Here is a 114,006-nt window from a genome sequence, read left to right on the forward strand (position 1 = left end):
TGGGCGAGAAGGTCACGTTGCACTTCGCCTCCCAGGATGCGGTGCTGCTCCCCACGGTCGAAGCGCCGGCCGAGGCGAAGACGGTGACAGGAGCGGTCCATGGCTAGCGCACTCGCCCCCGCCGCCCTGCGCCGGGGCCGGACCGGCTGGATATGGGCGCTGCCCCCCGTGGCGGTGCTCGCTCTCGTCCTCCTCTACCCGCTGGCCCTCGTCGTCCAGCAGTCCGTCACTCCCGACGAGGGCGGCACCTCACTCACCCCGTACGCCGACGTCCTCGCGTCGGAGTCCTTCCGCTCGGCACTCGGCACGACCGTCTGGCTCGCCGTCGGCTCCACGGTCGGCTGCCTCGTACTCGGTTTCGTGCTGGCGCTCGTCATCGCGTTCGTGCCGTTCCCCGGGGGCAAGGCGGTCGCCAAGTTCATCGACGTCTTCCTCTCCTTCCCGTCGTTCCTGATCACGCTGGCCCTGCTGTTCGTCTACGGCACGGTCGGCATGGCGAACGGCGTGTGGACCGACGCCACCGGGGCCTCCCAGGGGCCCTTCGACTTCCTCACCACTCCGTGGGGCGTGCTCCTCGCCGAGATCACGTACTTCACCCCGTTCGTGATGCGGCCCCTGCTCGCCGCCTTCTCCCAACTCGACACCGCACAGCTGGAAGTGGCCTCCTCGCTCGGCGCCCGGCCCGCCCGGATCGTGCGGAAGGTGATCCTTCCGGAGGCCCTGCCCGCACTCGCGGCAGGGGGCAGCCTCGTCCTCGTCATGTGCCTCAACGAATTCGGCATCGTGCTGTTCACCGGCGCCAAGGACGTCACCACCCTGCCGATGCTCGTCTACAGCCAGGCGATTCTGGAGTCCGACTACCCGGCGGCCTGCGTCATCGCCGTCGTCAACATCGCCCTCTCCGTCGGCCTCTACACCCTGTATCGGACGGTGAGCCGCCGTGTTGGTGCATAGCCGAGCGGGGAAGTGGGCCACCTGGGCCCTCTTCCTCCTCCTCTTCGTCCCGCTGTTCGCGGTGCCGCTCCTGGTCATCGTCGCCGCGTCCTTCTCCACCCACTGGTCCGGCGCCTTCCCGTCCGGGCCCACAGCCGAGCACTACGCCGCCGCCACCAGCGGCGACTCCCTCCAGGCCCTCACCACCAGCCTGATCACCGCCCTGGGCGCGAGCCTGCTGGCCCTCACCCTCGGCACCTGGGCGGCCATCGCCGCCGCCTCACTGCGCAAGCCCGGCAGGAGGGTGCTGGACGCCCTGTTCATGCTCCCGGTCGCCGTGCCGTCCGTCGTCGTCGGCCTCGCCGTACTCGTCGCGTTCAGCAAGCCGCCGCTGCTCCTCAACGGGACGCGCTGGATCGTCATCCTCGCCCACACCGTCCTGGTCACGGCCTTCGCCTACCAGTCGGTGTCCGCCGCGATCCGGCGCCTGGACCCGATGTACGAGCAGGCGGCGGCCAGCCTGGGCGCCCGGCCCGCCCTCGTCCTGTGGCGGATCAAGCTTCCCCTTCTGCTCCCGTCCCTCACGGCGGCGGCCGGGCTCTGCTTCGCCCTGTCCATGGGCGAGCTGAGCGCCACGATGATGCTCTACCCGCCGGACTGGACGCCCCTACCGGTGCAGATCTTCGCCGCCACCGACCGGGGGTCCCTGTTCACCGGCGCAGCCGTCTCCGTGGTCCTGATGGGCACCACGCTGCTGGTCCTGCTCGCCGTCTCCCGCATCCGGACGCGGGCCTCCTACCGCTGACCGACCCCACGACCCCCGTATCGAGTCCTGGGCCGAGTCCTCGCACTCGACCCGAGCTCTGCCCCGTACCCCTCATGGACTTCCAGGAGACACGACTCACATGCGCACCCACATCTCGAAGTCGGCGGCCGCGATCGTCGGAAGCCTCGCCCTCGCCGCCACCCTCACCGCCTGCGGCGGTTCCTCGACAGCCTCGGACGAGAAGGTTGTCACCGTGTACAGCGCCGACGGCCTCAAGGGCGAGAACGGCGAAGGCTGGTACGACAAGGTCTTCGAGGACTTCGAGAAGAAGACCGGGATCAAGGTCGAATACGTCGAGGGCGGCTCCGGCGAGATGGTCCAGCGTGCCCTCCGCGAGAAGTCCAACACCCAGGCCGACGTGCTCGTCACCCTGCCGCCGTTCATCCAGCAGGCCGGCGCCAAGGGCCTGCTCCAGACGTACGAACCGGCCGGCTCCGACCAGGTCGACGCCGCGGACAAGGCCACCGACGGCACCTGGACCTCGGTCGTCAACAACTACTTCGGGTTCATCTACAACAAGAAGGAGCTGAAGACCCCGCCCCGAACCTGGGAAGAACTGCTGGACAGCTCGTACAAGGAGAAGGTCCAGTACTCCACCCCGGGCGTCGCCGGCGACGGCACCGCCGTCCTCATCAAGGCCATGCACGATTTCGGCGGCCGGAAGCCGGCGATGGACTACCTGAAGAAACTGCAGACCAACAACGTCGGCCCGTCCGCCTCCACGGGCAAGCTCGCCCCCAAAGTGGACAAGGGCGAACTGCACGTCGCCAACGGTGACGTACAGATGAACTTCGCCCAGGCCAAGGACATGTCCAACCTCGGCATCTGGTTCCCGGCCAGGGACGGCGGGAAGCCCACCACCTTCGCCCTCCCGTACGCCGCCGGGCTCGTCGAGAACGCCCCGCACAGCGCCAACGGCAAGAAGCTGCTCGACTTCATGCTCTCCGAGCCGGCCCAGCAGGACGTCAGCGCGGTCGGCGGCGGGTTCAGCGCGCGCACGGACGTCGAGGCCAAGGACGCCAACGCCGTCGAGCTGGCCGGGCTGATGAAGGGCGTGGAGGTCTTCGAGCCGGACTGGTCCGGCATCAGCACCGGCCTCGACGAGTACATCGACGCCTGGAAGTCGGCCACCGGCAGCTGACCGGCACGGACCAGCTGCTCCTCTTCCGTGCCGGATCCGCAGGACGGGTACAGTGCTCCCGTCCCAGGACTCCGGCCGGGCCCGTAGCCTCTGTGCGTGCCCTGCTCGCGCAAGATCCGCTCGGTTGCCGAGTGACCGCGATCCATTTCGAGGCGTGCCGGTCGGTGACGTATTTTTCGCCACCGGCTCCCGAACGGCCGGATGCCACCCGCAGTATTCGCCATATGGGCGCCCTGAGGAGTTCCTTGGCGACACCGAGGTCGACGCCCTGTTACTGGAGCAGGGTCGCGGTTGCGTACGGGAGGTCGAGGGAGCGCACCCGGGCGGCCGGCTACCGCCGGACCCGCTGCGGTCCGCCGGAGCGGGCATCCTGCTGCCCGCGCTCCGCGCCGTGGAGAACCACGAGGACCGGGGCGGGCGGATTCCCGCCCTGCTCAAGCGGCTCGTCTCGACCGATCCCTCCGCCTCCCGTGCCGGCAGGGGCGGCAAGCGCTGACCGGGGCCGCCGATCGGCAGCACAGCCCCCAGGGGCCCCGCCCGTCCGCATAGCGTCGTCCGACGCCGGGCGCTTCGGTCTGACAGCCCTCGCTGCGGGGCCGAGCCGGTGATGGCGGTTTGACGACACGTCGTGATTCCGCCACCGGTCGCCCTTCCGTGTTGCTCCGTGCCGCACCGATGATCGTGCGAACGTCCCCGGCGCAGCCCAGAGCGGAGCAAGGCAGACATGACGCATGTCCCGGAACAAAGACACCTGTCCCTGGTAATGGCGGCCGCCGTCCTTGCTGCCGTGGCGGGCGTGGCGCCCGCGGCCGTCGCCGCACCGAACCCGGGCACAGTACCGAGCGCCCGTAGCGTGCTCGCCTCCCTGGATGCTGAGGAGCGACAGGCGCTGCACCGCATGGCGACGCTCGACATGGGCGGACTGCATGTCACCGACAAGGCGGCGCTGAAGTCCGCCGACCTCGTCGACGTCATCGTGCAACTGCGGACGCCGCCCGCCCGGACCGCACGTCTGCTAGCGGCCGCCGAGGGGCGCAGCCTCAGCGAGACTGACGCGCGCGCTGCGGTGACCGAGGCACAGGGCGCGTTCCGCGATGTGCTGAAGGACATGTTCCCCGAAAAGCACGCAGCCGCGGGGAAGTCCGGCCGGAAGTCCGAGGCGCCGCGCCTGCACCGCAGTTACACCCACAGTTTCGACGGCGTCAGCCTCAGCCTGCCCGGTGACCGGGTCGCCGAGCTGCTCGACCATGCCGAGGTCGCCTCGGTGTGGCCCGACAGCACGGTGAAGGCGCTCTCCGACCCGGAGGCCACCGGATCCGGCGGCCCGCAGACGGAGGGGGCCGATGACGGCGTGGCCCGCCTGCACGCCGAGGGCATCACCGGCAAGGGCGTCAAGGTCGGCATCATCGACACCGGCATCGACTACCGGCACCCCGACCTCAAGAACGTGTACGAGGGCGGCTACGACTTCGTCGACGACGACGCCGACCCGATGGAGACCACGTACGAGGACTGGAAGGCGTCCGGCCAGGCCGAGACCAACCAGGGCTCCACGTACTACACGGAGCACGGCACCCATGTCGCCGGCATCATCGCCGGCCAGGGTGCCGAGTCGAAGGCGCGCGCCGCGCACGGCGTCGCCCCCGGCGCCTCCGTCCACGCCTACCGCGTCCTCGGCCCCTACGGCAGCGGCCGCACCAGCAACATCATCGCCGCCATGGACCAGGCTGCCGACGACGGCATGGACGTCGTCAACATGTCGCTGGGCGCCGCCGTCAACGACCCGCTGAGCCCGCAGTCCATAGCCGCCGACCACCTCGTCCTCGCGGGCGTCACCACCGTCATCGCCGCCGGCAACAGCGGCCCGAAGGCGGGCACCGTCGCCACGCCGGCCGCCGCCTCCCTCCCGCTGACGGTCGGCGCCCACTCCGAACCGCTGACCCTGCCCGCGTACACGCTGACCGCCGGACCGGTGACCGCCCAGGGCCGGCTGCTCGCCCAGCCCTACGGCGACGCCCTCGACAAGCTCGCGGACAGCGCCCTCGCGGTCGTCGACGCGGGTACGGGCAACGCCGCCGGGTACACCGGCAAGGACGCCACCGGCAAGGCCGTCCTGGTCCGGCGCGGCGGCATCCCGCTCGACGAGAAGGTGCGGCGCGCACACGACAAGGGCGCCGCGGCGGTTCTCCTGGTCAACGACAACGCCGCCGAGGGGCACATCCCGCACTACATCGGTGAGAACCCGAAGTACGTCCCGGCGTTCTCGCTGACCGCGGCGGACGGCGCCGCGCTGATGGCAGCCGGCGCCGAGGTCTCCTTCACACCTGCCGGGACCTTCCGGCTCGGCGACGGGGCCCTGGCCGACTTCAGTTCGCGCGGCCCGGTCTACGGCAGCGCCGCCATCAAGCCCGAGGTCACCGCGCCCGGCGTCAGCGTCCTGTCGTCCGTCCCGGCCGACATCGTCGACCCGGCCGGCGACGACTACACCTACGCGTACGCCCGACTCAGCGGAACCTCGATGGCCGCGCCGTACGTCGCCGGCACCGCCGCGCTGATGCTCCAGCACGACCGTGGACTGAGCCCCGACGCCATCAAGACGGCGCTCATGAACACGGCGACCGCCCTGCCCGGTGACGTCAGCGTGTTCGAGGCCGGCGCCGGAGCCATCGATCCGTACACGGCCGTGCACGCCACCACCGCCGTGCAGGTACCGGAGACCGCCCCGCACGTCACGGTCGACGGCACACAGACCGAAATCGACGCCGTCACCGGCGCGCTGGACCTCGGCGTGCTGCCGGTGGGCCGCGCCACGGACATCGAGCGCACCCTGCGCGTGGTCAACGGCAGCGGCCGGCCCGTCACGTACGACGTGCGCACGGCCTTCAGCCGCGGTTCCGGCGCTTCCGCGGACGCCGACGCCGCGCACATCACCCTGACCACCCCTGACCGGATCAAGGTCGGCGCCCACGGCAAGAAGACCGTCGCCGCCGCCCTGCGGGTGCCGGCCGGAGCCCCGGCCGGCTACTACGAGGGCACGGTCACGCTGACACCGCCGAGCGGCAGTGGGCTGCCCGCGATGCACGTCCCGTTCGGCATGCGGGTCGCCGAGTCCGGGTTCGCGGAGGTCGACATGACCAAGTCCGTCATGTCGACCGGACGGGGTTCCGACCAGGGAGCCGTCGGCTCCGGGGCGGCCACCTTCAACCTGCGGATGGCCGGACAGCTGCGCAGCATCGACATCTTCCTCACCGACGCCGACGGCAAGGACCTCGGCTATGTCGGCGGCATCAACACCGTCGGTCTCACCGAGGGCGTCCTCTACGGCCCGGCGACGGTCGGGCCCTGGTACTTCCCGTCGACCGGTGACGAGGCCACCCCGTTCGACCCGCGCGGCCGCTTCATGGACGACGGCCACTACAAGCTGCGCATCGTCGGCACAGACGCCGCCGGCGGCACCGACAGCGAACTGCGCGACGTGTACGTGGACACGCAACTGCCCACGTACGACGACGCCTACGGAGCCTGGGACCCGGCCCACCCCACCGTCGTCGAACAGCCCGCCGACGCCACGACGTTCGCCGTGACCGGCACCCTGCTGGACGCCCAGGCCGACGACATCCGCGACGCGGGCCTCGACATCGGCCAGGCCGACAACCGCCTCCACTACTCGCTGTACAGCCCGAACGCGCCCGAGGGCAACCTCCCGGTGGCGGCCGACGGGTCCGTGGACGGGCAGATCAAGACCCCCCTCGGCCCGCCCGTCGCGCGCCTCAAGCTGTGGCCCACGGACGCCGCGGGCAACATCAGCGGCATCCGCCAGGTCAGCATCATGAGGAAGGGCACGCCCTATGTGGTCGGCGACGCGAGCGCCGCGTCGGCGCGCGCCGGTGACCGTGTCACGTACACGCTGACCGCGCACGAGCTGAAGAACTGGAAGACGTTCACCTCGCAGTTCCGCTACGACGACCGGAACATCAAGCTCGTCTCCATCGAGCCCACCGCCGAACTGAAGGCACACGACCCGTCCGAGATCCGCCGCACCGACGTGTCGGCCGGATCGTCCTCGCACAGCACGCTCTCCTTCGATGTCGCCGACAGCGCGGGCCTCAGCGGCGACTCGATGCCGTTGCTGAAGGTGACGTACGAGGTGACCGGCGGCACCGTGACGGCCAACGCCGGCCTGAGCACGGGCAGCACGTCCGCCGTCGACACGGCGGGCACCAAGACGAACCTGAACATCCAGTTCTACGGTGCGGTGCGCATGCTCAACCCGACCTCGACCTTCGTCGCCCGCCCGGCCGTCCAGGCCCTGCTCACCAGGGAAGGCGCGTACGACAGCGTCCGCGACCACACCGCCGACGGCATCGAGGCGACCCTCACGGCGCCCGACGGCACCAGCCGCGAGGTGGCCCTGGACAAGACCGGCCGGATCTCCGTCAGCGGGCTGATCCCGTCCGACAAGCCGTACCGGTTCCGGGTGACGGCGCCCGGCCACTTCGCCTGGACCGAGGACATCGACCTCGGCCTTGACGGCACCTGGGGCGTGGCCGGCAGTACCGGCAACTCGGGGGCCGCCCTCGTCGCCGGTGATGTCAACGGCGACGATGTCGTCGACGTCAGGGACGCCGCCGCCGTGTACGCGGCGCGCGGGACGGCCGGCCGCGCCGCCGACATCGACCACGACGGCACCGTCGGCGCGAAGGACCTCGCCTGGGTCAAGGACAACTACCTGGCGCAGAACAGCACGGGCGACCACTACACAGACCCGGTCAAGCGTCTGCGCGGCAAGTCGCTGGAGGACTACCTGGACCTGATGTAGCCGGAAGGCCGTCGTGACGGGGTCCTCACACCCAGTTGTTGCGCATCGCGTACCAGCCCAGCTGGACGCGTGACGTCACGGCGGCCAGATCCATCAGCGCCCGCACCCGGCGCTGCACCGTACGCGGCGACGTGCCCAGCTGATGGGCCGTCGCCGCGTCCGTGAGCCCGGACAGCATCAGCTGCAGGATGCGGCGGTCGGTGGGACTCAGGTCGCCGTCCTCGCGCAGATACGGGCGCGAACGGCGCCACACCGACTCGAACAGCTCGGTCGCCAGCACCACGAGCGGGGGCCGCAGTTCCAGCGACCGTCCAGGCTCCACCTGGACCATGGCCGTCTCGCCGTCCGCGATGAGCAGTTTGATCAACGGCTGGTCGACCACCCGGACGTGGTGACCCCGTTCCACCCGCAGGTCCAGCGCGCGCAGCGCGGCCGGCTCGGAGAGGAAGTCGCGGTCCACGACGATGCGGTAGGAGGCATCCGGATTGCCGTCCTTGCGCATGGGCGGCCCGGCTCCGTCCGCGCCCTGCTCCTCGGGCCCGTCGGGCAGGGTCGTCGGGACCGGGGCCACCGTGTTGGCCCCGGACTGGAAGCCGGACAGCGAGGTACGGGCGGAGTACTCCATGTCGTAGATCCGGCGCGCCTGCTCCTCGCGGCTCTCCCAGACCCGGACGAAGTGCTCCTCGTTCCCACCACCGCCCGGGTGCCACCGGCTCAGCAGCCGGCTCAGCGCGGCGTCGGTCCCGCGCAGTTGGTCCTGGAGCTCGACGAGTGAGGTGCGCATGTCCGGGGCGGACGCCGCGGTGCCCGTGGGCCGGGGGGACGGTTTCTCTGAAACGGACGACATGCCCCCAGTCTCGCCGCCGCCGGAAGCGGAGGGCCGGGGGCCCCCTCATCAGGGCTTCCCTGGTACGTGGATCCGGGGTGGCGCCGATGTCGGGATTACGTCATGGCGGCCACTCGCCAGCTCGAACGCACCCATGGGGGCGTCACATTGGCGACGCTGCTGGTTCATCATCCCTTTCGGCAGGAGCTGTTCTGTGAGACGTACCCGACCATGGCGGTCCTCGGCCGCCGGCCTCGCGACCGTCGCCCTGATGGCCGTCGGCATACCCGCGGCGCACGCTGGAGCCGAGGCCACCCCGCCGGTCGGCACGGCCGACGCGGTCGCCCGCACGGTGACCGTCACTCTGGTCACCGGTGACGTGGTCGACGCGCGACTGGCCCCCGACGGCCGGATCCTGTCGGCGGCACCCCGTCCCGTGGACGGCACCGACCATCCCGCCGCCGTCTGGCAGGACGGCACCCGCACCTACGTCTTCCCGCAGGGCGTCGAGAAACTGGTGGACGCCGGCCTCGTCGACGCACGGCTCTTCGACATCGGCAAGCTCGTCGCCGACGGCTACGACGACGCGCACTCCGCCACCGTTCCGGTGATCGTCGAGTACGCCGGCGGGCGCGCACCGCGCACCGCCCGTCCCGGTACGCGGACCACCGCCACGCTCGAATCCATCGGCGGCGCCGGCCTCGACGTCACCAAGAAGTCCGCCGCCGACGCGTGGCACGACCTGACCCCGGCGAAGGCGTCGGCACGCTCGGCGGGCGGCGTCACCAAGATCTGGCTGGACGCCAAGGTCAAGGGCTCCGCTGCCGACCCGCTCGGTACCCCGACCGTCCCGCTCACCGGGGCGGGCACCGCCCACAGGGCGGGGCTCGACGGCTCCGGCGTCAAGGTCGCCGTCCTGGACACCGGCGTGGACGCGGCCCACCCCGACCTCGCCGGCCGGATCACGCAGACCAAGGTGTTCGTCAACGGCCAGGACGCCGAGGACCGCACCGGCCACGGCACCCACACCGCCTCCACCGTCGCCGGCACCGGCGCCGCGTCCGACGGCCGGTACGCGGGCATGGCGCCGGGAGCCGGACTGCTCGTCGGGAAGGTGCTCGGCGACGACGGTTCCGGCACACTCAGCGGCATCGTCAACGGCATGGAATGGGCCGTCGCCCAAGGCGCGCAGGTCGTCTCCATGTCGCTCGGCGCCGACGGCTCCACCAGCTGCTCGGGCCCCGACGTCGAAGCCGTCCAGCGCCTCGGCGGCAAGGCCCTGTTCGTCATCGCGGCGGGCAACGCCTCCCTGCGCGGCACCGTCTCCACGCCCGGCTGCGCGCCGAACGCCCTGACCGTCGGCGCCGTCGACCGCAAGAACGAGACCGCGTCCTTCTCCAGCCGCGGCCCCTCCGCCGACGGGATCAACGCCAAACCCGACATCGCCTCCCAGGGCGTCGACGTCGTCGCCGCCCGCGCCGGCGGCCGGGACGCCCAGGCGTACCGGTCGATGTCCGGCACCTCGATGGCCACCCCGCACGTGGCCGGCGCCGCCGCGCTCCTCCTCCAGCAGCACCCCGGCCTCACACCGGCCCGCCTCAAGGCGCTGCTCACCTCGTCCGTCAAGGACACCGACACCCCCGTCCTGGACCAGGGCGCCGGCCCGATGGACGTGGCACGGGCGGTCTCCCAGCCGGTGACGGGTGAACCCAACCCGCTGCTCGGCGACTTCGCGTACCCGCAGGCCGGACTCGACCCGGTCGACCGTGCGGTCACGCTGACCAACGGCACGGACGAGGACGTGACCCTCACCCTCGCCGTGCGCGACGTCCGCGGCGACGACGGTTCCCGCGTCCAGGGCTTCGTCTCGGCCGCCCGTACCCGGATCACCGTCCCCGCGAGCGGCACCGCCGACGTGCCGGTCCGCATCGACCCGGCGGCGAAGCTCGACGCCGGCGACTACGGCACGCTCACCGGCCGCCTCGTCGGCACGGGCGCGCACGGCGTGCGCGTCACCGTGCCGTTCGGCGTGCACCTGGAGGTGCCGTCGGCCGACCTGACCGTCGAGGGGCTCGACCGGCACGGCGACCCGGCGGCGTCCCCGTCGACGTTCCAGCTGTTCGACGACCACCGCGACAACGCGAAGCGGTACACGCTGGGCTACCCGGCCGCGGGCAGCACCACCATCCGGGTGCCGCTCGGCACGTACTCCCTCGGCGGGATGATCATGACCAGGGACGAGCCGGGTGACATCGGCAGCGTGGCCTCGGTGTCCCAGCTCTACCGGCCGGAGCTCACCGTCGCCGGTGACACCACCGTCACCCTGGACGCCCGCGACGCCGAACAGATCGCGTGGGACACCGACCGGGCGAGCCGGCCCAACGGGTTCGCGATGGGCCTGACCTACGGGCTGGACGAGACCGGCCGGATGCTCGCCGGCTACGCGACCGCCGTTCCGTCGTACGTCAAGGCGATCTACGCCCAGCCGGTCCGGCGTGCCGACAAGGTCACCTTCCTCGCCTCCGTACGGCAGACCGCGCCGCAGGCCGGTTTCACCACGGGCGGCGGACGGGTCCTGGACCCGCTGCCGGTTCAGAAGACCACCGAGTTCGACGGCGACGGATCCGCCGAGGTCGTCGCGATCGGCAAGGGGACGGACGCCAACTTCGCGGCCCAGAACCTGAAGGGCAAGGTCGCCCTGGTGGACGCCGGGACCGGCGGCGGCAGCGCCTACCTGTGGGACACCGCCGCCAGGAAGGCCGGAGCCGCAGGTGTCCTGGCCGCGGTCCCCGACAGCAAGGGCCGCTTCCAGATCACCGGCCCCGAGGGGGGCCCGCCGCAGGCCACCATCACCTGGGACGACGCCCTCGCGCTGAAGGCGGAGGCCGGGCAGACGGGTTCGGCGAAGGTGAGCTGGTCCGGTACCGCGACCGCGAACAGCCCGTACGTGTACAACCTGGCGTACACCTCGAAGGACGCGATCCGTCCCGGTGTCCGGCGGGTCCGCGACCGCGAACTCGCCGTCACCGACGCCCGCTACCACGTCCAGCAGGCCACGGGCGACACGACGTACTGGTCCGACGTGAAGGTGGGCCTGCCCGGCATGGCCGCCGTGTGGGCCGGCGGCACGACGCTGCCGCTGCACGCCCCTCAGCAGCGCACCGAGTACTTCACGCCCTCCGGCAGCGAGGGCCTGACCTGGACGACGCTGATGCGCCGCGACCTTGGCCCGAACAGCGGTACCGCCTACGACGGGCCGCGCGAAGCGGCGCGGGGCAAGACCACGGCGTACTGGTACAAGTCGCCGTACGGCCCGGTGCGCAACACCTACAGCGCCGCGCTGATGACCCGCGACAGCAACCGGCTGGCCTTCACCGTCGCCCCGTTCGGCGACGCCGGTGGACACGACTCCACCGCCGCCCGGAACGACTACGGCACCCGGCAGCTGCTGGTGAACGGCGAACCGCAGCCCCTGGTGTCGGGCGCCTTCGAGCTGCCGCGGGACATGGCCGACGTGACGTTCCGCCAGACCTGGCGCCGGCCCGCGTCGGCCGCCGACCGCACCGGCCTCGCGTACAGCACGCAGTGGGACTTCCGCTCCGGCGCCGCCGACCAGGGTGCCCAGCGCCTGCTCGTCCCGGCCCTCGACCTCCCGTCGGACCTGCGCAACACGCGCCCGGCGGGCGAGAGCACCACGATGGGCATCGGCGCCGTCGTGGACGGGGCGGACGGCCCGGTCGCGCTGGAGGACGTCGAGGTGCAGTACGCCTACGGGGACCAGACCACTACGGACACGGTCACCGACTGGCATACCGCGGATGTGCGACGGTCCCACGGGACGTGGCGTGCCACGGTGCCGGGCGACGCGCCCGCGGCCACGTTCGTGCACCTGCGCGTCACGCTCGCCGACGGGCACGGGGCGCGGGTCGGCCAGACCATGGTCCGCGCGTACGAAATCCGCTGAGAGACACCGCGGGGCCGCCCCTTCCGGGACGGCCCCGCGGTGTGCGGACCGGTCGGACGCTGACGGCCCCTGCTCCGGCGCGATGGCCGCGACCTCGGCCGCGATGCGCTGCTGGTGGTAGGTGGGCAGCCGGAGTGTGTACCGGATCCCGATCGTGGAGGCCCCCGTCAGCGCGCCGGCCCTCTTCCGGTGGCGGATCTACGACGGGTCGTCAAGTCGCCACTCTGTCAGCCTTGTTGGGGGCCCCGGCGCTGCGAGGATCGACGCGTCCTCGCTCTGCGATCTTTGGGGGTTCTCTCCATGCACGTCAGATCCGTCGTGGCCGCTGCCGGCATGCTGGCGGCGCTCATACCCGCCACTGCCGCCCACGCGGCAGACCCGCCCGGACCGGCCGCCGACGCCCGTACGCCGGCGGTCACCACGTTCACCGTGCCGCTGCCCACCGGCGACACCGTGACGGTCGAACGCTCCGGTGCCGAGATCCGCTCGGCCACCGTCACTCCCGGGCCCGGCCGGGAGAACGTCACCTTCACCACCAGTTCCGTGGGGAACGGAGACATCGGTGTCGTGCCCGCGGATGCCGAGCCGCTGCTCGCCGTAGGCCGGCTGGATCCCCGCCTCTTCGACGTCAAGGCGCTGCTGGACGCCGGATACGGCACGAAAGGCACCACCGCCTCCGGCGCCGTGGGGATGATCGTTCAGCATGCCAAGGGTGCGGGCGCCGCGAGCAGAGCCCGCGACGCGGTCGGCCCGGCCGCCCACCCCGGACGCGCGATACCCCGCCTGGGCCTGACCGCACTCGACCCGCGCGACAGCACCGACGCCGTCAGCACGTGGAAGCGCCTGACCGCAGGCACCGGCCGCTCGCTCGCGGGGGGTGGGGACAAACTGTGGCTGGACGGCCGGACGCACGTCGCCCTGGACAGGAGCGTCCGCCAAATCAACACCCCGCAGGCCTGGGAGAACGGATACACGGGCAAGGGCGTCACGGTCGCCGTCCTCGACAGTGGCTACGACTCCGACCACCCGGACCTGGCGGGCCGGGTGACGGTCTCGTCCAACTTCCTCGGCGGCGACACCGCCGAGGACGACAACGGCCACGGCACACACGTGGCCTCCACCATCGCCGGCGTCGACAGCACCTACCGCGGTGTGGCCCCCGACGCGTCGCTCGCCGTGGGCAAGGTTTGCGACAACACCGGCTCCTGCCCCACCTCCGCGCTCCTCGCAGGCATCGACTGGGCCGTCAACACCATTCACGCCAGGGTCGTCAACCTGAGCCTCGGCGGCCCGGCGGACGAGGAGGACCCCGCAGTCGCCGTCATCAACGACCTGTCGGCGAGCACAGGCACGCTCTTCGTCGTCGCCGCGGGCAACGACGGCGAGTACGGGACCGCCACGGTCGGCGCGCCCGCCATCGCGAACGCCGCACTGGCCGTGGGCGCGGTCGACGCCGACGACCAACTGGCGGCGTTCTCCAGCCGCGGCCCGCGCCCCGGTGACAACGCGGTGAAGCCCGACATCACCGCGCCCGGCGTCACCATCGTCGCGGCGAAGGCGGGCGGCGGCCACACCGCCAAGAGCGGTACGTCGATGGCGACGCCGCACGTTGCCGGCTCCGCCGCACTCGTCGCGCAGGCGCACCCCGACTGGACCGGCGAGCAGATCAAGACCGCTCTCATGAACAGCGCCGAGCCGAACACGAAGCGCTCGGCCTACCAGCAGGGCACCGGCCGGGTCGACGCCGGCCGCGCTGTAGGCCAGACGGTCTTCGCCTCGCCCGCGAACCTGACGACGGCCGCCGGCTGGTCCGAGGGAGCCGGCAAGGACACCGAGCACACCGTCACCTTCAGCAACTCCGGTGACAGCGTCATGACGCTCGACCTGGCGGTCGAGAAGCCGCTCTCGCCCACCGCCCAGCCGGGCAACACCGAGCAGTTCTCCGTCGACCGTGACCAGGTCACCGTCCCCGCGCACGGCACCGCGACCGCGACCGTCACCGCCCGCGCCGCGCTGCTGCCGCACGGCCCGTGGTCCGCGGTCCTCATCGCCTCGCAGGACGGCAAGGCCGTCACCCGTACGATCCTCGGCGTCAACAGCCCCGTCCCCGAACATCGGTTGACGGTCCAGGCGGAGCATCGCGACGGCACCCCGGCCACCGGAACCGCCATGGTGGTCAACCGCTGGACGGGCGACCGCTATCCGGTTCGCATCAACGGGGGATCGGGTACGGCGTCCGTGCCCGAGGCCCAGTACTGGATCGGCATGACGATCAACAGCGGCACCGGCACGGAGCGCACCACCACCATGGCCGCCGCCTCCGTCACCCCGGTCGAGGACACCACGGTCGACCTCGACGCCCGCACCGCCGCTCCGGTCCGCGCGGACGTCCACGACCGAGCGGCCCACGCCACCGCCGTGCAGGCCGCACTCGCGCTGCCCGCCGGCACCGGCACGTACACCATGAGCGTGGTCACCACCGGTGAGCGCGCCGGACAGTCGCTGTACGCGACGCCGTTCGCCGAGGCGGACGCCACCTACCGTACGTTCGCCGTGTTCGCGGCCAAGGACGCCTCGTCGCAGGCACCCAGTCCCTTCTTCTACCACGTGGCCCGCACCTGGCACGGCGGTGTCCCGGCCCGGCCCGCCTTCTCGGTCCAACGCCGCGACCTGACCGAGGTGCGTGTCCGCCTCAACGCTCAGGGCACCCCCGCCGCAGGCACCACCGCGGCCACCCCGGACGACGACGTCCTGCTCCCTCTCTTCGTCGACCAGGCGGTCCGCTTTCCCTCGACCGTGCGTGACTACCGCACACCGGGCGAATGGCTCGACCGGGCCTCGATCGCCGGGCGGCAGTCCCTCGCGACCTCGACGCAGACGTTCGGCCCACGCGCCCTGCGCCGCCTGGACTTCGCAGCCGCGGTGGTCGGACCGGCGCTCCCGGCCGCGCCTGCCCACCGGATCAACAATTCCGTGATCTGGGCCGGCACACCGTGGTTCGTCGACGGCGACGGCAGCCGCGGCGGGTCCGACTGGAGTGCCTCGGGCACCCTCACCCTGGCCAAGGAGGGCCAGAAGGTGAGTGAGTGGAATGCCATTGGCAGCGCCAGGACGATCCCGGCCCCGGCGGGCCCCGGTCGCTACACGCTCGCCGCGGACATCACTCGGGACCAGCCCTACGCCACACTGTCCACCCGGGTGCAGTCGGAGTGGAGCTTCGACTCGGACACCGACGACGGCGCCGGAACCGTCCTGCCGCTCATGGCCGTCCGGTTCGTCCCGCACGGCCTCGATGCTTCCGGCGGCGCCCCTCGCCACGCCACGACCCGTGTGGACGTGGATGTCCAGCGTGCACCGGGTGCCGTCGAGGCCACGGTCGGTCCGGCCGAGCTGGAGGTTAGCTGGGACGACGGTGCCACCTGGCGAGCGGTCAAGATCACCCCGGGCCGCCACGGAACGCCTTCGCACGCCGATCTGACCGCACCCAAGGGCGCCTCGTACGCAACCCTGCGGGCCACCGTCGCGGCGAGCGACGGCAGTGCGGTCAAGCAGACCGTCACCCGGGCCTTCCAGGTCAACAAGTCCCGAGGGTAGAACAGGCCGTGAGCGGATCGGGTCCCTCGTCAGGGGCCCGGTCCGCTCGCCTCCGGGGCCGGAGGGAGCGTGGTCCTCCCGGAGTGGCGGGGACACGACATGACTAAGTCAGCATCCGGTCAGCACGCGTCCCCGCGCATTCCGGGGCGATCGTCCCAACAGGCACTTGAGCGAAGGGAAAGCCCAGGTAGGAAGCCGTCTCACCTGACCGGAGCGATGTTCCTCACAAACATCGTTCGGCGTGTCTCGGTGTACAGTCGAAGGCGCCCTTGACCTGCACAAAGCAGGCAGGGAGCCATCTCGGAGGAGTCTCATATGCTGCGCACTCTGTTCAAGTCCAAGATCCACCGAGCCACCGTGACCCAGGCCGACCTGCACTACGTCGGCTCCGTCACGGTCGACGCCGACCTGATGGACGCCGCGGACCTGCTGCCCGGTGAGCTCGTGCACATCGTGGACATAGACAACGGCGCGCGTCTGGAGACGTACGTCATCGAGGGCGAGCGCGGCTCCGGCGTCATCGGGATCAACGGCGCAGCCGCCCACCTGGTCCACCCCGGCGACCTGGTCATCCTCATCAGTTATGCCCAGGTCGACGACGCCGAGGCCCGGGCCTTCGTGCCGAGCGTCGTGCACGTCGACGCCGGGAACCGCATCGTCGCCCTGGGCGCCGACGCCTCGGCCCCCGTGCCGGGCACGCGCACCGAACGCAGTCCGCAGGCCGTCGTCCCCGCGGGGAGCTGAGCCGTCCCGTGCTCCCGGCCCGGGGAGTCTTCCGGGCCATGAGCCACGGTGCTTACGTGTGGACTCGGCAGGCGAGGGAAGCCGCACGGGGGGACGGTGGAGAGGAGATCCACTCGTCCCGTCCGTCGCACCTGGAGGACCGAGATGACGCACCCCAGTCCCGACCCCGTGCCGCCCGCGCCGACGCCCCCGCCCGTGCCGGGGCCGCCGACGCCGGTGCCGTCCCCGCCACCCGTACCGCCGGGCCCGGTGCCCCCGGGCCCCGCGCCCGACCCGATTCCCCAGCCGCCGAACCCGGACCCCGAACCGGTGCCGGAGCCTGAGCCCTCGCCCCAGCCGGCGGGGTGAGCGGGGGCTCCTAGGGCTCCCCGTGGAGTTCCGTCAGCGCGTCCGCGTGGCGCAGGCCGCTCTCCGCCGCCACCGAGTCGAGTGACTGCGCCTCGCGCACCGGGGCGAAGCGCAGGCGGCCGGATTCCCCGGCGAAGCCGTACACGGCCGGCCGGGGCAGGCTGTTGTAGGCCCAGGGAGTGGAGAAGTAGTACGCCCCGGTGTCGTAGAGGGCGACGAAGTCCCCTTCATGCAGCTCCGGAAGCTCGCGGCCGTGGGCCACGACGTCTCCGGCGAAGCAGCACGGTCCCGCGATGTCCTGGATCATCGTCGGGCCGCTGCGGGGGCGGCCCTCTCCGTCGAACGCGCCGACCCTGAGCGGCCAGGTATCGGGCATGAGGACGGTGCGGGTGGCGATCTGGGCCCCCGCGTGGGTGAGCGCGATGCGGCGGCCCCCCGCGTCCTTCGTGTACTCCACGCGCGCCCCGATGAAGCCGTTCTTGGCCAGCAGGGACCGCCCGAATTCGGTGACCAGGTCGTATCTTCCGTCGAAGATGCCCGGAGCAGCGGCCCGGAGCGCCGCCACGTACTCGGTGAAGGCGGGGCGGGTCTCGTCGTCGTCGAAGTTGACCGGCAGCCCGCCGCCGATGTCGATTCCGGTGACCTGGCGCGTGGCCGACGCGGCGTTGATCTCCTCGGCAAGACGGTACGTCTCGGCGATGCCGGCGGCGATGAGCTCCAGCGGGCAGCCCTGCGAGCCCACGTGTGCGTGCAGCCGGGTCAGCCAGGGATGTTCCGCGAAGGTGCGGACCACCCGCTCGCGGGCGCCGGGGTCACGCAGGGCCACCCCGAACTTCGACGTGGTCGTCGCCGTACTCATGGCCCCGATCGACCCACCGCCCACCTGCGGGTTCACCCGCAGCCCCAGGACGGACGCCGACCCGGGCGAGCGAAGCTCCTCGATGCGGCGGATCTCACCGAAACTGTCCGCGTTCACGGCGATGCCGAGGGCCAGCGCCAGCCGGAGCTCGTCCCGGGTCTTGGCGGGTGAGTCCAGGACGATCCGGGCCGGGGCGAAGCCGGCCTCGACCGCGAGTCTCAGTTCGCCCGGGCCCGCCACCTCGCAGCCCATGCCGCAGCCGGCGAACATCCGCAGCACCGGGATCAGCGACGCGGCCTTGGCTGCGAAGGTGTGCAGCACCCGTACGCCCGGCTCCGCGGCGAAGGCCTCCCGGAGCGCCTCGACGGAGGCGCGTATCCCGTCCGCGTCGAGGAACCCCGCGAGGGGCCGCTCCTCGCCGAGCAGCCCTTCCGCCACCGCGAGGCGCAGGGCCTCCGCGAATCTGGCGGAGCGCGGCGCGGGGGTGGGCCCGGTCGCGGATTCCGGCGGTGACGTACGGCGGGTGGTGTTGATAGGAGCCTCGCAGGTCGGTGCCTTCAGGCGATGAGCGGGACCACGGCCTCGGGCGTCAGCATCCGGAAGGTGAACGCCTGGGGGAAGCAGCGCCGGATGTCCGTCGCGGCGTGGTCCGGACAGCCGCCGTCCGCGCGTGGGCGAACACGTCGTCGGGGGCGGGCGGGTCGATGTCAAGCAGATGTCCGTCGCCGATCGCGGCGAGCTCCGGCCCCTGGGGATCGCTGACGTCGACGACCCGGCGGCCTGCCACATGACGGCTGAAGGCGCGTCCGGCCTCTTCCTCCATCTGGCCCCAGGCGGAGTCGGTGACGGGGGCGAGTTCTCCGTGCAGATTGTTCGTCACTGGGCGCTTTCTCGCAGGCTGCCGATGCGCAGCGAGCCGTCGTGGACGACCGGCGTCGCCGGGGAGCGCCCCTCCTCGGGCTGCGGCTCCGGGACGGCTGCGGTCCCGACGGGGGAGGGCGGCGGTGGAGGAGCGTCGAGGAAGCCCGCGCCGGGGGTGTGGCAGAGCGTGCCGGTGACCGCCGTGGAGAAGCCGAGGATGCGGTCGCGCGAACGCCGCGAGATCGGGCAGCACGTCGCGTACGGCGGACTCGCCGCCCGGCTCGATCGTGGCGACCAGCACCTCCGCGGCACTGGTGAGCGGCGCCACCACGGGCTGGACCACGACGGGTTCCGGTACGGCGTCGGTCATGCGCGCACTCCGTGGGTGGTGGGCAGGGCTCCTCGCCACTTATCCACACCACCCTCCGGACCGCACGCCGGACCGGACCGGCCGGGCGACGCGCGGTGCGTCCGGGACACGCTGCTCGCGCACGCACTGCGTGGGACCTGGGTGTTCGCAGGTTCCGCGGGCGCGTCGAGCGCGCACACGGCGTGTTCTCCGGCCACCCGTCGACTCGCACCCCGTACGGAACCGGTGTAGGAGTGGCTGCGAAGGAGTGATGATGCCCGAGTCCGCTGATCACATGGTGCCGGTCTCCGGCATGCCCTGCTGGGTCAACCTGATGGTCAGCGATCTGGGCGCCGCCCAGGCCTTCTACGGGGCGGTCCTCGGGTGGGAATTCGGCACGAGCGCACTGGGCGAGCAGTTCCTCGTAGCGTCAGCCGACGGCTCGCCCGTGGCGGGAATCGGACAGCGGCGGCCAGGCTTCGCTCCGGCGTCGGTGTGGACGCCGTACTTCGCCGTGCGGGACGCCGATCTCACGGCGGCACGGATCCAGGAACGGGGCGCCACCCTGGCAGTGGGCCCGGTGGCACTGGGGGAGGGGCGCGCCGGCCTGGCCGCTGATCCGGACGGGGCCACCTTCGGCTTCTGGGAAGGACCTGCGCCTGCCTGGTCACCGGGCGAGGGCCGGGCGCCCGTCCGTCTCGATCTGCAGACCCGCGACGTGTTCGACGCCGCGATGTTCTACGGGGCAGTCTTCGAGTGGGCCACCGGACCTGACACGGAAGTCGTCTACCGGCACGACCACGTCGAGGTCGACCGGGGCGGACAGACAGTTCTCTCCCTGCACGCCGGCGGCGTACAGACATCCGCGGAGGCCCATCTCCGTCCACGGTGGCTGGTGACCTTCGCGGTCGACGACGTCGAACGCGCTGCGGCCGCCGCGTTCGACGCGGGCGGCAGCAAACCCCGCCCGACACCCGCCTCCTGGGCGCCGCAGGGGTTCTTCCGGACGCTCCAGGACCCCGACGGGGGACTGTTCACACTCACCCACCCCGTCGGCGACTGAACGGCACGGCGCACGGCGCCCGCCCGGCGGACCGGCCTCACGGTGCTCCGGGCGGGCATCGACGGTTTGGCGCGGGAGTCGCGTGGTAACCGTCTGTCCGACTACGCCGAGAACAGCGCCGACACGGCCCAGGAGGACTCATGACCGAGGAATTTCCGGCTGTCACCCCCGTAGCCCTCGTCACAGGGGCGGATTCGGGTATCGGCAGAGCCGTGGCCGTACGGCTCGCGCACCAGGGCATGGACATCGGTATCACCTGGCACCGCGATCACGACGGGGCGGAGAGCACCGCAGCCGAGGTACGCGGAGCCGGCCGACGTGCCGCGGTGGCCCGCCTCGACCTGTCGGACGTGCCGGACGCCGCCGCGGTGGTGGACACGCTGGCGGACGAACTGGGCCGTGTCGACGTGCTCGTCAACTGCGCCGGCACCGGCACGTCCACCCCCTTCCTCGACCTCGACCACACCACGGTCCAGCACGTCATCGACGTGGACCTCATCGGACCCTTTCTGTGCTCGCAGCGGGCCGCCCGGCGCATGATCGCCCAGGGCGAAGGGGGCCGCATCGTGAACATCACCTCCGTGCACGAGCACCAGCCGAGGGTCGGCGCGGCTCCCTACTGCGCGGCGAAAGGCGGTCTTGGTCTGCTGACGCAGGTGATGGCCCTGGAACTGTCGGAGTACGGCATCACCGTGAACTCCGTGGCCCCCGGTGAGATCGCCACTCCCATGACGGGCCAGGAGGACACGGACGTGCAGGCCGAGGACCGGCCCGGCATCCCGCTCGGGCGGCCTGGCGACGCCCGGGAGGTCGCCTCCGTCGTCGCCTTCCTGGCCGGCCCGGAGTCGTCCTACACGACCGGGGCGTCGTGGGTGGTGGACGGCGGGATGCTCCGTATGGGGCCGCAGGCGGGGTCCCATCTGACCTCCGGCGACTGGCGTCGTCCCTAGACCGGCTTCGCACCGGAAAAAGCGGTGTAGCGGTGAGGGCCAGGGGTAGACGGCCGCGAAAGACCTGTGAGCGACGACCAGAGGGAGTCTCCGGTGCTGATGGCCCACCCGGCGGTGCTGCGGAACCTTGTCGAGCAGTACGACACCTTGCGCATATTGCGGGCGGAGAACGGTGACACGGAGGTGCAACAGCGGATGGACGACATCGCCTACACGCTGTGCGTCGCAACCGGCACCCGGGACGTGGACGCCGCACTGATCGCCGCACGCCACCGGCTCCCCGGTGCGCGCCCCCAGGACGACTCCCTCATCCGCGGCTGACTCCTGGAGGCGAGTGGGGCAGTTCGTCCGCCTGGACGCAGGGTTGCGCTGTGAAGTCGCGCAGCGGCTCCGCCCGGGATTGTCTGGTTCACATGTCGAGCGAGCAGAACAGCCAGGACAGCACAGGACCGCGCCGGGGCGTGCCGGGTGCGGGACCGGACCCGGAGGTGGAGCGCGCCGCACCGGACACGCCTACGAAGGTCGGCAAGGCGTCGTGGGGAGCAGTACTGCGGCGCACGCTCAAGGAGTTCAAGCGTGATGAGCTCGCCGACCGTGCGGCGGGACTGACGTATTACGGCATCCTGGCGCTGTTTCCGGCCTTGCTGGTCCTGGTCTCCCTGCTCGGCATCGCCGGGGAGTCGAACACCCAGACGGTGCTGGACAACATTCAGAAGCTTGCTCCCGGAGCGGCACGCGACGTTCTCAGGAACGCGGTGACCCAGTTGCAGGGCGGCGGCGGCACCGGGCTCGTCATGGCGATCGTGGGGTTTCTGGCCGCGCTGTGGTCCGCGTCCGGCTATGTGGCGGCCTTCATCCGGTCCGCCAACGCCGTGTACGACGTGCCCGAGGGGCGGCCGGTCTGGAAGGTGCTCCCGGTCCGGGTCGGTCTGACCCTGGCGCTGATGGTGCTGGCCTGCGTCAGTGCGCTGATCGTCGTCCTCTCGGGCGGCCTCGCGCGACGGCTCGGTACCGCACTCGGTGTCGGCGACACCGCCATGACCGTGTGGTCGATCGCGAAATGGCCCGTCCTGGTGGTGCTCGTGACCATGCTGCTGGCGATCCTCTACTGGGCCGCGCCGAACGCGAAGGGGCGAGGCTTCAAGTTCGTGTCACTGGGAAGCCTGCTGGCGCTGTTGATCTGGATGGCCGCGTCGGCCGGCTTCGCCGTCTACGTCGCCAATTTCAGTTCGTACAACAAGACGTACGGCGCCGTGGCCGGTGTGATCATCTTTCTTGTCTGGCTGTGGATCACGAACCTGGCAATTCTGCTCGGCCTCGAGTTCGACGCGGAGCTGGCCCGTGAGAGGGCTGTCATCGGCGGCCACCCACACCGGGAGGAGCCGTACGTCACCCCCCGGGACACCAGCAAGTGGACGGACCAGGACCGCAGGGGCATGGGGGACACCGGTCCCTCCGATCCCCGCTCCTGACCGGCCGTCCCGGCCCACGAGTCAGCTGGAGCCGACAGCTTCCAGGCGGCGCAGCGCGGCCCGCGCCGCACGGGGACGACGGAAGACGTCCTTCCACGGGTCGTCGCCGACGCGGTCCAGGACGGAGGCCGTCGTGAAGCTGCGGGCGTGGAGCCGCCGGTCCTCCACCTCCGGCCAGCTGAGCGGCGTGGCCACGGGCGCCCCGGGGCGGGCGCGGACCGCATAGGGGGTGACAGCGGTCTGGGCGTAGGCGTTGCGCTGGATGTCGAGATACAGACGGCCGCGCCGGGCTTCCTTGCGCGGCGCGGTGGTGAGCGCGTCGGGATGGCGAGCGGCGAGCACCTCGGCGATCCGGCGGGCGAGGTCGCGCACGGCGTCGAATGACGCACGGCGATCGAGCGGTACCAGGACGTGGAGGCCACGGGACCCCGTGGTCATCACGGCCGAGGGCAGCTCCAGCTCGTCCAGCAGCTCATGGAGCCGGAGCGCCGCCGTGCGGACGGCGGCGAAATCGTCACCGGAAGGGTCGAGGTCGAACACCATGCGGTCGGGGTGGTCCGGGCGGTCCGCGCGGGACAGGAACCGGTGCGGGGTGACGCAGGCCTGTCCGGCCAGGTGGACGAGGGCCGCCGGCTCGTCGCACATCGCATAGGTGACGTTCCCGCCGGCTTTCGGCAGTTCGACGCGGTGGAACCACTCGGGGAAGTGACCGGGCACTTCCTTCTGCATGAAGGTCCGGCCCCCGATGCCTTCGGGAAGGCGCTCCATCATGAGCGGCCGTCCCCGGAGGTGGGGGACCATGACCTCCGCGACGGACCGGTAGTAGTCCGCGAGACCGGCCTTGCTGATGCCGTCGTCCGGGAACAGCACCTTGTCCGGGCGCGTGATGACGACCGTGCGACGGCCCACGCGCACCTCCATGTCCGCATTCATACCTGCCCCTCGGGGTGCCTTCTCCGCCCGTTTCCTCAGGTTCGCCGAGTACCCCGCGGGCGAGCCCCGAATCCTCGGGTCCAGGGGCATGGGGCTGCCCGCTCCGGGGAGCGACACGCCGCGGCCGACCGCGGCGCACACATGCCGGGCGCGGGCCCTACGATGCAGAAAATCGGCCGTCGGGCGCACACCCAGGAGTGTCATGGTTCGCGTAGCTCTGTTCGATGTGGATGGGACGCTCGTGGACACCAACTACCTCCACGTCACCGCCTGGTGGGAGGCCTTTCGCCAGGCCGGCCACACGGTGCCGATGACCGCCGTGCACCAGGCCATCGGCCTGGGCTCCGCCGATCTGATCGAGCACCTACTCGGAGCCGGGCGGGACAGCGAACGGGACGAGCGGATCAGCAGCACGCACTCAGCGTTGTACGCGACGTACTTCGAGCGGCTGATCGCCGTGGACGGAGCGGCCGACCTGCTCAGGGCCCTGGCGGCCCGGGGATGGAAGGTGGTGCTGGTCACCTCCGCGTCCGGTCCGGAACTCGAAGCCCTGCGACGCGTGCTGGACGCCGACGACGTCATCACCGACACGGCGAGCGCGGACGATGTGGACGAGGGGAAACCGGCTCCCGCACCGGTCCGGCACGCCATGGAGCTCGCCGGCGGAACGAGCGGGGAGACGGTGTACGTGGGCGACTCGGTCTGGGACATGAAAGCCGCGACCCGTGCCTCTGTGACCTGCGTGGCACTCCTGTCGGGCGGCATCGCCCGACAGGAACTGGAGGAGGCCGGGGCCGCCGAGGTGTACCGGGACCCCGCTGAGCTGCTCGCGCGGCTGGACAGCAGTGTTTTCTCGAAGACCGGACGCGCCGACTGACGTACGTGGATCCGCTACGGGCCTGAGGCGCCCGCTACGCGGACGTACGGGGCCCGGGCGGATTGCCCGGGCCCCTCACCGCGGCAGGAGGTGCGGCGGGCCGGCTGCGCGATGCGCAGGCTCAGGGGTGGTCGGGCTGCTGAGCCGGGGGTGTGGCTCCGCCTTCGCCGCCGCCCTTGTGGCCCTTGTCCGTCCCGTGCGCCCGTTTGCCACCGGCTCCACGCCCGGCCTGCCGCGCTTTCATTTCGGCGCTGTCCTGCGGCGTGGAACCGCCCTTGTCGCTTCTGCGCTGTTCAGGTTGCTGCGGATTCGACATGTGCTCTCCCGGAGTGGTGCCGGCGGCGCCGGGCCTGTCCCCCGCACGCCACCTGCCATTCTCCCCCCGTCCGCGGTGGGCCGCCCGGTCTGAGGGATCAGGCCGCCCTGCCCACCTCCTGCAGCAGTGGCACCGGAGCGGCCGGCACGGCCAGGGAGCGCCGTACCCCGCGGCGGCTTCGAGCACGGTGACCGAGCGCGCCGACCGCGATCCCGCCGGCAATGAGGAGCCCGCCCGAGACCAGGGCTCCGCGTGCGCCCCCGTACTCCAGCATGAGACCCAGCAGGGGCGGCCCCGCCAGCCCCCACCCGGTACTGGCGCTGCGCCAGACACCCAGGACCCGGCCCCGCATCTCCGGGAGGGGGTCGGTCTGCAGCACCGTCGCCCCCGCGGTGTCCGACACGGACTCCACCACCGCCATCGGTATCACCAGGAGGGCGAGCACGATCAGGCCCGGGGAGAGTCCTGCCGCGACCTGGAGCAGCGCTCCGGCGGCAGCCAGCGCGCCGACCAGCCGCACCGAGGGGTTCCGCATCCGTCCGGCGATCATCGCGCCGACGATCCCACCGATCGCGAGCACCGTCGAGATGGTGCCGAAGTCGCTCTCGTCCGCGTGGAGCGGCCCTGTCACGAGCACGGCGAGCGTCAACTGGTAGTTGCGCCCGAAGACCGAGCTCAGACCGGTGATCGCGGCGAGCGCCATGAGCCGGGGCCGTCCCAGGAAATAGGTGAGTCCTTCCCTGCTCCGGGCCTTAGAAGCCCGGTCGGGCTTCTTGAGCCCGGCGGCCTTGGAGGTGGCGACCGCGGCCGCCTCCCGGGCGGCGTCCGCGGCAGGCCGCAGAAAGGGGATCACCGCGGCGACGAAGAGGAAGGACACCCCGTTGGCCGCATAGGCGACCGTGGAGCCGAACGCGCCGACGGCGACGGCCGCGAGCGCGGTCCCGATGAGCCGGCCGGCGCTGTGCACCATCGATCCCAGAGCGATCGCCGAGGGGAGGTCCTTGGCGGGCACCAGGTCGTTGCCGAGCAGCGCGGTCGCCGGGCCGTCGATGGTGCTCACGATGCCCGTCACCGCTGCCAGCGCCAGCAGGACCGGCATGTCGAGAAGGCCGAAGGCCAGCAGAGCCGCGGTGGAGAAGGCCACCGCGCCCAGCACTGTCTGGCTCACCGCCGCGGTGACCTTGCGGGGCCAGCGGTCGACCGCCGCTCCTCCCACCACGCCCAGGAGCAGCCCCGGGCCGGCCTGCACGGCCAGCGACAGGCCGGTCGCCGCCGCGGAGCCCGTGATCTGGAGGACCAGGAGGTTCTGCACGGTGAGCTGCATCCAGGTGCCCGCGTTGGACACCAGGTTGGCGAGCGACCACCACCGCATGCTCGGTGTGCGCAGGCAACGCCAGGTACTGCCGGCCCCACTTCCGGACCGGCGGCGCGTGAGTCCTGCGGAGAGGCGGCCGGCGGGGGGCGGCGAAGCCCCGTCCGCGGAGTCGGCCGCCTCCGCGGACGGGGTTGAAGAAGGCATGGAGAAGGGCACGGCAGAGACTCTTCGGACGAGGGGTACGGGGCGGGAGACTCTGCCCGGATGGCACGTGTACCGGCCGGTGTCCCTCGGGCGCCGGTGGATGGACACGGCGGGGAACCCCGTCGGCCGGTGCCCCTACATCTTCACAAACGCTTCCCCGCGGCCGGAAACGGAAGGCAGTGCCCCGCAGCTGCCCACGGCCCAAATTCCTCCATGCGTATGGTCGTTGACCGCCCGGTGTCCTTGCTCACACCGGTCGGCATGCGCGGCACGGCGGGCCCCGCCGGTGCACGGAGAGGCACAAGGACGCCACGGTCCGCCACGGGTGCTGCCGCGGCGCGCGTCCCACAGGCCACCGTCCGTGAGCCCGTCCCTGCCGCCTGGGTCTTCCGTCCGTTCAGATGAGCAACGCGTAGACGAGGAAGAAGGCTGCCACCAGAACGACGAGCACCAGGATGGCGACCAGTGGGCCCTTGCCCCATCCCTTGGGCGGATCGTGCCGCGGTCCTGCTTCCGACATGCTGCCCTCGGCCGGCGGAGTGTCTCCCGGGGGCACACCTCCGTGGGCGTCGAGGCCGGACGCCTCGCGGGGATCAGGGTCCTGGTTTTCGTGGGTCATGCCCAGTGAGTAACCCGATCGGAAGAAATCACACGCATCCCACGGCGAATCCGCCGGCCGACGGCCCGGATGGCCGTACCCGCCGTTACGCGCGTCCCTCGCGGGGAACCCGGCGGTCGAGACCCCATCCGTCCCCAAGGAGGGAAAGACCATGGCAACCGCACGCGACATCATGACGAGCGGCACCGAGTGCGTCGGGGAGAAGGAGACCGTTCTGGACGCCGCCAAGAAGATGACCGACCTCGGCGTGGGCGCTCTGCCGATCTGCGGCACGGACGAGAAGCTCAAGGGCGTGCTCACCGACCGTGACATCGTGACCAAGGTGCTCGGCGCCGGCAAGGACCCCGCCGCCTGTACGGCCGGTGAACTGGCGCAGGGCGAGGCGGTGACCATCGGCGCCGACGACGGGGCGGAGGAGATCCTCCGCACGATGACGGCGCACAAGGTCCGGCGCCTGCCGGTGATCGACGGCCACACGCTCGTCGGAATGGTCGCCACCGCCGATGTCGCCCGCTCGCTGAACGACCCGCAGGTGGGGGATCTGCTCCAGGCCCTCTCCACCGACTGAACCGGGAAGTCCGCAGGAGCCGGCGACAGCCGCCGGGCACGGCCGTGAGGCCGGCCCGGCGGCTTTTCGGCGCCCTGGCCGGAGCGCGACAAGGGGTTCCGCCGGTGCCGATCCACCGAACCCACCGACGAGCGCCTTACCGGGGTGGCTGCTAACAATGGGTGTGCTGAGGCGAACGGAGGGTGCCGAGCCTGTGCCGACGGGCCCCACAGGGGTTTCGAGCGCAGCGGTACGTCGCTCTCCCGCCGGCGCGACACTTCACCGCGGACGAAAGGCCGTCCAATGGCTTTGCTGACGTCACCCGGCCCCTGGCGCAGGGCGGTCGTCACCGGGGGTGCCGGCTTTCTCGGCTCCCACCTGTGCGAGCGGCTGCTGGACTCAGGAGTCGCAGTCGACTGCGCGGACAACCTCCTTTCCGGCTCCGAGGACAACATCGCTCACCTGATCGGCCGACCCGGCTTCAGATTCGTGCGGTGCGACGTGTCCGCCGGTTCGATGACGGAGGAGCTGCCCGGCCCGTACGACCTGGTCCTGCACTTCGCGTGCCCGGCGTCGCCCGCGGACTATCTGAGGCACCCGCTGGAAACCATGGACGTCGGCAGCCTCGGCACCCGTAACGCGCTGGCCGTGGCGCTCCGCGACGGAGCACGCTTCCTGCTCGCGTCCACGTCGGAGGTCTACGGCGACCCGCTCGTCCATCCGCAGCGCGAGGACTACTGGGGCAACGTCAATCCGGTGGGGCCGCGCAGCGTGTACGACGAGTCGAAGCGGTTCGCCGAGGCCCTGGTCACGGCCTACGTCGGCACCAAGAAGATCAACGCGGGCATCGTGCGGATGTTCAACACCTACGGGCCCCGGATGCGCGCGCACGACGGACGTGCCGTGCCCACGTTCGTCTGCCAGGCGCTCGCCGGGGAGCCGGTGACGGTGGCGGGCGACGGGAGTCAGACCCGTTCGCTGTGTTACGTGGACGACACGGTCGACGGCGTCCTGCTCGTCGCGGCGAGCCAGGCGGTACGCCCGGTGAACATCGGCGGGGCGGACGAGGTGACGGTCCTGGACATCGCCCGGCGGGTCGTCGCGCTGACCGGCTCCTCCTCCCGGCTCACGTTCATCGAGCGACCCCAGGACGACCCCGAGCGACGCAGGCCCGACACCGCGCTCGCCCGCGAAATGCTCGGCTGGGAGCCGAAGGTGAGCTGGGAGGAAGGCATCAAGCGGACGATCGCCCACTTCTCCGCACTGCCCGAAACGATGTCCCCGGCCACGCGGCTCTGACGGAGGTTTCCCATGCGCGTCCTCGGTGTCAACGCACTCTTCCACGATCCCGCGGCAGCCCTGGTCGTCGACGGACGGATCGTCGCCGCCGCGGAGGAGGAACGCTTCAGCCGCCGCAAACACGGCAAGAGGCCCCTCCCTTTCTCCGCCTGGGAGCTGCCCGAGCTCAGCGCCCGATGGTGTCTGGAGCAGGCGGGTCTGCGCCCGGCCGACCTCGACGTCGTCGCCTACTCCTACGACCCGGGCCTCGCCCGTCCGGCCGGCGAGATGGGTCTCGACGATCCCTGGGACCATCTGCGCCAGGAGTACGCGCGCAGAGCCCCGGAATTCCTCGCCGAGGCACTGCCGGGGCTCGACCCGGGCAAGGTGCGCTTCGTGGCCCACCATGTGGCGCACGCGGCCTCCGCCGGGCAGGCGTCGCCGCACCCCGACTGCGCCGTCCTGGTGCTCGACGGCCGTGGCGAGTGCGGGTCCCACCTCTCCGGCCGGTATGTCGACCGGCAGCTGACGGTCCTGGCCTCCCAGAAGCTGCCCGACTCGGTCGGTCTGTTCTACGAAGACCTCACCCAGCACCTGGGATTCCTGCGCAGCAGTGACGAGTTCAAGGTGATGGCGCTCGCCTCCTACGGGAAGCCGCGCTTCACCGACCGGCTGCGGGAGTTCGTACAGGCGGACGGCAAGGGCGGCTTCACCGCCCGGCCCGTGCCGTGGGACGCGCTGGTGCCCGGACGTGAACCCGGCACCCCGTGGACCCAGGACCACGCCGATGTGGCGGCGAGCGCCCAGGCGTGTCTCGAGGACGTCGTCCTGGACCTCGCCCGGTGGCTGCACGGCCGCACGGGTGACGACGTGCTCGCCCTCGCCGGGGGAGTGGCGCTCAACTGTGTCGCCAACACACGTCTGTACCGCGAGGGGCCGTTCCGGGAGGTCTGGGTGCAACCCGCCGCGGGCGACGCGGGAACGGCCCTGGGAGCGGCCCTGCACGTCGCCGGCGAGAAGGAGCCCGTCGAGGCGATGCCCACTCCCGCCCTCGGCCGCGGCTGGAGCGACGACGAACTGCGCGGTTGGCTGGAGCGTGCCGCCGTGCCGTACGAGGAGCCCGCCGACATCGCGGAGACGGTGGCGGAAGAACTGAGCCGGGACGGCGTCGTCGCCTGGTTCCAAGGGCGTTCCGAGTTCGGACCGCGGGCCCTGGGCCACCGCTCGCTGCTGGCCCACCCGGGCCGCGCCGCGAACCTGGAGCGTCTGAACGCGGTCAAGGGGCGTGAGGAGTTCCGGCCGGTCGCGCCCATGGTGCTGGCGGAGCGGGCGGCCGAACTCTTCGACGGCCCGCTGCCGAGCCCGTACATGTTGTTCGTCCACGATGTGGCCGAGCAGTGGCGTGACCGGATCCCGGCGGTCGTCCACGTCGACGGCACCGCGCGGGTCCAGACCGTGGACTCCGCCGCCGAGCCGCTGGTGGCCCGGATGCTGGGGGCCTTCGAACGGCGCACCGGACTGCCCGTCGTCGTCAACACCAGCCTGAACACCGCCGGCCGTCCCATGGTGGACGATCCCCGTGACGCGCTGGAGTGCTTCGGATCCGCCCCCGTCGACCTGCTCGCGCTCGGGCCGTTCGCGATCCGGCGGGGAAAGGCGTTCGCATGAGTGCCCCGGTGGAGTACGCCGTGGTCGTCCCCACCATCGGCCGGGCCTGCCTCGCCGACTGCCTCCGGGCGCTGGCCGCCTCCACAGGCCCACGTCCGGCGGAGGTCGTCGTGGTCGACGACCGCCCCGTGGCCGACGGCGGCCTGCCGCTCGGGCCGGTAGGTGAACTCTCCGTCCGTTTCCTGGCCACCGGCGGCCGCGGCCCCGCCGCCGCGCGCAACGCGGGCGCGCGGGCGGTCGGCGCGCCCTGGGTGGTCTTCCTCGACGACGACGTCCAGGTGCTGCCCGACTGGGCCGAGCGGCTGGCCGAAGATCTCGCCGAGGCCGACGAGCGGACCGGCGGTGTCCAGGGGCGGCTGACGGTGCCGCTGCCCGACGACCGCAGGCCCACGGACTGGGAGCGCGGCACCGCCGGACTGGAATCGGCGGCGTGGGCCACCGCGGACATGGCCTACCGCGCGACGGCGCTCAAGGAGGTCGGCGGCTTCGACGAGCGATTCCCGCGCGCCTTCCGCGAGGACGCCGATCTGGCCCTGCGCGTGAGGGACGCGGGCTGGGCGCTGCGCCGCGGCCGGCGCGTCACCCGCCATCCCGTCCGCCCCGCCGGCCCCTGGGCATCGGTCCGCGCCCAACGGGGCAACGCCGACGACGTGCTGATGAACCGAGTGCACGGACGCGACTGGTGGGCGCGCGGCGAAGCACCCCGGGGGCGGCTGCCCGGACACCTGGCCACCACGGGACTGGCCTGCGTCGCCGTCCTCGGTGCGGTGGCCGGCCGGCGCCGGAGCGCCACGCTCGCCGCGGCGCTCTGGACGGCGGCCACGGCTGAGTTCGCCTGGGCGCGCATCGCCCCCGGGCCGAGGACCCGCCGGGAGGTCGTCACCATGGTGGCCACCAGCGTCGCCATTCCCCCCGTCGCCGTCCGGCACTGGCTCGCCGGGCAGATCAGGCACCGAGGTGTCCGGCCGCCGGGAGGAACCCGGTGAACGACGACTCGCCCGCCCTCCGCGTGTCCGCCGTGCTCTTCGACCGGGACGGGACGCTGGTGGAGGACGTGCCCTACAACGGCGACCCGGAAAAGGTCAGACTTCTGCCCGGAGCACGCGAGGCGGCCGACCTGCTGCGGGCCGAGGGCGTCGCGACCGGCGTGGTCAGCAACCAGTCGGGCATCGGCAGGGGACTGCTGCGCGAACACGATGTGCTGCGGGTCAACCGGCGGGCCGACGAACTGCTCGGCACCCTCGGGACCTGGGTGTACTGTCCGCACACCCCGCAGGCCGACTGCGCCTGCCGCAAGCCACGGCCGGGCCTCGTGACGGAGGCCGCCCGGCGACTCGGCGTACGGCCCCAGGAGTGCGTGGTGATCGGCGACATCCGGGCCGACGTCCTCGCCGCGCGGGCCGCGGGCGCCCGCGGCGTCCTCGTCCCCAACGCCGCCACCCTGCGCTCCGAGGTGGAGGCGGAGCGCTGGACGGCGCCCGACGTACTGACGGCCGTACGGATGGTCCTGAGCCGGCGGGAGGACTTCACGTGAGGGCACTTGTCGTCCGGCTGGACAGCTTCGGAGACGTCCTGCTCGCCGGACCCGCCGTCCGCGCGGTCGCCGCGCATGCCTCCCGGGTGACCCTGCTGTGCGGGCCACGCGGTGAGCCGGCGGCCCGGCTGCTCCCGGGGGTCGACGAAGTGATCGTCTGGGAGGCGCCCTGGGAGGGGGTGAGACCGCCGTCCGTGGAGGACGCCGGCATCGACGCCGTCGTCGGGCGGTTGAGGCAAGCCGTGTTCGACACCGCGCTGGTCCTCACCTCCTTCCACCAGAGCCCTCTGCCCACCGCCTTGCTGCTGCGCATGGCCGGCGTCCGCAGGATCGGCGCCGACAGCGTGGATCATCCCGGGACGCTGCTCGACGTACGGCACCAGCGGCTCCCGGACCGCCACGAGGCCGAGGCGGCGCTCGACACCGCCGTGGCGATGGGATTCGCGCCGCCGCCCGGGGACGACCGCCGGCTGCGGGTGCTGCCTTCCCCCGACACCGTGCCGCTGACCGGCAACGGGCCCTACGTCGTCGTCCATCCCGGGGCGAGCGCCCCGGCCCGTGCCTGGAGTCCCGAGCGGTGCGCCGACGCCGTCCAGCGCCTCGCGGACGCCGGACACCGCGTCGTGGTCACCGGTGGGCCGGACGAGACGGATCTGACCCGCCGGGTCGGTGGTGACGTCGCTCTGGATCTCGGCGGTCGTACCGAGCCGCGCGTGCTGGCCGGCGTCCTGCGCAACGCCGACGTCCTGGTCAGTGGCAACACCGGACCGGCCCACCTGGCCGCAGCGGTCGGCACACCCGTCGTCTCGCTGTTCTCCCCGGTGGTACCGGCGGAACGGTGGGGCCCCTACGGGGTCCCGGCGGTGGTGCTCGGAGACCAGACGGCCCCGTGCGCCGGCAGCCGTGCCCGGCACTGTCCCGTACCCGGACATCCGTGCCTCGACGGCGTCGCCCCCCGGGACGTGGTCCTGGCCGTCCACAAGCTCATCGAGGAGACCGCGTGAACATCCTCATCTGGCACGTACACGGCTCATGGGCCACATCGTTCGTCCAGGGACCGCACACCTTCCTGATCCCCGTCACTCCGGATCGCGGCCCGGACGGCCTGGGGCGGGCAGCGACCTGGGACTGGCCGCCGAATGCCGTCGAGGTGCCCGCGGACCGGCTGCGGGACGCGGACGTGGACCTCATGGTCCTTCAGCGGCCCCACGAGCTGGAACTGGCGGCGGCCTGGACCGGGCGGCGGCCGGGCGTCGACGTGCCCGCCGTGTACGTCGAGCACAACAGCCCCGACGGAACGCCGGCCGGCACCCGGCATCCGCTGGCCGGCAGGGACGACATCCCCCTGGTCCACGTCACCCACTTCAACCGGCTGATGTGGGACAACGGGCGGGCCCCGACCACGGTGATCGAGCACGGCATCATCGACCCGGGGGCCCTGTGGACCGGCACGGAGCGACGGGCCGCCGTCGTGGTCAACGACCCCGTGCGCCGCGGCCGTACCACCGGCACCGACCTGCTCTCCCGCTTCGCCCGCGCGGCGCCGCTGGACGTCTTCGGCATGCGCACCGAGGCTCTGCCGGCCCACCTCGGCCTGTCGGAGGACCGCTGCCGGGCGCGCGACCTGCCCCAGGGCGCGCTGCACCCGGCCATGGCCCGCTGCCGGCTCTACCTGCACCCGGTGCGGTGGACATCGCTCGGCCTCTCGCTGCTGGAGGCGATGTTCCTCGGCATGCCGGTCGTCGCCCTGGACACCACGGAAGTCCGCGAAGCGGTGCCCGAGGACGCGGGAGTCGTCTCCAACCGCCTCGACGTCCTCGACGAGGCGGTCCGCGCCTTCCTCGCCGACCCCGGCCTCGCCGCCCGCACCGGGGCGCGGGCCAGGTCCGCCGCACAGTCCCGTTACGGGGTGCAGCGCTTCCAGGACGACTGGGAACATCTGCTGAAAGAGGTCACACGATGAGGTACGCCCGCCCCGCCTCCCTGCGTGTCGCTCTGGTCTCCGAGCACGCCAGCCCGCTTGCCGAGCTCGGCGGCCCCGACGCGGGCGGACAGAACGTGTACGTGGCCCAGCTCGCCGACCACCTCGCCCGGCGCGGGCACGACGTCACCGTCTACACCCGCCAGGACAGCCCCGACCTGTCCCCGGAGGTCGTCACACCCGGCAGGGTGCGGGTCGTCCATGTGCCGGCCGGGCCCGCGTCGCGCGTACCCAAGGACGAACTCATCGCCCACATGCCCGAGTTCGGTGCCTTCCTCGCCCGGCGGTGGCGGTCGGAGCGCCCGGACGTGGTGCACGCCCACTTCTGGATGTCGGGCACGGCGGCCATGATCGGCGTCCGCGGACTCGGCGTTCCCGTGATCCAGACGTACCACGCGCTCGGTACGGTCAAGAAGCGCCATCAGGGGGCGGAGGACACCAGTCCGCCCCAGCGGCTGGCGACCGAGGCGGCCATCGGCAACTCCTGCCGGCGGGTGCTGGCCACCTGCGCCGACGAGGTCGCGGAACTGGCCGCCATGGGTGTCGCACACGACCGCGTCTCCGTCGTCCCGTGCGGCGTCGACCCGCGTCACTTCGCCCCCTCCGGCGGCCCGGCCGACGCGCCCTCGGGACCGCGGCGACTGGTCGCCGTCGGACGTCTCGTGCGGCGTAAGGGCTTCGACCGGGCCATCCGGGCGCTCGCCGAGGTGCCGGACGCCGAACTCCTCGTCGCGGGGGGCCCGCCGGCCGACCTCCTGTTCGCCGAGCCGGAGGCGGAGAGGCTGCGGAAGGTGGCCGAGGACCACGGCGTCGCCGACCGGTTCACGCTGCTCGGCTCCGTGCCCCACGGCCGGATGCCCGCTCTGATGTCCGGCGCCGACCTGGTTCTGTCGCTGCCCGACTACGAACCCTTCGGCATCGTGCCGATCGAGGCCATGGCATGCGGCACGCCGGTCGTCGCCACCGCCGTCGGCGGCCACCTCGACACCGTCGTGGACGGCGTCACGGGAGCACTGGTCCCGCCCGCCGCGGACGGGGACAGCGACCTCGCCGCTGTGATCCGCACGCTGCTCGACGACCCGGTACGGCTGGCCCGTTACGGAGCGGCCGGCCGCGAGCGGGTACTCGCGCAATACACCTGGGACCGCGTCGCCGATGGAGTCGCCCGCGTCTACAGCGCGGTGACCGCCACCCCCTCACTTTCGGGAGTCATCCGATGAACCGCACCCACCACGGCAAGCACTGCGACGACCTCGCGGACGCGCTCACCGTCTTCCGCGGCTCGTGCCCCCTCGTCCACCGGTGGGGGGCCGAGCTCGCCGGCCGCCTCGGCGCCGGAGCCAGGCTGCTCGTCGCCGGGAACGGCGGCAGTGCGGCCCAGGCCCAGCACCTGACGGCCGAACTGGTGGGTCGCTACCGCGACGACCGGCCGCCGTTCTCGGCCCTGGCGCTGCACGCCGACACCTCTTCCACCACGGCGATCGCCAACGACTACGGGGTCCAGGAGGTCTTCGCCCGGCAGGTGTGCGCCCACGGCCGGGCCGGTGACGTCCTCATGCTCCTGTCGACCAGCGGCGCCAGCGCCAATCTGCTGTCGGCGGCGGTCGAAGCACGCCGCATCGGAATGACCGTATGGGCGCTGACCGGTCCGGCGCCCAACCCGCTCGAAGCGGCCTGCGACGAATCCCTGTGTGTGAACGCGCCGGTGTCGGCCACCGTCCAGGAGCTTCACCTGGTCGCCGTGCACATGATGTGCGAGGCGTTCGACCAGGCATGTGAGGAGAGCACGGCCGCCTCCGGCCGGAAGCCCGGCTTTCCGGCGGTCGAGGGAGCGCTGTGAGCCCGCTCGCCCCGCTGCTCGTCGTCGGAGACGCTCTGCTCGACCACGACCTGTCCGGCCGGGCCGACCGGCTGGCCCCCGACGCACCGGTGCCGGTGGTCCACGGCGCCCGACGGGTCACGAGGCCCGGCGGCGCCGCGCTCGCCGCGTACTTCGCGGCCCAGGACGGCCGCGAGGTCACCCTGGTCACCGCGCTCGGTGACGGCGAGGCGGGCCGCACCCTGAGGCTGCTCCTGAAAGGCGTCGTGCGCGTCGTCGAGTTGCCGCTCGCCGGAGAGCTGTCCTGCAAGACCAGGGTGATGGCCCAGGGGGTGCCGGTCCTGCGGCTGGACGACGGTGAGGGACGCGCCTCCGGGACGACGGACGAAGCGCTGGCCGCCGTCGGTGCGGCGGGCGCCGTCCTGGTCGCCGACTACGGCCGGGGCGCTGCCGACGTGCTCCGCGAGGCCCTCGCCGGTGCCGCGGCCCGGGTTCCCGTCGTGTGGGACCCGCACCCCCGGGGCGGTGCGCCGGTGCGGGGGGTGCGACTGGTCACGCCGTCGGCGGCCGAGGCCCGGGGTTTCGCCGCGTCCGCCCCGGCCGGCCCCGGGCCCCGTGCCACTCCCTGCGATTCCTCTGCGCTCACCGGGTCCGGGGCGGGGGCCCAGGTCCGCCGGTCGGCCGACGACGCCCGCGAACTGATCCGGGCCTGGGGTGTCACCTCCGTCGCCGTGACCCTCGGTGCGGGAGGCGCACTGCTGACGCACGGTGGGGACCCGCTGCTGGTGTCAGCCCCGCAGGCTGTGGAGGGAGACGCCTGCGGAGCGGGCGACCGCTTCGCCGCGACCGCCGCGTGCCTGCTCGCCGACGGCGCGCTGCCGGAGACCGCCGTCCAGGAGGCTGTACGCGCCGCCACCCGGTACGTCGAGGACGGCGGGGCCGCCGGACTCCGCATCGACGCCGCTCCAGCCGTTCCCGGTACCGACGCCGAAACCGGCACCGGCACCGGCACCGGCGCAGCTGAGGCCGACACGACCCCGGACCCGTTCGCACTGGCGGCCCGGGTACGCGCGGAGGGCGGCACGGTCGTGGCCGCCGGCGGCTGCTTCGACCTCCTGCACGCCGGGCACGTCGCACTGCTCCAGGCTGCCCGGCGTATCGGCGACTGCCTGGTCGTGTGTGTCAACTCCGACGCCTCCGTGCGGCGGCGCAAAGGCGGTTCGCGGCCTCTCGTCCCGGCCGACGACCGGGTCCGGGTCCTGCTGGCTCTCGGCTGCGTCGACGCGGTCGCCGTCTTCGACGAGGACACCCCCGAGGACCTGCTGGAGGAACTGCGCCCTCACATCTGGGCCAAGGGCGGCGACTACGCGCTGACCCGGCTTCCCGAAGCGCGGCTCGTGCGGAGCTGGGGTGGAGAGGTCGTGCTCCTGCCCTACCTGGACGGCAGAAGCACCACCCGGCTCGCCGAACGGGCGGCCCTCGGACCGGCCGACCGCCCCGCCGGCCACCGCCGCCCGGCCAGGAAGGCGTGACGATGGCCTCCTCGCGGCCCCGCGTGCTCGTCCTGCGCGCTCTCGGCCTCGGTGATCTCCTCGCGGCGGTGCCCGCGCTGCGGGGCGTACGCCGCGCGTTTCCACGACACGAGATCGTGCTCGCCGCCCCGTCCTCGCTGCGGGACGCCGCGCTGGCCACCGAGGCCGTGGACACACTTCTTCCGGCCTCGGCCCCCCGGCGCGGGGTTCCGCAGCTCACCGGCTGGCAGGGTGCCGCGCCGGACGTCGCGATCGACCTGCACGGAAACGGCCCCGAGAGCCACGGCGCACTCGCCGCGCTCGGACCGCGCCGGATCCTGTCGTACTCCTGCCCGTCGCCGGGTGCGGCCGCGCCGCCCGTTTGGCGGCGCGAGGACCACGAGCGGGAACGCTGGTGCCGGCTGCTGAAGGCGTACGGCATCGAGGCGGACCCACGGGACGTCCTGCTGCCGTCTCCGCCCGGCCCCTCTCCGGCGCCGGGCGCCGTCGTGGTGCACCCCGGTGCCGAGGCCGCCGCCCGGCGATGGCCCGCCGGACGCTTCGCGACCGTGATCCGCGCGGTGCTCGCGACGGGCCGCCGCGTCGTCGTGACCGGTGGCCCCGGCGAGGAGGCACTGGCGTCGGACGTGGCGGACGCCGCCGGCATCGGGACCGTGGACGTGCTGTCCGGCGGACTTTCCTTCGCGGACCTGTCCGCTCTGGTCGCCGGGGCCGCCTGCCTGGTCAGCGGAGACACCGGTCCCGCCCACCTCGCCGTAGCCCACGGCACGCCCTCGGTGACCTTGTTCGGCCCGGTTGCTCCGCGCCTCTGGGGGCCGCCCCCGGACGACCCGCGCCACACGGCGCTCTGGTACCCCGGCCCGCCCGGGGACCCGCACGGCACCGAGGCCGACCCGTCGCTGCTCCGTATCGGCGCGGGCGAGGTGATCGCGTCCGTACTGGCACACATCCGCCCGGGGGGTGCGACCGGCGGCCGGGACGGGTCCTGGCCGGTGGGGGCGAACGGCTGTGCCTGAGGCCGACCCGAGGACCACCGTCGCCATGATCACCAAGGACCGGCCCGACAGCGCCCTGCGCACCCTCGACCGGCTGGCGGCGCTGCCCGAGCGGCCTCCCGTCGTCGTGGTCGACAACGGTCTGGACCCTGCGGTGACCGAGGCGCTGCGTGCCCATCCGGCCGGCGCGCGGGTACTGGCACCCGGCCGCAACACGGGAGCGCTGGGCCGGAACCTGGCGGTGCGCCACGCGGAGACCCCGTACGTCGCCTTCAGTGACGACGACTCCTGGTGGAAGGCGGGCGCACTACGGCGAGCCGCCGACCTGCTCGACGCACACCCGCGCCTCGGACTCCTGGCGGCCCGCAGCCTGGTCGGTGCCGAGGAGCGGGACGACCCGCTGAACGAACTGCTGGCCCGCTCGCCGCTGCCACCCGACCCGGGACTGCCGGGGCGGCCCGTCCTCGGCTTCCTCGGTTGCGCGTGCGTCGTCCGGCGGCGCGCCCACCTCGACGCGGGCGGCTACCACCCGCTGCTCTTCTTCGGAGCCGAGGAGACGCTGCTGGCCTACGACCTGGCGGCAGCCGGCTGGGGCGTGTCCTACGACCCGTCCGTGACCGCCTACCACCACCCCGACCCCGGCGAGCGGCCCGGCCGCACCGTACTGCTGCGGCGTAACGCCCTTCTCACCGACTGGCTTCGGCGCCCTGTCCGCGTGGCACTCCGGCACACCCTCGCGCTGAGCGCCGCCGCGGTGCGGGGCGACGCCGGGGCCGCCGCGGCGCTGGGAGAGGCCGCGGCGCGGATGCCCGCCGCGCTCCGGCTGCGCCGCCGCCTGCCCCTTCGGGTCGAACGGACCGTGCGCCTGCTGGAGGAGCACGTGCCCGCCGCATCGGCGTACGAGGACGCGGGAGAACGGAGGACGACATGACCGATCACCGCGTCACCGTGGTGGTGATCACCCATAACCGCAGGTCCGAGCTGCTGCGCACCCTCCAGGCCCTGAGCGACCTGCCCGAGAGGCCACGGGTCGTCGTCACGGACAACGCCTCCTCGGACGGCACCGCCGAGGCGGTGACGCGGCTCTACCCCGAGATGACCTTGCTGACCCCCGGCCGCAACCTCGGCGCGGTCGGGCGGAACCTGGCGGTGGCGGAGGTGCGGAGCCCCTACGTGGCGTTCTGCGACGACGACACCTGGTGGGAGCCGCTGTCCTTGCGGAAAGCCGCCGACCTCCTCGACACCCGTCCGCGACTGGCCGCGATCACCGCGCGCATCGTCGTCGAACCGTCGGGGGAGGAGGACCCCGTCGTCGCGGAGCTGCGCGACTCACCGCTCACCGGGCCGGACTGGCTGCCCGGCCCCGCCCTGGGCTCCTTCCTCGCCGCCGCGACAGTCATGCGGACCGATGCCTTCCGGTCGGTGGGCGGCTTCCATCCCGGACTGTGGCTGGGCGGCGAGGAGGAACTGCTCGCCACCGACCTGCTGCAGCGAGGATGGTGGCTCAGCTACGTGCCGGACCTCCTGATCCACCATGCGGCGTCCGAGGCCCGGGACAGCACCGAGCGGCGCGTACTGGGACTGCGGAACACGCTCTGGTTCACCTGGCTGCGCCGCCCCTGGGTCCCCGCCGTGCGCCGGACCGTCCACCTCTTGTGCACGGTCCCACGGGACAGGGCATCGCTGAGGGCCTTCGCGCGGGCGGCGGCCGGCCTGCCCTGGGTACTCCGTCAGCGGCGGCCGGTGTCACCCCCTGTCGAGGCACGGCTGCGCACCCTGGAACGGGCCCGTCGCGCGTACACCGCCCGCCGGTACGTGGGTTGACCGGAGGACGGTGGCCCCCGGGCCGCCGCCTCACGGGCTGGGCGGGTGTGCGGCGGCGTCCCCGCCGAGCATCCGTGCGCGGCGGCGGCGGGCAGCGGACGCGCCGGCCGGGGAACGGCACCAGTCCCACCGGCGGTCCAGGAGTTCCGGCGAGATACTCTCGCCCGGCAGCACCGCCGGCCACCGCAGGAGGTGCGCCTGCGCCGTCACCTTGGCGCCGCCCCGTACGGGATCGACCGCCAGGACGGGGACACCGGCGCGCAGCGCGAGCACCAGGCCGTGCAGACGGTCGGTGACCATCACATCCAGCCGGCCGAGCAGTGAGAGGTACTGGTCCGGGGTCCGGCAGTGACGCCAGTCGTCGTGGGCCAGCCGGGTGTCGGCGTCGATCCGCGCACAGTCCTTGCCGGCGAGCCAGGGCAGCACGGTTCCGGCGACGCTGTCGTGGAGGCGGCGCTCGTCGTACTCGCCCTGCCCGTGGGTCAGGGCGACCCCCACGACCGGAGTGGGAACCATCGGGGGCGCGGCGGCTGCCAGGTCCGGGAGAGTTCCGCCGTCCGGACCGTCGCGCTCCAGGACGCGGTGGAAGCCGGCGGCTGCCGGGCTGTCCCGTACCACCACGCTGACTCCCACAGCCACACGTCTGCACGAGGCGTAGCGGTGGTGCAGCGCAGCGATCTGCTCCCCGTGGAGCGGGCCGCAGACGAACAGAAGATGGCTGTAGTCACCAGGACGCGCGTCGTCGAGCGTCAGCGCGCCCGGGGCGAAGACCGGACTCCATGCGGTGTCATGGGGGATCTTCAGCCGTTCGAGAGCGGCCGACACCGCCCGTTGCGCCAGCGCGTCCCCGGCCGTCACCTCCCCGTCCAGAAAGCTGAACCAGCCGGTGACCAGTACTCGGCCGTGGTCGCGACGGCCGGCCACCTCCGACAGCAGCAACTCCTCCAGCAGGGACGGCAGGGACGACACACCTGCCGCCGTGGCCGAGGCACCGGCCGGGTCGGCAGGCCGGTCCGAGGCGGTCAAGCTGACTCCCGCAGGGCGGAGGCGCGCAGTTGCGCGCAGGACCGGTGGAGCAGCCGGGACACGTGCATCTGCGAGATGCCGAGAACCTCCGCGATGCTCACCTGGCTCATGTCGCGGAAGTACCGCAGGTAGAGCACCGTACGTTCGCGTTCCGGAAGCGCCCTCAGCCCCGGCTTGACGGCCTCCCGGTCGACGGCGACGTCGAGGGCCTGGTCCCAGAAGCCGAGCCGGTCCGCCAGGCTGGTTCCGCCGTCCCCCGGCGGCTCGGCGTCCAAGGACAGGGCGCTGTAACCGTTCAGAGCCTCCATGCCCAGCCGGACGTCGTCCTCGCCGAGGCCCGTGTACGCGGCGATCTCCGCACAACTGGGCAGGCGCCCCCCGTGGGCCTGGGCGAGCTCGCGACGGGAGACCCGTATGCGGTTGCGCAGGTCCTGGACCCGGCGCGGAACATGGACGTCCCACGTGTGGTCGCGGAAGTGCCTCTTCAGCTCGCCTGTCACGGTCGGGACGGCATAGGTCTCGAAGGCCTTCCCCCGGAAGGGGTCGTACCGGTCCACCGCCTTGACCAGTCCCATCGCGGCCACCTGACGGAGATCGTCCACGCTCTCGCCGCGGTAGCGGAACCGCGAGGCGATCCGGTGCGCCATCGGCAGCCACGAGCAGACGGTGTCGTTCCTCAGCGCGTCCCGCTCCGCCCCCGGGGGAAGCGTGCGCAGTTTCCGGAACGCAGCGTCGGTCGGGGGACACAGCCCGTCCGGTGCCTGTGGCGTGGTGGGTGGGATCTCATGGCGCCGCTGCTTCGGCTGTCGCTGGTCGGGCATGACGATCGCTCCATTACCCCGGGTGCGGGCACCGGCCTGCGGGCGCCCCGTGGCGGTCGGTGACGTCGGTTCGTGGGCTGCCGCCTCCGTGGCCGCCCACGACGGCAGTGCTCGGACAGGCGGGGGAGGCCGCTACTTCTCCGGGTCGTGGCCCCAGTTCATCAGCGAGTAGCGCCAGCGGGTGTCCCTCACATCGCCTTCGGGACGCTGTGCGACGTGCCGCCGCACATAGCCGGTGACCTTGCGCATGTGGGCGAGGTCGCTGGCGCCGAGGTCGTCCTTCCGGGTGCGCAGCAACTCCACGATCCGGCGGCCGGAGGCATGACCCGTGGACTCCCCGCCGTCGTTCTTCTGACCAGCTTCCCGCGACCGGTCGGTGTCGAGCCACTTCTCCAGCTCCCCGGCGGTCATGTTGACCGCCTCGTCGAACCGGTCGAGCGTGTCCTGCCGGTCCTTGTCGTTCCCCCCGCTCATGAGCCGCCCCCGCCTTTCTTCCTACGCAGTGACTCCGGCTTGTGGACGGCGTTCCTGCCCGTCCTGTCGCTCCGCACCTCGTACTGCGGTTCGTCCTCCGAGGCGTCCACGGTCCGGCCCGCGGCCCGGGTGCGCTCGTCGATCTTCTTGGTGACGGACCCTTCGACTTCCTGCCCGTGGCTCTTCCAGGTGACGTCGTCGCCCTCGGAGAGCTTCTTGTCCTTCTTCGGCATGGTGTCGTCCTTCCGCTACCGGCCGCAGCCGCTCATCGGCCGCGGTGCGCGTGCCCGGCCCTGCCAGGATCGCGGTTGGGCGGCCCGTGCGCACGGCGGCAGGGGCCGCCCCTCACAAGATGCCGCTCATGAGGAATCCGCTGCGAGGCGAGGTGGGGATGCGCCGCAGCGGAACAGCGAGGTCCTGGGCGGGCACGTCGTACCGCAGCGCCGCCAGCCGGGGGACGAGCGTCTCGAGCACCCTCAGCGTGACGTCCTCCCCCGGGCAGCGGTGGTTGGTGGCCGCGTCGCCGCCGCCCTGGGGCACCAGTTCGTCGCGGCCGGGCTCACGGAGAAGGAACCGGCGAGGGTCGAAGGCGTAGGGCTCGGGCCAGAGCTGTGGATCGTGGTTCTGCCCGTACAGGTCGAGCAGGACCATGCTCCCCGCAGGGATGTCCTGCCCCGCCCAGCGCAGATCGGCGGCAGCGAGACCACCGATGAAGGGCACGAAGGGGTAGAAGCGCCGGACCTCGTGGGCGAAGGCGCGCGCGTAGGCAGCGTCGCCCTCGGCAAGGACCTTGCGGTGCTCGGGCCAGCGATGCAAGGCGTGCGCGGCGAAGGTGAGGAACCAGGTGACCGCGACCGTCGGGCGGACGACGTTCAGGACCTCGACCGCCGCCGTGTGCGGATCGAGCGGTTGGCCGTCCGCGTCACGATGGGCGGCCACTGTCGCCGGCACAGATGCCGGCGGAGCCTCTTCCGTTCCGGTTCTGAGCCTTTCGACACGCCGGGCAAGCCTCGCCTCCTGACGGCTGCGGGCGCGGCGCGCCCGCAGATGGCGGGGCCCCGCGGACAGGAAGCCGTCGACCATGGCCACGAGATCGCGAGCCGTCTCCTCGGCGTCACCACGGGCCATGGGGATCCCGGCCCACGCGCAGACCGCGCGAGTGAGAAGCACGCTCGCCTCGTCGAACAGCACCACCTGATCACGGCCCGCCCACTGCTGGTGGGCGTCATCCCAAGCCGCCTCGAGGTGGCCGGAAAGGCTGTCGAGGCCACCGTGGTCCTTGAGCAGGGACATGAACAGGGCCTTCCGTACCCGATGCGCCTGACCGTCGAGCGTGTGGACCGCGCCGCGCCCGAAGAGGGTGTCGAGAAGAGGCCCCGGCAGGGCGCCGTGGCGCTCGACGTTGCTCTCGTCGTAGAAGAACCGGACCGCCTCGGGACCGTGCACCGCCACCGCGTCCTTGCCCATGAGCCGGCAGTGCACAGGCTTGCCACGGCTGCGTCTACGCCGGTCGGGCAACCACGCGTACCCCTCAGTCAGCAGTGCCAGGGTGCTGTCGAACATGCAGGGCCTCCGCTTGGTGAACCGGGTACGAGGACGCACACGGCTGGACGGGCAGGCAGGCGGAAAGCCGGGCGGGCGTCGGCGTCACAGTCAGGCGCCGCCCGGCTCGCCGTGCTCCTGTTCCTTCTCGTTCGGGGTCATCGCGTCCCCGCTCTCCCCGTCCTTGCGCCGTCGCTCCTCGTCGTCCCGCACACGGGTCTCGGCCTCTTCCACCTCGTGGAGGACCTCGCCGAGGGCGGTGCTGGGGCGCTGGTCGTGGGGGGACGACTCGGAGTCCTCCCCGATGTGTCCAGGCTGTTGATCATGCTTCGAGTGGGAACCCTGCGGCATGACGCCGCCTCCTTCCCGAGCCGACCGGTCCGGCTCGTCGTACTCGTACTCGTCCGGCACTGCGCGTGCCCGGAGCTCTTCGCGAGGGGTGAGCGGGTTCTCAGCGGCCCAGCGCCTTGCTCAGCTGCTCCTTGTTCATCGACGACCGGCCTTCGATGTTCTTCTTCTTGGCCTCTTCGTACAGCTGGTCCTTGGTCGGCCCTCCGGAACCGCTGTGCGAACGCTGACCACCGCGCTCAGGAGCTGATTTGGGGTCCCGTGTGGATGTCTTGCTCGCCGACTCAGACTCTCCCGAGCGGGCCCGTTCCTTGTTGACCGTACGGGCCGCGATCTCCTTCGCCCGCTTCTCGGACGTGCCGCGCTTCTCGGCACCTTCCTTGATGTGTTCGTACTGGCGCTCACGCTTGGGGCTGGATCCTGCGGGCATGGCACACTCCTCCTTTCGGTCGACCGACAAGCCTCCACGACTTGTGGCGTATGAACGGCTACCCCCATCACAGCCGCAAAACCCGGGGCTCGCGATCCGAGCGCCCGCCCCGCGGGGCATGACCTGCAGACAGGGGTACGACCGGCGCGACAGGGCCGGCCGACTGCGGTCCGGGCCAGGACCGCCGGCTGTCAGACCAGGGACGAGAGCAGGTCCTCGCACGCCTGTTCGCAGCGACGGCATGCGTCGGCGCAGACCCGGCAGTGATCGTGCTGGTCGGCGTGGCCGGCGCATTCGTCGCCGCAGACCTTGCAGACGGCGGCGCAGGCCTGGAGGACGGCCCGGGCGACCGTGGCGTCGTAGCCCGTACGGCGCGACAGCACCGCGGCGGTCGTCCGGCAGACATCGGCGCAGTCGGTATCGGTACGGATGCACTTCGTGAGATCCGCGACCATCTCTTCCGACAGACAGGCGTCCGCGCAAGCCGTGCACGCCTGGGCGCAGGCGACGCACTCCTCGATGCAACGGATGAGTTTGTCGCGGTCCACGCCGCCCAGGGCCGCGGGGTAGGTGTCGAGCATGTCCCTGACCACAGTGGTCATGAGTACCTCCAGCAGTGCGGAGTGTCGGTGCGCGGCGGCAGCCGCCTTCTACGGGTAACACCGAAGACGGCCGGTGAAACCCGCCGCGGCAGTGCAGACGGCAGCACCGGGTCCGGTCCGCCGGCACCACGACCGCGTCCGCAACGGTGCGGCGGGTCCTCCCGCTGCCGGTGTGCGTCGGCAGCGTTAGACCCTGCCGTCCAGGGGTACCCCTGTCCGGATGCCGTGACCGCGACGACGCAGAGGAATGGGGATTCACATGCAGGTGGGTTACAAGCTGGCTGCCGAGGCGTTCGGCCCGGCGGAGCTGGTGAGGCAGGCGGTTCTCGCCGAGCGGGCGGGCTTCGACTTCGTCGAGATCAGCGACCACTACCACCCCTGGCTCGACAACCAGGGACACTCGCCGTTCGCCTGGACGGTGCTGGGCAGCATCGCGGCCAGGACCTCCCGGATCGGGCTGGCGACCGGGGTGACGTGTCCGACCGTGCGCTATCACCCAGCGATCATCGCTCAGGCGGCCGCCACGCTCGCTCTGCTCTCGGAGGGCCGTTTCGTGCTCGGCCTCGGTTCAGGGGAGCGGCTCAACGAGCACGTCGTCGGCCGGGGCTTCCCCGACGCCGTGAGCACCCGGCACGAACTGCTCAGGGAAGCCCTGGAAATCATCCGGCTGCTGTGGAGCGGGGGCTACCGCTCCTACGAAGGGAAGCACCTGCGGCTGGAGGACGCCCGGGTCTTCGACCTTCCCGACGAACTGCCGCTGATCGCGGTGGCCGCCAGCGGGCAGGCGTCGACGCGCATCGCGGCCGAACTGGGTGACGGCCTGTTCGCCACCGAGGCCAAGCCGGACATCGTGCGGCAGTACGCCGATGCCGGCGGCGCCGGTCCGCGCTACGCGGAGGTCCCGATGGCCTGGGCGCCCGACGCGCACACCGGGGCGAAGGCGGCCCTGGAGACCTCGCGATGGGCGGTGACCGGGTGGAAGGTCATGAGTGAGCTGCCCAACCCGGTCAACTTCGACGCCGCGACCAGCACCGTGCGCGAGGAGGACATCCTCGAGAAGTTCGCCTGTGGCCCGGACCCCGCGCGATACGTCGAAGTGGCTCAGCAGTTCGTCGACGCCGGCTTCGACCGGCTGGTCATGCAGAACGCCGGGCCGGACCCGGACGGCTTCGTCGACTTCTATCAGCGCGAACTCGACGGGCGCATCCGGCAGCTCCAGCCGAGCGGCGCGCGAGCCTGAAGCGTGCGCGACGGCGCACCCCCGGGCAGGACACCTGCGGATGAACGGTACGGCCCCGGCGGGCCGTACCGGCAGCCCAGCCCATGTGCCGCGTCCTGTTACGCGCACCTCTTGTGCGTGTACGCCTCGTTTGAGTACCCCGGAGTCGGGACAGGCGCCACTGAGCGCTGCCGGAAGGCGGCGCCGACGTACTGCGAAGGCTGGTGACTGTAGTGAGCAACGAGACGGGCCGTGGACCGGCCGATCGCCCGGCGATGCCTCAGGAGGAGGCGGAGATCTCCCCGCCCTACCGGTTCGAGCGCCAGCAACGCCCGGGCCTGGAAGGGCGGATGGAAGTCCGCCCGCGCTATCTCGCTCCCCATTACCGGGGCGCCGGGAAGCTCGCGGGGAAGGTGGCGCTGATCACGGGGGGCGACTCAGGCATCGGCCGTTCGGTCGCCGTGCTCTACGCCCGAGAGGGCGCGGACGTGGCCATCGTCTACCTGCCCGAGGAACAGCCCGACGCGGAAGAGACGCGTGAAGCGGTCGAGAAGGAAGGCCGGACGTGCCTGCTTCTGCCCGGGGACCTCTGCGAGCCGGCGTTCTGCGCCGACGTGGTCCAGCGCACGGTGGACGAGCTCGGCGGTCTCAACGTACTGGTGAGCAACGCCGCCTTTCTCAACAGCCAGAACAGCCTCTCCGATCTGACCGCCGAAGATTTCGACCGTGTCTTCAAGACCAACGTCTACGCGTACTTCCACCTGGTCATGGCCGCGCTGCCGCACCTTTCCCATGGCGACGCCGTCATCGCCACCTCGTCGGAGGAAGCGCTCAAGGGCAGCGACATGATGATGGACTACGCCGCCTCCAAGGCCGCCATGGTGGTCTTCACCAAGTCCATCGCCTCCCACCTCGCCGAACGCGGCATCCGCGCCAACGTGGTCTCGCCAGGACCCACGTGGACCGTGCTCAACCTGTCGGGTCAGCGCTTCCCTGACGAGTACCTCACCGATCTGGGCAGTTCCGCCCCCATGGGACGTGTGGCTCAGCCGGAGGAAGTAGCCCCCGCCTACGTCTACCTGGCCTCCGATGCAGACTCGAGCTTCACCGTGGGCGAGGTGATCGCCGTAACCGGCGGTCTGACGGACACCCGGTGAGCCCTGTCCGAACCGCGACCGGGCGGATGTCGGCCACGTTGCCGTGCGCGTGCCCGAGGCAGGCTTTCACCCGCGGGAACCGCCACAGTCGCCCGATCGAGACTCCCGTTCGATCGACGGCTTCCGAGATCGGTACGGGCGTCCCCGGCTTATGCGTCGGGGTGCTCCGGCAGGGCGAGCCAGTCCGACCAGGAGATATCGCGGCCGAGGAAGCGCGGCTGCTCGAACGGCCAGTCGGCGGCGATCCACTCCGGCACCAGCGCGTCGAGGGCTTGCTCGACCTTGGTGCCCGCCAGCTCGTCCACCACCCACCAGGAGATCTCGCCGTCCGCGCCGGCCCTCTCCGGTGGGTCGATGTAGACACAGCCGAGCAGAGCTGTCTCCGTCGCGTCGAACAGCGCGTAGTTGAAGGACTGATGTGCGGCGATCTCCTTCTCATGCCGCAGCAGGTCGGCCTGGTCGGCCTCGTACGTCATGGTAGCCGCGGGCCAGCCCCAGGCCGGGCCGAAGATGGTCCACAGCCGCTCGCGCGAACCCATCACAGCCGGATAATCCAGCGGGGTGTCCGCCTCCCGGATCGGCCGCAGGTGATGGTCACCGCCCGGCAGCGGTACCAGGACGGGGTGGACGAAGTCGTCGGGAAGCCAGCTCATGGCCTCGGACGGTAGCAGCGCGCGGCCTTCCGCTCGCCTGGATATTCCCGGTAGACCACCAGGCCCCGCTCTCATGCCGGGCAGGACCCGGTACCACCCGAGGGAAACTGAGCCGCCCTGGGTTTCGTAGCGGGCGGTTTCTCTGGTTTCAGGCGGTGTTCATGGTCGTCCGGGACCGGTGGTGCTGGGCCTCGCATTCTTCGGGTGGGAGGTGGTCGAGGGCGGAGTGGCGTCGCTCACGCCGGAGGTCGCCGGCTCGGGCGTCGCCGTCTCAGCGCCGCAGCACGTCGCGCAGGAGTCTGGCGTTCTTCATGGTCTGGCTGGAGCCTTTGCGCGCGGCCACCTCGTCGACGCCGGGGATGGAGCCCTGGGCCCCGGAGCGGGCGGCGCACTCGACGGCCAGTGCCAGGATGGCTCCCGCTCCGTTGACCGGTTTGTCGCGCAGCAGGGCGGGCAGGGCGGCTTCGAGTATCGACCAGACGGTCGCCCAGGCGCCGGTCTCGGCTGCCGCCCGCAGCACGGCGGTGGCCCGGGTGGGAGTGCTCTGCCTTCTCCGCAGCAGCGCCTGCACCTGTCCGGCGAACAGCCGGGCGTCCAGCTGGCCCTGCGCGGCGAGGACCAGCAGTGCGTCCACCACCGCGTTCGCCTCCTTCGGGTTCCCGTCGAGCCGCCGCGCGATCTGCCAGTGCGTCGCGTAGCCCGCGGTGCCGTGCATGTCCATCAGTCGCGGGAGCAGGCGGGGATCCGGGAACGTGGCCGGCGTGGCCAGCTGGGGTCTTCTTGTGTTCGCGAGGCGTGCGGCCATCTCGTCGCGGTGGTGCGGCAACTGCGCGAGCCAGAACGCGCCCCCGTCCGAGGTGTACTGGCTGGAGGGGCCGAGGAGGGCCGCGGCGACCGGCGGGAGAGGCAGGTCGTGGTCGGTGCGGGGATCCGCGGGAGCCCACCGTCCCGGCTCTGCGCCGGTCGGATTGTCGGCCGGCCACTTCTCGGGCGTCGTGTCCCGGTGGGGTGCCCCGCCCTGGTCGAGCCACCGTGCCAGCTGGCGGCCCGCGTCCGAGCGGAGTGCGCCCGCCGCGTCCCGCACCCGCTCGTCGTCGGTGGGGGCGACCCGCAGCAGGGCCTGAGCCAGGTCGATGGGTGCGGGGGTGATGTCCAGGCTTTCGAACTCGGCGATCCGCTCCACCAGGGTGGCGGCGTCCACCGCCCCGTTGGCGTGGGTCGGCAGGGCCAGCAGGTAGGGCTGCGCGCCCGACTCGGTCAGTTCGATGGCCTCGGTGAGCCGCGCCTTGAGCATGTCGCTCGGTGGAGTGGCTATCGCGGCCCAGAAGGCACGCAGTTCCGGGTCCTCGTGGCGGAGGCGGATGTGCCATGTCCTCGGCTCGTCGCCGCGCACGGCGGCCGCGACGTCGTACACGTCGAGCTGCGCGTCGAGTGGCGTCCAGGTCCAGCGGCTGCCCGGCAACGGCAGGTCCCGCTTCCGGCGCATGACTGGTTCGAGCGCTTTGGACAGGGTGCCGCGGTCGAGGCGTGCGTGGCGGACCAGGCCGTCCAGAGCACGCTCGAAGGCCACCACGTTCTCGCGGTCGGCGAACAGCACCGAGACCTCGGGGGCGACCTCGGCGGCCGTGTCGACGGGGTGGACCGGTGCCGGTTCGGGCACCTCCGGCAGGATGTCGCGCAGCAACTCGTCGGATGGTCCGGCAGACGGCCCGGCAGGCGGCCCACTGGCGTCCTGCCCCGGCGGGCCGAGCAGTTCGGCGGCGCGCGCGGTGAGACCCGGGTTGAGGGATGCGGCGGTCTCGCGAAGGCCGGACAGCACCCGCTCGTCGGCCTTCGCGGACAGGTGGCGGGCCATCAGGTTGAGAGCGCGTTCCTGGAGGGCCACGTCGGAGTGCTGGAAAGTGAGCGCCGCGTCGGTCAGGATCCTGCCGGTACGGGTGGCGTCCCGCTTCGCCACCCGGTCGAGCCAAGCGAGCTGGGCGCGCACCAGTTTCTTCTCCGGGCGGAGCAGGACGCGTTCGCAGATCTCGGTGAGGACGTCGGCCTCCAGCAGCCCCGCCTCGTCGAGACCGGTGAGGACCTCCTGACCGTAGGCGGCGACCAGGGACGAAAGGTCGAGCATCGCGACGTGGTCGCGGAGCCGGGGCGCGTTCTCGGCCGGAGTGAGGGCGAGGGCTTGCAGGTCGGTGAGGGACCGCGTGGAGTCCTGGAGCAGGGACGCGATCAGGGATCCGGTGAGTTCCGCGCGGGTGCGTGCCACGAGGTCCTGTTCGCCGGGGCTGAGGGGCTCCCCGGCCAGCAGCTTCTCCGCCACCTGGGCCGCGGGGGTGCGGCGGGTGAGATCCAGGAAGGTGCGCCGGCTCAGTATGTCCCGGTCGATGACGCCCTTGGCAGTGAAGGCGACGAGCTCCTTGCGATAGGCCGAGACTCCGACCTTCGGGCTTGCCACGGCGAGCGGGAGGAGTGCCGGGGTGAAGGGGTCGTTGCGCAGCCGTGCGAGGAGGTCGCCCTCACGCGGGCCGCCGAGCACGTGATCGGGGCGCTTGGGCCGCCAACGGCGGTCGGCCCGGTGCATCAGCCACTGCCTGATGAACTCGTCGGAGGTCGGCAGCGGACAGCCGGTGTCCAGGATGATGTGCTCGGCCAACTCGAACAGCAGGCCACTGTGGAGGCTGCCCCACCACGACTGCGCGGCGATGCAGGCGACCAGCTCCGCGCGCCACTCGGTGGAGTAGAGGTTCGCGATGTCCACCATCCATCCACAGGTCGAGGTCAAGTAGCTGGCGTTGGCCAACCAGTCCACCGCGTCCCGGGGGCTGGGTCTGCTCCCCATGCGGGCGGCGGCCAGTGCCTCCCACTGCGGGCTGGGGACGACCCACTTGTTGCCAAGCCCCGGCTCGAAGTGGGCGTCGAGTGGGGCGACCTGGGCGGCCCGCTGCTCCGCGGTGAGTTCACGGAGCGCCCCGAGCACTCCCTGGACGTCACCGGCTTCCACGAGTTCGATCAGGTTCATCGTGCCGATTCCTTCTTCATGTCGTCGCGGACCATGCGGGCCGCGAGCACGTGCTTGCAGGGTCCGCGTCCGCCCTGGTATCTCGCCCACCACAGGCAGGTACAGCTCGACCGGCCCGCGTCGTCGACGCGGACCATGTGGGCATGGTCGTCCTTCCCGACCCACGCGAGCACTCCGTCGAGTCGCACGGCGCCCTGGGCGACCAGGCTCCGCGCACCGCGCAGCCGGGGGTTGCGGGCCTCGGCGTCACCGGCCGAATAGGGCAGGTGGCGGTGGAAGTACGCCTGTTCGGCGAGGTCGTAGCCTATCTGCCCCGAGGTCCCGAGCACCGTGAGTGCCGCACGGACCCGTTCGGGCGCGAGGCCGGCCTGGGCGGCCAGCATGGCCAGGTCCAACGTCGGCTCCCAGGAGAGGAGTTCCGCCACCTGCTCGGCGTCGCGCGTCGCGGGCCCGGTGGCGAGGTCGTCGAGGACGCCGCCTTCACCGGAGAACCCACGCGAGGAGCTCGGCGAGAGCAGCAGCGTCAGCCGCATGCCGGGCAGCCCGACCTCCCAGGCGACGGCCGTGTCCTCGCCCCCGGCGGCCTCTGGGGCGTAGAGCCGCACGCCGGTCGAGTGCCGCAGCACGGGTATCAGGCCGGTCAGCCGCTCGGCGCCGGGCAGGCGAACGGCGCCGGGAGCCGGTCTGCTGACGGGGCGCAGGGTGCGCCCGGTGGGTACGACCCAGCGCGTGGTGAGGGCGCCGGAGCCCACGGTGAGGCGTGGCAGAGAGCGCAGGACAGCGGCCGCCTGCGCGGGCGGCACCTCGGCGCGCAGCGCGAAGCCGGCCCCGAGTACCTGGGCCTCGGCGAAGCCGCGCAGCCAGCGCGGTGGGAGGGGGACCTTCTTTTCCACGAAATGGCCGTCGAAGGTGGTGGCCTCCACCCTTTCGGGGCCCACTCGCAGGTGAAGTGGGTCCAGGCCGCCGAGTTTGGCGAGAGCCTGACGCAGCGGGACGTTGATGTCGACGTTGGTGGTGCCGTGGCCGACGTCGCCGCCGTCGAGGCCGGGTGCGAGGACGTCCAGACGCGCGTAGACACCGCAGCAGCCGGAGAAGGACTCCATCCGCAGGCGGTCACCGTTGGCGGTGACGACCGGGTCGAGCGAGGCGGCGGAGCTGGGCCGGTAGTAGCGGGTGGCCGCGACGTCCGCGACCGCGAGTAATGCCGAGGCCGCAGCGGTCGGGGCGGTCAGGAACCCCTCGAAGAACCGGGGGGTTGGCCTGCTCACCGCCGGGTGTGGCACCGCCTGAGGTCTCCAGGGCGAGGCTGCGGCCGGAGGCGGATTCCCGCACCGCGGACGCGTCCACATAGGCGTAGGACTGGGTCGCTGCTGTATTCACGCCCGCAGGTTACGGCCAGGCACTGACACTGCTGACCTAGCGCTCTCGTGCGGCGGGCTGCGTGAAGAAGGCTCAAGTGAGCCTGGACGGTGCGCTCCTGCCGATCGACAGCATCGTCGCGGACCGAGGGCTCTTGTGTGCACTCTTTGCCCGAGCCCGTCTCCCGGCCGAGCCGGCCCGTGTCGACCATCCGCTGGAGCAGCGGGGGAGCGGCGTACAGCTGTTCCTTGTACTTCGCATGCTGGAGAGGACACAAGTGCCGGCGTCTGCGGATCGGGGCGTTCCTCCCGCTTGTGTCCTAGTGGCCCCGTGTCCTTGTGCGCTGAGGGATGGACGGGAGCGTGGCCCCGTCCATCTCCTCTGTTCTCTGCCTCCCGAGCGCCTCTGAGGCGATTCCGCTCCGGCGTCAGCCTTCGCCGGGTGTCGGTCAGCTTTCGACTTCGGTTCTGTCGCCGCCCCAGAGGGTGTGGAAGGTGCCGTTGCGGTCGGTGCGGTGGTAGGTGTGTGCGCCGAAGTAGTCGCGTTGGCCCTGGGTGAGGGCGGCGGGGAGGCGCTCGGCGCGCAGGGAGTCGTAGTAGGCGAGGGTGCCGGCGAAGGCGGGGGTGGGGACGCCCTGGGTGACGGCGGTGGCGATCACGGTGCGCCAGTCGTCCTGGGCGGCGGCGATCTCCTCGGCGAAGCTCTTGTCGGAGAGGAGGCTCGGCATATGGGGCTGGGCCTCGTAGGCGCTGGTGATCCGGTCGAGGAACGCGGCCCGGATGATGCACCCGCCGCGCCAGATCGAGGCGACCTTGCCCAGGTCGATGTCCCAGTCGTACTGCTCGCTGCCGGCCGAGATCTCGTGGAAGCCCTGGGTGTAGGCGACGATCTTGGATGCGTACAGGGCCTGCTCGACCTGGTCGGCGAACGCCGCCGCCTCGTCCTTGCCGAGCTTGCGGGCGGTCGGTCCGGCGAGGTGGCGTGAGGCGTCGCGGAGGTCGGCGTGGCCGGAGACGGAGCGGGCGAAGACGGCCTCGGCGATCCCGGAGACGGGAACGCCCAGGTCGAGGGCGATCTGCACGGTCCATCGGCCGGTGCCCTTCTGCTCCGCCTGGTCGAGCACGACATCCACGAAGGGTTTGCCGGTCGCCGCGTCGACGTGCGAGAGCACCTCTGCGGTGATCTCGATGAGGTAGGAGTCCAGGCGCCCGGTGTTCCAGGTACGGAAGATGTCCGCGATCTGTGCGGGGGAGTAGCCGGCCACGCCGCGGAGCAGGTGGTATGCCTCGGCGATGAGCTGCATGTCCGCGTACTCGATGCCGTTGTGCGTCATTTTCACGAAGTGGCCGGCGCCGTCGGGGCCGATGTGCGCGACGCACGGGGTGCCGTCCTTGGCCTTCGCGGAGATCTTCTCCAGCATCGGTCCGAGTGAGTCGTACGACTCCTTGCTGCCGCCCGGCATGATGCTCGGTCCGTCGAGCGCGCCTTCCTCGCCGCCGGAGATGCCCGTGCCGACGAAGTGGATGCCCTGCTCGCGCAACTCGCGCTCCCGGCGGCGCGTGTCCGCGAAGTGCGCGTTGCCTCCGTCGATGATCACATCGCCGGGTTCCAGCAGAGGCGCGAACTCCGCGATCACCGCGTCCGTGGCCTCTCCCGCCTTGACCATGACGACCAGGCGCCGTGGCCTTTCCAGGGCTGCGACGAAGTCCTCGGCGCCCTCGGTCGCGATGAAGTCACCCTCGGAGCCGAACTGTTCGACGAGTTCGTGGGTTCGAGCGGCCGTGCGGTTGTGCAGAGCGACTGTGTATCCGTTGCGTGCGAAGTTCCGGGCCAGATTGCGCCCCATGACGGCAAGTCCTGTGACACCGATCTGCGCTGTGCTGCTCATCGTGGCTCCGCCTACTTCCGGTCTCGTGGTCCTCGGCAGTTCGGCCGACCGCCATGGTGGAACGCGCTCCCGAGCTTACGAGGTGCAGACGATCTTCGGCGGGGAGGCTGTCATGGTGTCGCCCGTGTTCCCCGTATGGCCGCCGCAGTCAGTCCGGTGGTTCGCCGCCGTCGCTGTTGCCGGGCACGACCGGGCACGGCGCCGCACATCACGGCTTCGACGCCGTGATCACAGCCCCCCGGAACCGCGGTCCATAGCTCCCTGACCGGCATGACGAAGTCGGCCGCCCCGGCCTCCGGCCCGGTGCTTCGCGATGTTCCGTATCTTCTTGCTGCTGCCCGACCCGGCGAGAAGTGCGAGTACCGCCGTCGACGTCGACTCCTCGGCGAGGACGCGCTGCATCCAGTCCGTGACCTTCGTCAACTCGGCCTGCGTCGGCACGTGACCCGCCTTGACGGACAGGCAGAACAGCCAGTCGTGGATGCGGCGGCGAATGAACGCGCGGTGTCCCTCGGCCTTGAGCTGGTCGATCTCCGGCAGTAGTTCGGCCGACCACTGCCGGAATTCGGCGGGACCGGTCACCTTCATCGCGATCGTGTCCACGAGGGCGACCACCGCTGTCCTGGACCCCATCTCGTGGGGATCGCGCAGGATCATGGCCACCATCGCGCGGTCCCGGTCACGACTCGGCGAGGCAGCGGTCACCGAGACGACGCGTCGGTACGCGGACGACCGGACGTGCTCGTCCGCCAGGGCGTCGTCGACGTCCACGTCGACGATGCCGGCCCCGGCCAGCAACTCGGCCACATCGGCACGCAATGTCATGGAGACCGTTTCGTCTTGAACTCGCGGGTAGCGATACCGGTGAGCCCGTGATGCGGTATTCACGCCGGCAGGCGGAGTGATCGTCGTCGGGTGCTCTCCCGTCACCGCTGGCCTCGGTTCGCCGGAACGAGCAGGGATCGTAGCAGCGTGGTGGATACACCAGTGCGGCCGTCGCGTGCTGAGACGGGAGCCTCGCTCGTCGCACTCCACGGTCCGATTTCGACCTGCACCGAGGCGACCACGCCGGCCCGACGGTACTGCTCGCCCACTGGAACCCGGACATCACGGGTCGGGAAGGCGCGGCCGTGCAGTGGGGAATCCAGCGCGCGGACCTGGCGGCCCGTCGCTTCGACCGCACATTCACCGTCTACTGGAATCCCTGACCGGCTGGGGGAGCCCCTGCAGTCCTTCGGGTTGTCGGCCCCTGCCGGGGCTTGCCGCTGTGGCCGTGTCCGGCATACGGGTGCCGGCCGGGTGACGCCAGTTGATCACTTGTGTGCCACGGCCTCTGCGCGGCGCCCTGGCCTCGGGGGTGTCGCAGTCATCGCGTCTGTTCGGCCGTGGCGGGCGGTGCGTCGGTGTCGGACTCGACGAGGAACCCGCCGGACTGGTGGTGCCAGAGCTTGGCGTAAGAGCCGTCGGCCAGCAGGAGTTCGTGATGTGTCCCCTGCTCCACGATGCGGCCGTGGTCGAGCACGATGAGGTGGTCCATGGCCGCGACCGTACTCAGGCGGTGCGCGACCACGAGGGCGGTGCGGCCCTCCACCAGCTGCCACAGCGCCTGCTGGACGAGGGTCTCGCTCTCGGAGTCGAGCGCGCTGGTCGCCTCGTCCAGCAGCAGGATCGGCGCGTCACGCAGGATCGCCCGGGCGAGGGCGACGCGCTGGCGCTGTCCGCCGGAGAGCTTGACCCCGCGTTCCCCGACCATCGTGTCGAAGCCCGCCGGGAGCTGGTCGGCGAATTCGGTGACATGGGCCGCCTCGGCGGCTGCGCGGATTTCGGCTTCGGTCGCGTCAGGACGGGCGAAGTGGATGTTCTCGCGCAGGGTGCGGTGGAACATGGCCGGTTCCTGCGGGACGTACGCGATCAGGCTCCGCAGGTCCGACTGGCGCAGCCGGCTGATGTCCTGACCACCGATGAGGATGCGGCCGGACCGCACGTCGGCCATCCGCAGCAGCAGCCGGGTGAGCGTGGTCTTGCCGCCGCCCGACCGGCCGACGAGGCCGATCCTCGCCCCGCTCGGCACGTCCAGTTCGAGGCCGTCGAAGATGAGGTCGCCCCCTTCGTGGGCGAAGGTGACGTTCTCGAAGTGGACGCCCGCGGTTTCCGGGGCCAGGGGCTCGGGGTCCGTGGGGTCGGTCACCGTGGGCCTGACGAGGAGGAGCTCGGTGAACTGGGCGGCCTCGGTCATCGAGCTCTCGAGGCGCCGGTAGATCTGGTTGAACTCGAACATGATGCGGGTCGAACCGGTGTAGTACGTGAAGGCGACCACGATCGCCTCCACGCTCCCGCCCCCGGCGCCGATGCCCACGGCGAGGAGCAGGCCGAGACCGTTGGTGAGCACGGACAGCGGTGCGACGAGTGTGTCGATGCGGAGATTGCCGTAGTCCCACGAACGCAGCGTCAGCCGCCGGGACTCCGCCACCCGTGCCCGGTGTTCGGCCGCCTCGCGCTCCTCGGCCGCGAACGCGCGCACGGTGTCCATGTTCATCAGCGCGTCGGAGACGTGGCCCGCGACCCGGGCGATCGCTTTCTCGCGTCGGTTGACCAGCTTCTGGCGTCGCCGGATGAGGGGTGTGGCGCACACGGCGGTCAGCGTGATCATCGTCAGCAGGCCGGCCACCAGCAGGGGGTCGTAACTCCAGAGGATCACCGCGCCGAACAGCAGCGGGGCCAGACTTCCGACGATGTTGAACGTGAGGGTGTCGACGAACTCCTCGAAGCGGGAGGCGTAACTCAGCACCCTCTTGGTGAGGGACCCGGCGAAGTTGTCCTGGAAGAACGAGGCGTCCTTGGCGAAGAGTTCGTCCATGCCGGTGACGTACAGGTGCTCGATGCCACGGGCGTCGACTCGGTTGAGGCAGTGGAGTCCCGCCCGCCACATGGTTTCCGCCAGGAGCAGCACTCCGGCGAACACGCCGACGTACGGGAGGGCTTCGCGGACGCCTATGGCTCCGTCCTCGGCTATCCGGCCGACGAGTTTGGCGACCACCAGAGGCGCGACGTACGTGATGCCGATGTTGCCGAGGGCCGGGAGTGCCAGCGCGGGAACGGAGAGGCCGCGCTGGCGGGACAGCTCCCGTAAGTAGTTGCGGAGTGCGAGCCGGACCGGGCCCCTGCGCGATCCGGTGCCGTGAGACTGCTGCGATTCCATGCCGACCTCATGTCGTGATGTCGTGTCGCGGGCAGTTGCTCCGGGCTTCACCGCGGTGGGGCTCCGCACCGAAGGGCGCGGCACCGTGCCGGGGGTAAGCGCTCGCCGCCCGGCCGTGGCGAGAGGTCCGGAGGAGAGGAGTCTTCCGTGGCCGGGCGGCCGGCGTCCAAGCGTTTTCGGGGGGCGGGCGGCGCAGCGACGTGTTTCGGCCGGGCGCCGGTCGGCAGGCGCGTGGCTGGTTCTCGTTCCTGGCCGCCCCTCGCGGTCGGGTGGACGGTCATGGGGCGGCTGGCCGAGCTCTCGGGCGCGAAGGCTCTCTCCCCTCGGCCCGGGCCGCCCGGTGCCGTGGACACCCCGACGGGCGTGCGGCTCGGTGCCGTGGGCGCACCGGCGCCTGGCCTGGTGGTGCGGGCGTCCTCGGGGCGCCGGCAGCTACCCGAACAGGTCCCTCTCCTCGGGGATCAGGTGCATCGCCGCTTCCTCGGCCGATGCCGCCGCGCCGTCGACGCCGACGTCCTGCGCCGTGAGGGTGGACGGCACGTGCCCGTCACCCTCCTGCGTGAGCCGGCCCGCGCGGTCCGTCCCCACTTCGGTGTCGTAGCGCTCCCCGTCGCCGTCCGCCAGATCTCCCGGACCGTCCTGGGCCGGGACGATGTCCTCGGGAACCTCCCTGGTCAGGCGCCTGTCGAGGGATTCGCCCGTGTGCTGCTCCGCGGCGGTGGTGCCCTCGTCGTCGACCGCCCAGGGCCGGTCCGGCGGGGAGTAGCCCTCGTCCAGGACGTCCTCGATCGCGGACGTGTCCAGGGTGTCCTCCAGATCCAGCAGGTCATCGGGGTCGGAGGCCTCCGGCTCCTGCGGCTGGTAGACGTCGTCCCCCCGGTCGCTGTCAGTCATGGCGTGGTCCCTTCCTTCGGGTCCCCTACCTGCAATTCCACTCCGGTCCGGCGAGGGGCGCAACGGAAGCCGAATCCCGGCACGGGTGACGCTGTTTTAGATGACAATGAAAACGATTGTCGATAGCGTGTGTGCGGTCGGGCCGGAAGTCTCCGTGTCAGGGCCGGCCCATGCCTGCCCATAACACCGACGGCACTGTGAGAAGGGGGAGCTCGTGGCTCATCTGTTGGTTGTCGAGAGCTGGGTCGGATCGATGAGCAGACTGCTGCCGCGGGCCCTGGGGGAGGGCGGTCACCACTTCACCTTTCTCACCCGCGATCTGCACCACTACCTCCGCGCCGCACCGGAAGGGGCGGGGCACCCACTGCTCACCGCCCGCAATGTCATCACCGCACCCACCAACGACGTCGACACGCTGCTTTCCCAGGTCGAGCGGCTGCACAGCGCCCTGAGCTTCGACGGGGTGATCACGTCCTGTGACTACTATCTGCCGACAGCCGCAAGAATCGCCGCCCTGCTGGGTCTGCCGGGCCCCTCGGCCGAAGCCGTGAAGAACGCCTGCCGCAAGGACGCCACCCGTCGTGTCCTGGCCGCCGCCGGCGTCCCCGGACCCCGCTTCGCGGTGTGCGCGGACGCGGCGGAGGCCGCCGGGGCCGCCCGGGACATCGGCTATCCGCTGGTGGTCAAGCCGGTGGACCTCTGCGCGGGCATGTTCGTACGCAGGGTCGACGACGCGGAACAACTGACCGCGGCCTGCCACGCACTGGCGGGCTTCCCGCGCAACGCCAGGGGACAGTGGCGCGCACCCCACGTCCTGCTCGAGGAGTTTCTCCACGGCCCCGAAGTGAGCGTCGAGACCGTGACCTTCCGCGGCGTCGCGCACGTCGTCGGTGTGACGGACAAGAGTATCGGCGGGGCCCCGGCCTTCGTCGAGACCGGTCACATGTTCCCGGCCGCCCTGGAGCCGGACGACCTGGCCGCCGCGACCGGCACCGCGGTGAGCGCCGGGGCGGCACTGGGGCTCGACGACGTCGTGGCGCACACCGAGATCAAGCTGACGGCCGACGGCCCCCGGGTCGTGGAGGTCAACCCCCGCCCGGCGGGCAACCGCATCACCGAGCTGGTCCGCCACGTGACCGGGATCGACCTCGCCGCAGCCTGCGTCGATGTGGCGCTCGGCCGGGAACCCGACCTCCGCCGCCGTGACACGGGCCTGCGCAGCGCGGCCATCGGCTTCCTCGTCCCCCGAAGCGCCGGCACCCTCGCATCCGTGGAGGGCGCCGAGGGTGTGCGGGACGCCGACGGAGTCCTGGAGGTCCAGATCGCCGAGGCGGGCCGCACGGTCGAGGAGGCGGACAGCAACAACGCGTACCTCGGGCACATCATGGCCGGAGACGCCCGCGGGCTCGGCGCGCGGGCCCGCGTCGAGGCGCTGCTCGCCGACGTGCGCCCCCGGCTGGTGCGCTCATGACGACGACACCGACCCCCCAGGCACCGAGCCTGGGCACCCTCCTCCAGCGGGCGCTCCACGGTGAACTCGGCCCGGCCCCCCTGACCCGCCGTACCGCCGTCGCCTTCACGACGTCCCAGGCCGTACGGCACGACGGGCGGCGGGGCGGATACCGCAACGAGGTCCTCAGCCTCCGGCTCGGCCGCGCCGTCGGGTCGTGCGCGGTCGAGCCCGGGGCGCTTCCCGCCGGAACCGTCGAGGAATGTGCCGGAGCGGAAGTGGCCGCGCTCCTCACCCACCCGCTGCTGCCCGTACGCGTCGCGGCACTCGACGCCTACCTGATGGACGTCATGCCGCACACGCCGTTCCACGGGGCGCAGCCGGTGACCATCCCCGGCGGAAGCTCGCTGGAGCGCTCGCAGGCGCGGGCCGCCGCCGTGATCGACCTGCTCGACCTGGAGCCCGGCTCCACCGTGCTCGTCGTCGGCGTCGTCAACTCCCTCCTCGCCGAGCTGCGTTCGCGCGGCCTCGCCGGAATCCCCTGTGACTTGAAGGGCGGCACCACCGAGTGGGGTCAGCCCATCACGCCGGACGCCCTCGGGGAGATCGGCCACTGCGACGCGGTGCTGGCCTCCGGCATGACGCTCGGCAACGGAACCTTCGACCCGCTGCGCCGGAGCTGCCAGGAGCACGGCAAGCCACTGGTCATGTTCGCGCAGACCGGAAGCGCGGTCCTGCCCCGTTTCCTGGATGACGGAGTGAGCGCCGTGTGCGCGGAACCGTATCCCTTCTTCTGGCTCGACGGCGGGCCGGGCACCATCCACCGCTACGGCGGGCCCGGCACCACCCGCCGCTACCGCGCGGACGACGGAGGCACCTCGTGACCACGGCATCCCTGCCCGCCCTCGCGCCCAACCGCGAGCTCCTCTCCCTCCTCGGCCGCACCCCGCTGGCCAGGATCACCACCGGACTGCCCCTGCCCCACCCCGGCTTCTGGGCCAAGCTCGAAGGACACGCCGTCGGCGGGATGAAGGCACGGGCCGCCGTCTCCATGCTCCTGGGTGCCGAGGAGCGCGGCCAACTGCTGCCCGGCGCACCGGTCGTGGAATCGACCTCCGGCACACTCGGCATAGGACTCGCCTTCGCCGGGCAGGCCCTCGGGCACCCCGTCGTGCTCGTCGGCGACAGCGAACTCGAACCCTCCATGCGACAGTTGCTCCGCACGTACGGCGCACGCCTCGAAATCGTCGACCGCCCCGCCGTGCACGGCGGCTGGCAGGGCGCACGCCTGGAGCGACTGCACGACCTGCTCGGCCGGCTGCCCGGCGCCTACTGGCCCGACCAGTACAACAACCCCGACAACACCGCGGGTTACGCCTCGCTCGCGGCCGAACTCGCCACCCAGCTGGACCGCCTCGACATCCTCGTCTGCAGCGTCGGCACCGGGGGCCACAGCGCCGGGATCGCCGGACCGCTGCGCAGACACTGGCCCGGCCTGCGCATCGTCGCCGTCGACTCCACCGGATCCACCATCTTCGGCCAGGCCGCCGCGCCCCGGCTGATGCGCGGTCTCGGCAGCAGCATCCACCCGCGCAACGTCGCCTACGACGCCTTCGACGAGGTCCACTGGATCGGTCCGGCCGAAGCGGCCGACGCCTGCCGGCGCCTCGCCCGGGGCAACTTCGTCAGCGGCGGCTGGAGCACCGGCGCCGTGGCCCGCGTCGCCGCGTGGGCGGCCCGCACCCACCCCGGGGCCGCCGTCGCCACCGTCTTCCCCGACGGACCCCACCGCTACCTCTCCACCGTCTACGACGACGACTTCATGACCGCCCACCAACTGGATCCCGCCCGCGCGGCCGGATCCCCCGTCGACGTCCCGCACCCGCGCGCCCCGCAGACCGGGGGCTGGTCCAGGTGCACCACCGTCACCGATCCGCTGGCGGAACGACCGGAGAGGCAGCCGTGAAACTCACCCAGCACACCGTGCGGCTCGTCCTCGCCGAGCCGCTGCGCATCTCGCGCTCGACCATGGCCGCCCGCGACGCCGTGCGCCTCACCATCGAGCACGAAGGGCTCAGCGGCCACGGAGAGGCCGTCACCAGCGTCTTCTACGGCCTCGACACGCCTGCCCTGCAACGCCTCGCCGCCCGAACCGGGGAACGGCTCACCCGCTTCGCCGGACCGGAGACCGCGCTGCACGCCCTGCGTGTCGGCGAGCTCTCCCCACCCGGCACCCCGGCCGCCGTGACCGCCGCCACCGAGGCCGCGCTCCTCGACCTGGTCGGCAAGCGCACCGCCACCGCCGTCCACCGCTTCCTCGGCTCTCCCGCCGCACCGAGGGCCGCCACGGCCCGCACCATCTCCCTCACCACCCCGGGGCGGGCAGCCGCCCAGGCCCGCGGGCTGACCGAAGCAGGATTCTCCGTCATCAAGATCAAGGCTGGCGACCCGGACGAGGAATCCGATCTGGACCGGGTACGCGCCGTCCGCGCCGCCGCACCCACCGCCCGGCTGCTCCTCGACCCCAACGGCGCCTGGTCGGCGGGACAGGCACGCAAGCTTCTGCCCCGGTTCGCCGATCTCGGCGTCGAAGCCGTGGAACAGCCCCTCACCCCCGGCGACCCGGAGGCCCTCGCGCGGCTCGCCGCCCGCTCGCCCGTACCCGTCATCGCCGACGAGGACGCGGTCACCTACGAGGACGCGCGGCGGCTCGCCGGACGTGTCCAGGGCATCAACGTCAAACTCGCCAAATGCGGCGGCGTCCACGCCGCACTCCGCATCGCCGCCCTGATCGAGGGCAGTGGCACAGACCTGATGCTGGGCTGCCTGACCGCCAGCACCCTGGGCATCGCCCCCGCCGTCCACATCGCCGACCGGGCCCGCTGGACCGACCTCGACGGCCACCTCCTGCTCGCCCACGACCCATGGACCGGAATCGGCGGCGAGGACGGCTTCGTCGCCGCCAACGGGCACCCCGGGCTCGGCGTACGGCCCCGCGCCGGAGCAGCGACCTGGAGAACCGCCTCATGAAGACCGTGCGCGAGATCCGCGCATTCCCGCTCGCCATCCGACTGCTGCTGGTCAATCAGCTCGGCGTCAACACCGGCTTCTACCTCCTCATCCCCTACCTGGCCACCCACCTCGGCGACGACCTGGGCATGTCGGCGGCCGTCGTCGGCATCGTCCTCGGCGTACGCAACCTGAGCCAGCAAGGCCTCTTCCTCATAGGCGGATCCGCCGCCGACCGGCTCGGAGCCCGAGGCGTCATCATCGCCGGATGCGCGATACGCACCGCGGGCTTCGCCCTCTTCGCGCTCGGTGACGGACTGCCCGTGCTGCTCGCCGCCTCCGTACTCAGCGGAGTTGCCGGCGCCCTGTTCAACCCCGCCGTCCGCACCTACCTCGCGCAGGAGGCGGGGGAGCGCAGAGCCGAGGCATTCGCCCTGTTCAACGTCTTCGCCACGACCGGTGCCCTCATCGGACCGCTCCTGGGCAGCGCCCTGCTGCTGGTGGACTTCCGGGCGTCCGCCCTGACCGCCGCCGGAATCTTCGCCCTGCTCACCGTCGCCCAGGCCCTGGTGCTCCCCGCCCGGGACGTGCCGCCGGCCACGGGCAGCGTCACCTCCGACTGGCGTGAAGCCGTCGGCAACCGCCCCTTCCTCGCCTTCGCACTGGTGATGGTCGGCATGTTCACCCTGGAGAACCAGCTCTATCTGCTGCTTCCGGCCGGCGCCCGGCAGGCCACCGGCTGGGACGGGGCCGCCGGCCTCGTCTTCCTCGTGGGGACGGTCGCGGGCATCGCCTTCCAGCTGCGGATCACCCGCGCGCTCAAGAACCGGGGGACCAGAGGACGCTGGATCGCCACCGGTATGGTGCTGATGGGACTCGCCTTCGTGCCGCCGATGCTCGTCGCGGGCACGGAGACACCGCCGGACGGTGCTCTGGACGCCACCCTGCGCGCCCTGCCCGTGCTGACCGGCGCCCTCCTGCTCCACCTCGGCGTCATGACCGCGCAGCCCTTCGTCATGGAGCTGATCCCGGGCTTCGGCCGGCAGGCGCTGACCGGAACGTACTTCGGCATCTTCTACGCGGTCTCCGGCATCGCGGCGGCCGTCGGCAACGCGGCGGTCGGCTGGACGATGGACGCCGCCCGGCGGGGCGGGGACAACAGCCCGGCCGAGCTGCTCCCCTGGGCCTGCTGCCTCGCGGCCGGGCTCGCCTCCGCGGCCGGCGTGACCTATCTGCACCGCAAGGGCACCCTGCCGGGGACGCGGCCCGCGCCTGTGTCGGTGACGGCATGAAGCACCGTACGGGGAATCTGCTCACCGACCGCCCCGAGCTGTACGAGGCCAGATTCCCGGACCCCGAACACCTCGCCGGGCGCTGGGCGGAGCACCTCCTGCGACGCCACGGAGCCGGGCCGACCGTCCTGGACCTGGGCTGCGGGACCGGCCGGGACGCCGCCGTCCTCCACCGCGCCGGACGGCGGGTCACCGGCGCCGACCTCTCCCGCACCATGCTCGCCCACGCCCGCGTCCACCACCCGGGCCCGGAGTACGTACAGGCCGATCTCAGCCGGTTCGATTTCGGTCAGCGGGTCTTCGACGCCGTGGTGTGCCTGGACAGTTCGCTGCTCTACTGCCACACCAACGAGCAGCTCGACGGCTTCCTGGACTCCTGTCGGCGCACCCTGGCGCCCGGCGGGCTGCTGATCGGTGAGATGCGCAACGGCGCGTACTTCCTCGGCCGGGACGCACCCCCCGCCGCGCCCGCCGTCTCCCGCTTCACATGGCACGGCACGACCTACCGCTCGACCACCGCACTGCGCGTCGACCGCGCCGCCCAGCTCCTGCGGCGCACACGCGTCTGGACCACCGACGACGGCGGCCCACCCGTCGAGGAGCACTCCGCGTGGCGGCTGCTCCTGCCCCAGGAACTGCGCCACTTCCTCACCGCCCACGGCTTCGACGTGCTCGCCCTGCACGACGGCCCCGGGCCACGCACCGAACCGGCCTGGCAGCCGGGGGCCGTCCCCGGTACAGCGGCCGACGGCGACCGGCTCCACGTCGTCGCGCGGAAACGGGCACCGGCGCCCAGCGGCAAGCCAGCACATCCAGCAACGGGAGACCAGCCATGACCGCATCAACCGACAGACACGAACCCTTCCCCGGCCTGCGCAGGCGCGGCTTCCTCGCCGCAGGGGGAGCCGCGGGGCTCGGCGCGCTCGCGCTCGCCGGATGCTCCGCGCCAGCCGCCACCGAGGCCGGTTCCGGCAAGGGCGACGGCACCCCCCGGCGCGGCGGGCGGGTGCGAGCCGCCTTCGCCGGGGGCGGCGCGAGCGAAACCCTCGACCCGCACCTGGGCAACCTCTTCGCCGACGCGGCCCGCGGCAAGGCCCTCTTCGACAAGCTCGCCGACTACGGCGCCGACCTGGCCGCGGTCCCACGGCTGGCCGAGACATGGGAACCGAACGCCGGCCTCGACCGCTGGACCATCACCCTGAGGGAGGCGGAATTCCACGACGGGAAACCCCTGACGGCCGCCGACGTCCTCTACAGCTACCGCCGCATCGCAGACCCGGCGAAGGCGTACCGCGCCCGCGCGTCCCTGGAGCCCATCGACCTGAAGGCGAGCCGCGCCACGGGGGAGCGGACCGTCGAATTCGTGCTCAAGCGGCCGACGGCCGAATTCCCCAACGTGATGGCAGCCTTCGGCACCTTCATCGTGCAGGACGGCGCCACCGGATTCGACCGCGAGCCCATCGGCACCGGGCCCTTCCGGTTCGTCTCCTTCGCCCCCGGCCGGTCCACCGTCCTGCGGCGCAACGACACCCACTGGGAGGGCGCCCCCCACCTCGACGAGCTCGAATTCGTCGTCGCCAACGAGGAGTCCGCCCGCGTCAACGCCCTCCTCGGCGGTCAGGTCGAATACGCCCACGAGCTCAACCCCGCCACCGGCCGTGCCCACGAGAAGGCCGGCGCCGTCGAGATCGTCCGGCTCCGGAACAGCGCCATGCAGGCGTTCGCCATGAAGACCGACCGCCCGCCCTTCGACGACCCCCGGGTCCGCGAGGCGTTCTTCCTCATCGCCGACCGGGAGGAACTGGTGAACGGCGCCCTGTCCGGGGCGGGCGAGAAGGGCAACGACCTCTTCGGCAAGGGATACGAGTACTACGCGGACGAACTACCCCAGCGCGAACAGGACATCGGCCGGGCCCGCAGCCTGCTCAAGCAGGCCGGAGCGCAGGACCTGAAGGTCACACTCGACACCTCCGCCGTAGCCGCCGGCTTCACCGAGGCCGCCGGGATCTTCCGGGACCAGGCGGCACGCGCCGGAGTCACCGTCGACGTACGGATGGGGAGCAAGGACTCCTACTGGAAGGACATCCTCGACTCCGGCACCCTGTGCTGCTACCGGTCCGGAGCCATGCCCATCGAGTCCCACATTTCCCAGCGGCTGCTCACCGACTCCACCACCAACGCCACCAGGTGGCAGGACAAGAGCTTCGACGCGCTCTACCAACAGGCTCAGTCCACCAAGGACAGGACGGCCCGGGCGGCCCTCTACGGACGGATGCAGCGACAACTGCACGCCGAAGGAGGCTTCCTCGTCTGGGGCTTCGGCGACTGGATCCTCGGCACCTCACGCTCCCTGCGCGGTGTCGCGCGTGAGGCACCCGCCAACACCCTGGACTGGGCACGCTTCGACAAGGTCTGGCTGGCGTGAACGGACTCCGTTCCTGGATCGCCCGGCGGCTGCTCCTCGGCGCCCTGCAGACCGCCGCCGTCGTGCTGCTGGTCTTCGCGCTCACCGAGGCGCTGCCGGGCGACGCGGCGGTGGCCTTCGCCGGGGACCAGCCCGACCCGCAGCGGATCGCGGCGGTACGCGAGGCGATGGGGCTCGACCGGCCCGCACACGAACGGCTGGCGGAGTGGGTCGTGGGGCTGCTCCACGGTGACTTCGGCACCTCGCTCACCTCCGGACGGCCCGTCGCCGGATTCCTGGCGGACGGCTTCGGCCCCACCCTGCTCCTCGCCACCGTCGCCGTCCTGCTCCTCGTCCCGGTGGGGGTCGGTCTCGGTGTCCTCGCCGCCCGCCACGAAGGGCGGCTCACCGACCGGCTGATCAGCTCCGCGACCCTCGGGGTCTACGCGGTGCCCGAATTCGCCCTCGGAATCCTGCTGGTGAGCGTCTTCGCCCTGCGTCTCGGCTGGTTCCCGCCGACCGCCGTCGGCTACGGCACCGGGCTGCTCGCACATCCTTCCGTGCTCGTCCTGCCCGTCCTCGTCCTGCTCGCCCGGCCGGTCTGCTCGCTGGCCCGTCTGGTCAGGGCCGGCATGATCGAGGCGCTCGCCGCCCCGTACACCGCCCATGCCGAGCGGTACGGGATCTCCGGTGCACGCATCCGTTACGGGCACGCCCTGCCCAACGCCCTGGCCCCCGCCACGCAGCAACTCGCCCGCACCATCGACTGGCTGCTGTGCGGCGTCATCGTCGTGGAGGCCCTCTACGTGATCCCCGGACTCGGCACCGTCCTCATGAACGCCGTGGCCGACCGTGACATCCCCGTCGTGCAGGGACTCGCGGTGGTCTTCGGTCTCGCCACCGTCGTGCTCAACCTCGGCGCCGACCTCGTCACCCACCGGCTCGCACCCCGCTCGGGGGTGGCGGCGTGAAATGGCTCGGCAGATACGGACCCGGGGCGGCCGTCGCCGCGGTCCCGCTCGGCCTCGCCCTGGCCGGCCCGTTCCTCGTAGGAGAACCCTCCGCCCGCGCCGCCTCCTTTACCCTCGGCGGCGGCCATCTCCTGGGCACGGACTTCGTCGGCCGGGACGTCGTGCACCAGGTGCTGCTCGGCGGACGGCCCGTGGTCCTCGTCGCACTGGCGGCCACGGTCCTCGCCTACCTCGTCGCCCTGCCGGTCGGTCTGATCAGCGCGCTCACCCACCGGCGGTGGCTGGAGGAAACGCTGATGCGTCCGCTGGACGTGCTGCTCGCCGTTCCCTCGCTGCTCATGATCCTGCTGGTCGCCGCCGTCTTCCCACCCGGCGCGGCGGGACTCGCGCTGCTGGTCGCCTTCGTCTCCATCCCGGACACCACCCGGATCGTCCGGGCCGCCGCCGCCGAGGCGGCGGCCCGGACCGCCGTCGAGGCACTGCGCATGCAGGGGGAGAGCTGGTGGCGCCTCGCCGTCGGATACGTCGGGCGGTCCATCCTGCGCACCCTGGCCACCGACGCAGGAATCCGGCTGACCGGCGTGCTCTACCTGGTCGCCACCGCCGCCTTCCTCGGTATCGGGGTCGCCCCGGACGCCGCCGACTGGGCCGTGATGGTCGACCGCAACCGGACCGGACTGCTCATCCAGCCCTGGGCGGTCGTCGTGCCCGCCCTGCTCATCGTCGCACTCACCATGGGCAGCAACCTGCTCGTCGACGCCGCCATGGAGAACCGCACCCCGCCCCGGAAGGGCCGCCGCCCATGAACGAGAACCCCGTGATCGCCTCCGTCACCGGGCTGACCGTCGAGGTCGACGGGCGGACCCTCGTCGACCGGCTCTCGCTCCGGATCAGGCAAGGCACCGTCACCGCCCTGGTCGGCGCGTCCGGCAGCGGCAAGACCACGACCGGTCTCGCCCTGCTCGGCGAGTACCCGGCGGGCGCGCGGGTGACGGGCGAGGTGGCCGTGCACGGCGCCCGGATCGGCTACGTCCCCCAGCACCCCGCGGCAGTCCTCAACCCGGCCCGCCGCACCGGCGTCCTCCTGGACGACATGGCACTTCGGCAGGTGCGGGACCTGCCCCGGCCGCAGCGCCGCGCCGCGGCACGACAGCGCGTCACCCGAGCAGTCGCCGAGGCCCAGCTCGACGGCGGCGACGAGGTGCTGAGCCGCTATCCGCACCAGCTCTCCGGCGGCCAGCAGCAGCGCGTCGTCCTGGCGCAGGCGCTGCTCCTCGGCGCCCGCGTCATCGTCGCGGACGAGCCCACCACCGGGCAGGACGCCCTGACCAAGCGCCGCATCGTCGACCAGCTCGCGGCGGTGACGGCCCGCGGCATCGCCGTTCTGCTGCTCAGCCACGACCTCGACGTCGTACGCGAACTGGCCGACGAGGTACTGGTGATGCGCGCCGGCCGAGTGGTGGAACAGGGCACGGCCCACCGGATCCTGGACGTCCCCACGCATCCGTGGACCAAGGAGCTCCTCGCCGAACCGAGGACCCTGCCGTACGCGGACCCCGGGCGCACCGGCGCGGAGCTGCTGAGCGTCAGCGGACTCACCGCCCGCCACCGCGCCGGCGGCGCCCGCGTCCCCGTGCTGAGCGTGGAGCGGCTCTCGCTCCGCAGCGGCGAATGCCTCGCCGTCGTGGGACGCTCGGGCAGCGGGAAGACCACTCTCGGCCGCTGTCTCGCAGGGCTCCACCGCGACCACACGGGGCAGATCCTGCTCGACGGCACCGCGCTGCCGCGCAGCCTGCGGGACCGCAGCCGCGAGCAGCTCGCCGCCGTGCAGTACGTCTTCCAGGACGCCCGGGCCGCCTTCGACGAACACCGGCCGGTCCTGGACCAGGTGGCCCGTACGGCTGTGCGACTGCGCGGTGCCGGGCCCCGGGAAGCGGTGGCGGAGGCCCGGCGTGTGCTGACTGATCTCGGACTGGACGAGGGCCTCGCGGGCAGGCTGCCGGCCCGGCTCTCCGGCGGCGAGCTCCAGCGTGCGGCCCTCGCCAGAGCCCTCCTCGCGCGGCCCAGGGTGCTCGTCTGCGACGAGATCACTTCGGGGCTGGACCCGGTGGCACGGAGATCCCTGCTGGACCTGCTCGCCACGGCGGTCCGCCGCCAGGACGGTCCGAGCGTCGTGCTGATCACCCATGACCTCGACACCGCGGCCCCGGCCACCCGCGTGGCGGTGCTGGACGGCGGAGAAGTGGTCGAGGAGGGCCCCCGGGACCGGATACTGACCGCTCCCCGGCATCCGTTCACGCTCTCACTGCTCGATGCCTCGCGGCGGCGGGGGACCGCCCCGCGCTCCTGAAACGGAAGAGGTCCCCCGGAAGCGGAACCGGGGCCACCTGTCCGGGACGTACACTCGGCCCATGGGTCGGACCGGCGTCACGTGGAAGTGCCTGCACAAGGCCGCTCCCGGTGTGCCCGCGAGCTACCGCCTCGCCCTGCACGGACACGGCTAGCGACCTTCAGCGGTTGTCACCGCCCGTCCCGCCTCCTCACCGTGTCCGCGCCTCACGCGCCACGTCTCCACCTCGTACGCGCTCCACTTCACCACCGCAGCTTCGGCGCACCGCCGTAGCGGCGCTCCGGCGACGGCCGCACCACGGCTCTTGCCACCCCTCGAAGGGACCACCTTGAAGCTGAGCGAGCTGCTGGCCGGACAGACCCAACACATCCTCCAGGGCGACCCGGAGCGGACGCGCATCACCGCGGGAACGGCATTCGACGTGGACCGGGTGGCGCCGGGATCGCTCTTCATCGCGGTGCCGGGGCATCTGGAGGGCGGCCCCGGAGCGGTGGCCCCCGCCCTTGCCCGGGGCGCGGTGGCGGTCGTGGTGGAGGAGGACTGCGTACTGCCGGCGGCGGAGGACGCCTGCGTCGTGCGTGTGCCGGACACCCGGGCCGCGGCGGCGGTCGCCGCCTCCCGCTACTACGGCGAGCCGGGGCGCGGGATGGACATGGTGGCGATCACCGGCACCAACGGCAAGACGTCCGTCTCGTACATGGTCGAGTCCGTGCTGCGGATCTCCGAGGGGGCGAGCGCCGGGGTCATCGGCACGGCCGGCAGCCGCATCGGTGACGAGGTGATCCCGATGCCCCGGTCGGTGCTCTCCACCCCCGAGTCTCCCGATCTGCAGTACCTGCTGGGGTGCATGCGTGACCGCGGTGCCGGAACCGTCGTGCTGGAGGCCACGTCCATGGGCCTGCTGACCCACCGGGTCGACCGCACGTTCCTCGACGTGGGGGTCTTCACCAACCTCAGCCAGGACCACCTGGACGACCACGGCACGATGGAGAACTACCGGGACGCCAAGCTCCGGCTCTTCCAGGGGTTGTGCCGGCACGCCGTCGTCAACGCGGACGACCCCGTGGGAGCCCGGATCGGGACGATGATGCCGGGCGCGGTGAGCACCTACGCCCTCGACACCGAGGCGGACTACCGGGCCACCGATCTGGTCGTCGACGCCTCGGGCACCCGCTTCACGCTGCATCACGACGGCCGTAAGTACCCGGCCGCGATCCCCGCGCCCGGCAGGTTCTCCGTCTCCAACGCGCTGGCCACGGTGGCGGCCTGCCACAGCCTGGGGCACGACCTCGCCGGACTCGTCTCCGCGCTCGAACGGATGCCGCAGATCCCGGGCCGCTTCGAACGTGTCACGACCGCCGGCGGCACCTCGGTGATCGTGGACTACGCCCACTCCCCGGACTCGCTGAACAAGGTGCTCGGCACCATCCGCGGCTTCGCCCCGTCCAAGGTCGTCACCGTCTTCGGCTGCGGCGGAGACAGGGACACCACCAAGCGAGCCGAGATGGGCGCGATCGCCGGTACGTACTCCGACCTGTGCGTGCTCACCTCCGACAACCCGCGCGACGAGGACCCCGAGGCCATCCTGGACCAGGTCGCCCCCGGCATCGAGTCCACCGGCACCCCGTACGAACGCCTCGCGGACCGCCGCCGGGCCATCGCCTACGCACTCGCGGCAGCCGGACCCGGTGACATCGTCCTGATCGCGGGCAAGGGCAGCGAGCCCTACCAGATCGTCGGTGACCGACTGCTGCCCTTCAGCGACATGGCCACCGTGCGGGAACTCGCGGACATTCCGGCCGTACGGGCCCAGCCCGTCCTGCGGTAGGCCGGCGCGCAGTCGTGCCCCCACCCGCCGCCGTCGAAGCGGACCTCCCGGAGGCTGGTACCGACAGACCGTGGACCGCCCGGCTGATTCACATCGCGGACGTGTGGATCGACGACGTAGAGGTGTTGGCCCGGAACGCCCGTCCGGTGCGAGGCTGACACCGGGCCCCGACCGGGGCGGAACGGGGAGCAGCGATGGATGAGTTCAGGACGAAGGCCGGAGTGGTCGCCGGACGAAGGGCCGACCGTGATCCGGAGGTCGTCGTACTGCGCGGAATCCCTTACGCCGCGCCCCCGTTCGGCGCCGGCAGGTTCCGAGCTCCCCGTCCCGCCGCCCCCTGGGACGGCATCCGGGACTGCGCCGGGTTCGGCCCCGTCGCCCCGCAGTCCGCCGAGCTGCCCGGATCGCCGGCGTGGTTACCGGGGGACGAGGACATCCTCAGCCTCAACGTCTGGACCTCCGGCGGCAGCGGCGACACGCTCCCCGTGCTCGTCTGGATCCACGGCGGCGCCTACGCCTTCGGCTCCTCCGCCCAGCCGGACTTCGACGGGACGGTCCTGGCGGGTCTTGGACTCGTGGTCGTCACCCTCAACTACCGGCTGGGATTCGAGGGTTTCGGTCATGTCCCGCCCGCCGAGGGCGAGGAACCCTGTCCTGACAACCGGGGTCTCCTCGACCAGATAGCCGCTCTGCGATGGGTGCAGGAGAACATCGCCTCGTTCGGCGGCGACCCCGGCCGAGTCACCGTGGCCGGACAGTCCTCCGGAGCGACCTCGGTCGCCTGCCTGATGGTGATGGACGGGGCGCGCGGCCTGTTCCACCGCGCCGTCGCGCACAGCGCCGTGAACGCCTGCGCCTCCCCGGAATCCGCGGCCCGCACCACGGCGGAGGTCGCCGCCGCGGCCGGTGTCCCCGCCACGTACGGAGGGCTGGTGTCCGCCTCCCCGAAGGTGCTGGTCGATGCCACCGACCGGGTGACCGACCGGTACCGGCGCGACCCCGGATCCGGAGCGCGGCACTACGACCCCGCGATCTACGGACCCGTGGCCGGGAGCGCCACCCTGCCGCTCGACCCCCTCACCGCATTCGCCCGCGGCGCCGGCCGGGAGATCGGACTGCTGGTCTGTCACACCGCGGAGGAATACTGGCTGCTGGACGCGGTGGGCAGTTGCGCGAAGGTCACCGAGGAGCGACAACTCGCAGTTTTCGCACGGGACTTCGGTGTCCCGTCGGCGGTGCTGAACGGCTATCGCGAGCTCAGGCCGGAGGCATCCGTGCACGACACCTATCTGGCCGTGTACGGGGATCTGCTGTTCGGTGAGTACAGCTGCGAACTGGCCGAGGCCCACACGCGGGGAGGCGGGCGGAGCCGGCTCTCGCGCTTCGTCCGGCAGCGCGACGGGCGGGGGAGGCCGGTCAGGGCGTGGCACTGTGCGGACATCCCCTTCGCCTTCGGCACCGTGGACGACGCACACGTCCACTTCCTCACCGGGGGGCCTCCGGGGGCAGCCGACCACGCACTCTCCTCGCGCATGACGCGCGCCTGGGCGGAGTTCGCGGCCACCGGCGACCCCGGCTGGGCACCGCTCACGGCAGAGGGCGGACCCGTACGGATCTGGGACACCTCCGCGGACGACGCTCCGGCAGGCCGGTGGGACGCGTTCCGTGCACCGTGGCGTGCCTCCGGCCTCCCGCTGCTGATGCCCTGACCTTCCGGAGCGGCCGGCCCGTTCGGGCGACGTCATTGGCATGGACCTGACCGTCGAACTGGACTACAGTCCGTAGCGGTACTCTGAGAGCGCTCTCAGACGGCTCTCGGATGCTTCTGTTCCACCCCCACGATGCTGGAACAACAGAAGGGGCATTCCCTTGAGACATACGACGATGGTGCGGACCGGTCTCTCCGCACTGCTCATCATCGGCACCTGGGCGACCGCCGGCCTGACACAGGCCTCCGCGGCGGACTCCGGTTCCTCCGCCGAACCTCAGGCGTCGGCCGGGATCATCACGGCCATGCAGCGCGACCTCGGGCTGACGAAGAGTCAGGCAGAGGCGCGGCTCACCGCGGAGAAGGCGGCCACAGCCCTGCAAGGAACGGCGCGGAAGGCGGCCGGGACGTCGTTCGGCGGCTCCTGGTTCGACGCGGGCAGCGGCCGGCTGACGGTCGCCGTCACGGACAGCCACAAGGCCGGTGCCGTGCGGGCGACCGGCGCCGAGGTCCGGGTGGTCGGTCACACGGCGCGCGAACTCGACGCGGTCAAGGACAAGCTGGACGCGCTGTCCGCACCCAGCGGCGTGAGCAGTTGGCACGTCGATCCCCGGGCGAACAGCGTGGTGGTGAGTGTCGTCGCCTCCGAACAGGGTGACAACGATGTCCGGGCGTTCGTCGCGAAGGCGCGCAAGGCGGGCCCCGTCACGGTGAAGCAGACCGCCGAGGCCCCGCAGACCTTCGCGGCGGGCACGGTCGGCGGCGACCCGTACTACACCGGAAACGTCCGTTGTTCCATAGGCTTCTCGGTGCACGGCGGCTTCGTCACGGCAGGCCACTGCGGGCAGACGGGCGGAGCGGTCCGGGGCTGGGACAACTCCGCCATCGGCTCGTTCCAGGGCTCGTCCTTCCCCGACAACGACTACGCCTGGGTGAACGTGGGCAGCGGCTGGTGGACCGTGCCCGTGGTCCTGGGCTGGGGCACCGTGTCCGACCAGCTGGTCCGCGGCTCCAACGAGGCCCCGATCGGAGCGTCCATCTGCCGCTCCGGGTCCACCACCCACTGGCACTGCGGCAACGTCCTCGCCAAGAACGAGACCGTCAACTACAGCCAGGGCGCCGTCCGTCAGATGACCAAGACCAGCGTCTGCGCCGAAGGCGGCGACTCGGGTGGCTCGTTCATCAGTGGAGACCAGGCGCAGGGTGTCACCTCGGGCGGCTGGGGCAACTGCAGCAGCGGCGGTGAGACCTGGTACCAGCCCGTCAACGAGATCCTCAACCGCTACGGGCTGACGCTCCACACGGCCTGACGGTGAAGCCCGCCGGGCCCACGGCCCGGCGGGACGTGACCGGTCTGCTGCGGCAGCAGGGTGGCTCCCTGCCGCAGCGGACCCATGGGGCCAAGGGCCTGTCGGACGCTTCCCCTCTGCCGCGCGACGCCAATTGTCAGACCGGCCCCGGTCCGGATCGTGCCGGGCGCGCGGGCCCCCTTCGCGGCGCTGCCTGCACTCGCAGGGCCTCCTTCCCCGCGCGGGTGAAGTCACCGCTCCGGCGGGTCGGGCGGCCGCTGACGAAGCCGCCGTACGCGGCGCCGCGGCGGCGGCGGACCGCGCGACGCACGGATCGAGGCGGACCCGAGCCGGCTCGTGCCGCAGTTGAACGATCCCCTGGGGCATGGTGCGCTCAAGCGCTGCCGCCCGACGGCGACCGCTCCGAACTCCCCCCGCGGTGACTTCCGTTCACGAACTCTTGACATGTTCTCAGCCGCGACGTAACACTGACAGCGTTTGGGAGAGCGCTCTCCCGAAGTCTCCGTAGAACGTTCCGTACGACGCACCATCCAGCTCCACTCTCCCCCACCGCGCACCCGGTGTGCGCGGACGCAGAGCGGCATGGAGGTCCGCATGGCCGAAGGAATCAGCAGAATCACCTTGGTGTCCGCGCTCGTCGTCGCCACCGCAGTGGCCCTGGTCGTCATGAGTCTCACGGCGATCCGCAGCGGTGCACCGGCGGACGGGGTAGCCCCGAAGGCCGCCGGTGAGCCGGCCGCGGCGGCACACGTCATGCAGGGGACGCGGCACACGCAGGGCCACGTCATGGCGGCCGCCGACCCCGTCCCCTCGGGGGACGACCCCGACGGCGACGGATACATCCCGGCGAACCCGCCGGTCACCGGGGTGGAGCCGTCCACCGAGATCCCGCCTCACCGGTACTTCCACGAGTTCCAGGCGAACTGCTCGGTCAGTCACACCGGATCGGTCGACCCGATCGTCTACCCCGGCCGGACCGGCAAGTCCCACAACCACACGTTCATGGGGAACGACACCACGGACGAGAACAGCACCACCGCCTCGCTCGGCGCGGGCGGCACGGCCTGCAAAGCACCCGGTGACCTGTCCGCGTACTGGATGCCGACCCTCTACAACGGGGACCGGGAGGTCCGCCCGGTCGGTCCGCAGACCATCTACTACAAGGCGGGCGTCACCGACTACCGGACCGTGCGGCCCTTCCCCGAGGGGCTGCGCTTCGTCGTCGGCAGCCCGACGCAGACCGCCGAGCAGTTCCGTGACCACCCGGGCATGGTCGAGGGGTACGAGTGCGGTGAGAGCTACCACAACTACGAGTTCCCGGCCACGTGCCCGACCAGCCAGGACACGCAGCTCAACCTCCGTATGCAGGCGCCCAGTTGTTGGGACGGCAAGAATCTGGACACCCCGGACCACCAGGCCCACATGGCCTACCCGATCGTGATGGGCGCCAACCAGGACGTCTGCCCGGCCAGTCACCCGGTCGCCGTGCCGATGATCGAGTTCAAGATGGCCTGGCCGGTCAACGGCGACATGTCGCAGGTGAGACTGGCCAGCGGCACGGGGCACTCCTTCCATTACGACTTCTTCAACGCCTGGGACGAAGCGACCCTGGACGCCATGGTCGGCCACTGCATCGTGGGCGGCCTGCAGTGCGACGCCCGGGGCTACGACCAGAACAACCCCGGTGAGGGGGCCGCTCTGGACGAGAACTACGAACTGCCCTGACCTCCCCGTCTCTCCCTCGGGGCGCACCGCGCCCACGAGGGAGAGAGCTCTCCCCACCAACTCGGCTCTCCCCATGAGGAGCTGTCACCCCGATGAAACTGTCACGTACTTATTTTTTCGGCCCGCCGCCGCAGACGCACGACGGCAGCGCGAGGCGTACACGACGTTCGTCAACGACATCACCAAGAGGAGCCGCGTCGTCGACGCCGACCGCACCCCGGGCGACGACACACCGCCCGTGATCACACCCTCCAGACCTCGGACGACGGCCAGTACTGGACCACGGTCCACACCGTCACGGAGGGCAACGGCGGTACCGACGACATCGACGTCACGGGCCAAGCGCGCTACGTACGGGTGAACACCACCGTGCGCGGCACCCCTTGGGGCTACTCGCTCCACATGTTCGGTGTCTACCGGAGCTGAGCGCCCGCAGGGACCACCGCACCGTCCCACTCCCCGCCGTCGGCGCGGCGGGGGAGTCCGCAGGCGCGGGCCCCGACCGGCGCCGGACCGTCACCGGGGAGCGGTCCGGCGTACTGGACGGCACGCACTCCGCCGCACCGGCCCCGTCGCACGCCCCCACCGTCAGGGGGACTCCTCCGGGCCCTCGTCGCCCGAGCTCAGTTCCTCGGCCCGCAGAGCCAGGTCCTGCAGTACGTCGGCAGAGGTCACGTTCTCCTGCCCGGAGTCGTGGATCTGGGCGAGCGCGATGAAGGCCAGCGTGAACGCCCCGACCAGCTGCTCGACGGCGCCGCCGACCTCGCGTCCCACCAGGACGGCCATCTCCTCGACGGTGGCGTCGGAGGGGATGGCGATGTGCGGCATGGTCTCGTTGAGAAGGGTGGTCACCATGCTCTCGCCCGCGGCGGGGTCGCCGCCCGTCTCCTCCTCGGCGTGGCGCTGCATCTCGCCCGCCTCCGTGAGGATGCCGATCACTCGCTTGAGGACTTCGCTCTGCTCCATACGGTGAGCATATGCGCCTGACCTCTCACGTCCGATCGCCCTCCGGCGGTGTGCCGGACGGCCCGCGCCCCGGACACCGGCAGGTGGGAGCACCGGCAGGAGGCGGGCGGACCGCCGCCCCCGGGCGCCGACGACGAGACCGCTCTCGCGGCCCTGTCCGACTTCCTGGCACGCGGCGGCACCCGTCCCACTCCCCAGCCCCTCCGGGGCACCACCCCGGCCCCGGGCCACCGGACGGCGGCGGGCTGACCGCGCCGGACCCCGCCCGGCGGGCCTGGCGGTAGAGTCCGCCCGTGAGTTGAACCTCCGGGCGGCGGTCCCATGCCGCCGCAGACGGTGCGGGCGCCCCGGCCGGCGGGGCGCCCGGAGATCACACCATGACCGCTGAACTTCCCCTCACCTATGACTCCTTCGTCGCGCAGGCCACCGCCGACCCAGGCGTGCTGGAGACATTCTTCGCGCTCGACCGCCGGCCTCGCCCGTACAACAAGTACCTGGAGTGGGAGCTCGCCCGGTACCCGCTTCCCGGCTGGGAGACGTATGCGCTCCTCGACGCCGTGGACCGTGTGTCGAGGACGGGCGACGTGTCCGCGCAGCGTCGTCTCTTCGCTCGTGTCGAGGGCTGACCCGGCGGGCCGGACTCGGCGCCGTCCTGGACGCCTGGGGGGAGGACCAGCATCTGATGCGTCCCCGGTAGGCCCCGTCCGGATCAGGCCGGGCGAGGGGAGCGGGCCCCCTCAGGCGGAGTCCCTCAGTACCAGCACCGGTTCGAAGATCACCGATGTCGTGGGCCGGTCCGGTGCCGCCAGCCGGTCCAGCAGCATACCGGCCATCTCCGCCGCCATGTCCTCCACGGGCTGCCGCACCGTCGTGAGCGGCGGGCGGCAGGCCGAGGCGGCGCTGCTGTCGTCGAAGCCGATCACGGCGACGTCCTCGGGCACCCGCCTGCCGTGTTCCCGCAGCACATGGCACGCGCCCATCGCCATCAGGTCGTTACCCGCGAACACTCCGTCCAGGGCGGGGTGCCGGGCCAGCAGCCGCTCCATCGCGGCCTCGCCGCTCTCCTGGGTGAACAGCCCCTCGGCCACCGGGACATCGGCGTGGCCGTGCTGCGCCATCGCATCCCGGAAGCCCGCGAGCCTCTCCTGCCCCGCAGGGACGTTCAGGGGCCCGCTGATCGTGACGATCCGGCGGCAGCCGCGTGCCAGCAGGTGCTCGGCGGCCAGCCGGGCCCCGTCCCGGTGGGCCAGGTCGACATAGCTGATCCGTGCCGGCCGGGCAGGGCGCGCGAACAGCACGGCGGACAGCCCCGCGTCAGTGATCAGGCCGGGCAGTGGGTCCTGCGGGTGGGTCGACACGATCAGCGCCCCGTCGGCGCTGCCCTGCCGCAGATACGCCACCACCTCGTCCCGGGCCCGCGCGGTCTCGGCGAACATCAGCACCGGGTGCATCCCGCGTGGCCGTAGATAGTCGACGATCCCGGCCACCACCCGGCCGAAGAACGGATCTGCGAAGACCCGGGAGGTGAAGGACACCTCCCCGGCGCCTTCTTCAGCCTCCGGCTCCACCCCCGCGCCCGAGACCACCAGTGCCACGGCACCCGCGCGCCGGGTGACCAGGGAGCGCGCCGCACGGTTGGGCGTGTAGCCGGTGACCGAGACCGCCTGCCGGACGACTTTTTGGATCGCCGGGTCGACGTTGCGTACCCCGTTGACGACCCGCGAGACCGTCGCGCGCGAGACGCCGGCCGCCCGCGCCACGTCCTCCAGGGTGGGCGCCGCGTCGGGGGATCGCAGAGCATCCGTCATGACGGCCTTTATAACATCAGGAGCCGGGGCGGATAGAGCGCTCTCCAGGGCCGCCGGAGAGGTCGGACGGCGGGCGCCGCCCCGGCTCCCGGGGTGGTGCGCCGGGGCGTACGGGCGGTGTGCGGCAACTGTTCACTTGTCACCACCCTTTGTATGCCCATAAGTTGGCCGCTTGCGACGTGTCCTACTGCAGTGGGGGAGCCTGATCATGGCCGCGAACGGACGGCACCGCAGATACCAGCCCAGCCGGCTCAACCGTGCCTCGCTCACGGTGACGGCGGGAGGCGCGGGCATCGCGCTCCCGCTCCTCACGGCTGCCTCGGCCGGAGCTGCCTCGACCGATGTGTGGGAGAAGGTCGCCGCCTGCGAGTCGACCGGCAACTGGCACATCAACACCGGTAACGGCTACTACGGCGGCCTCCAGTTCACCCGCTCGACCTGGGCGGCGTACGGAGGCACCGCCTACGCCGAGCGGGCCGACCTGGCGACCAAGGACCAGCAGATAGCCGTCGCCGAGAAGGTGCTCGACGGGCAGGGACCGGGAGCCTGGCCGGCGTGCTCCGTGCAGGCCGGCCTGAAGCAGGGCGGCGACGCTCCCGGCATCACCCCCCAGTCGCAGCGCCAGGTCGCCGTCGAGGCGACCGGGCAGGACAGGACACCGGAGTCCGGCCCCTCGAAGAAGGGCGCCCCCGGCACCGGTGCGGCGAAGGCGTCGCCCACCGCCGTGCCCGGTCAGCGGGAGTCGTACACCGTCGCACGCGGTGACTCCCTCTCCGGCATCGCGTCCGCCGAGCGGGTGCAGGGCGGCTGGCAGCGGCTGTATACGGCCAACCGCACCGTGGTGGGGGCCGACCCCGACCTCATCCTCCCGGGGCAGCGGCTGACCCTCGACGTGGCCGGCGCGCCCCCGGCGGCCGCACCGAAGCAGAAGGCGGGCCCGAAGCAGGAGACGGCTCCCAAGGCCAAGGCCAAGCCCGAGGTCAAGCCCGAGCCCAAGGCCACCGAGAAGGCCACGGAGAAGACAGCGCCCAGGACGGCCGCCCCCAAGGCCACGGAGAAGGCCCGGCCCAAACCGGCGGCGAAGCCCGCGGCCCAGCCCGAGAAGAAGGCGTCCAAGCCGCGGTCCGCCCTCACCGCCCCCGTGTCCGCCCGCACCGGAACGCCGTACCACCAGGCCGGTTCATGGTCCAGCGGCTATCACACGGGCGTCGACTTCCCGGTGTCCACCGGCACCACCGTGAAGGCCGTGGCCTCCGGAAAGGTCGTCTCCGCCGGCTGGGCGGGCGCCTACGGCTACGAGATCGTCATCCGGCACACCGACGGCAAGTACAGCCAGTACGCCCACCTCTCCTCGCTCCATGTGCGCGAGGGGCAGCAGGTCGGCAGCGGCCAGCGGATCGCCCGATCGGGATCCACCGGCAACAGCACCGGCCCGCACCTGCACTTCGAGATCCGCACCGGCCCCGGCTACGGATCCGACATCGACCCCCTGGCCTACCTCAGGGCCGGCGGCGTCAGCGTCTGAACGGTCCCCGGCAGGCGGCCCTCTAAATCACCCCGGCGAGCAGAGCCGGCGGCAGGCCGGCCGCCGCCGAACTCCACGCGCCCGCCCCCGTGGTCCAACGGCAGCGTCAGCGGGAGGGAGAGCGCCGTCGGGGCCGGGAAAGGGTCCGGCAGCGCCGCCGCCCCCAGCGCGGTCGCGGGCTTCGCCGGCTCCGGCAGCACCACGGCATGAGGCACGTCCGTGGCATCATCTGCCCCCGGCGTACGCTCCCCGGACCCCTCCTGCTCCGCCGTACGCCGCTCAGCTCCCACCCGCTCCGTGGTCAGCAGCACCAGACCGGCCGCCGCCAGCGCACCGCAGCCGAGGGCGAGCAGGGTGCCCGTCATGCCGTAACGGAACTGCTCCCCGAACATCGTGATGCCCACGGCGGCCGCCACCACCGGGTTGACCACGGTCACCGTCGCCAGCGGCGCCGTCAGCCCGGCACCCCGGTACGCGGCCTGGGAGAGCAGCAGCCCCGCGGCTGCGAGCCCCGCGATCGCCAGCAGCGTCGGCAACCCGGACGTCACCGAGCCGGAGGTCCACTCCACGGCCACGGTCTTCGTGAACACCGACGCCATACCGAAGGCGACACCGGCCCCGACGGCCAGCACCACGCTGCGCGGCATCGGCCGGTGCAGCCCCTTGGCGAGGACCAGGAGGACCACCACGGCACCGGACGTCCCGGCCGCGAGCATCAGCTGCTCGGGCCCGGCCAGCGTGTGGGACCCGGCGCTCCCCGTGAGAGCCAGCAGCCCGGCGAGGCCGGCCGTGGCCATCAGGGCCCCGCGCCACGCCGTACGTCCAGCCCTGCGGCGGACGAAGAGCGCCGCCATCGGCAGCGCGAAGACGATCGTCAGGGCACCGAGGGGCTGTACGAGGCTGAGCGGCCCGTACGCCAGCGCCACGACATGCAGCACCGCTCCCACACCGTTGAGCGCCACAGCCACCCACCAGGTGGCATTGCGCAGGGGTGCGTACGGGCGGCTGTCACCGGCCGCGGCCACGTGCTCCTGGACGATCGCCCCGGCCGCGTAGGCGACCGCGGAGACCAGTGACAGCAGCACGGAAAGCGCGAGGGAACTCATGTACACCACGATGTCCCGTCGGAGCCGCCGCGTCGTCGTCCCTGAGGCGGCGATTCGGCGTACTGCTCCGGTAGTACGTCCATCCCTCCAGGGTCCTCCTCCCGACGGTAGTCCGCCTCGCCCGAAGGCTCAGAAGTTCACCGGGGAGGTGACACCACGCCGTCGAAACGCCGCACCATGTGTCCGGAACGAGCGGAATGCCCAGTCGCCCCCGGACCGGGGGCCGTGCCGTCGTCGAGGACGCTCAGGTGCTGAGCATGAACTCGGCACGGATGCGTTTGCCGACGGGCACCCGCTCCGCCGTGACCCGGTCGCAGAGCGCGACCACGATCTCCATGCCGTGACCGCCGAGACGGGCCGGGTCGGGGGAGTAGAGCACAGGGAGAGCCGTGCTGCTGTCGTACACCGTGACGCTGATGCGCCGCGCGTCGCCCTCCAGCTCCAGCAGGTACGGGCCGTGGCTGTAGCGGTCCGCATTGGTGACGAGCTCGCTGACCGCCAGCATCAGATCACTGCGGGTGTGCTCACCGAGAACCGCGAGCCACTCCGCCACGAGCCGTGCGAGGAAGCGGTCGGCGAGTGCCCTGGCCTGCGCGATGCACCCGGGTTCGCCGTCGAACACCTCGGCGGTGAGCAGAACCTCCGTGGACGGTGACGCCTGGAACGGGTCGTCCGGCCGTGAGGTGGCCTGTTCGTTCATGTGCTCCAGCCAAGGCGCCGCAGGGGAGGTCGTGGACCTCTTCTCGCCGTTCGTCTACCCGCGTCGAGAGATCCCACTCCGGGAGATCCCTGCAGATCTTACGCGCGCCGGGGCAGCCGGACCACGCTCACGAAGAAGTCGTCGATCTGGCGCACCGCCCCGATGAACTGCTCCAGGTCGACAGGCTTGGTGACATAGGCGTTGGCGTGCAGTTTGTAGCTGCGGAGGATGTCCTCCTCGGCCGATGAGGTGGTGAGGACCACGACCGGGATCAGCGCCAGTTCCGGGTCGGTCTTGATCCGCTCCAGCACCTGGCGACCGTCGTACTTCGGCAGGTTCAGGTCGAGGAGGACCAGGTCCGGGCGCGGCGCGTCGCCGTACTCACCCTGGCGGTACAGGAAGTCCAGCGCCTCCTGCCCGTCACGGACCACGTGGAGGGTGTTGCGGATCTTGTTGTCCTCGAAGGCCTCACGGGTCATCAGTTCGTCGCCGGGGTCGTCCTCGACGAGCAGGACTTCGATGGGCTTGACGGCGTCGTTCACAGTGGATCTCCCGACCGGGGGGTGAGCGGGGCGGGGGCGAGGAGCTCCGCCGTGGTGTGCGTGGGTGCCTCAGGCAGGACGGGCAGGGTGAAGTGAATCAGTGTGCCCTCGGCCGGCTCCGGGTCCAGCCAGATCCGGCCACCGTGGAATTCGATGATCTTACGGCAGAGCGAGAGCCCGATCCCGGTGCCCTCGTACTCGTCGCGGGCGTGCAGGCGCTGGAAGATGACGAACACCTTGTCCGCGAATTCCGGCGGGATGCCGATGCCGTTGTCGGCGACCGTCAGGTGCCAGTCGTCGCCCTCACGGTCACACGTGACGGTGATCCGGCACGGCACGTCCAGCCGACGGAACTTGACCGCGTTCCCGACGAGGTTCTGCCACACCATGGTCAGCGACGTCGGGTCACCGAGCAGCTCCGGCAGCGGATCCTCGCGTACGAGGACGGCACCGGACTCCTCGACCGCCAGGGTGAGATTGGCCAGGGCCCGGTCCAGGGCGGCGTCGAGGTCCACGGGCTTCCAGCTCTGCTGCACCCGGCCCACCCGGGAGAAGGTCAGCAGGTCGTTGATGAGCACCTGCATCCGCTTGGCACCGTCGACCGCGAAGTCGATGTACTGCCGGCCGCGGTCGTCCAGCTGCGCGCTGTACCGCTTCTCCAGCAGCTGGCAGAAGGAGGCCACCTTGCGCAGCGGTTCCTGGAGGTCGTGCGACGCCACGTAGGCGAACTGCTCCAGTTCGGAATTGGACCGGCGCAGCTCCGTGGTCTGCTCGTCCAGCAGCGTCTCCCGCTCCTGGGTCTCGGCCAGCTCCGCGACCAGCCGCCTGCGCATGTCCTCGGCGGCCGCGGCCACCGCTCTGACGTCCGAGGGACCGCGGACCTGGATCTTTTCGGCGAACGCTCCGGAACTCACCTTCATCGAGGCCTCGGTCAGCCTGCTCAGGGGCCGGCCCACCACGCGATGCAGCAGCAGACTCAGCGCCACGACGGCCAGGACGAAGCCGGCGACCAGAGCGACGAGGACCCGGTCGCGTGTGGTGCGCGCGTCGTCGAGCTCGGCGCGGGAGCGGTCACGCGCGTCGTCCAGGTGGCTCTGCTGGGTGGTGTAAAGGACGCGCAACGCGTCGAACTCCGCCTTGCTGCGCATGATCGGCGCCGAGGACTCACCGGCGGGCCCGCTCGCCCGCACCGCGGCGATCAGCGGCTCCGCCCGGAGGGTACGCCACTGCTGGGAGGCCCGCTCGAGCCGGTCGAGGTCCTCGGCGTAGGGCTGTTCGTCCCCCATGAGCGAGCGCACCTGGGCCCGCCGTACCTCCTCGGCCCGCCTCCCCTCCTCGTAGGGTTCCAGGAAGGAGGCGTCCCCGGTCAGCGCGAAACCGCGTACGCCGGTCTCCTGGTCGAGGAGCGAGTTCTGCAGCTGGAACGACGCGGAGCGGGCGGGCTGGATGCGATCCACCAGATCGGTGGTCCGGTCGGAGATACGGGAGAGGACGAGCCCTCCCACGACGAGGCAGCCGCAGACCACCAGCACGAAGCCGGCCAGGATCAGATGGACCCAGTTCTGCACCGACAGCCGTGATATCGGGCCGGTCGTACCGGCCGCCGGTTCCTTCGAGCTCATGCGTCACCCTTCCAGCCAAGGTGCAGGACGGCGACGTCGTCGGCCAGCCCGCCGTACGGAGAGGCGCCCTCGGTTGCCTCGGCGACCAGAGCGTCGACGAACGCACGGGGTTCGAGTGCGCCGTACTTGCCCGCCATGGCCAGCAGCCCTTCCTCGCCCAGCCGGGACTTGGGACCCGTACGCCCTTCGAAGAGACCGTCGGTGAACAGGACGAGCTCGCTGCCGGGGGAGAGTTCCAGCTCCGTGATCGTCCAGCGGCCGGCGCCGGGCAGCAGCCCGAGGGCCATGCCGGGCTCGGGCTCCACCCAGGCGACGTCCGTGCCGCGCCGCATCAGCAGCCCGGGATGGCCGGCCCGCGCGACGAGCACCCTGTCCCGGCTCGGCGGGAAGACGAGCGTGGTCACGGTGGCGAACACATGCGGATCCGACCGCTCGGCGACGAGTATGCCTTCCAGCAGACCGGTCTTCTCGAGTTGTGTGACGCCGGTCAGTACGGCCGTGCGCCAGGCCACCCGCAGACAGACACCGAGGGCGGCCTCCGCGGCGCCGTGCCCCGACACATCGCCGATCACCGCGTGCACCGCACCGTCCGCTGTCTGGACCACGTCGTAGAAGTCGCCGCTCAGCAGCCCGTGCGCACGGCCGGCCTCGTAGCGCGCGGCCACCTGGAAGCTGTCGTCCAGCAGCAGCGGAATCGGCAGCAGGGCACGTTCCAGACGGGCGTTCTCCTGGGCGATCAGCCGGCTGGTGCGCATCGCGGACGCCGACTGCTCGGCGTGCTTGCGCTGGAGGGCGTAGCGGATCGCACGGCCCAGCATCTCGGGTTCGATCCGGCCCTTGACGAGGTAGTCCTGGGCGCCCTGTGCGACCGCGGACAGTCCGGTCTCCGACTCGGCCAGGCCCGTCAGCACGATGACGGCCGCGTCAGGGGCTGACTCGACGAGCTGACGGACGGCATCGAGGCCGTTCACATCGGGCAGGTGCAGATCCAGCAGGACACAGACGGATGTTTCGCAGGTCAGCAGGAACCGCCGCGCCTCGGCCAGCGTCTTGCACCACGTGAGCGGAGCCTCCAGCTCGCTGTCGGTGAGCATCTCCTCGACCAGCAGTGCGTCTCCGGCGTCGTCCTCGACCAGGAGCAGAGCCGCGTCGACGTCCCAGACGGACGTGTCGGCACCGGCCGGTGCCCTGTGCTGCTGCGGGATCGCATCGGGCTGATGCACACGCGCAGAGGTGTCCAGCGACGAGTCGGTCACACTCCACCCCCTATTGACGGACGGCACGGACAGTCACAGCCGTATCGGCGTGAAGCATATGTGACCGAGGCCCGGCACTCGGCCGGGCCTCGGTCAATCCGTGTACGCCGTCCGTCAGGCCTCCACGCTCATGCCCGCGCGCAGGCGCTGGACGATCCTGCTGAGCAGGCGCGACACATGCATCTGGGAAACTCCGAGCTCCGCGCCGATCTGCGCCTGCGTCATCTCCTGGCCGAAGCGCATGCGGACGATCTTGCGCTCCCGGTCGTCCAGCTGCCGCAGCAGCGGAGCCAGGGTGTGAAGATTCTCGACGCTCTCCATCCCCGGGTCGTCGTCGCCCAGGAGGTCGGCGTAGGCGCGCTGGTCGCTGCCCGACTCGCTGTCGGCGTTGGGGGTGTCCAGCGAGCCCGCCGAGTAACCGTTGGCCGCGACCAGACCCTCGATGATCTCCTCCTCGGGGAGATCGAGATGTGCGGCGAGCTCCGCGACGGTCGGGTCGCGGTCCAGCTTCGCCGACAGCTGCTCCTTGGCCTTGGCCAGCTCGACCCGCAGCTCCTGCAGTCGTCGCGGCACGTGCACGGACCAGGTGGTGTCGCGGAAGAACCGCTTGATCTCACCCACGATGTACGGCACCGCGAAGGTCGCGAACTCGACCTCGCGCGACAGGTCGAACCGGTCGATCGCCTTGATCAGGCCGATCGTGCCCACCTGGATGATGTCCTCGGTGTCGTCACCGCCCCGGTTGCGGAACCGTGAGGCGGCGAAGCGCACGAGGGAGAGATTCATCTCGATCAGGGTGTTGCGGGCGTACTGGTATTCGTGGGTCCCCTCCTCGAGGACCTGGAGCCGGTCGAAGAAGAGCTTCGACATGGCCCGGGCATCCTGCGGCGCCACCTTGCCGGCGTCCTCGATCCACGGAAGCTCGGCCGAGTCGGAAACCGTGCCCGCCTCCTCGTAGCGCGTGGCCGCGCTGCCGATCGCTTCGGTGGTTCGCACTGACATGGCCGTCATGGTGTCACCCTCCCTGGTGTCCGGTGCAGTGACGGGCGCATTCCCCGAGATCCGGAAGTAATGCCACCGAGTACCGAAGATTTTCCCGGAAAGGTGTGAGCGGGCCGGACGGGGCCGCCAGATGTAACGATCCGTGAGCGCGCGGGTGCTTTTCGTCGGTGTTCACGGCCGACGTGTGAGTCACGCCTCGTTCCGGGCACCTGTGGTTCCGGAAGCTGAGGAGGTCTCATGAGCGACACGGGCACGGCAGGCGGACCCACCGTCACGACACGGATCCCCGCGCGGCTGGACCGGCTGCCCTGGTCGCGCTGGCACTGGATGATCGTGATCGGCCTGGGTACGGTCTGGATCCTGGACGGCCTCGAGGTCACGGTCGTCGGCAACATCGCCAGCCGGCTGTCCGAGGACGGCAGCGGACTGGCCATCACCGACGCCCAGGTGACCGGCATCGCCGCCGCGCTGTACGTGGCGGGTGCCTGCTCCGGCGCGCTGGTCTTCGGATGGCTCACCGACCGCTTCGGGCGCAAGAAGCTCTTCCTGATCACCCTCGCCGTCTATCTGGCGGCCACCGCGCTCACGGCGATCTCCTTCTCGGCGTGGTGGTTCTTCCTCTTCCGCTTCCTGACGGGCTTCGGGATCGGCGGCGAGTACGCGGCGATCAACTCGGCCATCGACGAGCTGATCCCCAGTAAGTACAGGGGCCGCGTCGACCTCATCATCAACGGCAGCTTCTGGCTCGGGGCCGTGGCAGGCTCCCTGCTCTCCGTCCTCGCGCTGAACACCGACATCTTCCCGAAGGACATCGGCTGGCGGCTCACCTTCGCGCTTGGCGTGGTCCTCGGGCTCGTCATCCTGCTGGTGCGCCGTCATGTGCCGGAGAGCCCGCGGTGGATGTTCATCCACGGGCGCGACGCCGAGGCGGAGCGGCTGGTCGACGGTGTGGAACGGGAGGTGGAGGCGGAGACCGGGAGCACTCTGCCCCCGGCCGAGCCGCCCATCACCGTACGGCAGCGCAAGAGCATCGGTTTCGGGCTGATCGCGCGGACCGTCTTCCGCTCGTACCCCAAGCGGGCCGTCCTCGGACTGGCCCTCTTCATCGGCCAGGCCTTCCTGTACAACGCCATCACCTTCGGCTTCGGCTCGATCCTCGTGAAGTTCTTCGACGTCTCCAGCGGCGCCACCGGCTACTACTTCGCAGTCATCGCCTTCTGCAACTTCCTGGGACCGCTGCTGCTGGGCCGCCTCTTCGACACGGTGGGACGCAAACCGATGATCGCGGGGACGTACATCCTCTCCGGGCTGCTCCTGTTCGCCACCGCGTGGCTCTTCGGCGCCGGCCTGCTGACGGCCGTGACCATGACCGGCTGCTGGTGCCTGGTCCTCTTCGTCGCCTCCGCCGGTGCCAGCTCCGCCTATCTGACGGTGAGCGAGATCTTCCCGATGGAGACCCGGGCGATGGCGATCGCCTTCTTCTACGCCGTGGGCACAGCGGCGGGAGGCATCACGGGACCGCTGGTGTTCGCGGACCTGACGGCGAGCGGAGTGGTGGGGGACACCGTGCTGGCGTTCTGTATCGGAGCCGGCCTCATGGTGGCCGCGGGACTGGTCGCGTACTTCTTCGCGGTGGCGGCCGAGCAGAAGTCCCTCGAGTCCATCGCGACCCCGCTCTCCGCCGAAGCCGGGCGGGGAACGGGACCGAGCTGACCAACGCCCGACTCATGGCAGACTTGACCGGGGCATTCCGCCCGTGCGCGCCTGCCCTCGCCGGCTCCCGGCCGGATCACTCCCCACCGAAACCCGGCAACGGCATGAGTGACGAGTGACAGAGGAACGGCAATGACGGTGACAGAGGACAGCCAGGAGTTCGCTCCCGGTATCGACGAGTTCGGTCCCGGTATCGACCCGGATCGGCTGGCCGTCTGCCTGAGCGTGCTCGACGAGCTGAACGCCATCGAGGTCGACCACCCCGACGCCGTCGCCGTGCGCCGGGCCACCGCGGGCATCTACCGCACCGTGAAGCAGCGCCGCCGTCAGGAGCGCCGCGCCGCCAAGACCGCGCACGACAAGGCCGTCACCGAGGCCACGGCGACCGGCTCGGCCGAGCGCATCGACGACGAGACGCAGGGCGTCCTCCCGTCCTCCTCGGCCACCGCCGAGATCGCGGGAATACTCCAGCGCCCCAGGTCCTGCTACATCTGCAAGACCCGGTACGTCGAGGTGGACGCCTTCTACCACCAGCTCTGCCAGCAGTGCGCGAAGGAGAACCGCAGCCGGCGCGACGCGCGCACCGATCTCACCGGCCGCCGGGCCCTGCTCACCGGTGGCCGTGCCAAGATCGGCATGTACATCGCGCTGCGGCTCCTTCGTGACGGTGCCCACACCACCATCACCACACGCTTCCCCAACGACGCCATCCGCCGCTTCAAGGCGATGCCGGACAGCGACGAGTGGATCCACCGGCTGAAGATCGTCGGCATCGACCTGCGTGACCCGGCCCAGGTCGTCGCGCTCGCCGACTCGGTCGCCGCCGAGGGGCCGCTGGACATCCTGATCAACAACGCCGCCCAGACGGTCCGCCGCTCCCCCCAGGCCTACAGCGAGCTGCTGAGCGCGGAATCCGCACCGCTGCCCGCGGGTGAACTGCCCGCCGCCGAGGTCATCGGGACGTTCGGCAGCGGCACCGTCGACCGGGTGGCGGCCCTGCCCGCCGCCCGCAAGGAGGGCCAGGGGCTCAGCGCCCAGGATGTCACCGACCTGGCGCTGGTCACCGGATCCGCCTCGCCGGCCCGTATCGCCGCGGGCACCGCGATCGACGCGGGCGGCCTGGTGCCGGACCTGCACGACACGAACAGCTGGATCCAGACCGTCGAGGAGGTCGAGCCGATCGAGCTCCTCGAGGTCCAGCTCTGCAACTCCACGGCGCCCTTCATCCTGATCAGCAGGCTCCGGCCGGCGATGGCCAGGACCGAGGCGAAGCGTGCCTATGTGGTCAACGTCTCCGCGATGGAGGGCGTTTTCGGCCGCGGGTACAAGGGCGCGGGACACCCGCACACCAACATGGCCAAGGCCGCGCTGAACATGCTGACCCGCACCAGCGCCCAGGAGATGTTCGAGAAGGACCACATCCTGATGACGGCCGTCGACACCGGCTGGATCACGGACGAGCGGCCGCACCCCGACAAGATCCGCCTCGCGGAGGAGGGCTTCCACGCCCCGCTGGACCTCGTCGACGGTGCCGCGCGGGTCTACGACCCGATCGTGCGCGGCGAGGAGGGCGAGGAGCTGTACGGCTGCTTCCTGAAGGATTACGCCCCTGCGGGCTGGTGACCTTCTTCGGCACGCTCCGTACCTCCGGACTCGTCAGCCCCTCCCACCACCTGCGATGACAGATGGCTCGGCGGCGGCCCCGCGGACAGCGGGGCCGCCGCTGTTCTGTTGGCTCAAAGTGACCCAGGCCACACGTTCTGTCGAGCGCGACGGCGCTCATTTGGTTAGTCTGGGAGGAACGGACGCCACCAAGGGATCCACGAAGCTTCCTCGGCCGTCCTGGGACAGGGCTGTAAGCAGCCCGCCGTCCCGCCCCGTACCGGCGCCACCGCGACCGAACTGTTTCTGCCCCTGCCCCGCAGGGGGTGGTCGACACGGTTCTCACAGCCGCAGCGTCGCCACCGCCCGGGGTTACGCGACACAAAGGAGTCCGCGGTGACACCTGACATGACCAAGACCGAGACGCGCCCGTCCGAGTTGACCGGAGAGCGGGCCCGCCGGCCCGAGAAGCTCCGGAACATCGAGGTCTGGGCAAGGTCGGCACCGATCAGGCTGGCCGGCTACGAGGACGATCTGGCCGAGCCGCACATCCTGCCCGGCATCGACTGATCCGCGTTCGGCCCTCTTCGGGCAGCGCCTCGTGCCTCTGCCCCCGTCCCCGGACGGGGGCAGAGGCACGAGGCCGCTCTCAGCGGCGGCCGGACCCGGATCCGCCCGGCCGGAGTGGGACGGGCCGGGCCACCGGTCTCATGAAGTCGCGTACATAGGTCCGGTCCCACCAGCATCCGGTGGCCCGCAGCTCCTGCCGGTCCGTGAACCGGTAGTGGAAGACCCTGGCCCGGATGTGGGCCGGAGGGCCGTCGGGGAACGGGTTGTGGCCCAGCAGTCGCAGGGTGTCCCGGTCGCCGCGCAGCAGCCGTTCGACGAACGGGCCGAACCAGGAGCGGGCGTAGGCGGGGGAGAGCGCCGCGAACCACATCATCCAGTCCAGCCGCAGGTGGTACGGGGCGAACTGGCGCGGCAGCCGGCGCGGATCGCCCGGCTTGCCCCGGAAGCCGTACTCCAGCCAGCGCGTCCCCTCGTCGATCACCTCCTCGTCGGTGCCCTCGACCACCACCTCGAGGCGCATCCTGCTGATGCTCCCGAAGGCTCCGTAGGTGTTGACCAGGTGCAGCGGGTCGAAGGAGCGGTTCATCGCCTGCCGGCGGGAGAGCAGATTGCGCACCGGACGGTAACTGAGGACCAGGACGAGGGCGGTCACGACGAGGACCACCACCTCGTACCAGAGGGGCGACGACGGCTGTGCGGGCGGCGGACCGGTGACGGGTGACCAGTCGATCGCCGCGAGGGCGAGGACGATCGTCAGCCAGTTCAGCCAGGCGAAGTTCCCGGAGAGCACGAGCCACAGCTGGGTCACCACCATCAGACCCGCCGCGACGCTCGCCACCGGCTGGGGCGTGAAGAGCAGGAAGGGCACCAGGAGCTGGGTGACGTGGTTCGCCGCGGTCTCCACCCGGTGCGCGGGCTTCGGGAGACGGTGGAAGAACCAGCTCAGCGGTCCGGGCATCGGCTGGGTCTCATGGTGGAAGTCCAGGCAGGTCAGCCGCCGCCAGCACTCGTCCCCCCGGATCTTGATGAGGCCGGCGCCGAATTCCACCCGGAACAGCAGCCAGCGCAGCAGCCACAGCACCAGCACCGGGGCCGCCGTGGAGTCGTTGCCCAGGAAGACGGCGAGGAAGCCCGTCTCCAGCAGGAGCGACTCCCAGCCGAAGCCGTACCAGACCTGGCCCACCTGGACGATCGACAGGTACAGCACCCACGGCACGGCCCACAGGGCCATCGCAGCGCCCAGCGGGAGGTACGCGTCCAGGCCGGCCAGGAGTGCGAGCGACACCGCGGCGCCCGCCCAGGCGACCACGGCGAAGAAGCGGTCGGAGTAGTGCAGCCGGAACAGGCCGGGGGCGGCCCGCCACGAGGTGCGCCGCAGCAGGTCGGGCACCGGGAGCATGCCGCGGGAGCCGATCAGCGCCCGGAACTGCAGCGCCGCGGCGACGAAGGCGACGAGGTAGACGACGGCGAGCGCCCGCTGGAAGATCAGTCTGCTCAGCCAGTATCCGTCTGCGGTGAACCATTCCATCGCTTCCAGTATCCGGCTTGCCCCGCCCGTCAGGCGGCCGACACGGTGACCCGGCGCAGTGCGGCGGCGAGCCGCCGGGCGTACCACCGCTGGGCCACGGGAACGAGCGGACCCGCCAGCCGGGCGTACCAGGAGGCGGGCCGGGAGAACGCCATGACGGTGAACCAGACCGTTCCGTCGTCCGCCAGTTCCACGACGAAGCTCTCCTCCCCGCACTCCGGATGCCCCGTCAGGGTTCCGTAGCCGAAGCCGGTGCGGTCCTTCTCGTACACGGTCCAGACGATCTCGCAGGGCGCGGCGAGGCGGAGCGGCCCGATGCCCGCCGACACCTCGACGGTGACTCCGGCGGCGGCACGCTCGGCGGAGGTGTTCACCCTGGCTCCGGCGGCGCGGTGCGCCCGCCACTCCGTGACGGCGGCGCCCGCAGCCTCGAAGGCCGTACGGCCCCTGCCGACCGCCGCGCGGTGGTGCAGATGGTTGTAGCCGTCCGGGAGCGGGCCGAGCCGCGTCGCTCCTGCTTCGGGATACGTGAGCCTGCTCATGCGGTCCTGCCTTCCGGGTGGGTGAGGTCCTGGAGCCGGCGCCGGGCGAGCAGCGCGCACAGTGCGAAGCCGAGCGCGTTGCCGAGGCCGTGTGTGGCCGCCATCCAGGTAAGTGTGGGGTGCGGCAGCCCGGTGGCCTCGCCGAGCGCCCAGCTCAGCGCCAGCACCATGGTGACCGCCAGAACGCCTGCCGATACGGCCAGCAGGGCGCGGGTGACACGATCCCCTCCCGCGGCGGGGGCCGTGCGCCAGGTCAGGAGCGCGACCGCCCACATCCCGGCGGTGAGTACGACGGCCCCGGCGAGCTCGGTCCGGTCCCCGGTGAAGTAGCCGACGAGGACGAGGAGGGTGCCGAGCGGCACACTCAGGGCGGCGAACCGGCCCACCGCGCCGTCCTTGGCCCGGCAGACGAGACCGGCGACGAGGGCGGCGGCGAAACCGGCGAAGTGGAAGTGGGGCACGGTCAGCGCGAGGATGCCGAGCCCGAAGCCGAACAGTTCATGGCCGGAGCGCTCGGCGACGAGGGCGAGCGCCGCGACCGACGGGGCGACCAGTGCGGTGAGCAGGGCGGCCTCCGACGGACGCACGCTGCGGGTGCGCGCGAGCCGTCGGGGCGCGTGGGCGGCGAGGATCAGTGTCCCCAGCGCGTAGCAGAGGGCGAGTGCGGTGGCGGCGCCGCCGCGTGGCAGCCACAGGGACACCGCGCCGGGTATCGCGAAGAGCGGCCACAGGCGGCGTATCCGGTGGAGAGCGGGGTCGCCGACGAGCCCCAGGCCCAAAGGAACGATCACCAGCATGCCCAGCATGACGATCAGCCCGACCAGTACGGACATCGCGTCCACCCCCGTCCACGCGTACGACCAGATGAATTGAACGTGTTCAATTCACTTGACGCCGAGCATAGGCGTCGCCTTGAACGTGTTCAAGGCGACAGCTCGGTCGAGGAATCGGACAAATAATGGCAGAGTGGCGCACATGGATGATCGGGTAGCGGGTGCCCTGTCACTCCCGGACGACTGGCCCGCCCACCCGGACCTCAGCCTCGCCCTGAACCGAATGGGCAGCTTCGACTGGGATCTGGACAGCGGCCTCATGCATATGGACGAGCCCGCCCTCGGCGTGTTCGACCTGCGCCCCGACGAGTACGACGGCCGCCCCTCCGGCCTCGCGCAGCGCGTCCCGGCCGACGAGGCGATCCGGCTCGACGCGATGGTCTCGCAGGCCCTCAAGAGCGGCCACGACAACTACGGCGCGTACTTCCGCAGGAGGCAGCGGGACGGGACCCTGTGCTGGACGCACACCCAGGGGTTCATCCGCCGCGACGGCACCGGGCGGCCACGCCGCATCATCGGGATCATCCGCGACGCCACCCAGGAACTGGCCGAATCCACCGCCCGCCGGACCGTCGACGAGGAACGCCGCCGCCGTACGAGCCTGGTCGAGGGCACCACAGCGGCCCTGGCGCACGCCCGGACGGTCAAGGACGTCACCGACGTGCTCAAGAGCTCCCGCGGCCTGGCCAACCTCGGCGCCACCAGCCTCGTCATGGGGCTGCTCGAGTCGGGGCGCATCCATCTGGTGGCGGACGGCCCCGAGGGGGCGTACGTGCAGGGCACCCGCTACACGCGAACCGAAGAGCCCTATCCGATGAGCGAAGTGATCCGCACGCTCACGCCGCGGTTCATCGAGACACCCGAGGACTTCGCGACCTCGTACCCCATCCTGTGGCCGCACATCAGCCATCTCGGCATCACTGCCGCCGCCTATCTGCCGCTCATCGCCCAGGCCCGGCCGATCGGCGCACTCGGCCTCCTCTACGGCGACAAGGCCGGCTTCACCGGTGACGAGCGGAACCTGCTCGTGGCTCTCGGCAGTTCCATCGCCCAGAGCCTCCAGCGGGCGATGCTCTACGAACAGGAGCACGACCTCGCCGAAGGGCTCCAGCAGGCGATGCTGCCGCGCCGGATCCCCGAGGTGCGGGGCGCCCAGGTCGCCGTGCGCTACCGCTCGGCGCGGCTCGGCAGGGACATCGGTGGTGACTGGTACGACATCATCTCGCTGCCCGGCGGGCGGGTCGGCGCTGTCATCGGTGACGTACAGGGGCACGACACGCACGCGGCGGCCGTCATGGGGCAGCTCCGGATCGTGCTGCGCGCCTACGCGGCCGAGGGGCACAGCCCGGCCACGGTCATGGCGCGCGCGTCCGTCTTCCTCCATGAACTCGACACCGACCGCTTCGCGACGTGCACCTACGGCGAGGCCGACCTGACCACCGGAGTGGTGCAGCTGGTCAGGGCCGGGCACGTCGACCCGGCCCTGCGGGACATCGACGGGAGCTGCCGCAGGCTGCCGGTCGAAGGCGGCCTGCCCCTGGGCCTCTCCGCGGAGTTCGGACAGCTCGAATACCCGGTCAGCACCGTCGACCTGGACCCGGGACAGACGATGATCCTGTACACCGACGGAATGGTGGAGCTCCCCGGCACCGACCTCGACGAAGGCATGCGACTGCTGGCGGCGACCGTCCGCGACGGCCCGCAGGACCTCCAGAAGCTGGCCGACCGGCTCTGCGAGGTCGTCGACGAGCGCGGTGGTGAGGACGACATGGCGGTGCTGCTGCTGCGCCGCGACGCTGCCCACGCGCCCCACCCGGGCGGCCGGCTCCAGCAGCACGTCGCGCAGAACGACCCGGAGGCGCTGACGTCCGCCCGCCACATGATCCGGGCCGCCGTGCGCGCCTGGGGCGCCAGGGGCCGGGCGGACGAGGTGGAGCTCGCGGCCGACGAGCTGATCACCAACGCCCTGATGCACACCGACGGCGGTGCCATCGTCACCATCCGGATGCTCACCGGAACCGATCGCCGCCTCCGGGTCGACGTCGAGGACCGTTCCAGCGCGCTGCCGCGCCGCAGGGACGCGGGCGAGTCCGGAGTTTCGGGCCGCGGACTCATGCTCGTCGACCGGATGGCCGATGCCTGGGGAGTGGAGTCCCGGGGCAACGGCAAGTGCGTGTGGTGCGAATTCCTCGTCCCGGAGCACCGGTAGCGCGACTGTCGCGGCAGCGGAAGAACGTAACAGTACGTAACCTGTCCATACTTGACCGTAACTGACCCTGCGGGATTGACTTCGATCCCGCCGTTCCGCTGTCGAAGACGCGAGGCCCCGTTGAGTACCGAGCTCCTGGCACCTCTTGATCTGGCCTTCTGGCACCTCGAATCCGATACCCACCCGATGCACCTCGGCGCGCTCGCCGTTTTCGACCCGGTACCGGGCCTCGCCCCGCAGGACCTGCTCGAGCTGCTCGGGGCACGCGCCGCGGCGATTCCCCGGCTGCGGATGCGCGTACGCGACGTCCTGCTGCCCGTCGGCGGCGCGGCCTGGTTCACCGACAAGGACTTCGACGTGCAACGGCACGTCAGGCGGGTCGTGCTCCCCGAGGGCGACTTCATGGCGGAGGCGACCCGGCTCGCCGGTGAACTCATGGAGCGGCCGCTCGGACGGGGCCTGCCGCCCTGGCAGATGTACCTCCTGGACACCCCGGGTGACGGCCCGTTCGCCGTGCTGGTGAAGCTGCACCACGCGCTCGCCGACGGCATGCGGGCCGTCGCGATCGGCGCCGGCATCTTCGACCAGATCGCCTCCGCCGGCGCGGGCCGCGGCGGGGGGAGCCGCCGGGCGCCCGTACCGCCCCGCTCCTGGCTGCCCGGCCCGTACGAGGCCGCGGGCATGGCGATGGACCGGATCGGGGACGTGCGCCGGGCGCTGGGGGTCGGTGCCTCCGTCGTACGCGCCAGCCGCCTCGACCTGCGCGCCGGCACGGCGCTGACCGCGCGCTCCAGCGGCACACGCCGGCTGGCCACCGCCGACCTCGACGCCGAGACGGTGCAGCGGATCCGCCGCACCGAGGGCGGCACGGCCAACGACGTGCTGCTCGCCGTCGTCGCCGGTGCGCTGCGCCGCTGGATGCTCGAACGCGGCGAGCCGCTCCCCGGCGCCGATCCGCGCGCCCTGGTCCCCGTCTCCCGGCGCCGGCCCGGTGCAGCGGCCACCGGCAACAGACTCTCCGCCTACCTCCTCGGGCTGCCCGTCGGCGAGGCCGACGCCAGGGAAAGGCTGCGCCTCGTACGCACGGGGATGGACCGCAACAAGGCGGCCGGACCGCTGCGCGGCGCGGGCGCCGTCGCCGTGCTGGCCGACCAGCTGCCCGCGCTTGCCCACCGGTTCGGAGCTCCGCTGGCGGGGAACGCGGCCCGGATGCTCTTCGACATCCTGATCACCAGCGTGCCGCTGCCCCGCTCGGCGCTCTCCCTGGGAGGGTGCCCGCTGCGCGCCCTCTACCCCATGGCGCCGCTGGCCCGCGGACAGTCGCTGGCCGTCGCCCTGACCACCTACGGCGGAGGGGTGCAGGTCGGACTGGTCGCCGACGGGAAGGCCCTTCCCGATCTCGACCGGCTCGCCTGCGCGGTCCGCGAGGAGCTGCACGACCTGCACTCACTCGTGCCCACGGTCCCCGCCCCCGCCTGACAGCCGATCCGCCGGGCCTGTTGACGCGGCCGATAGATCCGATGAATATTCCTCTACGGACCATCAAGGATCACCGGCGGGGGCACCAGGGCCATGCGGCGCAACAGACTCGGACGCAGCGCGGTCGAGATCACCGAGCTCGCCTTCGGGGCGGCGGCCATCGGCAATCTCTTCACGGAGGTCGATCCGGGGCAGGCCGCCGCCGCCGTGGACGCGGCGTGGGACGAGGGCGTCCGCTACTTCGACACCGCGCCGCACTACGGCCTCGGCCTCTCCGAACGCCGTCTCGGAGAGGCCCTGCGCGACCGGCCCCGGGACGCGTACACGGTCTCCACGAAGGCGGGCCGTCTGCTCGACCCGCTGCCCCCCGCGGAGACGGCGGCCCACCACGGGCTCTCCGCCGGATTCGCCGTGCCGCACACCCACCGGCGCCACTGGGACTTCAGCGCGGACGGCATCCGCCGCAGCATCGAGGACAGCCTCGGGCGCCTCGGCCTCGACCGGGTCGACATCGTCTATCTGCACGACCCCGACGACCACGGCGAGGCGGCCTTCCGCGAGGGCTACCCGGCACTGGAGAAGCTGCGCGCGGAGGGCATGGTCGGCGCGATCGGGGCCGGCATGAACCAGACCGCGATGCTCACCCGCTTCCTGCGCGAGACCGACGTCGACGCCGTCCTGTGCGCCGGCCGCTACACCCTCCTCGACCACAGCGCCCTCGACGCCCTGCTCCCCGAAGCGGCCGCCCGGGGCCGCAGCGTCGTCGTCGGAGGTGTCTTCAACTCCGGGCTGCTCGTCGACCCGCGCCCCGGCGCGACCTACGACTACGCGGCGGCCCCCGCGCCCGTCCTCCGACGCGCCGTACGCATCCGGGCCGTCACCGAGGCGCACGGTGTCCCGCTGCGCGCCGCCGCCCTCCACTACTCGCTGGGTCACCCGGCTGTCGCGGGGGCCCTCGTCGGCCTCCGCTCACCGGACGAGGTGAGGGACGCCGCGGCACGGCTCCGCACGCCGGTTCCGGACGCGCTCTGGGACGACCTGCGCGCGGAAGGGCTGCTGTGACATGACACCCCTGCCGGTCATCGACGCCCACCACCACGTGTGGGACCTCGCGGTACGCGACCAGGACTGGATCACGGGCGAGGAACTCGCCCCCATCCGCCGCACCTTCACCCTCGCCGACCTGGAGCCCGAGGCGCGCGCCGCCGGGGTGGCCGCCACCGTGCTCGTCCAGACGGTCGCCGTCGCCGGGGAGACCCCTGAATTCCTCGCGCTCGCCCATGACAGCACGCTCGTCGCGGGCGTCGTCGGATGGACCGACCTCACCGCCCCCGACATCGCCGGCACCCTCGCCGGACTCCGCGCCCTGCCCGGCGGCGACCGGCTCGTCGGAATCCGCCACCAGGTCCAGGGCGAAGCCGACCCCGAGTGGCTGCTGCGCCCCGACGTCCTGCGCGGGCTGAGAGCCGTCGCCGCCGCCGGACTCACCTACGACCTGCTCGTCCGGCCCCGCCAGCTGCCCGCCGCCACCCGCGCCGCCGCCCTCCTGCCGGAGCTCACCTTCGTACTCGACCACGCGGGCAAACCGCCAGTGGCCCGGGGCGCGGCTCACCCCTGGGCCGGTGACCTGCGGGCGCTGGCCGCGCTGCCCAACACCGTCTGCAAACTCTCCGGCCTGGTCACCGAGGCGGACCCGCGGACCTGGACGGTGGAGGACCTGCGCCCCTACGCGGACACCGTCATCGACGCCTTCGGACCCGGTCGGCTGATGTTCGGCTCCGACTGGCCCGTCTGCCGGCTCGCCGCCGGGTACACCGAGGTCCTGGACGTGGCCCGCGAGCTGACCGGCCGGCTCGGGCAGGACGGACAGCGGTCCGTCCTCTCCGACACCGCGCGGCGGGTCTACGGGCTGCCCATGCCCGCCGCCTGAACACGGCGCGCACCCGGCGGGCATGCGCGGGGCCGTTGCGGCAGGCTGGAGTCATGCCCGAACTCCCGGAAGTCGAAGCCCTGCGGGACTTCCTCGACGACCATCTGGTCGGCAAGGAGATCGCCCGCGTCCTGCCGCTGGCGATCAGCGTCCTGAAGACGTACGACCCGCCGCCCACCGCCCTCCAAGGTGACACCGTGACGTCCGTGGCCCGGCACGGCAAGTTCCTCGACATCACCGCTGGAGAGCTCCATCTGCTCATCCACCTCGCACGGGCCGGCTGGCTGCAGTGGAAGGACAGCTTCCCCGCGACCCCGCCACGGCCCGGCAAGGGCCCGCTCGCCCTGCGGACGGTCCTCACCGGCGGCGACGGCTTCGACCTGACCGAGATGGGCACCACCAAGCGCCTCGCCGTCCACCTGGTGCGCGACCCGTCGGACGTGCCCGGGGTCGCGCGGCTCGGGCCCGACCCGCTGGCCGACTCCTTCGACCGGGACGCGTTCGCGATGGTGCTCGGCGGGGCACGCCGGCAGCTCAAGGGGGCCTTGCGCGACCAGTCGCTGATCGCGGGCATCGGCAACGCCTACAGCGACGAGATCCTGCACGTCGCGAAGATGTCGCCGTTCAAGCTCACCACCGCCCTCGGAGACAACGACATCACCCATCTGTACAACGCGATGCGCACCACGCTCCAGGACGCGGTCGAGCGCTCCCGCGGCGTGGCGGCGGGCCGGCTGAAGGCCGAGAAGAAGAGCAGCATGCGCGTCCACGGCCGCGCCGGGGAGCCCTGCCCCGTCTGCGGCGACACCGTGCTGGAGGTGTCGTTCAGCGACTCGTCGCTCCAGTACTGCCCCACCTGCCAGACCGGCGGCAAGCCCCTCGCCGACCGGCGGCTGTCCCGCCTGCTCAAGTAGCCGCAGCCGTCGTGCCGGTCACGCGCCTCGGGCCTCTCGTCCGGAAGGCCCTACACTCCGGCCTCATGCTGCGCGTACTCGCCGTCGACGACGAAGAACCCGCCCTGGAGGAACTCCTCTACCTCCTGCGCGCCGATCCCCGCATCCGGAGCGCCGAGGGCGCCACGGGCGCCACCGAGGCGCTGCGCCGCATCGGAAGCGCCGTCGACGCCGGGCCCGAGGACCCCTCGGCGATCGACGTCGTGTTCCTGGACATCCACATGGCCGGGCTCACCGGCCTCGACGTCGCCCAGCTCCTGGCCGGGTTCGCCGCACCGCCGCTCATCGTCTTCGTCACCGCCCACGAGGGCTTCGCCGTACACGCCTTCGACCTCAAGGCCGTCGACTACGTACTCAAACCCGTCCGCCGCGAGCGGCTGGCCGAGGCCGTCCGCCGCGTGGCCGAGCAGGTCGGCGAGCGCCCCGCGTCCGTCCACGACGCGGCCGCCGACCAGGTCGCGGTGGAACTGGGCGGGGTCATCCGGTTCGTACCCGTCGGCGACATCGCGTACGCCGAGGCGCAGGGCGACTACGCCCGGCTGCACACCGCGACCGGCAGCCATCTCGTCCGGATACCGCTCACCACCCTGGAGGAGCGCTGGCGCTCCCGGGGGTTCGTACGCATTCACCGCCGCCACCTCGTGGCGCTGAACCGGATCGACGAACTCAGGCTCGACGCCGGCAGCATGAGCGTCCGCATCGGGGGTGCCGAGCTGGCGGTCAGCCGGCGTCACACCCGAGCCCTCCGCGACCTTTTGATGCGGCAGACCGGCCGCTGACCTGGCTCGACCGGGAGGGCGGCCCTTCCCAGCCGGGCCCTGTGCCGCCTACACTCCGGCCCCATGTCCGCAGAGAGCACGCCCCGTCGCGAAGTGGTCATGGGCGAGCCCCGGCGGGTGCGCCCACTGCCCCGCTACCGTGCCCAGTCGGAGATCGACGAGCAGACCGCACTCGGGGGCGCCTACGTCCGCTCGCTGATGCGCAGCCAGCTCCGTGCCGGACTCACCACCTTCGCGGTCCTGGCCCTCGTCGCCGGGACCCTGCCCCTGGTCTTCGAGGCACTGCACAGCAACGCCCTCGTCTGGGCGGTGCTCGGCTTCACCACCTATCCGCCGCTCACCCTGGCCGCCTGGTGGTACGTGCGAAGGGCCGAGCGCAACGAGCGCGACTTCGCCAGACTCGTGGAAGGCCTCCCCGCACCGTGAGCGCACCCGGCCACCCGGCAGCGGTGGTGGCGGTCGCCCTCGTCGTCCTGGCCACCGTCCTCGTCGGCGGCTTCGGGCTGCGGATCTCCCGCACCACCTCCGACTTCTACGTCGCGTCGCGCACCGTACGGCCGAGGCTCAACGCCGCGGCGATCAGCGGCGAGTACCTGTCCGCCGCGTCCTTCCTCGGCATCGCGGGACTGGTGCTGGTGCACGGCCCCGACATGCTCTGGTATCCGGTCGGCTACACCGCCGGATACCTCGTGCTGCTGGTGTTCGTCGCCGCGCCGCTGCGCCGCTCGGGGGCGTACACCCTTCCCGATTTCGCCGAGGGACGGCTCGAATCCCGGCAGGTGCGCCGGCTGGTCAGCGTGTTCGTCGTCGGCGCGGGCTGGGTCTATCTCGTGCCGCAGCTCCAGGGCGCCGGACTCACCCTGAAGATCCTCACCGGTGCGCCCGCCTGGCTCGGCGACGTGCTCGTCGCCTCGGTCGTGGTGGTCGCCGTCGCGGCGGGCGGCATGCGCTCCATCACCTTCGTGCAGGTGTTCCAGTACTGGCTGAAGCTCACGGCGCTGCTGGTGCCCGCGATCTTCCTGGTGCTGGCCTGGCAGGGCGACGGCCGCCCCCGGGTCAGCTTCGACGAGCAGATCTCCGTCTTCCGCGCCGACCATCCGCTCTACGCGACGTACGGACTGATCGTGGCGACGTTCCTCGGCACCATGGGCCTGCCCCATGTGGTGGTCCGCTTCTACACCAGTCCCAACGGCCGCGACGCCCGCCGCACCACGGTCGCCGTGCTCGCCCTGGTCGGCCTGTTCTATCTGCTGCCCCCGGTCTACGGCGCCCTGGGCCGTCTGTACGCGCCCGAACTCATGCACGGCACGGACGCCGACGCCGCCGTACTGCTGCTGCCCGCCCGGGTGATCGGCGGCCTCGGCGGCGATCTTCTCGGCGCCCTCCTCGCGGGCGGGGCGTTCGCCGCGTTCCTGTCCACGGCGTCCGGGCTCACCATGGCCGTCGCCGGAGTGATTACCCAGGACGTCCTGCCCTCGCGGGGCGTACGGCACTTCCGGCTGGCCACCGTCCTGGCCATCGCCGTGCCTCTGGCCGGCTCGCTGGTGGTCAGCAGGGTGCCGGTGGCCGACGCCGTCGGCATGGCCTTCGCGGTCTCCGCGTCGTCCTTCTGCCCGCTGCTCGTCCTCGGCATCTGGTGGCGGCGGCTCACCCCGCCGGGCGCGATCGCCGGGCTGCTGCTCGGCGGCGGCTCCGCACTGCTGTCCGTGGCCATCACCGTCAGCGGCGCGGTACGCCCGCCGGGCTGGCCGCACGCCCTGCTGGCCTGGCCGGCGGTCTGGTCCGTGCCGGTCGGCTTCCTCGCGATGATCCTGGTCTCCCTGGCCACTCCGGGACGGATACCGCCGGGCACCAACGCCGCCATGACCCGCTTCCATCTGCCGGAAGCGCTGACCTCGGGACGGGCACGATGACCGGGGCCGGGATCGCCGTCATCTCCGTGCTCGTCCTGCTGCTGTTCCTCACCGGCTTCCTGCTGGGCCGCACCGCCCGCCCCGTACGCACCAGCGACGTGGGCACCCCCGTCGAACACGCCACCTTCGAGACCCTGCACACGGCCTCCCTCGCCGCGCCCCCGCTGCGCGCCGGGCTCACCGAGGAGAGCGCGCGCAGGTCGGCGCACGGACTGCGTTCGCTGCTCGGCACCGATGCCCTGTGCCTCACCGACCGCGACCGGGTGCTGGTGTGGGACGGCGAGGGGGACCACCACGGCAAGGACGTGATGCACCAGGTCGAGGGGCTCCTGGCCAGCGGCAGGGACACCGCCTTCCACAGCGACTGCGCCGACCTCGACTGCCCGCTGCGCTGGGCCGTCGCCGTCCCGCTGACTGTCGACCACCGGGTGCTCGGCACCCTCGTCGCCTACGCGCCCCGCGAATCGGCGGTCCTGGCCAGAGCCGCGGGGGAGGTGGCCCGCTGGGTCTGCGTACAGCTGGAACTCGCCGAGCTCGACCGCTCCCGTACGCAGCTCATCGAGGCCGAGATCAAGGCGCTGCGGGCCCAGATCTCCCCGCACTTCATCTTCAACTCACTCGCCGCGATCGCGTCGTTCGTCCGGACCGACCCGGAGCGTGCGCGTGAACTCCTGCTGGAATTCGCCGACTTCACCCGCTACTCGTTCCGCAGACATGGTGAGTTCACCACCCTGGCCGATGAGCTCCACTCCATCGACCAGTATCTGGCACTGGTGCGCGCGCGCTTCGGTGAGCGGCTCTCCGTGACGCTCCAGGTGGCCCCGGAGGTCCTTCCCGTCTCGCTGCCGTTCCTCTGTCTCCAGCCCCTGGTCGAGAACGCCGTGAAGCACGGCCTGGAGGGCGCCGTCACTCCTTCCCGGCCGGCCGGCGCCGGCCGCCCGGGTGACGCCCCGATCCGCATCACGATCAGCGCACTGGACGCCGGCGCCGAGGCGGAGGTCGTGATCGAGGACGACGGCGCCGGAATGGAGCCGGAGCGTCTCCGCCGGATCCTGCGCGGCGAGGGCGGCACCTCCACCGGCATCGGTCTGCTCAACGTGGACGAACGGCTGCGCCAGGTGTACGGGGACGACTACGGCCTCGTGATCGAGACGGGAGTCGGAGCGGGCATGAAGATCACTCTGAGGCTGCCCAAATACCGTGCGGGTGTCCACGGTTCCTGACCGGCCGAAGGTCAGTACAGATGCACCGCCAGATGACCCAGTGGCAGCCCCAGCTGCCACGCCGGAGTCCAGACCCGGGTCTCGGCGTCCTCGTCCTCCTCGCCGTCGGCGTCCACCGGATCCCACGGCGGCGGGCCGATCGCGTCGAGGTCGGCCGCCAGCAGCTCGGTCTCCTCCAGCCACCGCCAGGCGGCCCGCGCCAGCGCGAGGTCCGGATCCGCGACCCCCGCCGGGGCGGTCGGCCGCTCCAGCGCCTCCAGACGCGCGCAGACCCACCGTCTCCAGGAGGCGCCGTACGCCGTGAGCAGCCGCAGCTCGTCCACCCGCGCCGCGGGGAGCTCGTCGGCGCCCGCTCCGTCGGAGAGGAAGATCGTCAGGGCGAGCGCGTCGCGTCCCGCACGGTACTCCAGGGTCGTCGGCTCCATCAGGTCGCCGGTCTCCAGGACCTCGTCAGCGATGTACTCGGAGTACATCCAGGCCATCGGGACCAGCAGCCCGCCCCCGCCGGTTCCCTCGTGGTGTTCGGGACGCATCCCGTCTCGCCTCTTTCGTCGACTCCGTACCGGGCTACACGCAGCATTGAACCGGGGGCGCGCGCCCCGCGTGGGCAGAAGGGCAGGATCCGTCGGGAGATTCGAGGTGCCATGACCGCCGACCGCGGCGACGGGCCGCATGTGCGGCAGCTGCTGGGCGCCTACGTGCTCGATGCCCTGGAAACGGACGAGAGCGGTGAGGTCGCCCGTCACCTGCAACGGTGCGAGGCATGCGCGGCGGCCTACGTGGAGGTCGCGGAGGCGGTGTCCCTGCTCGCGCTGCTCAACGTGGAGGACCTGCTGGAGTAGCCGGGCAGATTGCGGCTGAGCATCCGCAGCGCGTAGTACGAGCGGGACTTGACGGTGCCCGCGGGGATGCCGAGGGCCCGCGCTGTCTCGCCCACGCTGAGCCCCCGGAAGTAGATCTGCACGAGCACGGCCCGGTGCTCGGGGCTGAGCGTGCTCACGGCCTCCCTCACGTCCAGGGCGTGGACCGCGGAGTCCGCGGTGTCGTCCTGCGCGGGGGCGCTCTCCAGCACCGCGTCGCTGACCTCCGTCGGGCGGGCCTGGCGGGACCTGCGGGCGTCGATGGCCAGCCGCCGCGCGACGGTGAAGAGCCACGGGCGCATCGAGTCGTAGGGAGCGTCGAACGCCTCGGGGTGCTGCCAGGCGCGTACCAGGGTCTCCTGCAGCAGATCCTCCGCCCGCTGCCGGTCGCCGAACGTCAGGCCCAGCAGGAAGTGGAACAGCGCGGGCCCGTGTTCCCGCTGCAGCCGGGCGAGGTCCCGCTCATCGGTTGTCGCAGTGGTCATCGTGAACGTCCTTTCCCGCAGAGGCCCCTGACGCCTCGCTCCCGCCTGGCGTATACGAACGCATCGGCGCGCGCGGGAACAGACGGTGCGCCGAGGTCTGCGCCGAGCGGTCGCACGGAGCGGCGAGTGGTGCGGTGAACGGTCACCCGGCACCGATACGGCCGATTCAGGTACTTTGGCCGCTTTGTTCTTGACTCACCGGTATGAATATATGTGTATTCGGATGGCCGAAATCATCCGAACCGGGAGTCGTGCAGATGACGAAGCGCATCCGACAGGGCGCGGCGATCGCCGTCGCCGGCCTCCTCGCCACCGCGACGGCCTGTACCGGCCAGCCCACCTCACCCCCCGGTTTCGCCGGGCGGCACCTCTCCGCCGAGCGGGGAGCGAACGGCGCGGGCGCCGGGGGAGCGGAGGGGGCGCGCGCCTTCACGCTGCTGGCCTCGGGCGACATCCTGCCGCACTCCTCGATCATCGACCGCGCCGCGGCGGACGCGGGCGGCAGGGGCTACGACTTCCGTGCCATGCTCAAGGGGGCCGCTCCGGCGGTCTCGGGTGCGGATCTGGCCATCTGCCACATGAAGACGGTGTACGGCCGGGACGGCGGCCCCTACACCGGCTATCCGTCCTTCAAGTCACCGCCCGAGGTGGCGACCGCACTGCGCGCCACCGGCTTCGACTCCTGCTCCACCGCCTCCAACCACACCCTGGACGACGGCGCGCAGGGGATCGGACGGACGCTCGACGCGCTGGACCGTGCGGGCGTCGCCCACGCCGGATCCGCACGGTCGGCCCAGGAGGCGTCCCGCCCCACCTTGCTCAGGGCGGGCAAGGGCAAGAACGCGGCGAAGGTCGCCCACCTCGCGTACACCTACGGCACCAACGACATCCCGCTGCCCGCCGGGCAGCCCTGGGCGGTCGACCTGATCGACAAGGACCGGATCGTCGCGGACGCCCGGGCGGCCCGGAAGACGGGGGCCGACGTGGTCGTCGTCTCCCTGCACTGGGGCACCGAATGGCAGGACGCCCCCGACGACGTCCAGCTCGGACTCGGCCGCGAACTCACGGCCTCGGGCACCGGCGGACGGCCCGACATCGACCTGATCCTCGGCACCCACGCCCATGTCCCGCAGGCGTACGAGAAGGTCAACGGAACGTGGATCGTCTACGGCATGGGCGACCAGGTCGCCGGTGCCATGGTCAACCACGAGGGAGTCCAGGACCCGCGCGGCAACGAGAACTCGATGGGCCGCTTCACGTTCGAACCGCCCGCGAAACCCGGGCAGCGATGGGCCGTCAGGAAGGCCGAGTTCATCCCGCAGTGGTTCGACCCCGAGGCGGGGCGCGTGATGGCCCTGGCCCCCGGGGCCGCGGGCTCGGCGGGGAAGACGGAGGAGAGGCTGGGAGAGATCCGCGACCGGATCCAGGCAGTCGTCCTGAGCCGTGGGGCAGCCCAGGACGGTCTCGTGGCCGGCAAGTGACGTCCGCCACCCGCCCGGGCGTTCATGGCCTGGAAGTGACCGGCGACCACCGGCGGGGCGTCACGGGACGACGGTGACCGGCCATCGCCCGGCCTTCACGAGCCGGACCGCCACCGAGCCGACGAAGCGGTGCCCGGCGGACTCCGACGCGCCCACGATCACGGCGTCCGCCTTCAGCTCGTCGGCGGCCGTAACGAGCCCGTTGTACGGATCCCCGTGGAACGTATGGAACTCCCAGCGGACATTCCATATGTCCTTGAGCCGCTCGGTCGACTCCCTGATCTCGCTCACCAGACCCTCGGCGACCTCGCCGGTCGCGTCGGCGACCGGGGCTCCCAGGGCGGCGCCGGCCGACAGCACCGGCTGGACGTAGACGAGCGCGAGCATCGCGTTCTGCCGGCGGGCGAGGCCCGCCGCGTACGCCGCGGCCCGCATCGAGGACTCGGAGCCGTCGATGCCCGCGACGATCACCTTGGGGCCGTCCGTGCCGCGCTCGAAGCGATGGTGTTGCTGGTCAGTCACGGGCCCGAGGGTAGCCGCTCGTGCCCCGCGCCCCCCGGCCGGGCGGCCCGACCCGGGATCTTCCCTCCGGATTCCGCCGAAGCGCTCCATCCATCGGGTGCAAAAGCCCATGTCCCAGGTGTCGGCGCGAGGCATGGGCGTCACTCCGTGCGAGCAGTTGGTCATGAAGCATGATCAGATTCCCGCGGAACGCCGTACCTTCCTCCGCCTGGCCCTCACGCTCGGGGCAGCCATCGCCGTGCACACCGTCGCGACGGATCCGGCCGGGACACCCGCGCGCCCCGGCGGAGAGCCCCCGGCCCCTGCCGCGGGGCCTCCGGCGAGCGCCCGGACGGCCCCGGGCGCCTACCGGCTGCGGCCCATGACCTCGACCGCACCGTCCCGCTTCCGGCCGGCCTCGCCGCCCGTCCGCACCCGGCCCTTCGAGGAACTGCCCGGGCTGGGGGGCGACGCCATGGTGCTCAGTTTCGACGACGGCCCCGACCCCCGGTACACCCCGGACATCCTGGCGACGCTGCGAAGATACGAAGTCAGGGCGATGTTCTTCGTCTGCGGCGAGATGGCCGCCGACAACCGTGACCTGCTCCGCGAGATGGGCGACGACGGGCATGTCGTCGGCAATCACTCCTGGTCGCACCCCCTCATCCCGAAGCTCTCCCGGGGTGCGATCCGCGACGAACTGGGCAGCACCAGCGAAGTGATCGAGAAGACCCTCGGCGCTCCGCCGCTCTGGTACCGGGCCCCCTACGGCGCCTGGAACCGCAACTCCTTCGAGATCGGCGCGGCGATGGGCATGGAGCCGATGGCCTGGACCGTCGACACGCTGGACTGGACCACGCCGGGCACCGACACCATCGTCCGCCGGGTCAGGAACGGCGCGGCACCCGGTGTCGTGGTGCTGTCGCACGACGCGGGCGGAAACCGGTCGCAGAGCGTAGCCGCCCTCCGCAGGTACCTGCCCGCACTCATCGAGAGGGGGTACCGCCCCACCGTCCCGTACAGGGGCTGACGGTGGGCGCCGGGCGCACCGACCGGCTACCGCGTCTCGACCAGCCGGGCGAAGACCACCACGTTCCCGTCGTAGCCGTCGGCCTTCGAGTAGCCCCCGCCGCAGGTGATGACCCGGAGTTCGGCGTACCCCGTGTCGCCGTACACCCGGGGACCGGGGAAGTCGTTCTTGGAGAAGACCTCGACACCGTAGATCTCGAACACCGCGACCCGGTTGTCGTAGCGGGACACCTCGATCTGCTGGCCCTTGGTGAGGGAGCCCAGTCCGTAGAAGACAGCCGGGCCGGCGAGGTTGTCGACGTGGCCGACCATTACGGAGGTCCCGCGCTGGCCCGGCGCGATGCCGTTCTGGTACCAGCCGGCGAGGTTCGGGTCCTGGGCGGGCGGCGCCTCGATCCAGCCGGCCGGGTCCAGGTTCACGTCGACCACAGGTGCGTCGACCTCGATCGACGGGATCTGGATGCGCTCGGCGGGGGCGTACGCGAGCGGCTGCACGGACCCGCCCTCGGCCGGGGCGGACACCGTGGTGTCCCGGGGGCCGGCCACCGAGGCCGCGGCAGCGGGCTGGGGCGGCCCGGGGGACGTCTCCACGCCGTTGCGCATGAGAGCGAGCCCGGTGAGCATCACCAGGGCGATGGCGCCCCACGGTGTGCGTCTGCTCCGCTCGGCGCCCCACTGGTCCCGGCCCATGGTTCTCCCTTCGTCGCGACACCGTCACGCTAGGCGCGGGTGTGCGGGGCGGCGATCAGGGAAGGGCGAACGGGTGGCGGCCGGCCGGGCGTCGTCGTCGGTGTCTTCTCTTCGGAGTAACGAGCGGATAAAAACTCTGACGGTCCGTGACCTGCGGCTCCGTCAGATCCTGGGTCGCGCCCCCGGCGTGTCGGCTCACCGGGGTGGAGCAGTGCCGAAGTGCGACACCGACGGTCTCTGGTGAGGGTTCGTCATGGGACGCGTTCTCGTCAACTCCCGGAGACCAAGACTCCGGGGCGCTTCCCGCTGGAGGTTCAAAGATGCGTGCTCCACGCACTCTCGCGGTGACCGCGACCGCATTCGCGGCGGTCGGGCTCGCTGCCCCGCTGGCCGCCGCCGGTGGGGGCCCGGGCAGCAACCCGAGCAACTTCCCGACCAATGTCACCGTCGACCCGTCCAGGGTCCACCAGGGCGCCACGATGCAGGTCAGCGCGGAGGGCTGCGGCCGCTCCGGCGGCAAGGTGTGGTCGAACGCCTTCCCGACGGTGAACCTTTCGCCGGGCCGCGTCGGCTACGCCACGGCGCACATCCGGAACAACGCGACGCCTGGTCAGTACAGCCTGTCCGTGAGGTGCAACGACAGCCACAACAACTTCGGCGGCAACGGAGGCAACGGCGGAAACGGGGACGAGCGCGGCCAGGGCGGAAACGGGGACGAGCGCGGCCAGGGCGGCCAGGGCGGAAACGGCGGTCAGGGCGGCAACGGGGGCCAGGGCGGCAACGGCGGTCAGGGCGGCAACGGCGACCAGGTGGCGACGGCCCGCTTCACCGTGCTGCACTCACGTGGTGCGCAGGGCGGGCTCGGCGGCTCGATGGGCCCCAGCTCCGTTGAGATGCAGGTCGGCGGCGGCCTTGTCGCGGCGGCAGCCGTCGGCGGTGCCGTCTTCGTCGTCCGTCGGCGGATGAGCAATGCGGCGATCTGACGCGTCGAACCTCCCGCCCGGCCCGATACGCCCGTCGCCCCGAGTCCTGGAACAGGACCCGGGGCGACTGTCGTGTGCCTGTGTGCGGGCGGTCAGTGCCGGCGGGCGGTACGGCGCTTGCGCAGGACAAGGAAGGCGCCGGCCGAAGCGGCCGCCACCAGTGCGGAACCTGCGGCGATCTCCGTGGGGTCCATCGTGTCGACGCTGCCGCCGAGCCCGCCCAGCACGCCGCTCGGAGAGGCGGAGGCGGTGGAGCTGGTCGTCGGGGCCGTGGTGGGGCCGGCCGTGGGGGAACTGGTGGCACCGCTCGTGATCGTCAGATTGGCGGACTTCGTCGTGGTGCCGCAGCGGAAGGTCACCTCGTAGGCCGCGCCCCGCCTGGCGTCCCAGTCGACCGTGGCCGTGGCCGACCGCCCGCTCGGAATGGTGACCGTGTCGAACACGCCCGAGAACGCGGTCGCATCGCTGGTGCACCCCATGGCGCCGAGCGTCACCCGGCCTCCCGGCGCGACCGTCGACGGAGTGATGGTCGGCGTGAACGACGTGGACGTGCCGCCGTTGAGCACATCGGCCGATGCGGCCGGTGCCATCAGAAAGCAGGCGGCGGCGCCCAGCAGGGCGACGGGTGCGACACGTATCGCGCGCATGGTGAATCCTCCGGGTCCCGAGGAGCAGCCGCGGAACGGATATCCGCGAACCATGAGATATGCACCTCGATGACCGAGACGTTAGAAGTGCCGCATATCAGCCGCGATCGGTGTCAGGCGAATGGGGCAGCCTTGTCCCTCGACCGGCCCTCCGGCCGAGGGGCGAGGCCGCCGGGCGCGCTCCTATCCCCGCGTGGCGTGCGGGAACAGATCGACGAACGGGGCTGTGGTCGCCGAGATGCCCCGGCCGAAGGGGGCGTCGAAGTCCCAGATGAGGAAGAGCAGGAAGGCGATCAGGACGCTGAAGAGGCCCGCCAGGAGCAGTTCACGGAAGGTTCTGCGGATCTGGAGCGTGAAGATCAGTCCGACCGTCACCACGGCCCCGGTGATCAGGCCGAACCAGACGACCCCTGGCATGGTCGCGCCCGCGTTCTGCCCCCGTGCCCCCCGCGCGTCGTCGACGGCGGCCACCTGGTCCACCAGCGGCTGGTACGCCTGCCCTTCGTGGTCCGTCCGCGGCTTGTACTCCGTCACGTCGGCCCGCACCCGGTCGAGAAGCCTGGTGCCCTCCTCGGTGAGACTCGCGTGGTCCGTCATCGACTTCCACTCGACGTCGACGACATGAGCCACATACGCGTCCACGTCGGCCCGGATGCGGTCGCGGACCTCGACCGGGTAGACCGCGGACCGGGCGCTCACCTCGTGCAGTGCCTGCGCCTCCAGGCGTACCGACTCCTGGGCTGCGCTGCGGCCCTCCCAGACGCCCGCGATGGCCAGGCCGAGCACGATCGCGTACACCACGCCGATCATCATCGTCATGTACTCGATGACATCGGGCGTCTCGGACGGATCGTCGTCCTCGGCGAGGCGCCGGTTGCTCAGGACGGCGATGGTCATTACGACGGCGCATGCCGATGCCATCGCGATGGTCAGAACAAGCCATTCCGACATGGGTTCCTTCTTCGGTTCAGCGGGACGAGCGGGGCCGCAGTACGGCCACGGCGAAGACGGCGGGCGCGGTGATGACAAGGGTGAGCGAGACCAGTGAGGGCCCGGTCCGGGGTGTCTTGCGGGGAGGCTTCTTGTAGGCGGGCAGTGCGACGGGCGCGGGAGGCGGCGGAGTGGGGCGCACGGTGGCACGCGGCGGGGCCGGTTCCGGTTCGGGTTCCGGCTGAGGCGGCGCCGGCGCGGGTGCGGGGGGCGGAGGAGGCGGGGGAGGGGGCGGCGGTGGTGGAGGGGGCGGAGGCGGTGGTGGTGGTGGAGGCGGCGGAGGTGGTGGTGGCGGCGCTGGTTCGGGCTCCGGCTCCGGTTCCGGCTCGACGATGACCGCTCCGCACCGTCCCTCGCCCGCCACGGCGACGGACGAGCTGCCGTCCCCCTGCCCGATGGAGGCGACGGCGCAGTCGTCACCGGCCGCCGGCAGCGGGACGGCGAGCAGCAGGAGCAAAGTCGCGGCCGTCAGCCGCCATATGCGTGATCCGTACACGCCGGGGAGCATGTTCCCCTCAGCCGCCGTGCACGCGGAGGTCGGTGCCTATTCGCCTGATGGAGGGATATTCGGCGATTCGCGTTTGCGCCGCCAGGAACGTGTCCGGAGCTCCGTTGAACACAGGGGCACCAGCCGCCCGTACCAACGGCCACGGAAGGCGCGGACTCGCGTCCCGGACGGCAGAGGACAACGGGAGTCGACATGACTACATGGCGGAACGCCTCGCTCGCGGTGACGGCGGCGGCCCTCCTGGCGCTGACGACGGCGTGCGGTCAGGAGAAGGGCACCACGTCGACGAACGGCCAGGCCGTGGGGAACGCCGCTTCCGCGCAGCAGCCGGCGGACGGCGGCTACGGCTCGGACGGCGGCTACGGTTCCGGCACGGCGGCGGGCGGGACGGCGAAGGACGCCGGGCAACTCGCCGTGCGGTACAGCGAGAAGCTGGGCGAGGTGCTGACCGACAGCGAGGGCTTCACGCTCTACCGCTTCGACAAGGACACCGCCGAACCGCCCAGGTCTAATTGCGAGGGCGACTGCGCGAAGGCGTGGCCGGCGGTGCCCGCGCGGAACGCCCAGGCAGCCGCGGGCACCGACGCGTCGCTGATCGGCGAGGTGACCAGGGCCGACGGGAGCGAACAGCTGACCGTGGCGGGCCGGCCCGTGTACCGCTATGCCGAAGACACCCGGCCCGGTGACGCCAACGGGCAGGGTGTCGGCGGGACATGGTTCGCCGCCGCTCCGGACGGAAGGAAAGCGGCGGTGAAGGCGGAGGGGGCCACCGGTGCCCGGGCCGGTACCGCGGGACTTTCGGTACGCCAGGACCCGGAACTCGGGAACGTCGTCGTGGACAGGCGCGGCATGACGGTGTACCGCTTCAAGAAGGACTCGGCGTGGCCGATGAAGTCCGCGTGCACGGGCGACTGTCTGAAGAAGTGGCCGGCCGTCCCTCCCGTGCGGAAGAATGACGTCGATGGAGTCACCACGAAGGGATTCGTCACCTTCGACCGACCGGACGGCGTCGAACAGCAGTCGCTCGACTGCTGGCCCCTCTACACCTTCTCCGGCGACACGCGGCCGGGAGACACCAACGGCCAAGGTGTCGGGGGCACATGGTACGCGGTCTCGCCCGACGCGAAGCTGGTCGGAGCCCCCGAATAATGCCCGAAAGGTCCTTCGC

General features: G+C 71.8%; 99 protein-coding genes and 5 pseudogenes (1 of these 104 running past the window's edge). 64 read left to right on the plus strand and 40 right to left on the minus strand.

Features of this window, described 5'->3' with window-relative positions; translation table 11 throughout:
• From ACZ32T_RS21085 to ACZ32T_RS21110, 6 genes are all read left to right on the plus strand, one after another.
• Positions 1–107, plus strand: the final stretch of a protein-coding gene (locus tag ACZ32T_RS21085; protein ID WP_467368287.1) for an ABC transporter ATP-binding protein. It extends 991 nt beyond the left edge of the window; 107 of the gene's 1,098 nt are visible here — the last part of the coding sequence; the start codon falls outside the window, past its left edge; the stop codon is at positions 105–107.
• The gene (locus tag ACZ32T_RS21090; protein WP_467267173.1) at positions 100–954 is read left to right on the plus strand and encodes a 2-aminoethylphosphonate ABC transporter permease subunit; all 855 of its coding nucleotides are present in this window, start codon (positions 100–102) and stop codon (positions 952–954) included. The genes ACZ32T_RS21085 and ACZ32T_RS21090 overlap by 8 nt, the downstream gene beginning before the upstream one ends.
• A complete protein-coding gene (locus ACZ32T_RS21095; protein WP_467267174.1) occupies positions 941–1,738 on the plus strand; it encodes an ABC transporter permease in 798 nt (265 codons plus the stop codon). Before ACZ32T_RS21090 ends, ACZ32T_RS21095 begins: the two co-directional genes overlap by 14 nt.
• 100 nt (positions 1,739–1,838) lie before the next feature.
• The gene (locus tag ACZ32T_RS21100) at positions 1,839–2,900 is read left to right on the plus strand and encodes a 2-aminoethylphosphonate ABC transporter substrate-binding protein (protein WP_467368289.1); all 1,062 of its coding nucleotides are present in this window, start codon (positions 1,839–1,841) and stop codon (positions 2,898–2,900) included.
• A 154-nt stretch (positions 2,901–3,054) separates the two neighbouring features.
• The gene (locus ACZ32T_RS21105) at positions 3,055–3,396 is read left to right on the plus strand and encodes a hypothetical protein (RefSeq protein WP_467368291.1); all 342 of its coding nucleotides are present in this window, start codon (positions 3,055–3,057) and stop codon (positions 3,394–3,396) included.
• A 228-nt stretch (positions 3,397–3,624) separates the two neighbouring features.
• Entirely contained in the window at positions 3,625–7,719 is a 4,095-nt protein-coding gene (locus ACZ32T_RS21110) for a S8 family serine peptidase (protein ID WP_467368293.1), read from the plus strand.
• 25 nt (positions 7,720–7,744) lie between these two features.
• On the opposite strand, the gene ACZ32T_RS21115 is transcribed toward ACZ32T_RS21110, so the two are convergent.
• Entirely contained in the window at positions 7,745–8,566 is an 822-nt protein-coding gene (locus ACZ32T_RS21115) for a helix-turn-helix transcriptional regulator (protein WP_467267178.1), read from the minus strand.
• Positions 8,567–8,759: 193 nt separating this feature from the next.
• Between ACZ32T_RS21115 and ACZ32T_RS21120 the strand changes: the two genes are divergently transcribed.
• From ACZ32T_RS21120 to panD, 3 genes are all read left to right on the plus strand, one after another.
• Complete coding sequence (locus ACZ32T_RS21120) at positions 8,760–12,509, plus strand: S8 family serine peptidase (RefSeq protein WP_467368295.1); 3,750 nt, start codon at positions 8,760–8,762, stop codon at positions 12,507–12,509.
• A gap of 300 nt (positions 12,510–12,809) precedes the next feature.
• Positions 12,810–16,103: a S8 family peptidase gene (locus tag ACZ32T_RS21125; protein ID WP_467368297.1), complete on the plus strand. Its 3,294-nt coding sequence runs from the start codon at positions 12,810–12,812 to the stop codon at positions 16,101–16,103.
• Between the two features lie 315 nt (positions 16,104–16,418).
• Complete coding sequence (panD, locus tag ACZ32T_RS21130; RefSeq protein WP_467368299.1) at positions 16,419–16,847, plus strand: aspartate 1-decarboxylase; 429 nt, start codon at positions 16,419–16,421, stop codon at positions 16,845–16,847.
• Between the two features lie 358 nt (positions 16,848–17,205).
• Here panD and ACZ32T_RS21135 read toward each other — a convergent pair whose 3' ends face one another.
• Positions 17,206–18,588, minus strand: a complete 1,383-nt coding sequence (locus ACZ32T_RS21135; RefSeq protein WP_467269550.1) for a type III PLP-dependent enzyme domain-containing protein — start codon at positions 18,586–18,588, stop codon at positions 17,206–17,208.
• 124 nt (positions 18,589–18,712) lie between these two features.
• Positions 18,713–18,877, minus strand: a pseudogene (locus ACZ32T_RS21140) (encapsulin); the annotation flags it as partial.
• A gap of 661 nt (positions 18,878–19,538) precedes the next feature.
• Between ACZ32T_RS21140 and ACZ32T_RS21145 the strand changes: the two are divergent.
• The 4 genes from ACZ32T_RS21145 (at position 19,539) to ACZ32T_RS21160 (ending at position 22,749) form a co-directional block, all read left to right on the plus strand.
• Positions 19,539–20,327 carry a VOC family protein gene (locus ACZ32T_RS21145; RefSeq protein WP_467269282.1) on the plus strand — a complete coding sequence of 263 codons (789 nt, stop codon included), beginning with the start codon at positions 19,539–19,541 and terminating at the stop codon, positions 20,325–20,327.
• A gap of 140 nt (positions 20,328–20,467) precedes the next feature.
• Positions 20,468–21,277 carry an SDR family oxidoreductase gene (locus ACZ32T_RS21150; RefSeq protein ID WP_467269283.1) on the plus strand — a complete coding sequence of 270 codons (810 nt, stop codon included), beginning with the start codon at positions 20,468–20,470 and terminating at the stop codon, positions 21,275–21,277.
• A gap of 93 nt (positions 21,278–21,370) precedes the next feature.
• Positions 21,371–21,598, plus strand: a complete 228-nt coding sequence (locus ACZ32T_RS21155; RefSeq protein ID WP_356714613.1) for a DUF5133 domain-containing protein — start codon at positions 21,371–21,373, stop codon at positions 21,596–21,598.
• A gap of 92 nt (positions 21,599–21,690) precedes the next feature.
• Positions 21,691–22,749 (plus strand): YihY/virulence factor BrkB family protein, encoded by a 1,059-nt coding sequence (locus ACZ32T_RS21160; RefSeq protein ID WP_467269285.1) that lies wholly within the window; start codon positions 21,691–21,693, stop codon positions 22,747–22,749.
• A 21-nt stretch (positions 22,750–22,770) separates the two neighbouring features.
• On the opposite strand, the gene ligD is transcribed toward ACZ32T_RS21160, so the two are convergent.
• Positions 22,771–23,682: a non-homologous end-joining DNA ligase gene (ligD, locus tag ACZ32T_RS21165; RefSeq protein ID WP_467368301.1), complete on the minus strand. Its 912-nt coding sequence runs from the start codon at positions 23,680–23,682 to the stop codon at positions 22,771–22,773.
• Positions 23,683–23,884: 202 nt separating this feature from the next.
• Here ligD and ACZ32T_RS21170 point away from each other — a divergent pair, with 202 nt between their 5' ends.
• Positions 23,885–24,559: an HAD family hydrolase gene (locus tag ACZ32T_RS21170; RefSeq protein WP_467368304.1), complete on the plus strand. Its 675-nt coding sequence runs from the start codon at positions 23,885–23,887 to the stop codon at positions 24,557–24,559.
• A gap of 413 nt (positions 24,560–24,972) precedes the next feature.
• On the opposite strand, the gene ACZ32T_RS21175 is transcribed toward ACZ32T_RS21170, so the two are convergent.
• Together ACZ32T_RS21175 and ACZ32T_RS21180 are read right to left on the minus strand one after the other, a co-directional pair.
• Positions 24,973–26,394, minus strand: coding sequence for an MFS transporter (locus ACZ32T_RS21175; RefSeq protein ID WP_467368306.1), 1,422 nt, complete (start codon positions 26,392–26,394; stop codon positions 24,973–24,975).
• Between the two features lie 397 nt (positions 26,395–26,791).
• Positions 26,792–27,013 (minus strand): DUF6480 family protein, encoded by a 222-nt coding sequence (locus ACZ32T_RS21180; protein ID WP_467269291.1) that lies wholly within the window; start codon positions 27,011–27,013, stop codon positions 26,792–26,794.
• Positions 27,014–27,164: 151 nt separating this feature from the next.
• On the opposite strand from ACZ32T_RS21180, the gene ACZ32T_RS21185 reads away from it, so the two are divergent.
• From ACZ32T_RS21185 to ACZ32T_RS21245, 13 genes are all read left to right on the plus strand, one after another.
• Positions 27,165–27,581, plus strand: coding sequence for a CBS domain-containing protein (locus ACZ32T_RS21185; protein WP_467269293.1), 417 nt, complete (start codon positions 27,165–27,167; stop codon positions 27,579–27,581).
• 282 nt (positions 27,582–27,863) lie between these two features.
• Positions 27,864–28,859 carry an NAD-dependent epimerase/dehydratase family protein gene (locus ACZ32T_RS21190; RefSeq protein ID WP_467269295.1) on the plus strand — a complete coding sequence of 332 codons (996 nt, stop codon included), beginning with the start codon at positions 27,864–27,866 and terminating at the stop codon, positions 28,857–28,859.
• A 12-nt stretch (positions 28,860–28,871) separates the two neighbouring features.
• Complete coding sequence (locus tag ACZ32T_RS21195) at positions 28,872–30,506, plus strand: carbamoyltransferase family protein (protein WP_467269297.1); 1,635 nt, start codon at positions 28,872–28,874, stop codon at positions 30,504–30,506.
• On the plus strand, positions 30,503–31,492 hold the full coding sequence (locus tag ACZ32T_RS21200) for a glycosyltransferase family 2 protein (protein ID WP_467368308.1): 990 nt from the start codon (positions 30,503–30,505) through the stop codon (positions 31,490–31,492). Before ACZ32T_RS21195 ends, ACZ32T_RS21200 begins: the two co-directional genes overlap by 4 nt.
• The gene (locus ACZ32T_RS21205; RefSeq protein ID WP_467368310.1) at positions 31,489–32,040 is read left to right on the plus strand and encodes a D-glycero-alpha-D-manno-heptose-1,7-bisphosphate 7-phosphatase; all 552 of its coding nucleotides are present in this window, start codon (positions 31,489–31,491) and stop codon (positions 32,038–32,040) included. Before ACZ32T_RS21200 ends, ACZ32T_RS21205 begins: the two co-directional genes overlap by 4 nt.
• The gene (locus tag ACZ32T_RS21210) at positions 32,037–33,044 is read left to right on the plus strand and encodes a glycosyltransferase family 9 protein (protein ID WP_467269303.1); all 1,008 of its coding nucleotides are present in this window, start codon (positions 32,037–32,039) and stop codon (positions 33,042–33,044) included. The genes ACZ32T_RS21205 and ACZ32T_RS21210 overlap by 4 nt, the downstream gene beginning before the upstream one ends.
• Positions 33,041–34,003, plus strand: a complete 963-nt coding sequence (locus ACZ32T_RS21215) for a glycosyltransferase (protein ID WP_467368312.1) — start codon at positions 33,041–33,043, stop codon at positions 34,001–34,003. Before ACZ32T_RS21210 ends, ACZ32T_RS21215 begins: the two co-directional genes overlap by 4 nt.
• Complete coding sequence (locus ACZ32T_RS21220) at positions 34,000–35,241, plus strand: glycosyltransferase (RefSeq protein WP_467368314.1); 1,242 nt, start codon at positions 34,000–34,002, stop codon at positions 35,239–35,241. The genes ACZ32T_RS21215 and ACZ32T_RS21220 overlap by 4 nt, the downstream gene beginning before the upstream one ends.
• Positions 35,238–35,861 (plus strand): D-sedoheptulose-7-phosphate isomerase, encoded by a 624-nt coding sequence (locus ACZ32T_RS21225; protein WP_467269307.1) that lies wholly within the window; start codon positions 35,238–35,240, stop codon positions 35,859–35,861. Before ACZ32T_RS21220 ends, ACZ32T_RS21225 begins: the two co-directional genes overlap by 4 nt.
• Complete coding sequence (rfaE2, locus tag ACZ32T_RS21230) at positions 35,858–37,372, plus strand: D-glycero-beta-D-manno-heptose 1-phosphate adenylyltransferase (RefSeq protein ID WP_467368316.1); 1,515 nt, start codon at positions 35,858–35,860, stop codon at positions 37,370–37,372. Before ACZ32T_RS21225 ends, rfaE2 begins: the two co-directional genes overlap by 4 nt.
• A 2-nt stretch (positions 37,373–37,374) precedes the next feature.
• On the plus strand, positions 37,375–38,388 hold the full coding sequence (locus tag ACZ32T_RS21235; RefSeq protein WP_467368319.1) for a glycosyltransferase family 9 protein: 1,014 nt from the start codon (positions 37,375–37,377) through the stop codon (positions 38,386–38,388).
• Between the two features lie 25 nt (positions 38,389–38,413).
• On the plus strand, positions 38,414–39,298 hold the full coding sequence (locus ACZ32T_RS21240) for a glycosyltransferase family 2 protein (RefSeq protein WP_467368321.1): 885 nt from the start codon (positions 38,414–38,416) through the stop codon (positions 39,296–39,298).
• Positions 39,295–40,191, plus strand: a complete 897-nt coding sequence (locus ACZ32T_RS21245) for a glycosyltransferase family 2 protein (protein ID WP_467269311.1) — start codon at positions 39,295–39,297, stop codon at positions 40,189–40,191. The genes ACZ32T_RS21240 and ACZ32T_RS21245 overlap by 4 nt, the downstream gene beginning before the upstream one ends.
• 30 nt (positions 40,192–40,221) lie before the next feature.
• Here the strand turns inward: ACZ32T_RS21245 and ACZ32T_RS21250 are convergent, their stop codons facing one another.
• The 8 genes from ACZ32T_RS21250 to ACZ32T_RS21285 form a co-directional block, all read right to left on the minus strand.
• Entirely contained in the window at positions 40,222–41,217 is a 996-nt protein-coding gene (locus ACZ32T_RS21250) for a polysaccharide pyruvyl transferase family protein (protein ID WP_467269313.1), read from the minus strand.
• Positions 41,214–42,038, minus strand: coding sequence for a SigB/SigF/SigG family RNA polymerase sigma factor (locus ACZ32T_RS21255; RefSeq protein ID WP_467368323.1), 825 nt, complete (start codon positions 42,036–42,038; stop codon positions 41,214–41,216). The genes ACZ32T_RS21250 and ACZ32T_RS21255 overlap by 4 nt, the downstream gene beginning before the upstream one ends.
• 132 nt (positions 42,039–42,170) lie before the next feature.
• Positions 42,171–42,512, minus strand: a complete 342-nt coding sequence (locus ACZ32T_RS21260; RefSeq protein WP_467368325.1) for a DUF3140 domain-containing protein — start codon at positions 42,510–42,512, stop codon at positions 42,171–42,173.
• Positions 42,509–42,745, minus strand: coding sequence for a hypervirulence associated TUDOR domain-containing protein (locus ACZ32T_RS21265; protein WP_467269319.1), 237 nt, complete (start codon positions 42,743–42,745; stop codon positions 42,509–42,511). The genes ACZ32T_RS21260 and ACZ32T_RS21265 overlap by 4 nt, the downstream gene beginning before the upstream one ends.
• Before the next feature lie 112 nt (positions 42,746–42,857).
• Positions 42,858–44,075, minus strand: a complete 1,218-nt coding sequence (locus ACZ32T_RS21270; protein ID WP_467368327.1) for a cytochrome P450 — start codon at positions 44,073–44,075, stop codon at positions 42,858–42,860.
• A 90-nt stretch (positions 44,076–44,165) separates the two neighbouring features.
• Positions 44,166–44,405 (minus strand): hypothetical protein, encoded by a 240-nt coding sequence (locus ACZ32T_RS21275; protein ID WP_467368329.1) that lies wholly within the window; start codon positions 44,403–44,405, stop codon positions 44,166–44,168.
• 100 nt (positions 44,406–44,505) lie between these two features.
• On the minus strand, positions 44,506–44,832 hold the full coding sequence (locus tag ACZ32T_RS21280; protein WP_467269325.1) for a plasmid stabilization protein: 327 nt from the start codon (positions 44,830–44,832) through the stop codon (positions 44,506–44,508).
• 191 nt (positions 44,833–45,023) lie between these two features.
• Positions 45,024–45,434 (minus strand): four-helix bundle copper-binding protein, encoded by a 411-nt coding sequence (locus ACZ32T_RS21285; RefSeq protein WP_467269327.1) that lies wholly within the window; start codon positions 45,432–45,434, stop codon positions 45,024–45,026.
• Between the two features lie 259 nt (positions 45,435–45,693).
• On the opposite strand from ACZ32T_RS21285, the gene ACZ32T_RS21290 reads away from it, so the two are divergent.
• Together ACZ32T_RS21290 and ACZ32T_RS21295 are read left to right on the plus strand one after the other, a co-directional pair.
• Positions 45,694–46,674 (plus strand): TIGR03557 family F420-dependent LLM class oxidoreductase, encoded by a 981-nt coding sequence (locus tag ACZ32T_RS21290; protein WP_467269329.1) that lies wholly within the window; start codon positions 45,694–45,696, stop codon positions 46,672–46,674.
• A 254-nt stretch (positions 46,675–46,928) separates the two neighbouring features.
• Positions 46,929–47,810, plus strand: coding sequence for an SDR family oxidoreductase (locus ACZ32T_RS21295; protein ID WP_467368331.1), 882 nt, complete (start codon positions 46,929–46,931; stop codon positions 47,808–47,810).
• A 149-nt stretch (positions 47,811–47,959) separates the two neighbouring features.
• On the opposite strand, the gene ACZ32T_RS21300 is transcribed toward ACZ32T_RS21295, so the two are convergent.
• The 8 genes and pseudogenes from ACZ32T_RS21300 to ACZ32T_RS21335 form a co-directional block, all read right to left on the minus strand.
• Positions 47,960–48,463, minus strand: a complete 504-nt coding sequence (locus ACZ32T_RS21300; protein WP_467368333.1) for a GNAT family N-acetyltransferase — start codon at positions 48,461–48,463, stop codon at positions 47,960–47,962.
• 271 nt (positions 48,464–48,734) lie between these two features.
• Positions 48,735–51,476: a DUF7824 domain-containing protein gene (locus tag ACZ32T_RS21305; protein ID WP_467368335.1), complete on the minus strand. Its 2,742-nt coding sequence runs from the start codon at positions 51,474–51,476 to the stop codon at positions 48,735–48,737.
• Positions 51,473–52,856 (minus strand): annotated as a pseudogene (locus ACZ32T_RS21310) (SWIM zinc finger family protein). The gene ACZ32T_RS21305 and the pseudogene ACZ32T_RS21310 overlap by 4 nt, the downstream one beginning before the upstream one ends.
• A gap of 148 nt (positions 52,857–53,004) precedes the next feature.
• Positions 53,005–53,097 (minus strand): annotated as a pseudogene (locus ACZ32T_RS21315) (3-hydroxyacyl-CoA dehydrogenase family protein); the annotation flags it as partial.
• 186 nt (positions 53,098–53,283) lie between these two features.
• Positions 53,284–54,723 carry an NADP-dependent phosphogluconate dehydrogenase gene (gene gndA, locus ACZ32T_RS21320; RefSeq protein ID WP_467368337.1) on the minus strand — a complete coding sequence of 480 codons (1,440 nt, stop codon included), beginning with the start codon at positions 54,721–54,723 and terminating at the stop codon, positions 53,284–53,286.
• Positions 54,724–54,951: 228 nt separating this feature from the next.
• Positions 54,952–55,548 carry a hypothetical protein gene (locus tag ACZ32T_RS21325; protein ID WP_467368339.1) on the minus strand — a complete coding sequence of 199 codons (597 nt, stop codon included), beginning with the start codon at positions 55,546–55,548 and terminating at the stop codon, positions 54,952–54,954.
• Between the two features lie 541 nt (positions 55,549–56,089).
• Entirely contained in the window at positions 56,090–57,922 is a 1,833-nt protein-coding gene (locus ACZ32T_RS21330) for an ABC transporter ATP-binding protein (RefSeq protein ID WP_467368341.1), read from the minus strand.
• 432 nt (positions 57,923–58,354) lie between these two features.
• Positions 58,355–58,816, minus strand: a complete 462-nt coding sequence (locus ACZ32T_RS21335; RefSeq protein ID WP_467269344.1) for a DUF5709 domain-containing protein — start codon at positions 58,814–58,816, stop codon at positions 58,355–58,357.
• A 214-nt stretch (positions 58,817–59,030) separates the two neighbouring features.
• On the opposite strand from ACZ32T_RS21335, the gene ACZ32T_RS21340 reads away from it, so the two are divergent.
• From ACZ32T_RS21340 to ACZ32T_RS21410, 15 genes and pseudogenes are all read left to right on the plus strand, one after another.
• Complete coding sequence (locus tag ACZ32T_RS21340) at positions 59,031–60,287, plus strand: ATP-grasp domain-containing protein (RefSeq protein ID WP_467368343.1); 1,257 nt, start codon at positions 59,031–59,033, stop codon at positions 60,285–60,287.
• On the plus strand, positions 60,284–61,150 hold the full coding sequence (locus ACZ32T_RS21345; protein ID WP_467269348.1) for a Rossmann-like domain-containing protein: 867 nt from the start codon (positions 60,284–60,286) through the stop codon (positions 61,148–61,150). Before ACZ32T_RS21340 ends, ACZ32T_RS21345 begins: the two co-directional genes overlap by 4 nt.
• Complete coding sequence (locus ACZ32T_RS21350) at positions 61,147–62,232, plus strand: PLP-dependent cysteine synthase family protein (protein WP_467368345.1); 1,086 nt, start codon at positions 61,147–61,149, stop codon at positions 62,230–62,232. Before ACZ32T_RS21345 ends, ACZ32T_RS21350 begins: the two co-directional genes overlap by 4 nt.
• The gene (locus ACZ32T_RS21355; RefSeq protein WP_467269352.1) at positions 62,229–63,296 is read left to right on the plus strand and encodes an enolase C-terminal domain-like protein; all 1,068 of its coding nucleotides are present in this window, start codon (positions 62,229–62,231) and stop codon (positions 63,294–63,296) included. Before ACZ32T_RS21350 ends, ACZ32T_RS21355 begins: the two co-directional genes overlap by 4 nt.
• Entirely contained in the window at positions 63,293–64,567 is a 1,275-nt protein-coding gene (locus tag ACZ32T_RS21360) for an MFS transporter (protein ID WP_467269354.1), read from the plus strand. The genes ACZ32T_RS21355 and ACZ32T_RS21360 overlap by 4 nt, the downstream gene beginning before the upstream one ends.
• Positions 64,564–65,403, plus strand: a complete 840-nt coding sequence (locus ACZ32T_RS21365; RefSeq protein ID WP_467269356.1) for a class I SAM-dependent methyltransferase — start codon at positions 64,564–64,566, stop codon at positions 65,401–65,403. The genes ACZ32T_RS21360 and ACZ32T_RS21365 overlap by 4 nt, the downstream gene beginning before the upstream one ends.
• Entirely contained in the window at positions 65,400–66,992 is a 1,593-nt protein-coding gene (locus ACZ32T_RS21370) for an ABC transporter substrate-binding protein (protein WP_467269358.1), read from the plus strand. The genes ACZ32T_RS21365 and ACZ32T_RS21370 overlap by 4 nt, the downstream gene beginning before the upstream one ends.
• On the plus strand, positions 66,989–67,942 hold the full coding sequence (locus tag ACZ32T_RS21375) for an ABC transporter permease (protein WP_467269360.1): 954 nt from the start codon (positions 66,989–66,991) through the stop codon (positions 67,940–67,942). The genes ACZ32T_RS21370 and ACZ32T_RS21375 overlap by 4 nt, the downstream gene beginning before the upstream one ends.
• The gene (locus ACZ32T_RS21380; protein ID WP_467368348.1) at positions 67,939–68,748 is read left to right on the plus strand and encodes an ABC transporter permease; all 810 of its coding nucleotides are present in this window, start codon (positions 67,939–67,941) and stop codon (positions 68,746–68,748) included. Before ACZ32T_RS21375 ends, ACZ32T_RS21380 begins: the two co-directional genes overlap by 4 nt.
• Positions 68,745–70,292 carry an ABC transporter ATP-binding protein gene (locus tag ACZ32T_RS21385; RefSeq protein ID WP_467368350.1) on the plus strand — a complete coding sequence of 516 codons (1,548 nt, stop codon included), beginning with the start codon at positions 68,745–68,747 and terminating at the stop codon, positions 70,290–70,292. Before ACZ32T_RS21380 ends, ACZ32T_RS21385 begins: the two co-directional genes overlap by 4 nt.
• Positions 70,293–70,620: 328 nt before the next feature.
• Complete coding sequence (locus tag ACZ32T_RS21390; protein ID WP_467368352.1) at positions 70,621–72,120, plus strand: UDP-N-acetylmuramoyl-L-alanyl-D-glutamate--2,6-diaminopimelate ligase; 1,500 nt, start codon at positions 70,621–70,623, stop codon at positions 72,118–72,120.
• A gap of 194 nt (positions 72,121–72,314) precedes the next feature.
• Positions 72,315–73,829 (plus strand): carboxylesterase/lipase family protein, encoded by a 1,515-nt coding sequence (locus tag ACZ32T_RS21395; RefSeq protein WP_467368355.1) that lies wholly within the window; start codon positions 72,315–72,317, stop codon positions 73,827–73,829.
• 175 nt (positions 73,830–74,004) lie between these two features.
• The gene (locus tag ACZ32T_RS21400) at positions 74,005–75,138 is read left to right on the plus strand and encodes a S1 family peptidase (RefSeq protein ID WP_467368556.1); all 1,134 of its coding nucleotides are present in this window, start codon (positions 74,005–74,007) and stop codon (positions 75,136–75,138) included.
• 594 nt (positions 75,139–75,732) lie between these two features.
• Positions 75,733–76,863, plus strand: coding sequence for a DUF1996 domain-containing protein (locus ACZ32T_RS21405; RefSeq protein ID WP_467368357.1), 1,131 nt, complete (start codon positions 75,733–75,735; stop codon positions 76,861–76,863).
• A 234-nt stretch (positions 76,864–77,097) separates the two neighbouring features.
• Positions 77,098–77,289, plus strand: a pseudogene (locus ACZ32T_RS21410) (discoidin domain-containing protein); the annotation flags it as partial.
• Between the two features lie 162 nt (positions 77,290–77,451).
• On the opposite strand, the gene ACZ32T_RS21415 reads toward ACZ32T_RS21410, so the two are convergent.
• On the minus strand, positions 77,452–77,829 hold the full coding sequence (locus ACZ32T_RS21415) for a hypothetical protein (protein ID WP_467269372.1): 378 nt from the start codon (positions 77,827–77,829) through the stop codon (positions 77,452–77,454).
• Positions 77,830–77,877: 48 nt separating this feature from the next.
• Here ACZ32T_RS21415 and ACZ32T_RS21420 point away from each other — a divergent pair, with 48 nt between their 5' ends.
• Together ACZ32T_RS21420 and ACZ32T_RS21425 are read left to right on the plus strand one after the other, a co-directional pair.
• Positions 77,878–78,078, plus strand: coding sequence for a hypothetical protein (locus tag ACZ32T_RS21420; protein WP_467368358.1), 201 nt, complete (start codon positions 77,878–77,880; stop codon positions 78,076–78,078).
• Between the two features lie 191 nt (positions 78,079–78,269).
• A pseudogene (locus ACZ32T_RS21425) lies at positions 78,270–78,526 on the plus strand (hypothetical protein); the annotation flags it as partial.
• A gap of 40 nt (positions 78,527–78,566) precedes the next feature.
• Here the strand turns inward: ACZ32T_RS21425 and ACZ32T_RS21430 are convergent.
• Entirely contained in the window at positions 78,567–79,637 is a 1,071-nt protein-coding gene (locus tag ACZ32T_RS21430) for a LacI family DNA-binding transcriptional regulator (protein ID WP_467368360.1), read from the minus strand.
• Positions 79,638–79,845: 208 nt separating this feature from the next.
• On the opposite strand from ACZ32T_RS21430, the gene ACZ32T_RS21435 reads away from it, so the two are divergent.
• A complete protein-coding gene (locus ACZ32T_RS21435) occupies positions 79,846–81,162 on the plus strand; it encodes a transglycosylase family protein (protein WP_467368362.1) in 1,317 nt (438 codons plus the stop codon).
• On the opposite strand, the gene ACZ32T_RS21440 is transcribed toward ACZ32T_RS21435, so the two are convergent.
• The 6 genes from ACZ32T_RS21440 to ACZ32T_RS21465 all read right to left on the minus strand — a co-directional run bounded on the left by ACZ32T_RS21440 (position 81,132) and on the right by ACZ32T_RS21465 (position 87,399).
• Positions 81,132–82,268 (minus strand): DMT family transporter, encoded by a 1,137-nt coding sequence (locus ACZ32T_RS21440; protein WP_467368364.1) that lies wholly within the window; start codon positions 82,266–82,268, stop codon positions 81,132–81,134. The two genes, ACZ32T_RS21435 and ACZ32T_RS21440, sit on opposite strands and share 31 nt — an antisense overlap.
• A 244-nt stretch (positions 82,269–82,512) precedes the next feature.
• Complete coding sequence (locus ACZ32T_RS21445; protein ID WP_467269380.1) at positions 82,513–82,968, minus strand: ATP-binding protein; 456 nt, start codon at positions 82,966–82,968, stop codon at positions 82,513–82,515.
• Positions 82,969–83,066: 98 nt separating this feature from the next.
• Positions 83,067–83,510: a response regulator gene (locus tag ACZ32T_RS21450; RefSeq protein WP_356714607.1), complete on the minus strand. Its 444-nt coding sequence runs from the start codon at positions 83,508–83,510 to the stop codon at positions 83,067–83,069.
• Positions 83,507–85,132: a sensor histidine kinase gene (locus tag ACZ32T_RS21455; protein WP_467368366.1), complete on the minus strand. Its 1,626-nt coding sequence runs from the start codon at positions 85,130–85,132 to the stop codon at positions 83,507–83,509. Before ACZ32T_RS21455 ends, ACZ32T_RS21450 begins: the two co-directional genes overlap by 4 nt.
• Complete coding sequence (locus ACZ32T_RS21460) at positions 85,129–86,388, minus strand: PP2C family protein-serine/threonine phosphatase (RefSeq protein ID WP_467269384.1); 1,260 nt, start codon at positions 86,386–86,388, stop codon at positions 85,129–85,131. Before ACZ32T_RS21460 ends, ACZ32T_RS21455 begins: the two co-directional genes overlap by 4 nt.
• A gap of 114 nt (positions 86,389–86,502) precedes the next feature.
• Positions 86,503–87,399 carry an RNA polymerase sigma factor SigF gene (locus ACZ32T_RS21465; protein WP_467269386.1) on the minus strand — a complete coding sequence of 299 codons (897 nt, stop codon included), beginning with the start codon at positions 87,397–87,399 and terminating at the stop codon, positions 86,503–86,505.
• Positions 87,400–87,627: 228 nt separating this feature from the next.
• Here ACZ32T_RS21465 and ACZ32T_RS21470 point away from each other — a divergent pair, with 228 nt between their 5' ends.
• The 3 genes from ACZ32T_RS21470 to ACZ32T_RS21480 all read left to right on the plus strand — a co-directional run bounded on the left by ACZ32T_RS21470 (position 87,628) and on the right by ACZ32T_RS21480 (position 91,275).
• Positions 87,628–89,103, plus strand: coding sequence for an MFS transporter (locus tag ACZ32T_RS21470; protein WP_467269388.1), 1,476 nt, complete (start codon positions 87,628–87,630; stop codon positions 89,101–89,103).
• Positions 89,104–89,235: 132 nt separating this feature from the next.
• Complete coding sequence (locus ACZ32T_RS21475) at positions 89,236–90,726, plus strand: SDR family NAD(P)-dependent oxidoreductase (RefSeq protein ID WP_467269390.1); 1,491 nt, start codon at positions 89,236–89,238, stop codon at positions 90,724–90,726.
• Between the two features lie 375 nt (positions 90,727–91,101).
• Positions 91,102–91,275: a hypothetical protein gene (locus ACZ32T_RS21480; protein ID WP_362939725.1), complete on the plus strand. Its 174-nt coding sequence runs from the start codon at positions 91,102–91,104 to the stop codon at positions 91,273–91,275.
• 79 nt (positions 91,276–91,354) lie between these two features.
• On the opposite strand, the gene ACZ32T_RS21485 is transcribed toward ACZ32T_RS21480, so the two are convergent.
• From ACZ32T_RS21485 to ACZ32T_RS21495, 3 genes are read right to left on the minus strand one after another with little or no spacing between them, the layout of a single operon-like run.
• Positions 91,355–92,803 (minus strand): lipase maturation factor family protein, encoded by a 1,449-nt coding sequence (locus ACZ32T_RS21485; RefSeq protein WP_467368369.1) that lies wholly within the window; start codon positions 92,801–92,803, stop codon positions 91,355–91,357.
• 29 nt (positions 92,804–92,832) lie between these two features.
• Complete coding sequence (locus tag ACZ32T_RS21490; protein ID WP_467269394.1) at positions 92,833–93,345, minus strand: DUF1990 family protein; 513 nt, start codon at positions 93,343–93,345, stop codon at positions 92,833–92,835.
• Positions 93,342–94,178, minus strand: a complete 837-nt coding sequence (locus ACZ32T_RS21495; RefSeq protein ID WP_467269395.1) for a YndJ family protein — start codon at positions 94,176–94,178, stop codon at positions 93,342–93,344. Before ACZ32T_RS21495 ends, ACZ32T_RS21490 begins: the two co-directional genes overlap by 4 nt.
• 142 nt (positions 94,179–94,320) lie before the next feature.
• On the opposite strand from ACZ32T_RS21495, the gene ACZ32T_RS21500 reads away from it, so the two are divergent.
• The 9 genes from ACZ32T_RS21500 (at position 94,321) to ACZ32T_RS21540 (ending at position 104,664) form a co-directional block, all read left to right on the plus strand.
• Positions 94,321–96,387, plus strand: coding sequence for a SpoIIE family protein phosphatase (locus ACZ32T_RS21500; RefSeq protein ID WP_467368371.1), 2,067 nt, complete (start codon positions 94,321–94,323; stop codon positions 96,385–96,387).
• Between the two features lie 120 nt (positions 96,388–96,507).
• Positions 96,508–97,866, plus strand: coding sequence for a wax ester/triacylglycerol synthase family O-acyltransferase (locus ACZ32T_RS21505; protein WP_467368373.1), 1,359 nt, complete (start codon positions 96,508–96,510; stop codon positions 97,864–97,866).
• A 93-nt stretch (positions 97,867–97,959) separates the two neighbouring features.
• The gene (locus ACZ32T_RS21510; RefSeq protein WP_467368375.1) at positions 97,960–98,928 is read left to right on the plus strand and encodes an aldo/keto reductase; all 969 of its coding nucleotides are present in this window, start codon (positions 97,960–97,962) and stop codon (positions 98,926–98,928) included.
• 1 nt (position 98,929) lies between these two features.
• On the plus strand, positions 98,930–99,796 hold the full coding sequence (locus ACZ32T_RS21515) for an amidohydrolase family protein (RefSeq protein ID WP_467269403.1): 867 nt from the start codon (positions 98,930–98,932) through the stop codon (positions 99,794–99,796).
• Positions 99,797–99,849: 53 nt separating this feature from the next.
• The gene (locus ACZ32T_RS21520; protein ID WP_467368378.1) at positions 99,850–100,710 is read left to right on the plus strand and encodes an Fpg/Nei family DNA glycosylase; all 861 of its coding nucleotides are present in this window, start codon (positions 99,850–99,852) and stop codon (positions 100,708–100,710) included.
• Positions 100,711–100,775: 65 nt separating this feature from the next.
• On the plus strand, positions 100,776–101,528 hold the full coding sequence (locus ACZ32T_RS21525; RefSeq protein WP_467368380.1) for a LytR/AlgR family response regulator transcription factor: 753 nt from the start codon (positions 100,776–100,778) through the stop codon (positions 101,526–101,528).
• 63 nt (positions 101,529–101,591) lie between these two features.
• On the plus strand, positions 101,592–101,954 hold the full coding sequence (locus ACZ32T_RS21530) for a hypothetical protein (protein WP_467269409.1): 363 nt from the start codon (positions 101,592–101,594) through the stop codon (positions 101,952–101,954).
• Complete coding sequence (locus tag ACZ32T_RS21535; protein ID WP_467269411.1) at positions 101,951–103,441, plus strand: sodium/solute symporter; 1,491 nt, start codon at positions 101,951–101,953, stop codon at positions 103,439–103,441. Before ACZ32T_RS21530 ends, ACZ32T_RS21535 begins: the two co-directional genes overlap by 4 nt.
• Complete coding sequence (locus ACZ32T_RS21540) at positions 103,438–104,664, plus strand: sensor histidine kinase (RefSeq protein ID WP_467269413.1); 1,227 nt, start codon at positions 103,438–103,440, stop codon at positions 104,662–104,664. Before ACZ32T_RS21535 ends, ACZ32T_RS21540 begins: the two co-directional genes overlap by 4 nt.
• Positions 104,665–104,675: 11 nt before the next feature.
• Here ACZ32T_RS21540 and ACZ32T_RS21545 read toward each other — a convergent pair whose 3' ends face one another.
• Positions 104,676–105,197 carry a hypothetical protein gene (locus tag ACZ32T_RS21545; RefSeq protein ID WP_467368382.1) on the minus strand — a complete coding sequence of 174 codons (522 nt, stop codon included), beginning with the start codon at positions 105,195–105,197 and terminating at the stop codon, positions 104,676–104,678.
• A gap of 111 nt (positions 105,198–105,308) precedes the next feature.
• Here ACZ32T_RS21545 and ACZ32T_RS21550 point away from each other — a divergent pair, with 111 nt between their 5' ends.
• A complete protein-coding gene (locus tag ACZ32T_RS21550; RefSeq protein WP_467368384.1) occupies positions 105,309–105,506 on the plus strand; it encodes a zf-HC2 domain-containing protein in 198 nt (65 codons plus the stop codon).
• On the opposite strand, the gene ACZ32T_RS21555 is transcribed toward ACZ32T_RS21550, so the two are convergent.
• Complete coding sequence (locus ACZ32T_RS21555) at positions 105,440–106,009, minus strand: sigma-70 family RNA polymerase sigma factor (RefSeq protein ID WP_467269419.1); 570 nt, start codon at positions 106,007–106,009, stop codon at positions 105,440–105,442. The genes ACZ32T_RS21550 and ACZ32T_RS21555 overlap by 67 nt on opposite strands.
• Before the next feature lie 257 nt (positions 106,010–106,266).
• Here ACZ32T_RS21555 and ACZ32T_RS21560 point away from each other — a divergent pair, with 257 nt between their 5' ends.
• Entirely contained in the window at positions 106,267–107,490 is a 1,224-nt protein-coding gene (locus ACZ32T_RS21560; RefSeq protein WP_467368386.1) for a CapA family protein, read from the plus strand.
• 60 nt (positions 107,491–107,550) lie between these two features.
• Here ACZ32T_RS21560 and ACZ32T_RS21565 read toward each other — a convergent pair whose 3' ends face one another.
• Positions 107,551–108,012 carry a universal stress protein gene (locus ACZ32T_RS21565; RefSeq protein ID WP_467269423.1) on the minus strand — a complete coding sequence of 154 codons (462 nt, stop codon included), beginning with the start codon at positions 108,010–108,012 and terminating at the stop codon, positions 107,551–107,553.
• 163 nt (positions 108,013–108,175) lie between these two features.
• Here ACZ32T_RS21565 and ACZ32T_RS21570 point away from each other — a divergent pair, with 163 nt between their 5' ends.
• Complete coding sequence (locus ACZ32T_RS21570; protein WP_467368389.1) at positions 108,176–109,021, plus strand: polysaccharide deacetylase family protein; 846 nt, start codon at positions 108,176–108,178, stop codon at positions 109,019–109,021.
• Between the two features lie 26 nt (positions 109,022–109,047).
• On the opposite strand, the gene ACZ32T_RS21575 is transcribed toward ACZ32T_RS21570, so the two are convergent.
• A complete protein-coding gene (locus tag ACZ32T_RS21575) occupies positions 109,048–109,710 on the minus strand; it encodes a class F sortase (protein WP_467368391.1) in 663 nt (220 codons plus the stop codon).
• 344 nt (positions 109,711–110,054) lie between these two features.
• Here ACZ32T_RS21575 and ACZ32T_RS21580 point away from each other — a divergent pair, with 344 nt between their 5' ends.
• Complete coding sequence (locus ACZ32T_RS21580; protein ID WP_467368394.1) at positions 110,055–110,693, plus strand: hypothetical protein; 639 nt, start codon at positions 110,055–110,057, stop codon at positions 110,691–110,693.
• 92 nt (positions 110,694–110,785) lie between these two features.
• Here ACZ32T_RS21580 and ACZ32T_RS21585 read toward each other — a convergent pair whose 3' ends face one another.
• The 3 genes from ACZ32T_RS21585 to ACZ32T_RS21595 all read right to left on the minus strand — a co-directional run bounded on the left by ACZ32T_RS21585 (position 110,786) and on the right by ACZ32T_RS21595 (position 112,826).
• Complete coding sequence (locus tag ACZ32T_RS21585; RefSeq protein ID WP_467269429.1) at positions 110,786–111,340, minus strand: hypothetical protein; 555 nt, start codon at positions 111,338–111,340, stop codon at positions 110,786–110,788.
• 183 nt (positions 111,341–111,523) lie between these two features.
• On the minus strand, positions 111,524–112,291 hold the full coding sequence (locus ACZ32T_RS21590; RefSeq protein WP_467368396.1) for a bestrophin-like domain: 768 nt from the start codon (positions 112,289–112,291) through the stop codon (positions 111,524–111,526).
• 16 nt (positions 112,292–112,307) lie between these two features.
• Complete coding sequence (locus tag ACZ32T_RS21595) at positions 112,308–112,826, minus strand: hypothetical protein (RefSeq protein WP_467368564.1); 519 nt, start codon at positions 112,824–112,826, stop codon at positions 112,308–112,310.
• A gap of 204 nt (positions 112,827–113,030) precedes the next feature.
• On the opposite strand from ACZ32T_RS21595, the gene ACZ32T_RS21600 reads away from it, so the two are divergent.
• Positions 113,031–113,987 carry an SCO0930 family lipoprotein gene (locus ACZ32T_RS21600; RefSeq protein ID WP_467368398.1) on the plus strand — a complete coding sequence of 319 codons (957 nt, stop codon included), beginning with the start codon at positions 113,031–113,033 and terminating at the stop codon, positions 113,985–113,987.
• The last annotated feature ends 19 nt before the right edge of the window (positions 113,988–114,006 follow it).

The organism is Streptomyces sp. NPDC023573 (genome assembly GCF_055559735.1).

Coding starts and splice junctions, on each gene's coding strand:
- ACZ32T_RS21325 (WP_467368339.1), bottom strand. CDS start 55,548: ATGACATTGCGTGCCGATGTGGCCGAGTTGCTGGCCGGGGCCGGCATC.
- ACZ32T_RS21360 (WP_467269354.1), top strand. CDS start 63,293: ATGAAGACCGTGCGCGAGATCCGCGCATTCCCGCTCGCCATCCGACTG.
- ACZ32T_RS21115 (WP_467267178.1), bottom strand. CDS start 8,566: ATGTCGTCCGTTTCAGAGAAACCGTCCCCCCGGCCCACGGGCACCGCG.
- ACZ32T_RS21590 (WP_467368396.1), bottom strand. CDS start 112,291: ATGTCGGAATGGCTTGTTCTGACCATCGCGATGGCATCGGCATGCGCC.
- ACZ32T_RS21440 (WP_467368364.1), bottom strand. CDS start 82,268: ATGAGTTCCCTCGCGCTTTCCGTGCTGCTGTCACTGGTCTCCGCGGTC.
- ACZ32T_RS21510 (WP_467368375.1), top strand. CDS start 97,960: ATGCGGCGCAACAGACTCGGACGCAGCGCGGTCGAGATCACCGAGCTC.
- ACZ32T_RS21395 (WP_467368355.1), top strand. CDS start 72,315: ATGGATGAGTTCAGGACGAAGGCCGGAGTGGTCGCCGGACGAAGGGCC.
- ACZ32T_RS21370 (WP_467269358.1), top strand. CDS start 65,400: ATGACCGCATCAACCGACAGACACGAACCCTTCCCCGGCCTGCGCAGG.
- ACZ32T_RS21300 (WP_467368333.1), bottom strand. CDS start 48,463: ATGAGCTGGCTTCCCGACGACTTCGTCCACCCCGTCCTGGTACCGCTG.
- ACZ32T_RS21455 (WP_467368366.1), bottom strand. CDS start 85,132: ATGAGCTCGAAGGAACCGGCGGCCGGTACGACCGGCCCGATATCACGG.
- ligD (WP_467368301.1), bottom strand. CDS start 23,682: ATGAATGCGGACATGGAGGTGCGCGTGGGCCGTCGCACGGTCGTCATC.
- ACZ32T_RS21220 (WP_467368314.1), top strand. CDS start 34,000: ATGAGGTACGCCCGCCCCGCCTCCCTGCGTGTCGCTCTGGTCTCCGAG.
- ACZ32T_RS21160 (WP_467269285.1), top strand. CDS start 21,691: ATGTCGAGCGAGCAGAACAGCCAGGACAGCACAGGACCGCGCCGGGGC.
- ACZ32T_RS21260 (WP_467368325.1), bottom strand. CDS start 42,512: ATGAGCGGGGGGAACGACAAGGACCGGCAGGACACGCTCGACCGGTTC.
- ACZ32T_RS21435 (WP_467368362.1), top strand. CDS start 79,846: ATGGCCGCGAACGGACGGCACCGCAGATACCAGCCCAGCCGGCTCAAC.
- ACZ32T_RS21270 (WP_467368327.1), bottom strand. CDS start 44,075: ATGTTCGACAGCACCCTGGCACTGCTGACTGAGGGGTACGCGTGGTTG.
- ACZ32T_RS21170 (WP_467368304.1), top strand. CDS start 23,885: ATGGTTCGCGTAGCTCTGTTCGATGTGGATGGGACGCTCGTGGACACC.
- ACZ32T_RS21330 (WP_467368341.1), bottom strand. CDS start 57,922: ATGGAATCGCAGCAGTCTCACGGCACCGGATCGCGCAGGGGCCCGGTC.
- panD (WP_467368299.1), top strand. CDS start 16,419: ATGCTGCGCACTCTGTTCAAGTCCAAGATCCACCGAGCCACCGTGACC.
- ACZ32T_RS21385 (WP_467368350.1), top strand. CDS start 68,745: ATGAACGAGAACCCCGTGATCGCCTCCGTCACCGGGCTGACCGTCGAG.
- ACZ32T_RS21110 (WP_467368293.1), top strand. CDS start 3,625: ATGACGCATGTCCCGGAACAAAGACACCTGTCCCTGGTAATGGCGGCC.
- ACZ32T_RS21180 (WP_467269291.1), bottom strand. CDS start 27,013: ATGACCCACGAAAACCAGGACCCTGATCCCCGCGAGGCGTCCGGCCTC.
- ACZ32T_RS21255 (WP_467368323.1), bottom strand. CDS start 42,038: ATGCCCGACCAGCGACAGCCGAAGCAGCGGCGCCATGAGATCCCACCC.
- ACZ32T_RS21295 (WP_467368331.1), top strand. CDS start 46,929: ATGCCTCAGGAGGAGGCGGAGATCTCCCCGCCCTACCGGTTCGAGCGC.
- ACZ32T_RS21495 (WP_467269395.1), bottom strand. CDS start 94,178: ATGTCCGTACTGGTCGGGCTGATCGTCATGCTGGGCATGCTGGTGATC.
- ACZ32T_RS21185 (WP_467269293.1), top strand. CDS start 27,165: ATGGCAACCGCACGCGACATCATGACGAGCGGCACCGAGTGCGTCGGG.
- ACZ32T_RS21405 (WP_467368357.1), top strand. CDS start 75,733: ATGGCCGAAGGAATCAGCAGAATCACCTTGGTGTCCGCGCTCGTCGTC.
- ACZ32T_RS21430 (WP_467368360.1), bottom strand. CDS start 79,637: ATGACGGATGCTCTGCGATCCCCCGACGCGGCGCCCACCCTGGAGGAC.
- ACZ32T_RS21345 (WP_467269348.1), top strand. CDS start 60,284: ATGACGACGACACCGACCCCCCAGGCACCGAGCCTGGGCACCCTCCTC.
- ACZ32T_RS21485 (WP_467368369.1), bottom strand. CDS start 92,803: ATGGAATGGTTCACCGCAGACGGATACTGGCTGAGCAGACTGATCTTC.
- ACZ32T_RS21585 (WP_467269429.1), bottom strand. CDS start 111,340: ATGCGCGCGATACGTGTCGCACCCGTCGCCCTGCTGGGCGCCGCCGCC.
- ACZ32T_RS21145 (WP_467269282.1), top strand. CDS start 19,539: ATGCCCGAGTCCGCTGATCACATGGTGCCGGTCTCCGGCATGCCCTGC.
- ACZ32T_RS21175 (WP_467368306.1), bottom strand. CDS start 26,394: ATGCCTTCTTCAACCCCGTCCGCGGAGGCGGCCGACTCCGCGGACGGG.
- ACZ32T_RS21400 (WP_467368556.1), top strand. CDS start 74,005: ATGGTGCGGACCGGTCTCTCCGCACTGCTCATCATCGGCACCTGGGCG.
- ACZ32T_RS21465 (WP_467269386.1), bottom strand. CDS start 87,399: ATGACGGCCATGTCAGTGCGAACCACCGAAGCGATCGGCAGCGCGGCC.
- ACZ32T_RS21530 (WP_467269409.1), top strand. CDS start 101,592: ATGTCCGCAGAGAGCACGCCCCGTCGCGAAGTGGTCATGGGCGAGCCC.
- ACZ32T_RS21100 (WP_467368289.1), top strand. CDS start 1,839: ATGCGCACCCACATCTCGAAGTCGGCGGCCGCGATCGTCGGAAGCCTC.
- ACZ32T_RS21265 (WP_467269319.1), bottom strand. CDS start 42,745: ATGCCGAAGAAGGACAAGAAGCTCTCCGAGGGCGACGACGTCACCTGG.
- ACZ32T_RS21500 (WP_467368371.1), top strand. CDS start 94,321: ATGGATGATCGGGTAGCGGGTGCCCTGTCACTCCCGGACGACTGGCCC.
- ACZ32T_RS21600 (WP_467368398.1), top strand. CDS start 113,031: ATGACTACATGGCGGAACGCCTCGCTCGCGGTGACGGCGGCGGCCCTC.
- ACZ32T_RS21445 (WP_467269380.1), bottom strand. CDS start 82,968: ATGAACGAACAGGCCACCTCACGGCCGGACGACCCGTTCCAGGCGTCA.
- ACZ32T_RS21150 (WP_467269283.1), top strand. CDS start 20,468: ATGACCGAGGAATTTCCGGCTGTCACCCCCGTAGCCCTCGTCACAGGG.
- ACZ32T_RS21235 (WP_467368319.1), top strand. CDS start 37,375: ATGGCCTCCTCGCGGCCCCGCGTGCTCGTCCTGCGCGCTCTCGGCCTC.
- ACZ32T_RS21540 (WP_467269413.1), top strand. CDS start 103,438: ATGACCGGGGCCGGGATCGCCGTCATCTCCGTGCTCGTCCTGCTGCTG.
- ACZ32T_RS21290 (WP_467269329.1), top strand. CDS start 45,694: ATGCAGGTGGGTTACAAGCTGGCTGCCGAGGCGTTCGGCCCGGCGGAG.
- ACZ32T_RS21335 (WP_467269344.1), bottom strand. CDS start 58,816: ATGACTGACAGCGACCGGGGGGACGACGTCTACCAGCCGCAGGAGCCG.
- ACZ32T_RS21240 (WP_467368321.1), top strand. CDS start 38,414: ATGATCACCAAGGACCGGCCCGACAGCGCCCTGCGCACCCTCGACCGG.
- ACZ32T_RS21225 (WP_467269307.1), top strand. CDS start 35,238: ATGAACCGCACCCACCACGGCAAGCACTGCGACGACCTCGCGGACGCG.
- ACZ32T_RS21190 (WP_467269295.1), top strand. CDS start 27,864: ATGGCTTTGCTGACGTCACCCGGCCCCTGGCGCAGGGCGGTCGTCACC.
- ACZ32T_RS21415 (WP_467269372.1), bottom strand. CDS start 77,829: ATGGAGCAGAGCGAAGTCCTCAAGCGAGTGATCGGCATCCTCACGGAG.
- ACZ32T_RS21525 (WP_467368380.1), top strand. CDS start 100,776: ATGCTGCGCGTACTCGCCGTCGACGACGAAGAACCCGCCCTGGAGGAA.
- ACZ32T_RS21125 (WP_467368297.1), top strand. CDS start 12,810: ATGCACGTCAGATCCGTCGTGGCCGCTGCCGGCATGCTGGCGGCGCTC.
- ACZ32T_RS21520 (WP_467368378.1), top strand. CDS start 99,850: ATGCCCGAACTCCCGGAAGTCGAAGCCCTGCGGGACTTCCTCGACGAC.
- ACZ32T_RS21555 (WP_467269419.1), bottom strand. CDS start 106,009: ATGACCACTGCGACAACCGATGAGCGGGACCTCGCCCGGCTGCAGCGG.
- ACZ32T_RS21470 (WP_467269388.1), top strand. CDS start 87,628: ATGAGCGACACGGGCACGGCAGGCGGACCCACCGTCACGACACGGATC.
- ACZ32T_RS21550 (WP_467368384.1), top strand. CDS start 105,309: ATGACCGCCGACCGCGGCGACGGGCCGCATGTGCGGCAGCTGCTGGGC.
- ACZ32T_RS21490 (WP_467269394.1), bottom strand. CDS start 93,345: ATGAGCAGGCTCACGTATCCCGAAGCAGGAGCGACGCGGCTCGGCCCG.
- ACZ32T_RS21245 (WP_467269311.1), top strand. CDS start 39,295: ATGACCGATCACCGCGTCACCGTGGTGGTGATCACCCATAACCGCAGG.
- ACZ32T_RS21285 (WP_467269327.1), bottom strand. CDS start 45,434: ATGACCACTGTGGTCAGGGACATGCTCGACACCTACCCCGCGGCCCTG.
- ACZ32T_RS21305 (WP_467368335.1), bottom strand. CDS start 51,476: ATGAACCTGATCGAACTCGTGGAAGCCGGTGACGTCCAGGGAGTGCTC.
- ACZ32T_RS21570 (WP_467368389.1), top strand. CDS start 108,176: ATGAAGCATGATCAGATTCCCGCGGAACGCCGTACCTTCCTCCGCCTG.
- ACZ32T_RS21275 (WP_467368329.1), bottom strand. CDS start 44,405: ATGCCGCAGGGTTCCCACTCGAAGCATGATCAACAGCCTGGACACATC.
- gndA (WP_467368337.1), bottom strand. CDS start 54,723: ATGAGCAGCACAGCGCAGATCGGTGTCACAGGACTTGCCGTCATGGGG.
- ACZ32T_RS21195 (WP_467269297.1), top strand. CDS start 28,872: ATGCGCGTCCTCGGTGTCAACGCACTCTTCCACGATCCCGCGGCAGCC.
- ACZ32T_RS21475 (WP_467269390.1), top strand. CDS start 89,236: ATGACGGTGACAGAGGACAGCCAGGAGTTCGCTCCCGGTATCGACGAG.
- ACZ32T_RS21365 (WP_467269356.1), top strand. CDS start 64,564: ATGAAGCACCGTACGGGGAATCTGCTCACCGACCGCCCCGAGCTGTAC.
- ACZ32T_RS21280 (WP_467269325.1), bottom strand. CDS start 44,832: ATGCCCGCAGGATCCAGCCCCAAGCGTGAGCGCCAGTACGAACACATC.
- ACZ32T_RS21560 (WP_467368386.1), top strand. CDS start 106,267: ATGACGAAGCGCATCCGACAGGGCGCGGCGATCGCCGTCGCCGGCCTC.
- ACZ32T_RS21545 (WP_467368382.1), bottom strand. CDS start 105,197: ATGCGTCCCGAACACCACGAGGGAACCGGCGGGGGCGGGCTGCTGGTC.
- ACZ32T_RS21575 (WP_467368391.1), bottom strand. CDS start 109,710: ATGGGCCGGGACCAGTGGGGCGCCGAGCGGAGCAGACGCACACCGTGG.
- ACZ32T_RS21200 (WP_467368308.1), top strand. CDS start 30,503: ATGAGTGCCCCGGTGGAGTACGCCGTGGTCGTCCCCACCATCGGCCGG.
- ACZ32T_RS21515 (WP_467269403.1), top strand. CDS start 98,930: ATGACACCCCTGCCGGTCATCGACGCCCACCACCACGTGTGGGACCTC.
- ACZ32T_RS21090 (WP_467267173.1), top strand. CDS start 100: ATGGCTAGCGCACTCGCCCCCGCCGCCCTGCGCCGGGGCCGGACCGGC.